This is a genomic window from Streptomyces sp. NPDC001880 (assembly GCF_053594575.1).
Genome location: NZ_JBSFET010000012.1, coordinates 1 through 114,166, shown reverse-complemented (window position 1 = coordinate 114,166; position 114,166 = coordinate 1). Strand labels below are relative to the sequence as shown.

General features: G+C 71.6%; 98 protein-coding genes, 4 pseudogenes and 1 riboswitch. Of the genes and pseudogenes, 36 read left to right on the top strand and 66 right to left on the bottom strand.

Annotation, left to right across the window (positions count from 1 at the left end):
• The first annotated feature begins 63 nt into the window (after positions 1-63).
• Together ACWCQ6_RS10530 and ACWCQ6_RS10525 are read left to right on the top strand one after the other, a co-directional pair.
• Positions 64-663, top strand: a complete 600-nt coding sequence (locus ACWCQ6_RS10530; protein ID WP_451087503.1) for a hypothetical protein — start codon at positions 64-66, stop codon at positions 661-663.
• A gap of 12 nt (positions 664-675) precedes the next feature.
• Positions 676-1,497, top strand: a complete 822-nt coding sequence (locus ACWCQ6_RS10525; protein WP_451087501.1) for a hypothetical protein — start codon at positions 676-678, stop codon at positions 1,495-1,497.
• A gap of 7 nt (positions 1,498-1,504) precedes the next feature.
• On the opposite strand, the gene ACWCQ6_RS10520 is transcribed toward ACWCQ6_RS10525, so the two are convergent.
• A complete protein-coding gene (locus ACWCQ6_RS10520; RefSeq protein WP_451087499.1) occupies positions 1,505-1,738 on the bottom strand; it encodes a hypothetical protein in 234 nt (77 codons plus the stop codon).
• A 120-nt stretch (positions 1,739-1,858) separates the two neighbouring features.
• On the opposite strand from ACWCQ6_RS10520, the gene ACWCQ6_RS10515 reads away from it, so the two are divergent.
• Complete coding sequence (locus ACWCQ6_RS10515) at positions 1,859-2,656, top strand: TetR family transcriptional regulator (protein ID WP_451087497.1); 798 nt, start codon at positions 1,859-1,861, stop codon at positions 2,654-2,656.
• A gap of 69 nt (positions 2,657-2,725) precedes the next feature.
• On the opposite strand, the gene ACWCQ6_RS10510 is transcribed toward ACWCQ6_RS10515, so the two are convergent.
• From ACWCQ6_RS10510 to ACWCQ6_RS10500, 3 genes are all read right to left on the bottom strand, one after another.
• On the bottom strand, positions 2,726-4,282 hold the full coding sequence (locus ACWCQ6_RS10510; RefSeq protein WP_451087566.1) for an ABC transporter substrate-binding protein: 1,557 nt from the start codon (positions 4,280-4,282) through the stop codon (positions 2,726-2,728).
• Between the two features lie 187 nt (positions 4,283-4,469).
• Positions 4,470-5,834: a metallophosphoesterase gene (locus ACWCQ6_RS10505; protein WP_451087495.1), complete on the bottom strand. Its 1,365-nt coding sequence runs from the start codon at positions 5,832-5,834 to the stop codon at positions 4,470-4,472.
• A 29-nt stretch (positions 5,835-5,863) separates the two neighbouring features.
• Positions 5,864-6,109: an SCO4848 family membrane protein gene (locus ACWCQ6_RS10500; RefSeq protein WP_093549020.1), complete on the bottom strand. Its 246-nt coding sequence runs from the start codon at positions 6,107-6,109 to the stop codon at positions 5,864-5,866.
• A gap of 121 nt (positions 6,110-6,230) precedes the next feature.
• Here ACWCQ6_RS10500 and ACWCQ6_RS10495 point away from each other — a divergent pair, with 121 nt between their 5' ends.
• A complete protein-coding gene (locus ACWCQ6_RS10495; protein ID WP_451087493.1) occupies positions 6,231-7,484 on the top strand; it encodes a D-alanyl-D-alanine carboxypeptidase family protein in 1,254 nt (417 codons plus the stop codon).
• Here the strand turns inward: ACWCQ6_RS10495 and ACWCQ6_RS10490 are convergent.
• Complete coding sequence (locus ACWCQ6_RS10490; protein ID WP_451087491.1) at positions 7,432-8,361, bottom strand: YihY/virulence factor BrkB family protein; 930 nt, start codon at positions 8,359-8,361, stop codon at positions 7,432-7,434. The genes ACWCQ6_RS10495 and ACWCQ6_RS10490 overlap by 53 nt on opposite strands.
• Before the next feature lie 143 nt (positions 8,362-8,504).
• On the opposite strand from ACWCQ6_RS10490, the gene ACWCQ6_RS10485 reads away from it, so the two are divergent.
• The 3 genes and pseudogenes from ACWCQ6_RS10485 to ACWCQ6_RS10475 all read left to right on the top strand — a co-directional run.
• Positions 8,505-9,854 carry an FAD-binding protein gene (locus ACWCQ6_RS10485; protein ID WP_451087489.1) on the top strand — a complete coding sequence of 450 codons (1,350 nt, stop codon included), beginning with the start codon at positions 8,505-8,507 and terminating at the stop codon, positions 9,852-9,854.
• Between the two features lie 48 nt (positions 9,855-9,902).
• Positions 9,903-10,481, top strand: a pseudogene (locus ACWCQ6_RS10480) (SDR family NAD(P)-dependent oxidoreductase); the annotation flags it as partial.
• 138 nt (positions 10,482-10,619) lie between these two features.
• A pseudogene (locus ACWCQ6_RS10475) lies at positions 10,620-10,784 on the top strand (decaprenylphospho-beta-D-erythro-pentofuranosid-2-ulose 2-reductase); the annotation flags it as partial.
• Positions 10,785-11,009: 225 nt separating this feature from the next.
• Here ACWCQ6_RS10475 and ACWCQ6_RS10470 read toward each other — a convergent pair.
• Complete coding sequence (locus tag ACWCQ6_RS10470) at positions 11,010-11,600, bottom strand: 2'-5' RNA ligase family protein (protein ID WP_451087487.1); 591 nt, start codon at positions 11,598-11,600, stop codon at positions 11,010-11,012.
• Positions 11,601-11,712: 112 nt separating this feature from the next.
• A complete protein-coding gene (trpS, locus tag ACWCQ6_RS10465) occupies positions 11,713-12,726 on the bottom strand; it encodes a tryptophan--tRNA ligase (RefSeq protein WP_451087485.1) in 1,014 nt (337 codons plus the stop codon).
• A 140-nt stretch (positions 12,727-12,866) separates the two neighbouring features.
• Between trpS and rocD the strand changes: the two genes are divergently transcribed.
• Entirely contained in the window at positions 12,867-14,072 is a 1,206-nt protein-coding gene (gene rocD, locus ACWCQ6_RS10460) for an ornithine--oxo-acid transaminase (protein ID WP_451087483.1), read from the top strand.
• A gap of 63 nt (positions 14,073-14,135) precedes the next feature.
• On the opposite strand, the gene ACWCQ6_RS10455 is transcribed toward rocD, so the two are convergent.
• Positions 14,136-15,317, bottom strand: coding sequence for a glutathionylspermidine synthase family protein (locus ACWCQ6_RS10455; RefSeq protein ID WP_451087481.1), 1,182 nt, complete (start codon positions 15,315-15,317; stop codon positions 14,136-14,138).
• A gap of 5 nt (positions 15,318-15,322) precedes the next feature.
• On the bottom strand, positions 15,323-15,598 hold the full coding sequence (locus ACWCQ6_RS10450) for a hypothetical protein (protein WP_451087479.1): 276 nt from the start codon (positions 15,596-15,598) through the stop codon (positions 15,323-15,325).
• 453 nt (positions 15,599-16,051) lie between these two features.
• On the opposite strand from ACWCQ6_RS10450, the gene ACWCQ6_RS10445 reads away from it, so the two are divergent.
• Entirely contained in the window at positions 16,052-16,786 is a 735-nt protein-coding gene (locus ACWCQ6_RS10445) for an isocitrate lyase/PEP mutase family protein (protein ID WP_451087477.1), read from the top strand.
• 48 nt (positions 16,787-16,834) lie between these two features.
• Here the strand turns inward: ACWCQ6_RS10445 and ACWCQ6_RS10440 are convergent, their stop codons facing one another.
• From ACWCQ6_RS10440 to ACWCQ6_RS10420, 5 genes are all read right to left on the bottom strand, one after another.
• Positions 16,835-17,236, bottom strand: a complete 402-nt coding sequence (locus tag ACWCQ6_RS10440; protein WP_451087475.1) for a hypothetical protein — start codon at positions 17,234-17,236, stop codon at positions 16,835-16,837.
• Entirely contained in the window at positions 17,191-17,466 is a 276-nt protein-coding gene (locus ACWCQ6_RS10435) for a hypothetical protein (RefSeq protein WP_451087473.1), read from the bottom strand. Before ACWCQ6_RS10435 ends, ACWCQ6_RS10440 begins: the two co-directional genes overlap by 46 nt.
• Positions 17,467-17,586: 120 nt before the next feature.
• On the bottom strand, positions 17,587-18,576 hold the full coding sequence (locus tag ACWCQ6_RS10430) for a malate dehydrogenase (protein WP_451087471.1): 990 nt from the start codon (positions 18,574-18,576) through the stop codon (positions 17,587-17,589).
• 602 nt (positions 18,577-19,178) lie between these two features.
• Positions 19,179-19,763, bottom strand: coding sequence for a DUF3017 domain-containing protein (locus ACWCQ6_RS10425; protein WP_451087469.1), 585 nt, complete (start codon positions 19,761-19,763; stop codon positions 19,179-19,181).
• Between the two features lie 29 nt (positions 19,764-19,792).
• Complete coding sequence (locus ACWCQ6_RS10420) at positions 19,793-20,656, bottom strand: bifunctional methylenetetrahydrofolate dehydrogenase/methenyltetrahydrofolate cyclohydrolase (protein WP_451087467.1); 864 nt, start codon at positions 20,654-20,656, stop codon at positions 19,793-19,795.
• 226 nt (positions 20,657-20,882) lie between these two features.
• On the opposite strand from ACWCQ6_RS10420, the gene ACWCQ6_RS10415 reads away from it, so the two are divergent.
• Complete coding sequence (locus ACWCQ6_RS10415) at positions 20,883-21,659, top strand: RDD family protein (protein WP_451087564.1); 777 nt, start codon at positions 20,883-20,885, stop codon at positions 21,657-21,659.
• A gap of 113 nt (positions 21,660-21,772) precedes the next feature.
• Here the strand turns inward: ACWCQ6_RS10415 and purH are convergent, their stop codons facing one another.
• Positions 21,773-23,326, bottom strand: a complete 1,554-nt coding sequence (gene purH / locus ACWCQ6_RS10410; RefSeq protein ID WP_451087465.1) for a bifunctional phosphoribosylaminoimidazolecarboxamide formyltransferase/IMP cyclohydrolase — start codon at positions 23,324-23,326, stop codon at positions 21,773-21,775.
• Positions 23,313-23,969 carry a phosphoribosylglycinamide formyltransferase gene (gene purN / locus ACWCQ6_RS10405; protein ID WP_451087463.1) on the bottom strand — a complete coding sequence of 219 codons (657 nt, stop codon included), beginning with the start codon at positions 23,967-23,969 and terminating at the stop codon, positions 23,313-23,315. The genes purH and purN overlap by 14 nt, the downstream gene beginning before the upstream one ends.
• A gap of 320 nt (positions 23,970-24,289) precedes the next feature.
• On the opposite strand from purN, the gene ACWCQ6_RS10400 reads away from it, so the two are divergent.
• Positions 24,290-25,198 (top strand): hypothetical protein, encoded by a 909-nt coding sequence (locus tag ACWCQ6_RS10400; protein WP_451087461.1) that lies wholly within the window; start codon positions 24,290-24,292, stop codon positions 25,196-25,198.
• Here the strand turns inward: ACWCQ6_RS10400 and ACWCQ6_RS10395 are convergent.
• On the bottom strand, positions 25,188-26,792 hold the full coding sequence (locus ACWCQ6_RS10395) for a cell division protein PerM (RefSeq protein WP_451087562.1): 1,605 nt from the start codon (positions 26,790-26,792) through the stop codon (positions 25,188-25,190). The two genes, ACWCQ6_RS10400 and ACWCQ6_RS10395, sit on opposite strands and share 11 nt — an antisense overlap.
• Positions 26,793-26,917: 125 nt before the next feature.
• Here ACWCQ6_RS10395 and ACWCQ6_RS10390 point away from each other — a divergent pair, with 125 nt between their 5' ends.
• Positions 26,918-28,270 (top strand): helix-turn-helix domain-containing protein, encoded by a 1,353-nt coding sequence (locus tag ACWCQ6_RS10390; RefSeq protein WP_451087459.1) that lies wholly within the window; start codon positions 26,918-26,920, stop codon positions 28,268-28,270.
• Between the two features lie 186 nt (positions 28,271-28,456).
• Here ACWCQ6_RS10390 and sucD read toward each other — a convergent pair whose 3' ends face one another.
• From sucD to ACWCQ6_RS10360, 6 genes are all read right to left on the bottom strand, one after another.
• Positions 28,457-29,341: a succinate--CoA ligase subunit alpha gene (sucD, locus tag ACWCQ6_RS10385; RefSeq protein WP_451087457.1), complete on the bottom strand. Its 885-nt coding sequence runs from the start codon at positions 29,339-29,341 to the stop codon at positions 28,457-28,459.
• A gap of 21 nt (positions 29,342-29,362) precedes the next feature.
• Positions 29,363-30,544 carry an ADP-forming succinate--CoA ligase subunit beta gene (gene sucC / locus ACWCQ6_RS10380; RefSeq protein ID WP_451087455.1) on the bottom strand — a complete coding sequence of 394 codons (1,182 nt, stop codon included), beginning with the start codon at positions 30,542-30,544 and terminating at the stop codon, positions 29,363-29,365.
• Positions 30,545-30,782: 238 nt separating this feature from the next.
• The gene (locus ACWCQ6_RS10375; RefSeq protein ID WP_451087453.1) at positions 30,783-32,021 is read right to left on the bottom strand and encodes a VWA domain-containing protein; all 1,239 of its coding nucleotides are present in this window, start codon (positions 32,019-32,021) and stop codon (positions 30,783-30,785) included.
• Complete coding sequence (locus ACWCQ6_RS10370; RefSeq protein WP_451087451.1) at positions 32,018-34,426, bottom strand: DUF5682 family protein; 2,409 nt, start codon at positions 34,424-34,426, stop codon at positions 32,018-32,020. The genes ACWCQ6_RS10375 and ACWCQ6_RS10370 overlap by 4 nt, the downstream gene beginning before the upstream one ends.
• On the bottom strand, positions 34,423-35,535 hold the full coding sequence (locus ACWCQ6_RS10365; protein WP_451087449.1) for an ATP-binding protein: 1,113 nt from the start codon (positions 35,533-35,535) through the stop codon (positions 34,423-34,425). Before ACWCQ6_RS10365 ends, ACWCQ6_RS10370 begins: the two co-directional genes overlap by 4 nt.
• A gap of 111 nt (positions 35,536-35,646) precedes the next feature.
• Complete coding sequence (locus tag ACWCQ6_RS10360; RefSeq protein WP_451087447.1) at positions 35,647-36,105, bottom strand: MmpS family transport accessory protein; 459 nt, start codon at positions 36,103-36,105, stop codon at positions 35,647-35,649.
• Positions 36,106-36,238: 133 nt separating this feature from the next.
• Between ACWCQ6_RS10360 and ACWCQ6_RS10355 the strand changes: the two genes are divergently transcribed.
• Both ACWCQ6_RS10355 and ACWCQ6_RS10350 read left to right on the top strand, forming a co-directional pair.
• Positions 36,239-37,648: an SWIM zinc finger family protein gene (locus tag ACWCQ6_RS10355; protein WP_451087445.1), complete on the top strand. Its 1,410-nt coding sequence runs from the start codon at positions 36,239-36,241 to the stop codon at positions 37,646-37,648.
• Positions 37,649-37,670: 22 nt separating this feature from the next.
• Positions 37,671-39,263 (top strand): DUF5691 domain-containing protein, encoded by a 1,593-nt coding sequence (locus ACWCQ6_RS10350; protein ID WP_451087443.1) that lies wholly within the window; start codon positions 37,671-37,673, stop codon positions 39,261-39,263.
• A 53-nt stretch (positions 39,264-39,316) separates the two neighbouring features.
• Here the strand turns inward: ACWCQ6_RS10350 and ACWCQ6_RS10345 are convergent, their stop codons facing one another.
• Positions 39,317-39,730 (bottom strand): cobalamin B12-binding domain-containing protein, encoded by a 414-nt coding sequence (locus ACWCQ6_RS10345; RefSeq protein WP_451087441.1) that lies wholly within the window; start codon positions 39,728-39,730, stop codon positions 39,317-39,319.
• A gap of 329 nt (positions 39,731-40,059) precedes the next feature.
• On the opposite strand from ACWCQ6_RS10345, the gene ACWCQ6_RS10340 reads away from it, so the two are divergent.
• Entirely contained in the window at positions 40,060-40,986 is a 927-nt protein-coding gene (locus ACWCQ6_RS10340; RefSeq protein ID WP_451087439.1) for an esterase/lipase family protein, read from the top strand.
• Between the two features lie 233 nt (positions 40,987-41,219).
• Positions 41,220-42,752, top strand: a complete 1,533-nt coding sequence (locus tag ACWCQ6_RS10335) for a M23 family metallopeptidase (RefSeq protein WP_451087437.1) — start codon at positions 41,220-41,222, stop codon at positions 42,750-42,752.
• Positions 42,753-42,798: 46 nt separating this feature from the next.
• On the opposite strand, the gene pcrA is transcribed toward ACWCQ6_RS10335, so the two are convergent.
• A complete protein-coding gene (pcrA, locus tag ACWCQ6_RS10330; RefSeq protein WP_451087435.1) occupies positions 42,799-45,255 on the bottom strand; it encodes a DNA helicase PcrA in 2,457 nt (818 codons plus the stop codon).
• A gap of 246 nt (positions 45,256-45,501) precedes the next feature.
• A riboswitch (cyclic di-AMP (ydaO/yuaA leader) is annotated at positions 45,502-45,667 on the top strand.
• Between pcrA and ACWCQ6_RS10325 the strand changes: the two genes are divergently transcribed.
• A complete protein-coding gene (locus ACWCQ6_RS10325; RefSeq protein ID WP_451087433.1) occupies positions 45,666-46,823 on the top strand; it encodes an NlpC/P60 family protein in 1,158 nt (385 codons plus the stop codon). Its footprint overlaps the riboswitch before it by 2 nt.
• A gap of 55 nt (positions 46,824-46,878) precedes the next feature.
• On the opposite strand, the gene ACWCQ6_RS10320 is transcribed toward ACWCQ6_RS10325, so the two are convergent.
• Positions 46,879-47,232 carry a hypothetical protein gene (locus ACWCQ6_RS10320; RefSeq protein ID WP_451087431.1) on the bottom strand — a complete coding sequence of 118 codons (354 nt, stop codon included), beginning with the start codon at positions 47,230-47,232 and terminating at the stop codon, positions 46,879-46,881.
• A gap of 315 nt (positions 47,233-47,547) precedes the next feature.
• On the opposite strand from ACWCQ6_RS10320, the gene ACWCQ6_RS10315 reads away from it, so the two are divergent.
• Both ACWCQ6_RS10315 and ACWCQ6_RS10310 read left to right on the top strand, forming a co-directional pair.
• Positions 47,548-48,609 carry an NlpC/P60 family protein gene (locus ACWCQ6_RS10315; RefSeq protein WP_451087429.1) on the top strand — a complete coding sequence of 354 codons (1,062 nt, stop codon included), beginning with the start codon at positions 47,548-47,550 and terminating at the stop codon, positions 48,607-48,609.
• 76 nt (positions 48,610-48,685) lie between these two features.
• Positions 48,686-49,447: a GNAT family N-acetyltransferase gene (locus ACWCQ6_RS10310; RefSeq protein ID WP_451087427.1), complete on the top strand. Its 762-nt coding sequence runs from the start codon at positions 48,686-48,688 to the stop codon at positions 49,445-49,447.
• Positions 49,448-49,505: 58 nt separating this feature from the next.
• On the opposite strand, the gene ACWCQ6_RS10305 is transcribed toward ACWCQ6_RS10310, so the two are convergent.
• Positions 49,506-50,201, bottom strand: coding sequence for a LuxR C-terminal-related transcriptional regulator (locus ACWCQ6_RS10305; protein WP_451087425.1), 696 nt, complete (start codon positions 50,199-50,201; stop codon positions 49,506-49,508).
• A complete protein-coding gene (locus ACWCQ6_RS10300) occupies positions 50,185-51,483 on the bottom strand; it encodes a PspC domain-containing protein (RefSeq protein WP_451087423.1) in 1,299 nt (432 codons plus the stop codon). The genes ACWCQ6_RS10305 and ACWCQ6_RS10300 overlap by 17 nt, the downstream gene beginning before the upstream one ends.
• Before the next feature lie 201 nt (positions 51,484-51,684).
• Between ACWCQ6_RS10300 and ACWCQ6_RS10295 the strand changes: the two genes are divergently transcribed.
• On the top strand, positions 51,685-53,046 hold the full coding sequence (locus ACWCQ6_RS10295) for a PspC domain-containing protein (RefSeq protein ID WP_451087421.1): 1,362 nt from the start codon (positions 51,685-51,687) through the stop codon (positions 53,044-53,046).
• Between the two features lie 156 nt (positions 53,047-53,202).
• On the opposite strand, the gene ACWCQ6_RS10290 is transcribed toward ACWCQ6_RS10295, so the two are convergent.
• The 5 genes from ACWCQ6_RS10290 to guaA all read right to left on the bottom strand — a co-directional run bounded on the left by ACWCQ6_RS10290 (position 53,203) and on the right by guaA (position 58,436).
• Positions 53,203-53,745 carry a DoxX family protein gene (locus tag ACWCQ6_RS10290; protein ID WP_451087419.1) on the bottom strand — a complete coding sequence of 181 codons (543 nt, stop codon included), beginning with the start codon at positions 53,743-53,745 and terminating at the stop codon, positions 53,203-53,205.
• A gap of 124 nt (positions 53,746-53,869) precedes the next feature.
• Positions 53,870-55,138 carry a hypothetical protein gene (locus ACWCQ6_RS10285; RefSeq protein WP_451087417.1) on the bottom strand — a complete coding sequence of 423 codons (1,269 nt, stop codon included), beginning with the start codon at positions 55,136-55,138 and terminating at the stop codon, positions 53,870-53,872.
• A gap of 112 nt (positions 55,139-55,250) precedes the next feature.
• Positions 55,251-56,021 carry a class II aldolase/adducin family protein gene (locus ACWCQ6_RS10280; protein WP_451087415.1) on the bottom strand — a complete coding sequence of 257 codons (771 nt, stop codon included), beginning with the start codon at positions 56,019-56,021 and terminating at the stop codon, positions 55,251-55,253.
• 101 nt (positions 56,022-56,122) lie between these two features.
• Positions 56,123-56,728, bottom strand: coding sequence for a Uma2 family endonuclease (locus ACWCQ6_RS10275; protein ID WP_451087560.1), 606 nt, complete (start codon positions 56,726-56,728; stop codon positions 56,123-56,125).
• 112 nt (positions 56,729-56,840) lie between these two features.
• Positions 56,841-58,436 (bottom strand): glutamine-hydrolyzing GMP synthase, encoded by a 1,596-nt coding sequence (gene guaA, locus ACWCQ6_RS10270; protein ID WP_451087413.1) that lies wholly within the window; start codon positions 58,434-58,436, stop codon positions 56,841-56,843.
• Between the two features lie 363 nt (positions 58,437-58,799).
• Here guaA and ACWCQ6_RS10265 point away from each other — a divergent pair, with 363 nt between their 5' ends.
• Positions 58,800-59,117, top strand: a complete 318-nt coding sequence (locus ACWCQ6_RS10265; RefSeq protein WP_451087411.1) for a chorismate mutase — start codon at positions 58,800-58,802, stop codon at positions 59,115-59,117.
• A gap of 795 nt (positions 59,118-59,912) precedes the next feature.
• On the opposite strand, the gene ACWCQ6_RS10260 is transcribed toward ACWCQ6_RS10265, so the two are convergent.
• From ACWCQ6_RS10260 to ACWCQ6_RS10240, 5 genes are all read right to left on the bottom strand, one after another.
• Positions 59,913-61,742: a GMC oxidoreductase gene (locus ACWCQ6_RS10260; RefSeq protein WP_451087409.1), complete on the bottom strand. Its 1,830-nt coding sequence runs from the start codon at positions 61,740-61,742 to the stop codon at positions 59,913-59,915.
• Between the two features lie 49 nt (positions 61,743-61,791).
• Positions 61,792-63,420, bottom strand: a complete 1,629-nt coding sequence (locus ACWCQ6_RS10255; RefSeq protein WP_451087407.1) for a succinic semialdehyde dehydrogenase — start codon at positions 63,418-63,420, stop codon at positions 61,792-61,794.
• Between the two features lie 140 nt (positions 63,421-63,560).
• The gene (locus ACWCQ6_RS10250; RefSeq protein WP_451087405.1) at positions 63,561-65,186 is read right to left on the bottom strand and encodes a serine/threonine-protein kinase; all 1,626 of its coding nucleotides are present in this window, start codon (positions 65,184-65,186) and stop codon (positions 63,561-63,563) included.
• A gap of 161 nt (positions 65,187-65,347) precedes the next feature.
• Positions 65,348-68,329, bottom strand: coding sequence for a protein kinase (locus tag ACWCQ6_RS10245; protein ID WP_451087558.1), 2,982 nt, complete (start codon positions 68,327-68,329; stop codon positions 65,348-65,350).
• A 180-nt stretch (positions 68,330-68,509) separates the two neighbouring features.
• Positions 68,510-70,510 (bottom strand): protein kinase domain-containing protein, encoded by a 2,001-nt coding sequence (locus tag ACWCQ6_RS10240; RefSeq protein ID WP_451087403.1) that lies wholly within the window; start codon positions 70,508-70,510, stop codon positions 68,510-68,512.
• A 120-nt stretch (positions 70,511-70,630) separates the two neighbouring features.
• On the opposite strand from ACWCQ6_RS10240, the gene ACWCQ6_RS10235 reads away from it, so the two are divergent.
• Entirely contained in the window at positions 70,631-71,719 is a 1,089-nt protein-coding gene (locus ACWCQ6_RS10235; RefSeq protein ID WP_451087401.1) for a serine hydrolase domain-containing protein, read from the top strand.
• 234 nt (positions 71,720-71,953) lie between these two features.
• Here ACWCQ6_RS10235 and ACWCQ6_RS10230 read toward each other — a convergent pair whose 3' ends face one another.
• Complete coding sequence (locus ACWCQ6_RS10230) at positions 71,954-73,660, bottom strand: glycerol-3-phosphate dehydrogenase/oxidase (protein ID WP_451087399.1); 1,707 nt, start codon at positions 73,658-73,660, stop codon at positions 71,954-71,956.
• Positions 73,661-73,921: 261 nt separating this feature from the next.
• Between ACWCQ6_RS10230 and ACWCQ6_RS10225 the strand changes: the two genes are divergently transcribed.
• Positions 73,922-75,184, top strand: a complete 1,263-nt coding sequence (locus ACWCQ6_RS10225; RefSeq protein ID WP_451087397.1) for a nucleotide sugar dehydrogenase — start codon at positions 73,922-73,924, stop codon at positions 75,182-75,184.
• Positions 75,185-75,291: 107 nt separating this feature from the next.
• A complete protein-coding gene (locus ACWCQ6_RS10220) occupies positions 75,292-75,864 on the top strand; it encodes a hypothetical protein (RefSeq protein ID WP_451087395.1) in 573 nt (190 codons plus the stop codon).
• A 273-nt stretch (positions 75,865-76,137) separates the two neighbouring features.
• Here the strand turns inward: ACWCQ6_RS10220 and ACWCQ6_RS10215 are convergent, their stop codons facing one another.
• From ACWCQ6_RS10215 to ACWCQ6_RS10200, 4 genes are all read right to left on the bottom strand, one after another.
• The gene (locus ACWCQ6_RS10215) at positions 76,138-77,262 is read right to left on the bottom strand and encodes a GuaB3 family IMP dehydrogenase-related protein (protein WP_451087393.1); all 1,125 of its coding nucleotides are present in this window, start codon (positions 77,260-77,262) and stop codon (positions 76,138-76,140) included.
• 106 nt (positions 77,263-77,368) lie between these two features.
• A complete protein-coding gene (gene guaB, locus ACWCQ6_RS10210) occupies positions 77,369-78,871 on the bottom strand; it encodes an IMP dehydrogenase (RefSeq protein WP_451087391.1) in 1,503 nt (500 codons plus the stop codon).
• A gap of 139 nt (positions 78,872-79,010) precedes the next feature.
• Positions 79,011-79,586 carry a sigma-70 family RNA polymerase sigma factor gene (locus ACWCQ6_RS10205; protein ID WP_451087389.1) on the bottom strand — a complete coding sequence of 192 codons (576 nt, stop codon included), beginning with the start codon at positions 79,584-79,586 and terminating at the stop codon, positions 79,011-79,013.
• A gap of 298 nt (positions 79,587-79,884) precedes the next feature.
• Positions 79,885-80,496, bottom strand: a complete 612-nt coding sequence (locus ACWCQ6_RS10200) for a response regulator transcription factor (RefSeq protein WP_003948568.1) — start codon at positions 80,494-80,496, stop codon at positions 79,885-79,887.
• A 412-nt stretch (positions 80,497-80,908) separates the two neighbouring features.
• On the opposite strand from ACWCQ6_RS10200, the gene ACWCQ6_RS10195 reads away from it, so the two are divergent.
• Complete coding sequence (locus ACWCQ6_RS10195) at positions 80,909-81,244, top strand: WhiB family transcriptional regulator (RefSeq protein ID WP_124716892.1); 336 nt, start codon at positions 80,909-80,911, stop codon at positions 81,242-81,244.
• Between the two features lie 296 nt (positions 81,245-81,540).
• Here ACWCQ6_RS10195 and ACWCQ6_RS10190 read toward each other — a convergent pair whose 3' ends face one another.
• Positions 81,541-82,431 (bottom strand): LysR family transcriptional regulator, encoded by an 891-nt coding sequence (locus ACWCQ6_RS10190; RefSeq protein ID WP_451087387.1) that lies wholly within the window; start codon positions 82,429-82,431, stop codon positions 81,541-81,543.
• 149 nt (positions 82,432-82,580) lie between these two features.
• Between ACWCQ6_RS10190 and ACWCQ6_RS10185 the strand changes: the two genes are divergently transcribed.
• From ACWCQ6_RS10185 to ACWCQ6_RS10170, 4 genes and pseudogenes are all read left to right on the top strand, one after another.
• Complete coding sequence (locus ACWCQ6_RS10185) at positions 82,581-83,255, top strand: MOSC domain-containing protein (protein WP_451087556.1); 675 nt, start codon at positions 82,581-82,583, stop codon at positions 83,253-83,255.
• A gap of 35 nt (positions 83,256-83,290) precedes the next feature.
• Complete coding sequence (locus tag ACWCQ6_RS10180) at positions 83,291-84,064, top strand: SDR family NAD(P)-dependent oxidoreductase (protein WP_451087385.1); 774 nt, start codon at positions 83,291-83,293, stop codon at positions 84,062-84,064.
• A 446-nt stretch (positions 84,065-84,510) separates the two neighbouring features.
• A pseudogene (locus tag ACWCQ6_RS10175) lies at positions 84,511-84,707 on the top strand (hydroxyacid dehydrogenase); the annotation flags it as partial.
• Positions 84,708-84,811: 104 nt separating this feature from the next.
• Positions 84,812-85,525 (top strand): ester cyclase, encoded by a 714-nt coding sequence (locus tag ACWCQ6_RS10170; RefSeq protein ID WP_451087383.1) that lies wholly within the window; start codon positions 84,812-84,814, stop codon positions 85,523-85,525.
• An 80-nt stretch (positions 85,526-85,605) separates the two neighbouring features.
• Here ACWCQ6_RS10170 and groL read toward each other — a convergent pair whose 3' ends face one another.
• Together groL and groES are read right to left on the bottom strand one after the other, a co-directional pair.
• A complete protein-coding gene (gene groL, locus ACWCQ6_RS10165; RefSeq protein WP_451087381.1) occupies positions 85,606-87,231 on the bottom strand; it encodes a chaperonin GroEL in 1,626 nt (541 codons plus the stop codon).
• A gap of 98 nt (positions 87,232-87,329) precedes the next feature.
• Entirely contained in the window at positions 87,330-87,638 is a 309-nt protein-coding gene (gene groES / locus ACWCQ6_RS10160; RefSeq protein WP_148838741.1) for a co-chaperone GroES, read from the bottom strand.
• 316 nt (positions 87,639-87,954) lie between these two features.
• Between groES and ACWCQ6_RS10155 the strand changes: the two genes are divergently transcribed.
• The gene (locus ACWCQ6_RS10155; protein ID WP_451087379.1) at positions 87,955-88,431 is read left to right on the top strand and encodes a DUF6234 family protein; all 477 of its coding nucleotides are present in this window, start codon (positions 87,955-87,957) and stop codon (positions 88,429-88,431) included.
• A 247-nt stretch (positions 88,432-88,678) separates the two neighbouring features.
• On the opposite strand, the gene ACWCQ6_RS10150 is transcribed toward ACWCQ6_RS10155, so the two are convergent.
• A complete protein-coding gene (locus tag ACWCQ6_RS10150) occupies positions 88,679-89,722 on the bottom strand; it encodes a polysaccharide deacetylase family protein (protein ID WP_451087377.1) in 1,044 nt (347 codons plus the stop codon).
• Positions 89,723-89,804: 82 nt separating this feature from the next.
• Here ACWCQ6_RS10150 and ACWCQ6_RS10145 point away from each other — a divergent pair, with 82 nt between their 5' ends.
• Positions 89,805-91,058, top strand: a complete 1,254-nt coding sequence (locus ACWCQ6_RS10145) for a class I SAM-dependent methyltransferase (RefSeq protein WP_451087375.1) — start codon at positions 89,805-89,807, stop codon at positions 91,056-91,058.
• Positions 91,059-91,074: 16 nt separating this feature from the next.
• Here the strand turns inward: ACWCQ6_RS10145 and ACWCQ6_RS10140 are convergent, their stop codons facing one another.
• The 7 genes from ACWCQ6_RS10140 to tsaB form a co-directional block, all read right to left on the bottom strand.
• On the bottom strand, positions 91,075-91,440 hold the full coding sequence (locus tag ACWCQ6_RS10140; RefSeq protein ID WP_451087373.1) for a hypothetical protein: 366 nt from the start codon (positions 91,438-91,440) through the stop codon (positions 91,075-91,077).
• A gap of 50 nt (positions 91,441-91,490) precedes the next feature.
• Complete coding sequence (locus ACWCQ6_RS10135; RefSeq protein WP_451087371.1) at positions 91,491-92,156, bottom strand: hypothetical protein; 666 nt, start codon at positions 92,154-92,156, stop codon at positions 91,491-91,493.
• Positions 92,157-92,237: 81 nt separating this feature from the next.
• Positions 92,238-93,722 (bottom strand): MFS transporter, encoded by a 1,485-nt coding sequence (locus ACWCQ6_RS10130; RefSeq protein WP_451087554.1) that lies wholly within the window; start codon positions 93,720-93,722, stop codon positions 92,238-92,240.
• Between the two features lie 230 nt (positions 93,723-93,952).
• A complete protein-coding gene (locus tag ACWCQ6_RS10125; protein ID WP_451087369.1) occupies positions 93,953-94,231 on the bottom strand; it encodes a hypothetical protein in 279 nt (92 codons plus the stop codon).
• Entirely contained in the window at positions 94,228-95,328 is a 1,101-nt protein-coding gene (gene tsaD, locus ACWCQ6_RS10120) for a tRNA (adenosine(37)-N6)-threonylcarbamoyltransferase complex transferase subunit TsaD (RefSeq protein ID WP_451087367.1), read from the bottom strand. The genes ACWCQ6_RS10125 and tsaD overlap by 4 nt, the downstream gene beginning before the upstream one ends.
• Positions 95,328-95,831, bottom strand: coding sequence for a ribosomal protein S18-alanine N-acetyltransferase (gene rimI, locus ACWCQ6_RS10115; RefSeq protein WP_451087365.1), 504 nt, complete (start codon positions 95,829-95,831; stop codon positions 95,328-95,330). The genes tsaD and rimI overlap by 1 nt, the downstream gene beginning before the upstream one ends.
• Complete coding sequence (gene tsaB, locus ACWCQ6_RS10110) at positions 95,828-96,490, bottom strand: tRNA (adenosine(37)-N6)-threonylcarbamoyltransferase complex dimerization subunit type 1 TsaB (protein ID WP_451087363.1); 663 nt, start codon at positions 96,488-96,490, stop codon at positions 95,828-95,830. Before tsaB ends, rimI begins: the two co-directional genes overlap by 4 nt.
• 152 nt (positions 96,491-96,642) lie before the next feature.
• Here tsaB and ACWCQ6_RS10105 point away from each other — a divergent pair, with 152 nt between their 5' ends.
• A complete protein-coding gene (locus tag ACWCQ6_RS10105) occupies positions 96,643-97,209 on the top strand; it encodes a hypothetical protein (protein WP_451087361.1) in 567 nt (188 codons plus the stop codon).
• A 56-nt stretch (positions 97,210-97,265) separates the two neighbouring features.
• On the opposite strand, the gene ACWCQ6_RS10100 is transcribed toward ACWCQ6_RS10105, so the two are convergent.
• The 8 genes from ACWCQ6_RS10100 to glmS all read right to left on the bottom strand — a co-directional run bounded on the left by ACWCQ6_RS10100 (position 97,266) and on the right by glmS (position 104,966).
• Positions 97,266-97,448 carry a hypothetical protein gene (locus ACWCQ6_RS10100; RefSeq protein WP_451087359.1) on the bottom strand — a complete coding sequence of 61 codons (183 nt, stop codon included), beginning with the start codon at positions 97,446-97,448 and terminating at the stop codon, positions 97,266-97,268.
• 255 nt (positions 97,449-97,703) lie between these two features.
• Positions 97,704-98,234 (bottom strand): tRNA (adenosine(37)-N6)-threonylcarbamoyltransferase complex ATPase subunit type 1 TsaE, encoded by a 531-nt coding sequence (gene tsaE / locus ACWCQ6_RS10095; protein ID WP_451087357.1) that lies wholly within the window; start codon positions 98,232-98,234, stop codon positions 97,704-97,706.
• Complete coding sequence (locus tag ACWCQ6_RS10090) at positions 98,203-99,456, bottom strand: alpha/beta fold hydrolase (protein ID WP_451087355.1); 1,254 nt, start codon at positions 99,454-99,456, stop codon at positions 98,203-98,205. The genes tsaE and ACWCQ6_RS10090 overlap by 32 nt, the downstream gene beginning before the upstream one ends.
• A gap of 93 nt (positions 99,457-99,549) precedes the next feature.
• Positions 99,550-100,704 (bottom strand): alanine racemase, encoded by a 1,155-nt coding sequence (gene alr, locus ACWCQ6_RS10085; protein ID WP_451087353.1) that lies wholly within the window; start codon positions 100,702-100,704, stop codon positions 99,550-99,552.
• Positions 100,705-100,838: 134 nt separating this feature from the next.
• A complete protein-coding gene (locus ACWCQ6_RS10080) occupies positions 100,839-101,222 on the bottom strand; it encodes a DUF488 domain-containing protein (protein WP_451087351.1) in 384 nt (127 codons plus the stop codon).
• A gap of 51 nt (positions 101,223-101,273) precedes the next feature.
• Positions 101,274-102,725 carry an NAD(P)H-hydrate dehydratase gene (locus ACWCQ6_RS10075; protein WP_451087349.1) on the bottom strand — a complete coding sequence of 484 codons (1,452 nt, stop codon included), beginning with the start codon at positions 102,723-102,725 and terminating at the stop codon, positions 101,274-101,276.
• A gap of 4 nt (positions 102,726-102,729) precedes the next feature.
• Complete coding sequence (locus ACWCQ6_RS10070; RefSeq protein WP_451087347.1) at positions 102,730-103,098, bottom strand: holo-ACP synthase; 369 nt, start codon at positions 103,096-103,098, stop codon at positions 102,730-102,732.
• Positions 103,099-103,118: 20 nt separating this feature from the next.
• Entirely contained in the window at positions 103,119-104,966 is a 1,848-nt protein-coding gene (gene glmS / locus ACWCQ6_RS10065) for a glutamine--fructose-6-phosphate transaminase (isomerizing) (protein WP_451087345.1), read from the bottom strand.
• 519 nt (positions 104,967-105,485) lie between these two features.
• Here glmS and coaA point away from each other — a divergent pair.
• Both coaA and ACWCQ6_RS10055 read left to right on the top strand, forming a co-directional pair.
• The gene (coaA, locus tag ACWCQ6_RS10060; RefSeq protein ID WP_451087552.1) at positions 105,486-106,481 is read left to right on the top strand and encodes a type I pantothenate kinase; all 996 of its coding nucleotides are present in this window, start codon (positions 105,486-105,488) and stop codon (positions 106,479-106,481) included.
• 27 nt (positions 106,482-106,508) lie between these two features.
• Positions 106,509-107,465 (top strand): DUF389 domain-containing protein, encoded by a 957-nt coding sequence (locus ACWCQ6_RS10055; protein WP_451087343.1) that lies wholly within the window; start codon positions 106,509-106,511, stop codon positions 107,463-107,465.
• A gap of 64 nt (positions 107,466-107,529) precedes the next feature.
• Here the strand turns inward: ACWCQ6_RS10055 and glmM are convergent, their stop codons facing one another.
• The 4 genes from glmM to ACWCQ6_RS10035 all read right to left on the bottom strand — a co-directional run bounded on the left by glmM (position 107,530) and on the right by ACWCQ6_RS10035 (position 112,146).
• Positions 107,530-108,888 (bottom strand): phosphoglucosamine mutase, encoded by a 1,359-nt coding sequence (gene glmM, locus ACWCQ6_RS10050; RefSeq protein WP_451087341.1) that lies wholly within the window; start codon positions 108,886-108,888, stop codon positions 107,530-107,532.
• A gap of 170 nt (positions 108,889-109,058) precedes the next feature.
• Positions 109,059-109,586, bottom strand: coding sequence for a 30S ribosomal protein S9 (gene rpsI, locus ACWCQ6_RS10045; RefSeq protein ID WP_072486701.1), 528 nt, complete (start codon positions 109,584-109,586; stop codon positions 109,059-109,061).
• Between the two features lie 44 nt (positions 109,587-109,630).
• On the bottom strand, positions 109,631-110,074 hold the full coding sequence (gene rplM / locus ACWCQ6_RS10040; protein WP_351078008.1) for a 50S ribosomal protein L13: 444 nt from the start codon (positions 110,072-110,074) through the stop codon (positions 109,631-109,633).
• Positions 110,075-110,517: 443 nt separating this feature from the next.
• The gene (locus ACWCQ6_RS10035; RefSeq protein WP_451087550.1) at positions 110,518-112,146 is read right to left on the bottom strand and encodes an ABC-F family ATP-binding cassette domain-containing protein; all 1,629 of its coding nucleotides are present in this window, start codon (positions 112,144-112,146) and stop codon (positions 110,518-110,520) included.
• Positions 112,147-112,344: 198 nt separating this feature from the next.
• On the opposite strand from ACWCQ6_RS10035, the gene ACWCQ6_RS10030 reads away from it, so the two are divergent.
• A complete protein-coding gene (locus ACWCQ6_RS10030) occupies positions 112,345-113,190 on the top strand; it encodes a hypothetical protein (protein ID WP_451087338.1) in 846 nt (281 codons plus the stop codon).
• Positions 113,191-113,206: 16 nt separating this feature from the next.
• A pseudogene (locus ACWCQ6_RS10025) lies at positions 113,207-114,166 on the top strand (hypothetical protein); the annotation flags it as partial.

Here is a 114,166-nt window from a genome sequence, read left to right as displayed (position 1 = left end):
CACCGGTTCGCCGCCGGCGCAGCAGGGCCCGTGGCGCACAGGCTTGATCGAGAGCGGGGAACGTTGAGCGATCCGAATCCGTACGCGGACGACTCATACAAGTGGGGACCGGCTCCCCAGCAGCCGGGCAATCCGCCCACCGTCCCGGACGGCCAGGGCCACCCCTCCCCGGGCGCCCCGGCGTACGGCTACCCGCAGCCGCTGCCCGAGTCCGCGGTCCAGCCCGGCCCCGGCTACGGCTGTCCCCAGGGCGTCGCGGCCCAGCCGGCCATGCCCGGTCACGGCTTCCCGCAGCAGCCGGGCGCCCCGACGGGCGCCGGGATGCCGGTCCTGACATTCGGTGACATCGCCGTGATGCAGGACCAGATCGTGACCCCATCCGGCCCGATGCCGCTCAAGGGCGCGGTGTGGACGGCCACGGACCTGACCCGCACCGAGGAGAAGATCCCGACGGTGGCGATCGTGCTCGCGGTCGTCTTCGCGCTGTTCTGCCTGGTCGGTCTGCTGTTCCTGCTGATGAAGGAGAAGCGGACGACCGGCTTCGTCCAGGTCTCGGTGACCAGCGGCGGGCGGCACCACTCGACGATGATCCCGGCGGTCGGCCCCGACACCTTCCCCCTGGTGATGGCCCAGCTCAACACGGCCCGCGCGATGAGCGTCTGAGGGCCGGCCCCGATGGCCCGCCTCAGCCACACCGTCACCGTGGTCGCAGCGGACCGCGAGCTGCTCCACACCTACGTCACGCTCCTCTGGGACCTCGCCGAGTCCACCCGGGTCCGGGGCCGGGAGATCGTGCTGCCGGACGGGCGGGCGGTCCCCGGCCTCGCCCTGGTCAAGGGGCGCCATCTGCGGCCGGGCGCCCGGTACGAGGCCAGCGGCCCCGGCACCGCGGAGCTGGAGGCGACGGTGATACGGGAGTGGCGGCGCGGCAGTGCGATCGCCGTCGAGCAGCTGATGGGGTCACCGGAACTGTCCGCGCGGATGGCCGTGCGGCTGCGCAGCCCCGACCGTCCGGCGACGCTGGAGATCGAGGGGCGGGTCCGGGGTCCCGAGGGCTCGGGTTCGCTGCACCGTGCGTCCGGCAGGGCGTCGCTCGATCTGACCGCCTGGTGGGCTGCGGCCGCCCTGGCGCCCGGGGCGCCCCCGGTGGCCCGCGCACCGGCCGAGGCGCGGCTGAAGCACCGGCTGGGGATCGCCCGGTTGTATCTGCGGCCGCGCCGGGCGGAGCAGGGCCTGTGGCACGTCGATGTCACGCTGAGCGTGCACGGGCGGCTGCTGCTGCGGCCGGTCGCCGCGTTCGCGCTGCTGCTCGCGCGCGTGCCGCTGCGCCGCGGCTTCCGTTCCTCGGTGGAGCAAGCGGCCCGGCAATGGAACGAGGCGCTCGGGCAGATCCTCGCGAAGGGCCCCGAGGAGCTGCGGGCGGAGCTGGCCGACCACTTCGTCGCCGGCCCCGACGGCTCCGACGCCACGACCGACGGGACCGAGCGGACCGGCTGAGCGCCCGTCAGTCCCAGGCGGCGTCGCCCCGGTCCTCCGCGACCGGCATGACGCGCCGCAGCATGTCGTTGAGCAGTGTGCGTTCGTCCTTGTCGAGGACGCCGAGAAGCCGGTACTCCGCGTGCCCGAGGACGTCCGTCGCGCCCAGCCAGGTCGCGTGGCCCATCCGGGCGCCGGCCGAGCACCGGCCCAGGGCGCACTGGCTGACCGCCCCGGCGGGCAGCCCGTTCGCCCGTGCCACCGTGCTCGCCGCCGCGAAGTACCGGCCCCTGACCGCTCCGCCGTGCGGCGAGGGGGACGGGGACGGTGCCTGTACGGTCCCCGGATCCGGCGGCTGACCGCGGCGGATAGCCTCGGGACCGTGGTGAAGGAAGCGAAGGACGTGAAGGAAGTCAAGGCCCCCAAGAGCGAGCAGACCCGCACGCTCATCCTCGAAACGGCGCTCCGGCTCTTCCAGGAACGCGGCTACGGCAAGACGACGATGCGGGCCATCGCCCAGGAGGCCGGCGTCTCCGTGGGAAACGCCTACTACTACTTCACGAACAAGGAACACCTCGTCCAGGGCTTCTACGACCGGCTCGCAGCCGAGCACGCGGCGGCCGTGCAGCCGGTCCTGGACGGCGACAAGGACCTCGCGGTGCGCATGTGCGGGGTCCTGCTCACCTGGCTGGACGTGGCGGAGCCGTACCACCGCTTCGCCGCCCAGTTCTTCAAGAACGCCGCCGACCCGGAGAGTCCGCTCAGCCCGTTCTCCACGGAGTCGGTCGCGGCCCGCGAGGCGGCAATCGACATCCACCGGCGGTGCCTGCTCGGATCCGACACCAAGACCGACCCCGAACTGGCCTTGCTGCTACCGCAGTTGATGTGGCTGATGCAGATGGGGCTGGTGCTGTACTGGGTGTACGACCGGACGGAGCACACCGAGCGCAGCCGCCGCCTGGTCGAGCGCTCCGCACCGATCGGCGCCCGCGCCATCGCGCTCTGCCGGTTCCGGGTGCTGCGGCCGCTGGTGCGGCAGATCCACGACGTACTGGAGGAGTTCCTGCCCGGCGCCGCGAAGTCCGGGGGCCGGGGGCGAAACAGGCCCACGGCCCGCCGGTCAGGCCCTGGGAATGCGGCGGGGCGGCCGTCCGGCAGTGCCGGTACGACCGCCCCGTGACCGATCCGGCGGACCGTCAGGACCGCAGGTCCGCCAGGTCCATCGGGTTCTTCCGATCCGCCGGGTCCGTCAGATCCGCTTCAGTTCCCAGAGCCGCCAGAGGCCGGTGCCGTCCGAGAGGTACTGCGAACCGGTGACGTCCGTCGTGCTGACGACGTAGTCCTTCTTCTGCCACAGCGGGACCAGCGGCACGTCCTCGCCGACCTGCGCCTGGAGTTCCTTGAAGTCGGCCGCGGTGCGCCCGCGGTCGCTGTACTGCAGTGTGGAGCTGATCAGGCTGTTCACCTTCTTGCTGGAGTAGCCGTTGTGGAGGCTGTTGTTGCGGCCGACCAGCGGCTGGCTGAAGGTGTCGGGGTCCGGGTAGTCGGGGAGCCAGCCGACCGCGTACGCGTCGTACTTGCCGGCCGCGTACTCCTTCTGGAACTTCTGCCAGTCGACGGCGTGGACCGTGACCTTGAACAGCCCGTCGGCCTCCAGCTGACGGCGGAGTTCCGCGGTCTCCTTCGCCTGGGTGTCGTTCCCACCGCCGTAGCCGAAGCTGATGTTCACCGGCGTCTGCACTCCGGCGTCCTTCAGCAGCTGCTCGGCTCGCTCCGGGTCGGGCGAGGGGTAGGCGTCGAAGAACGGTGTGCTGTGCCCGATGTAGCCCTGTGGGATCAGCGAGTAGAGCGGCTCGACGGTGCCCTTGTAGATGTCGGTCACCAACGGCCCGCGGTCGATGATCGAGGCGATGGCCTGCCGGACCTTCTTGTCGGCCAGCGAGGAGCCGGGCCGGACGTTGAAGACGAGGCTGCGGATCTCGGCGCTGTCCGCCTCGGTGACGCGCAGGTCGGGGTCACCGGGGTTCAGCTCGGCGAGCGCGGCCGGCGGCAGTTCGCGGTGCGTGACATCGAGCTGCTCGGCCTTCCAGGCGGCCTGCAGCTGTTCCGACTTGGCGTAGTAGTGCACGGTGACCGGGACACCGGTCTTGCTCAGCGCGCCCTTGTAGAGGGGATTGGGGACCAGTTCGGCGCTCTCGCCCGGCCGGTACGACTTCAGGAGGTACGGACCCGAGCCGTCGACGGTGTTGCCCTTGCGGAGCTTGTCCGCCGGGTACGTCTCGCGGTCGACGATCGAACCGGCTCCGGTGGCGAGCTTCTGCGGGAAGGTCGCGTCGCGCGAGGTGAGGTTGAAGGTGACGGTGCGGCCGTCGGCCACCACGTTCTTGAGGCTCGGGAAGAGCACCCAGGGACCGACGTCCGTCTTGATCCTGATCATGCGCTCGATGGAGTACTTGACGTCCTCGGCCGTGATCTTGCGGCCGTTGGAGAACGTCAGGTCGTCGCGGAGCCTGCACTGGTAGGTCTGGAGCTTCTGGCCGATGAACCCGCAGCTCTCGGCGGCGTCGGGCTCGGGCACGACCGCCCCGGACTTGAACGTCATCAACGACTGGTAGACGTTGCTGTACATCGCCCAGGAGCCGGCGTCGTACGCACCGGCCGGGTCGAGCGAGGTGACGTCGTCCGTCGTGCCGACCGCGATGGGATCCTTGTTCACCTCGTCCGAGGGAAGCAGCTGCCAGACGACAGCACCTGCGATGACCAAAACCGCGAGAATCGCGAGAATCCGTAGCCGGACCGACCGCATTGACGTGCTCTCCCTTACCAGCCCCACCTCGATGTTGTGCTCAGATACGCACATCACCGCATGCTCGCGGTCAGCCAATCACACGATTTTCACATCTGGAAGAGTAAAACTGTGACTCATAGCCTTTTGTTCGGCAGTTGAAACCTTGGGCGGATGTGTACATCTGGAACCTGCCGTCGACGGAGAGTCACACCCGCAGCGAGGCGAGCTCCACGACGGTGATGTCCGAGGGCGCGCCGACCCGTACGGGTGGGCCCCAGGCACCCGCACCGCGTGAAACGTACAGCTGGGTGTCGCCGTACCGGTCGAGCCCGGCGACCGTGGGATTGGCCAGATCCGCGATGTAGTTGCCGGGCCAGAGCTGGCCGCCGTGGGTGTGACCGGAGAGCTGGAGATCCACTCCGTGGGCGACCGCGTCATGGATGACGACGGGCTGGTGGGCCAGGAGGACGGCGGCGCGGGTACGGTCCCGGTCGCCGAGCGCGCGGGCGAAGTCGGGGCCCTGCCCTTCGCTCTCACCAGCCACGTCGTTGACGCCCGCAAGATCGAATCCATCGATCTCGACCCGGGAGTTCTCCAGCGGGTGAAGCCCCAATTCCCTTACCTGGTTGATCCATTGACCGGCGCCGGAGTAGTACTCGTGATTTCCGGTGACGAAGAAATTCCCCTGCCGCGAACTCAGCCGGGCGAGTGGCTCCGCGGCCGGCCCGAGATCGACGACGGTTCCGTCGACGAGGTCCCCGACGACGGCGACCAGATCCGGCTGGGTCCGGTTGATGGTGTCGACGATCCGCTGGGTGTGGGCGCGACCGAGGGTCGGGCCGAGGTGGATGTCGCTGACGACGGCGATCCGGTAGCCGTGCGCGGAGCGCGGCAGTTTGGCGAGCGGGACGGTGATCCGCTTGACCCGCGGCCCGCGCAGCACCCCGTAGGTGCCGTAGCCGACCGTGCCGAGCCCGGCGACGGCCGCGGCACCGCCGACGGCCCGTGCGACGAACAGCCGGCGGGTGGGAGCGGCGGGGTGCTGCGGGGCGGGGTGCTGCGGGGCGGGGGCGTCGGCGACGAGCGTGCCCGGGGCGGCTTTGCCGGAGGCCTCCACGGCCGAGGGGGCCGAGGGGTGATTTGTACCGTTCGGGCCACCCATGGGGGACGCGCTCGCCGCTGACTCCGCGCCGGGTGTGCCCGCCACTGACGCCGCGCCCGCACCCGCCCGGTTCACCCGGTCCGCCCGGTTCGCGAGCACCCGGCGCAGCACCGGCCGTACCGCCTCGCCCACCAGCAGAGCCAGCGTCAGGTACAGCACGGCGGCCAGCCACAGATAGCCCGGCCAGGCCAGCACCTGCTGGAGCCGGAAGGGCGCGCCCGCGCGGCCGGACACCAGCGCGCCGACGCTCAGCAGGGGAAGGACGTACGCGGCCACCGTGCCGGCTCTGCGCAGCGCGCTGCCCTCGGCCGTCGTGTCACCGACGAGGCGCCGCCAGAGATAGCGGTGCACACCGGCGAACAGTGCGAGCACCACGATCACCGTCACCACGAGACCGGCCACTGCCACCTGCCCTCCCCCATCCGCCGTACGGCCTGTTATGCGCGTTCGCGGCGCAGGGCCCTGACGCCACGGAACCCGATCACACCAACAGCCGTCCCCAGGAGAAAGGACGTGATGGCGAGCAGCAGATGCACCCAGAAGTACGCAGTCGGGTCACCCGCGTCGTCGAAGGCGAGTCCGCTGCCGTCCTTCCATAGGTTCTTGACGAAAGTGATCCAGATGAACCAGCTCCACACCCCGAAGGCGAGCAGGAACCAGGAGACGGGGCGGCTGAGCTTCATGGACTCAGTATCTCCGCAGCGCTCCGGCCGAGCCGCCCGGGGTGGGCTGTCCCAGCGGTACGCCCGGCGGGTCAAGCCATCCACGCCCATTTCCATATCTTCTCCCTGTACGTTTTCGACCGTGCCTGCTCTCAAAAAGATCGCGCTGACGGTCATCTCTGCCGCCTTGTTGTCCACCTTTGCCGTCAGCCCGGCGTCGGCGGCCGACGAGGACACCTCCGACGACCGGCCGAAACCGCCCTCGGACATGTCCAAGGTCGGTGGCGAACTGCTGGGCCGGCCCGGCACGCAGGTCAGACTGGGACCGGACGCCCCGGTGCTGCCGAAGGACCTCACGGGCAGGTCCTGGATCGTCGCGGACGCGGAGAGCGGCCAGGTCCTCGCCTCGCACAACCCGCACTGGCGGCTGCCCCCCGCCTCCACCCTGAAGATGCTCTTCGCGGACACCCTGATGCCCGCGCTCCAGCCGAAGACCCAGAAGTACACCGTCAAGAACGAGGATCTCGCCGACCTCGGCGAGGGCAGCAGCCTGGTCGGCGTCAAGGAGAAACTCACCTACACGGTCCACGACCTGTGGCTCGGGGTGTTCCTGCGGTCGGGCAACGACGCGGTGCACGTGCTGTCCTCGATGTACGGCGGCGTCCCCAAGACCGTCGACGCCATGCAGGCGCACGCCGAGGAGTTGCAGGCGCTCGACACCAAGGTGGTCTCGCCCGACGGGTACGACGCGCCCGACCAGGTCTCCAGCGCGTACGACCTGACGCTGTTCGCCCGCAGCGGGCTCCAGAAGGCGGACTTCCGGGAGTACTGCTCGACGGCCGAGGCTCAGTTCCCCGGCGAGGAGAAGAACGGGAAGCGCGAGAGCTTCGCCATCCAGAACACCAACAAGCTGCTCACCGGCGCGGGCGGCGTCGACCCGTACAAGGGCATCGCGGGCGTCAAGAACGGCTACACCACGCACGCCGGCAATACCTTCACCGGTGTCGCCGAACGCGACGGCAAGGTGCTCCTGGTCACCGTCATGAACCCCTCGTCCGACGAGGCCCACGCCGTCTACAAGGAGGCCGCCAGCCTCCTCGACTGGGGCTTCGACGCGAGCGGCAAGGTGACCCCGGTCGGCGAGCTGGTGCCCCCGAGGTCGGCCACCACCGGCACCGGGACCGGTAAGGGGCCCGCGGCCGAGCAGGGCAAGGACGAGGGCAGGAACGGCCCCACGCGGACCACGAAGGCAGCTGCGGCCGAGAGCGGCGGCGGAGGCGTCGGGATCGCACTGGGCATCGCCGCAGGCGCCCTGGTGCTGCTGGCCGGCGGGGTGTTCCTGGTCAACCGGCGCTGGCCGCTGCCGGACCTGGTGCGCCGCCTTCCTCGCCGCTGACCTCCCCGGACGCCGTCGCGGCGTCCGCGTTGTTCTGCGTCGCCGTCCAGGCGGCGCAGAACAACAGCAGCTTCGCCGAGAGGTTGATCCACAGCAGCAGCGCCACCGGCACGCCGAAGGCGCCGTACATGCTCTTCGACGCCACGCTGTTCATATAGCTGCCGAGCAGCAGCTTGAGCAGTTCGAAACAGACCGCGCCGATCGCCCCGGCGACCAGCAGACTGCGCCGCGGGGGCTCGACGCCGGGCAGCAGGGTCAGCATGTAGAGCAGCAGCAGGAAGCCGGCGAGCGCCGCCACGAACATGGCGGCCACCCGCAGCACCACACCGCCCGCGCCCCGGTCCGAGATGTTCAGCAGGCCGGCGGTCCAGCCGACGGCGACGGAGCCGATCGACGACACGGCGAAGGTGGCGAGCGCCGCCCCGCCGAGGCCGAACAGCACCCCCACGTCCTTGAGTTTGCGCAGGACCGGATTGCCCAGGTCCATGTCGTCCATGCCCCAGACGGCGCGCAGACAGTCCCGCATCGATCCGATCCAGCCGACGCCGGTCAGGAGCAGCAGCGCACCGGCCACCAGCCCGACCGTGCCCGCGTGGGTCACCAGGTTCTCGATGCCGAGCTGGTCGGAGATGCCGGGCACCTGCTCGGCGAGCTTTTCCTCGATCTTGTGGAGCTGCTCGGGGGAGAGCAGCGCGGCACCGATCGCCGCACCCACCGCGATCAGCGGGAAGAGCGCCAGGAAGCTGATGAAGGTGATCGCGGCGGCGAGCCTGGCCCAGTGGACCCGCTCCAGCGTCTCGTACGAGCGCCAGGCGTGCGTCGCCATCAGCCGGGAGACGATCGGCCCGATGACGGGGAGTTTCTTCAGCCAGTCCATGACGTACGGCTTACCCTCCCGGGCACGGAAAACCGGCACCGGGCCTCGTTGCCGTACGGGCTGACACTTCCTCAATCACCCATACCGGTGAGTGTTGTAACAAATACCTCGAAAGGGTTTTACCGGGCGATACGGTCACCGTCATGTCTGTCGACACCGTGTCCCTGACCGGCTGGGGCCGCACCGCCCCGACGACCGCCCTGCGTTTCCGCCCCCGCTCGTACGAGGAGGCGGCGGCGACGGTACGCGGCTGCGGGCCGCGCGGCTCCATCGCCCGGGGCCTCGGCCGGGCCCACGGCGACGCGGCCCAGAACGCGGGCGGCTCCGTCCTCGACATGACCGCGCTGAACCGGATCCGCACCATCGACGCCGCGACCGGAACCGTGGTCTGCGACGCCGGGGTCAGCCTGCACCGGCTGATGGAGGTCCTGCTGCCGCTCGGCTGGTTCGTCCCCGTCACGCCCGCCACCCGCTACGTCACGGTGGGCGGTGCGCTCGGCGCCGACATCCACGGCCACAACCAGCACGTCTCCGGCTCCTTCTCCCGGCACGTCCAGGAGCTGGACCTGCTGACCGCCGGGGGCGAGATCCGTACGGTCCGGCCCGGCACCTCCCTCTTCGACGCGACCGCGGGCGGCCTGGGCCTGACGGGCGTGATCCTCTCGGCCACGCTCCGGTGCCACCGCGTCACCAGTTCATGGATGTCGGTCGACACCGAACGCGCCGTCGATCTGGACGACCTGCTGGAAAGGCTCTGTGCCGGGGACCACCGCTACCGCTACTCGTCCGCCTGGATCGATCTGCGCGCCCGCGGCCGGGCGACGGGGCGTTCCGTACTCACCCGAGGGGAGCACGTGCCCCGGTACGCGCTCCCGGCGCGCTCCCGGCGCACACCGCTCGCGTTCCGCGCGGGGCCGCTGCCGGCCTCGCCCGCCCTCGTGCCGGAGGCGCTGCTCGGCGGCGCCCCGGCCGCCCTGTTCAACGAGGTCCGGTACCGCGGCGCGCCCAGGTACCGGATCGGCGAACTCCAGAGGCTGGCCGCGTTCTTCCACCCGCTGGACGGGCTGCCGCAGTGGAGCCGGGCCCACGGGCGGGCCGGGTCCGTGCGGTACCAGTTCGTCGTCGGACATGGCCGGGAGGAGGTGCTGCGCCGGATCGTGCGCCGGATCTCCCAGCGGCGCTGCCCGTCGTCGAACGCGGTGCTCAAGCGGTTCGGCACCGGCGACCCGGGCTGGCTGTCGTTCCCCGTGCCCGGCTGGACGCTCGCCCTCGACCTGCCCGCCGCCCTGCCCGGCCTGGCCCGGTTCCTGGACTCGCTGGACGAGGAGGTGGCGGCGGCGGGCGGCCGGGTCTGCCTGGCGAAGGACTCCCGGCTCCGGCCGGAGCTGCTGGCCGCGATGTATCCGAGGCTGGCCGACTTCCGGTCGCTGCGCGCCGAGCTGGACCCGGACGGGGCCTTCCGCTCGGACCTGTCGCGCCGCCTGTCGCTCTGACCACCGCCGCCCGCCCCTCCCCCTCCCCACCTCGTAAGGAGTGTTCCCGTGAAGGACGCCTTCGGAGCTCCGCAGTCCCTGCTCGTCCTCGGCGGCACGTCGGAGATCGCCCTGGCCACCGCACGGCGGCTGATCGCCCTGCGGACCCGTACGGTCCGGCTGGCCGGGCGCCCCTCCCCCGCGCTCGACGCAGCCGCCGCCGAACTGCGCGCACGCGGCGCCGATGTCCGCACGGTCGACTTCGACGCCCTGGACTCCGCGTCGCACGAGACCACGCTCGGCAAGGTCTTCGCCGAGGGCGACATCGACCTGGTGCTGCTCGCCTTCGGCATCGCGGGCGACCAGGGGCGCGACGAGGAGGAGCCGCTGGCCGCGGTCCGGGTCGCCCAGACCAACTACACGGGAGCCGTCTCCGCCGGGCTGGTGTGCGCCGCCGCGCTCCAGGCGCAGGGACACGGCTCGCTGGTGGTGCTGTCCTCGGTGGCGGGCGAACGCGTGCGCCGCGCCGACTTCATCTACGGGTCCAGCAAGGCGGGGCTGGACGCGTTCACGCACGGGCTGGGGGACGCGCTGCACGGGACGGGGGTACATGTGATGGTCGTGCGCCCCGGCGTCGTACATCCGGAGCCGGCGGCGGAAGCGGAAACCGTGCGAGAGGCGGGAGCGGTGCGGGTGGCGGGAACGGTACAGAGAGCGGTGCGGGTGGCGGGAGCAGTGCAGGAAGCGGGAGCGGTGCGGGCCGCGGCCCGGTTCGCCTCGGCGCCGCTGGAGGCATCGCCGCTCACCACCACCCCGGACGCGGTCGCGGAGGCCATCGTGACGGGGCTGCGGCGGCGTTCGGAGACGGTGTGGGTGCCCGGGTCGCTGCGTGCGGTGATGTCGGCGCTGCGGCATGTGCCGCGCCCGCTTTTCCGGCGCCTGCCGATCTGATCCGGAGCCGCCGGGCAGGCGCCGGGGCTGCCGGGGCCGCCGGGGCCGCCGGGGCCGCCGGGGCCGCCGGGGCCGCCGGGGCCGCCGGGGCTGCCGGGGCTGCCGGGGAGACGGTGCCGGAACCGCCCGGGGAGGGGTCAGGGCTGCAGGGAAGGTGGTGCCGGAGCCGCCGGGCGGACGGTCAGGGCCGCCGGGGAGACGGTGCCGGAGCCGCCCGGGAGGCGGTCAGGGCTGCAAGGAGGGCTCGTCCACGGAGGAGCCGCCCTGCGCGGGCACGGCCGGTGTGCCCCCACCGGCGCCGAACGGGAATTCGTTGATCTTGCGCCAGACGCTGTCCGAGCCCTGCTCGTACAGCGCGAAGGAACCGCAGGTCCAGGCGGCCTCGTAATCGGCGAGCTCCGCATACGCCCGGTCCATCGCCTCCTCGGCGATGTCGTGCGCCACGGTCACATGCGGGTGGTACGGGAACTGGAGCTCGCGCACCAGCGGCCCGGAGGCGTCCCGGACCCGCTTCTGCAGCCAGGCGCAGGCCGAGGCGCCCTCGACGACCTGGACGAAGACGACCGGCGAGAGGGGGCGGAAGGTCCCCGTGCCGGACAGCCGCATCGGGAAGGGACGGCCGCCCGTCGCGATCTGGGCGAGGTGCGCCTCGATCGCGGGCAGGTCGGCCGCCTCGGCCTCGGTCGGCGGAAGAAGGGTGACGTGGGTGGGAATGCCGTATGCGGCAGGATCCCCGAAGCTCGCGCGCCGCTCCTGGAGCAGGCTGCCGTAGGGCTCCGGGACCGCGATCGAAACGCCGAGCGTTACGGTCCCCACGTCGTCCTCCTCAATCCTCGATGGCCGGTGGCCTGTTTTCGGCCACCGACCGGTTCAGTTTCCCGTCGCCAGTGTGACGCCTGCGGCCGCGAAACCGCCAGAGTCCTTGGACTCAGTGCTTCGCGGGCAGGAAGCCCATCCGGTCGTACGTCAGGGCCAGGGTCTCGGCCGCGACGGCACGGGCCTTCTCCGCGCCCTTGGCCAGGATCGAGTCCAGCGTCTCCGGGTCGTCCAGGTATTCCTGGGTGCGGGTACGGAACGGTGTGACGAACTCGACCATGACCTCGGCGAGGTCGGTCTTGAGCGCACCGTAGCCCTTGCCCTCGTACTTCTGCTCCAGATCCGCGATACCGGTCCCGGTGAGTGTCGAGCAGATACTCAGCAGATTGCTGATGCCAGGCTTCTCCGCGCGGTCGAAACGGATCACCGTGTCGGTGTCGGTGACCGCGCTCTTCACCTTCTTGGCGGTGGCCTTCGGCTCGTCCAGGAGGTTGATCAGACCCTTCGGGGTCGGCGCCGACTTGCTCATCTTCGCCGACGGGTCCTGGAGGTCGTAGATCTTCGCCGTCTCCTTGAGGATGTACGGGTCCGGCACGGTGAACGTTTCTCCGTAGCTGCCGTTGAACCGCTCGGCGAGATTACGGGTCAGCTCCAGGTGCTGGCGCTGGTCCTCACCGACCGGGACCTGATCGGCCTGGTACAGCAGGATGTCGGCCACCATCAGCATCGGGTACGTGAAGAGACCGACCGTGGTGCGGTCGGCGCCCTGCTTGGCGGACTTGTCCTTGAACTGCGTCATGCGCGAGGCCTCGCCGAAGCCGGTGAGGCAGTTCATGATCCAGCCGAGCTGGGCGTGCTCGGGGACGTGGCTCTGGACGAAGAGCGTGCAGCGCTCCGGGTCGAGACCGGCGGCGAGGAGCTGGGCGACGGCGAGCCTGGTGTTCGCGCGCAGCTCCGCGGGGTCCTGCGGGATGGTGATCGCATGCAGGTCCACGACCATGTAGAAGGCGTCGTGGGATTCCTGCAGCGCCACCCACTGGCGGACCGCGCCGAGGTAGTTGCCGAGGTGGAAAGAGCCTGCGGTGGGCTGGATTCCGGAGAGCACACGGGGGCGTTCAGAGGCCATGGAACTCATTGTCTCAGGTGCGGGCACCGTCCCCCGACCGGCCTGGCGCGCCGGGAAATACAGGTTTCCTCACCACGGATCCGACCGACGATACAAAGTGGGCACCACCCCGCCCACGCCGCACGACGAACGGAGATCCCGTGTCGACCACGGACACCGCCATCGCCTCCGCCGAGGCGCACAGCGCGCACAACTACCATCCGCTGCCCGTCGTCGTCGCCACGGCGGACGGAGCCTGGATGACCGATGTCGAGGGCAACCGCTACCTCGACATGCTGGCCGGCTACTCGGCGCTCAACTTCGGTCACTGCAACCGGCGCCTGATCGACGCGGCCAAGGCGCAGCTGGAGCGGGTGACCCTCACCTCGCGCGCCTTCTACCACGACCGGTTCGCCGACTTCTGTACGCAGCTCGCCGATTTGTGCGGCATGGAGTCGGTGCTGCCGATGAACACGGGCGCGGAGGCCGTGGAGACCGCGGTGAAGACGGCCCGCAAGTGGGGCTACCAGGTGAAGGGCGTCCCGGACGGCATGGCGAAGATCATCGTCGCCGCGAACAACTTCCACGGCCGGACGACGACGATCATCAGCTTCTCCACGGACCCGGAGGCCCGGGAGAACTTCGGCCCGTACACGCCGGGGTTCGAGATCGTGCCGTACGGGGATCTCACGGCGCTCCGGGAGGCGATGACCGAGAACACCGTGGCGGTGCTCATGGAGCCGATCCAGGGCGAGGCCGGGGTACTGGTGCCGCCACCGGGCTATCTCCCCGGGGTACGCGCGCTCACGCGCGAGCGGAACGTGCTCTTCGTCGCGGACGAGGTCCAGTCGGGCCTGGGCCGGACCGGCCGGACCTTCGCCTGCGAGCACGAGGGGGTCGTGCCGGACATGTACGTGCTCGGCAAGGCGCTGGGCGGTGGTGTGGTGCCGGTGTCGGCGGTGGTCTCGTCGCAGGAGGTGCTGGGGGTCTACCGGCCCGGTGAGCACGGTTCGACGTTCGGCGGCAACCCTCTGGCCTGCGCGGTCGCACTGGAGGTCATCGCGATGCTCCGCACCGGCGAGTTCCAGCAGCGGGCGGCCGAGCTGGGCGAGCACCTGCACCAGGAGCTGGGGCTGCTGGTGGGGGGCCGCGCGGTGGAGGAGGTGCGCGGCCGCGGGCTGTGGGCGGGCGTCGACATCGCCCCGGCGCTCGGCACCGGCCGGGAGATCTCCAGGAAGCTGATGGACCGCGGGGTGCTGGTCAAGGACACCCATGGCTCGACGATCCGGATCGCCCCGCCGCTGGTGATCAGCAAGGAGGACCTGGACTGGGGCCTCGAACAGATCCGCGCCGTGCTGCGCGGCTGACCTCCGCGCCCGCTCGCCGGGCGGGCCCGGGCCTGTCCTCCGGGCCCGCCCCGGCAGAATCCCTCAGAGGATGACGTGTGGCAGGAAGCGGGCGTACTCGTCCGTGACCAGGCCCTCCGACTCGCGGATACCGAGGCCGGCCGCCTCGTCCTCGACGACCCACGCGCCCAGCACCACACGGTTGCCGTCGAAGTCCGGCAGCGGTGCCAGCTCCTGGTAACAGCACGGCTCGTCCCGCACCACCGCCGGGCTTCCCGGCTCATGGATCGTGACCCCGGCCCCCTCGCGGCCGAGCAGCGGCTTGGCGGCCCAGCCGCCCGACGCCGCGAGTCCGCGAGGGCCGTCCAGGTAGGAGGCGAGCAGGTTGGGGTGGCCGGGGTAGAGCTCCCAGAGGATCGCCAGCAGCGCCTTGTTGGACAGCAGCATCTTCCAGGCGGGCTCGATCCAGCAGGTCGTCCCCGTACCGCCGCCGTTGTCGAGGGTGTCGAGCACCTGCGGGCCGAACCGGTCGGTCGCCAGCCACTCCCACGGATACAGCTTGAAGCAGCTCCGGATGAAACGGAGCCGCTCGTCGACGAACCGCCCGCTCAGCCGGTCCCAGCCGATCCGTTCGACGGAGAGCGCCTCCGTCTCGATGCCGGCCTGTGCGGCGGTCTCCCGCAGATAGGCGACCGTCATCAGGTCCTCGCCCAGTTCGTCCCCGTCGGAGTGGGCGAAGTGCAGCGGTCCCGGCGGCAGCAGGGCGGCCTGCCGCTTCCACGCCGCGACGAGGCGTTCGTGCAGTGAGTTCCACTGGTCGGCGCCCGGGAAGCGGTCCTCCATCCAGAACCACTGGGCGCTCGCGGCCTCCACCAGGGAGGTGGGGGTGTCCGCGTTGTACTCCAGCATCTTCGCCGGACCGGTGCCGTCGTAGCGCAGGTCGAACCTGCCGTAGAGCGAGGGCAGTTCGTCACGGCGCTGCCAGGACTGGGCGATCAGCGCGGCCAGCCGCCGGTCGGTGATGCCGAGTTCGGCGAAGCGGTCCTGCTCCACGATGTGCGCGGCCGCGGCCAGGCACATCGTGTGCAGTTCCTCGACGACGTCCTCCAGCGCCTCGACCTCGGGCAGCGAGAAGACGTAGTAGGCGCTCTCGTCCCAGTACGGGCGGAGCGATCCGTCCGGGTAGCGGGTGAGCGGGAAGACGATCCCCTGCTCCTCCACCGTCTGCTGCCAGCCGTCGCGCGGCCGTGTGGTGCGGCGTTCCATGCCGGTCAGCCGCCGCCGGTGCCCGAGCAGCCGAAGCCGCCGCGCTCGACGGCCGACTTGTCGAAACTGCCGCCCTGCACCTTGCCGTTCTTGCTGCTGCCGCCGTAGTAGTACGACCCCTTGCCGTCGCTCCGCTTGCACTCGTAGCTCGGCAGTTTGTCGTGGGTCACCGGGTCGACGCATCGCTTGTCCGGCTCCGAACCGCAGGAGGTGATCATCGCCGCGAGCACCCCCATGCCGCCGAGCACCACGGTGCTCGACCTCAGCCTGCGTGTAGCCATGTTTTCCGTCTCCCCCGCCATACGAATCAGGCCAGTGTGGCCATTCGTCAGATTAGAGGGCCGCCGGGTGCGGCAGGAAGCGGGGTCACCGAACCTCCGCGAAGCAGAGCCCATGTGCTCCTGGGTTGATCCGCGCCCCGGCGCCGCCGTCTGCTTCGGTACGGCCTCGGTCATCCAGGCCGTCAGGGCGCGCCGGGAGGCCCTGAGCCAGTCGGAAGATGCAGGTCGGCACCGAAAGCGGCCCATGAATCCGTCACGGAAATGGACCATACCCATGCGCCATCCGCCTCGTAACGTCGTAGCCATGACGACGAACGAACACAGCCACCCGACCACCGCCCTCAACCCAAGCACTGACCCGACGGACCGGCCCGAAAAGGCCGGCCTCACGGGCCTGCCGGGCAGGCCCGTACCCGCGCCCCACCATCACCCGACACTTCACAGGAGCTCCGCGTGACCGCTTCCGTCCTCCGCGCCCTGCACCACGACCGAGCCCCCGGGGACCCGCTGGTCGTCCCCGGCCCGTGGGACGCGGCGAGTGCGCGCGTCTTCGTCGACGCGGGCTTCCCGGCTCTCGCCACGCCCAGCGCCGGGGTCGCGGCCTCGCTCGGTCACGAGGACGGGGCGACGCCCGCCGCCGAGATGTTCGCGGCCGTGGCCAGGATCGTGCGCGCCGTCCCGGCCGCCGTGCCCGTCTCGGCGGACGTCGAGGCGGGTTACGGACTGGCAGCGAAGGAGCTCGTCGAGCGCCTCCTCGATGCCGGAGCCGTCGGCTGCAATCTGGAGGACTCCGTCGACGGTACCCTCGTCGACGCCCAGCGGCAGGCGGACCGGCTCGCGGAGGTGCGGGCGGTCGCGGGCGAGGCGCTCTTCGTCAACGCCCGCGTCGACACCTACGTCCACGGCGTCCCCGAGGGCACGGCCCCGGAAACGGAGACGGTCCGCCGCGCGCTGCTGTACGTGGCGGCGGGCGCGGACTGCGTCTACCCGATCCTGGCCCCGCCCGAGGCACTGCCCGCCCTGGCCGCCGCCGTCCCGGCCCCGCTGAACGCCTTCGCCCGGCCGGACGGCCCGCCCCCGCGCCGGCTGGGCGAGCTGGGCGCCACCCGGATCACCTTCGGCCCCGGGCTGCAGCGCCGGGCCATGGCGGCGCTGCGCGAGATCGCGGACGAGCTGCTGAAGAGGTAGGAGCCCCGGCCGGCAGGCGGTGGGCGGTACGCGGTGGGCGGTACGCGGTCAGGCCCGTCTGCCGCCGAAGGCCGCCAGGGTCCGCTCCAGCATCGGCATGGCCCGCACCACGTTGCGGGAGCGGATCAGGGCGTCCCAGGCGGGCTCGAACTTCTTCCAGCCGCCCGAGTACGCCAGATGTCTGAGCCGTTCGTGCGTGCCGGGCTGGGCGGCCGCACCGCGCCATATGTTGGACCACCGGTAGAAGTCGCGGTACGCACGCCAGTACCCGTCCTCCAACTGGCGTGGGGTCATGCCCTTCGGGCGGTACACGACATGGCGGGTGTCGTAGAGGTCCCAGTCCCGGTGGACGATCCGGTCCTCCGCCTCCAGCTGTTTCCACAGTCCGGTGGACGGATACGGCGTCATGATGTGGAAGGTGGCCGTCTCGATGCCCTGCTCGACGGCCACTCCACCGTGCGGTCGAAGACGTCCGGGCCGTCGTGGTCGAGCCCGAAGACGAAGCCGGCCTCGATGTCGACCCGTTCCACGTGTTCGTCCAGGAGCGTCACCTCGTCGTCCGGGTCGAGGTATCCGGCAAGGGTCGCCAGGCCCAGCGGCGGGAAGAGCGAGTACTTGATGGGCCTGAACAACGGGCTGGTCGCCTCGGTCAGGGCCGGAAGGATCATCGTCACACGCATGACAGCCCAGACTCGGGAAGGGGCGCGGTCAGTTCCCGGCCGCTGCCGCCCGTACACGCCACCGCCCCCGGCAGCGGGTGCTGCCGGGGGCGGCGGGGTACGCGTGGAGAGGCGTACGGATCAGATCAGGCCGAGCTCGCGGACCGCGTCGCGCTCGTCGGTGAGCTCCTTCACCGAGGCGTCGATGCGCGCACGGGAGAAGTCGTTGATGTCCAGACCCTGGACGATCTCGTACTTGCCGTCCTTCGTGGTGACCGGGAAGGACGAGATGATGCCCTCGGGCACGCCGTAGGAGCCGTCCGAGGGGATACCCATGGAGGTCCAGTCGCCGGGGGCGGTGCCGTTGACCCAGGTGTGCACGTGGTCGATGGCGGCGTTGGCGGCGGAGGCGGCCGAGGACGCGCCACGGGCCTCGATGATCGCGGCGCCGCGCTTGGCGACGGTCGGGATGAAGGTGTCGGCCAGCCACGTCTCGTCGTTGACGACCTCGGCGGCGTTCTTGCCCGCGATCTCCGCGTGGAAGATGTCCGGGTACTGGGTCGCCGAGTGGTTGCCCCAGATGGTCAGGCGCTTGATGTCGGAGACCGTGGTGCCGGTCTTCTTCGCCAGCTGCGTCAGCGCCCGGTTGTGGTCCAGACGGGTCATCGCGGTGAAGCGCTCGGCCGGTACGTCCGGGGCCGAGGCCTGCGCGATGAGCGCGTTGGTGTTGGCCGGGTTGCCGACGACGAGGACCTTGATGTCGTCCGCGGCGTTGTCGTTGATGGCCTTGCCCTGGGGCTTGAAGATGCCGCCGTTGGCGGAGAGCAGGTCGCCGCGCTCCATGCCCTTGGTGCGCGGGCGGGCGCCGACCAGCAGGGCGACGTTGGCACCGTCGAACGCCTTGTCGGCGTCGTCGGTGATCTCGATGCCACGCAGCAGCGGGAAGGCGCAGTCGTCGAGCTCCATGGCGGTGCCCTCGGCGGCCTTCAGGGCCGGGGTGATCTCCAGGAGGCGCAGGTTGACCGGCACGTCCGGGCCGAGCAGGTGGCCGGAGGCGATGCGGAAGAGCAGCGCGTAGCCGATCTGGCCGGCTGCGCCGGTCACGGTGACATTCACGGGAGTGCGGGTCATGGCGATCTCCGTTAGACAGCTGGCGGTGGGGGTTCCTGGCCCCTGGTGCTGGACATCCCCTGAATCTTGATGTGAAGAGATATCCACCGGTCAGGCTATCCGACTCGGAACATCTCGGCCGCTCTGCCCCCTGTGGCACCGCACACAACCCGTCACACAGCGCTCACCCGGCCGAATCGCGCTCACCCGGGAGGGCGGCAGCCCGGCGACGGCGCCCTCACGGCCCGCCGCCAGCGCCCCGGGCCGGTCAGGAGCACCGTCGCGGCGAGCACGAGCAGCGGGTCGGCCGCGGCCACGAGGAGCGTATTCGGAACCTCGCACGCGGCTGTCGCGCGCCCCCTGCTCCGCCCTCGGGCCGGATCTCCGTTGCCTGACGATCACACGATGGCGGAATGGTCACTTCCGTGCCACAGGCCACAGGCATCCCTTGAACCGGACTCGCCCCGTCGACCAGGCTGAAGTCCGGACGGGGCAAGGCCGCTCAAGTCACCGCATTCCGGGGCGTTTACGTTCCAGCGGGCCCCGATACCGGTGTCCGTCCCCCCTCGGGGGAGGGGACGGGCACCGCTTCCGAGCGGTACGGCCGGCCGTACCGGCGGGGCTCAGCGGATGGTGAAGTGGACCAGGTGCTCCAGGAACGGAAGGTCCAGCCACGGTTCGGGCTGCGCCACCAGCGCGAGCATCACGATGAGAAAGCCGAGCACCCCGTACGTCACCAGGTCGGTGAAGCGGGAACGAACCGCCAGCATGCCCACCGACGGCACCACGAGCCGCAGCACGGCGCCGCCGATGAGGGCGACGCCGATCAGCATCGTGCCGATCCGGAAGGCTTCGGCGAACGGGTCGACCGCCACGATCAGCAGCCCGATCCCGGCCGTGCAGAGCACGGCGAGCAGCGGCCACTGACGGGCCGGGGCGGGTGCGTCCCCGGGCGCGGCCCTGCCCCCGCCCTCGGGGCGCGCGGTGTCCCGGGTGAACGACGGAAACCGCCGCGACGGCCGCTTGCCGCCGGCCGTCGGCCCGTCCGCGGCACCGTCACCGGACGCGGCCGCGTCCGCCGCCACCCGGCCGGCCGTGGTCTCCTCCGTCGCTCCCTCGTCCGATGTCCCCTCGTCCGCGCGTGACGGCACCGCGGACGGGCCGTCCGCCTCGGCGGACGGGTCGGCCGGACTCGTACCAGCACCCATGGGGTTCCCTCCGGATCGGGTCGGCCGGCTCAGGCGGCGGCGGCCGCGATGCGCTCGGCCGCCTCGACCACGTTGACGAGCAGCTGGGCACGGGTCATCGGGCCGACACCGCCCGGGTTCGGGGAGATCCAGGCGGCGACCTCGGCCACGCCCGGGTGGACGTCCCCGACGATCTTGCCGTGCTCGTCCCGGCTGACGCCGACATCGAGCACGGCGGCGCCCGGCTTCACGTCCTCGGGCTTGATGATGTGCGGCACCCCGGCAGCGGCGACGATGATGTCGGCCTGCTTGAGGTGGGCGGAGAGGTCACGCGTACCGGTGTGGCACTGGGTGACCGTGGCGTTCTCTGACTTGCGGGTCAGCAGCAGCGGGATGGAGCGGCCGATGGTGACACCGCGGCCGACGACCACGACATGCGCCCCGTTGATCTCCACGTCGTGGTGGCGGAGCAGCTGGACGACACCCTGCGGGGTGCAGGGCAGCGGGCCCGTCTCGTTCAGCACGAGCCGGCCGAGGTTCATCGGGTGCAGGCCGTCGGCGTCCTTGGCCGGGTCCATCAGCTCCAGGACACGGTTGGTGTCGATCCCCCTGGGGAGCGGAAGCTGCACGATGTACCCCGTGCAGTCGGGGTTGGCGTTGAGCTCCCGTACGACGTCCTCGATCTCCTCCTGGGTGGCGGTGTCGGGGAGTTCGCGCTGGATGGAGCCGATGCCGACCTGCGCGCAGTCACGGTGCTTGCCGTTCACGTACCACCGGCTGCCCGGGTCGTCCCCGACGAGCAGGGTTCCCAGGCCAGGGGTGATGCCCTGCGCCTTGAGGGCCGCCACGCGGACGGTGAGATCGGACTTGATCGCGGCTGCGGTGGCCTTGCCATCGAGAATCTGGGCAGTCATGTACCCATACTCGCGGATGACCCCGCCTGCACACCAAATCCGGCCGCAGGGGGTGGCGCGATGTTGCGCTTGCGCAACAAGCAAGGGCCACGACTGGACAAACTTACATTTTATTTATGACGATTATCGCCGCAGTGCCGCAGTAGTACCGGGGGGCGGACCACTGACTTTTCTTTCCTCCGTGCGGCCGCATCGTCCCCGCATGCACGTTGGAGGAAACGCCCAGATGAGTTTCGGCGACCCGAACCCGAATCCGAACAACCCGTACGGCCAGCAGCCGGGCCAGCCGCCGCAGGGCCAGCCCGGTTACGGCTACCCGCAGCAGGCCCCGCAGGGCGTACCGCCGCAGGGCCAGCCGGGCTACGGCTACCCGCAGCAGCCGGGCCAGCCGCCGCAGGGCCAGCCTGGTTACGGCTACCCGCAGCAGGCGCCGGGCGGCACCCTCCAGGCCAACAACGGCTACATCAACGTCGCGGGCCTCGGCACCGTCGAACTCGCCACGATGGGGCGCCGCCTGGGCGCGCGTGCGCTCGACGGTGTCGCGTACGGCATCCTCTACCTGATCTTCTCGGCGATCGGCATCGCGGGCCTCGTGGGCGCCTCGGAGTCCATCGACGACTGCAGCAGCACCGCGTACGGCACCGATGCCTACAACCAGTGCATGAACGACGCGGCCAGCGCCAGCGTCGGCATGGTCGCGGGCTTCTTCGGCTTCATAGCCGTGTTCGCGCTGATCGCGCTGCTCTACGAATGGCTGATGGTCTCCATCTGGGGCGCCACGCTCGGCAAGATGGTCCTCAACGTCAAGGTCGTCAAGGAGAGCACCGGCCAGGCCCCCGGCCTGGGTGCGGGCTTCATCCGCTGGATCATCCCGATGGTCGGCTCGCTCTTCTGCGGTCTCGGCACGCTGCTGGTCTACCTCTCCCCCTTCTTCGACAACTCGGGCAAGCTCCAGGGCTGGCACGACCGCGCGGGCAGCACGATCGTCATCAAGACGAAGTGAGCATGCTGAAGGTGTAACCACCCTCACCGCCATGCGAAGGCCGCCAACTCCCCACTCATTCCGGGGAGTTGGCGGCCTTTCGCCTTACCCGGGCTGCCCGGGTGCAACTCGTGTCAGTGGAAGAAGTGCCGCGTACCCGTGAAGTACATCGTCACGCCCGCCTTCTTCGCGGCCTCGACGACCAGCTCGTCACGGACCGAACCGCCCGGCTGGGCCACGGCCTTGACGCCTGCGGCGGTCAGGATCTCCAGCCCGTCCGGGAACGGGAAGAACGCGTCGGAGGCGGCGTACGAACCGCGGGCGCGCTCCTCGCCCGCCCGCTCGACGGCCAGCTTCGCGGAGTCGACGCGGTTGACCTGGCCCATGCCGACGCCGACCGAGGCGCCGTCCTTGGCGAGCAGGATCGCGTTGGACTTGACCGCGCGGCAGGCCTTCCACGCGAAGGCGAGCTCCTTCAGCTCGTCCGCGCTCAGGGCCTCGCCGGTGGCGAGGGTCCAGTTGGCCGGGTCGTCGCCCTCTGCCTGGAGGCGGTCGGTGACCTGGAGCAGCGCACCGCCGTCGATCGGCTTGACCTCGACCGGGGCGGCCGGGGCGTCGGGGCAGCGCAGCACGCGGATGTTCTTCTTGCGGGCCAGGATCTCGACCGCGCCGTCCTCGTACGCCGGGGCGACGATGACCTCGGTGAAGATCTCCGCGACCTGCTCGGCCATGGCGACCGTCACCGGACGGTTGACGGCGATGACACCGCCGAAGGCCGACAGCGGGTCGCAGGCGTGCGCGTTGCGGTGCGCCTCGGCGACGTCGTCGGCGATCGCGATGCCGCACGGGTTGGCGTGCTTGATGATCGCGACGCACGGCTCGGCGTGGTCGTACGCGGCCCGGCGCGCGGCGTCGGTGTCCGTGTAGTTGTTGTACGACATCTCCTTGCCGTGCAGCTGCTCCGCCTCGGCCAGGCCGCCGGCGCCGGAGGTGTAGAGCGCGGCAGGCTGGTGCGGGTTCTCGCCGTAGCGCAGGACGTTCTTGCGCTCGTACGTCGTACCGAAGAAGTCGGGGAAGCCCGAGTCGTCGGCGGCGGCGTAGTCGTCGGCGAACCAGGAGGCCACGGCCACGTCGTACGCGGCGGTGTGCTGGAACGCCTCGGCGGCCAGGCGCTTGCGGGCGGTCAGGTCGAAGCCGCCCGCCTTGACCGCTGCGAGGACATCGGCGTACCGCTCGGGGCTGGTGACGACCGCCACCGACGGGTGGTTCTTGGCGGCGGCGCGGACCATGGACGGGCCGCCGATGTCGATCTGCTCCACGCACTCGTCGGCGGAGGCGCCGGAGGCGACGGTCTCCTTGAACGGGTAGAGGTTGACGACCACCAGATCGAACGGCTCCACGCCCAGCTCGGCGAGCTGCTCACGGTGGGCGTCCAGGCGGAGGTCGGCGAGGATGCCGGCGTGGACGCGCGGGTGCAGCGTCTTGACGCGGCCGTCGAGGCACTCGGGGAAGCCGGTGAGCTCCTCGACCTTGGTGACCGGGACTCCGGCGGCGGCGATCTTCCCGGCGGTGGAGCCGGTGGAGACGAGCTCGACACCCGCCTCGTGCAGACCGCGGGCGAGGTCCTCCAGCCCCGTCTTGTCGTAGACACTGACCAGGGCGCGACGGATGGGCTTATTCACCGACATGACCGAGATGAACCTTTCGTCCCTCAATGCGATAGCCGTCGCGGGCGAGCCGCCCCACGGCCTCGACGAGCAGCTTGCGCTCGATTTCCTTGATGCGTTCGTGGAGAGCGGCTTCGCCCTCCGCCGTGTCCTCCTCGGTCACCTCGACCACGCCCTGCGCGATGATCGGACCGGTGTCGACGCCGTCGTCGACGAAGTGGACGGTGCACCCGGTGACCTTCACGCCGTACGCGAGTGCGTCACGCACGCCGTGGGCACCGGGAAAGCTGGGGAGCAGGGCGGGGTGGGTGTTGATGAACCGGCCGCCGAACCGGGCGAGGAACTCCTTGCCCACGATCTTCATGAACCCCGCGGACACCACGAGGTCCGGGCGGTACCCGGCCGTCTCGGCCGCGAGCGCCGCGTCCCACTCCTCGCGGGTGGCGTGGTCCTTGACCCTGCACACGAAGGTCGGCAGTCCGGCGCGCTCCGCCCGCTCCAGGCCGGCGATGCCCGAGCGATCGGCGCCGACCGCGACGATCCGCGCGCCGAAGCCCTCGGGGTCGTCACCGATGGCGTCGAGCAGGGCTTGAAGGTTCGTACCCGAACCGGAGACCAGCACGACCAGGCGTGCCGGGGCGGTGGAGGGGGGCGGGGAGGCCACGGCTGGGCCCTTTCTCGCGTGGTGAAGCAGAGCGACGCTGATTTGTACGGTCGTACGAAAGAACCGAGCCCCTCGATACGGGGAACTCTACGAACAAGTCGACCGTCAGCAACGATACCGGCACCCTGGAGGACTCCCACGGGACGGGGGTGGGCGGCCGGTGGCCGGGCTCCGGGGAGAGGGAGCGGGCCCGGGGTGACGGGTCTCGGCCGTTCGAGCCCCGCTCCCAGCTTTCGGCCCCTCCTGACCGGGAGGTAGCGTCAGGGGACAGCGAACCGTCCGCAGGGCGGAAATGACGAGATGGGGAAGACGTTCACCACATGCCGGACCGACGCCACCGCACCGCCTTCCGCCAGCCGGTGCCCGAGCGGATTTCACTGCTGATGCGGGAACGCCAGTCCCCCACGGGCCCCTCCTCTTCTTCCACTGCCGGCTCGTCCGGTACGCCAGGGTCCTCCGGCCAGGCTGACGAGAACCCGTTCGCCGCGCCGCCCGAGAACCGGCCCGACCAGCCCTGGCAGCCCCGCCGCCCCGCGAACACCGGGAACGGCGACGGCCAGGGCAGCGGGAACGGCCGGGGGAATGACGCCGGATCCCCCGAGGGCGGCTCCTCCGACGACCGGCCGGTCTGGGGCGGCCAGTGGAGCAGCCGGCAGCCCGGCCGCCAGAGCGGCGGCTTCGGCGGCCGGCCCGGGGGCCAGGGCGGGACGAACGGCCAGGGCGGACCCGAGGGCAGCCCCGGCGGGCTGCGCTGGGACCCCACCGACCCCGCCCAGCGCCGCGCGCGCTACGCGCTGCTCTCCGGCATGTGGGCCTTCTTCTTCGCGCTCTTCGACTTCCCGGAGATCGCCCTGCTGCTCGGCGCACTCGCCGTCTACTGGGCGATCAGCTCGCTCCGGGCGAAGCCGAAGAGCGGGTCCGAGGCGGCGGCCGAAGGAGCCGGCCGGGCGACGGGCCCGGGCCGGACCTCCGGGGCCGCTCCGGCGCCCGGAACCGCGCCCGGCGCCCCCGCGGCCCCGGGCGGCGGCAGGCAGCAGACCACGGCCGCCATCAGCGGTCTGGTGACGGCGCTGCTGGCGCTCTCGATCGTCGCGACGACGTTCACGGTGCAGCTGGTCTACCGCGATTACTACACCTGTGTGAACGACGCCCTGACCAAGGCCGGCCAGGTGGCCTGCAACGACCAGCTGCCGAAGCCGCTGGAGCCGTTCTTCGGCGTCAAGAACTAGGTCCTCCCTTCGCCCCGGACGGCCCGGCCTCCTCCGGCCGGGCCGTCCACTCGTGCCAGGGGTCGGTGGGCAGGAAGTCGTACGGTGCGAAGTCCTCGTCCTCGTACGGGGCGGAGACGCGGACGGCGGGCGGCGCGGGCGCCGAGGCCGGTGCCGACGCCGCGCCGGTCGCCGGGGAAGCCACGGGCTGGGACGCGGGCCCGCCTCCCGGCTCCCGCTCCGGCTTCGCGCCCCTCCCCGACCCCACGGCGCCCGGGGCCCCGGCGACGCATGCCGCTTCCGCCCCCTGCGCCTGCGCCGGCACCGCGTCCGCGCGCCGCCACCACGCTCCCCCGCCGGGCTCCCGCAGTCGCCAGGCCCGGAGCAGCAGCGCCCCGGGGACGCCGACCAGCGCCGTCCACACCAGCGCCGCCGCGCCCGTGAGCCACCACACCGGCCCGAACTCCGCCAGCGCCCGGGTGCCGAGCGGCCCCCCGGCCGCCGCCGCCAGCACCGCCGTACCGGCCCCGCACCCCACCGCACCGAGGGCGGCCGCCGACGCGGTCTCCCGCAGGCTCCACGCCTCCTCGTGTGCGGCGTGCGGGGGCGCGGCCCGCCGTACCGTGAACCAGGCGACCGTCGCCCCGGCCGCGATCGGCACCGCGACGGCCGACCAGTTCGGGACCGTTCCCGGGCCCTCGGCGGGCACCGCGGCCAGCAACGGGAAGGGGGGCAGCGCCGGACGGCCCGCGAAGGCGATCGGGGTGACCGTGGCTGCCGTACCGAGGGCGAAACCCGGCCCGAGCCCGTACGCAGCGCCCCATACCGCCGCGTTCGGCACCAGCACCAGCGCGAGCAGAAGCACCGCGACCCGGCCCGCCCAGTCGCCCGAGAGCTGCACGAACGCCTGCTGGGCGGAGTGCGCATGCCACACCAGCGCCACCGCGACGAGCAGCGCCCCGCCGCCGAGCAGCACCGCCACCCCGGCGGCCGCCGACCGCCACACCGTCCCCGCACGCTCTCTGAACCGGCCGTGCGCCAGCGCCTCGTGCAGACTCACCGGCGCCCAGGACGGCGGCGGGCCGACGGGCCGACCGGTCGCCGTCCAGACTCCTGCCGCCGCCCCCGTCACCACAACGGCCGACGGGAAGAGCAGCGACAGCGGGTCCACGGCCGGCGAGCCGTCCCGCCCGTAGTACGCGACAGCCGCCCCGACCAGCAGATATCCGCTGACGACCATGACGAACGCGCCCACCGCGGAGGGCACCGGGCGCACCTCGTCCGGCACCAGGGCGCCCCGCGCCGCCCGGTACACCAGCCACACCGGGACCACGGCGAGCAGCAGCGGAACGACGCCCACCGGGGCGGGAACCCCGCTGAGCGTGTCGGCCCTGATCAGCTCGGCACCGTGGGCGAGCAGCCAGAGCCCGGCCGCCGCGTGGAGCGCGCCGCCGAGGTCGCTGTCGGACGCCGGGGAGCTGATCCACAACGCCAGGACGAGGACGGCGATGGAGCCCACTCCGAGCCCGGCCGCAAGCGCTCCACGAAGAAGGGCGAGGGCCGGCACGGCGGACCTGTCCTGCTCTGCCGGCAACGACGGGCTGTCTTCGGTCACTTGGGTCACCGGGCCATGTTCCCAACGACACGCACTTATTTCCCGTAACAGGCGAATGGCCGCTGTGTCGCTCAATATACGTTTATGTACTTTTCTACCCGGTGCAGCCCTACGGAGGACCCTTCATGACGCAGGGACCGTCCGACATGGCCGCTGCCCACCCGCTCCCCTCTCCCAAGGAGCGACGCAGACTGCGTGAGGCGAAGTCACTGAGTGAAGAGCAGGTCGCGACGGTGATGGGCGTCACCCGCGCCACGGTCCGGTCCTGGGAGACCGGCCGCGCCACGCCCCGGGGGCGGAAACGTGAGGCATACGCCAGGCTGATCAACGGCGACCGGCCGAGCCCGCAGGCCACACCGCCGAGCGCCCGGACCGAACCGGCAGCTCCGAACACCCGTCACAAGGCCGCCGCCGGACGTGCGGCCCGGCCGACGGCGCCGACAACGGTCGCCGGGCCGACCAGGCCGATGACCTCCACGAAACCGCCGTCGCGTCCGCCGACCCCCGTCGAAGCCACCGGGAGCACCGTCATGGCACCGACCGAGCCCGGCACCACCCCCGATCCGCCCGGCGCGTCCGCGACGCCCGGACCGGCCCCCACCTCCAATGGCGTATCCGCGACGCCCGGATCGGCCCCGGGGGCCGAAGCCGGGCTCTCCCCCGCCGAGACGTTCGACGCCCTGTACAAGCACTCCGCCGCAGCCCTTTTCCGGCAGACCTTCCTGCTGACCGGGCGCCGGAACCTCTCCCGGGAGTCCGTCGCACGGGCCTTCGCGCTGGCCTGGGAGCGCTGGCCCGAGGTCGCGGTGGACCGGGACCCGGTGGGCTGGGTACGGGCCGCCGCGTACGAGTACGCCCTGTCGCCGTGGCACCGCCTGCGCCGCACCCACCGCCGGCCGGACCCGCCACCGGCCGAGGCGGGTACGCGCGCCCTGCTCGACGCGCTGCTCGCACTGCCTCCCTCGTACCGCCGCACCCTGCTGCTCTACGACGGTGTCGGCCTGGATCTGCCGGAGACCGCGGCGGAGACGGAGGCGAGCACCCCGGCGGCGGCGGGCCGGCTGATGAACGCCCGCGCCGCGGTCGCCGAGCGGCTGCCCGAGCTGGCGGAGCCGTCGTCACCCGCCGAGCAGTCGGCACTGCTGAACGAGCGGCTGGGCGCGCTCGCCCAGGCCCAGCCCTCCGACTCGCTCCCCCCGCCCGTCGTGGTCCGCACGGACAGCGAGCGCAAGGCCCAGCTGTGGACCCGGGCGGCCGTCTCCTTCACGGTGCTGATCATCGGCCTGACGCTGTTCACGCTGGTGACGGCTCCGGCGCGGCACGAGACCCCGGAGTCACCCGCCCGGCAGGTCGGCGGCGAGCCTCCGCGAGGCGGTCCGCAGAATCAGAAGCCGACGCCGCAGGACCTGAAGCTGCAGAAGAAGCTCCGCGGCGAGCTCGTACCGGGGCCGGCCCGGCTGGTCCCCGAGGCCGGCTGAACGGAGAAACCCGCCGTTGCGCGCGGAGGCGACGGCGGACGCGGAAACGGCGCGGGGCCGTACCCCTTGACCGGGTACGGACCGGACGCGGAAACGGCGCGGGCCCGTACCCCTTGACCGGGTACGGACCCGCGCCGTCTGTGCGGTGACGCGATACTGCGGCGCTGCTCCGGCGTGGTGGAGCGATCAGGCGCCGAGGATCTCGCGGGCCAGCTTGGCGGTCTCGGTCGGCGTCTTGCCGACCTTGACGCCGGCGGCCTCAAGGGCCACCTTCTTCGCCTCGGCGGTGCCGGAGGAGCCGGAGACGATGGCGCCGGCGTGGCCCATGGTCTTGCCCTCGGGGGCGGTGAAGCCCGCGACGTAGCCGACGACCGGCTTGGTGACGTTGGCCTTGATGAAGTCGGCCGCACGCTCCTCGGCGTCGCCGCCGATCTCGCCGATCATCACGATCAGGTCGGTCTCGGGGTCGGCCTCGAACGCCGCGAGGGCGTCGATGTGCGTCGTACCGATGACCGGGTCGCCACCGATGCCGACGGCGGACGAGAAGCCGATGTCACGGAGCTCGTACATCATCTGGTAGGTCAGCGTGCCGGACTTGGACACGAGACCGATGCGGCCGGGCTTGGTGATGTCGCCCGGGATGATGCCGGCGTTGGACTGGCCGGGGGTGATCAGGCCGGGGCAGTTCGGGCCGATGATCCGGGTCTTGTTGCCCTTCGAGCTCGCGTACGCCCAGAAGGCGGCGGAGTCGTGGACGGCGATGCCCTCGGTGATGACGACCGCGAGCGGGATCTCGGCGTCGATCGCCTCGACGACGGCGGCCTTCGCGAAGGCCGGCGGCACGAAGAGGACGGACACGTTCGCGCCGGTCTTCTCCATCGCCTCGGCGACGGAACCGAAGACGGGTACCTCGGTGCCGTCGAAGTCGACGGACGTGCCGGCCTTGCGCGGGTTCACGCCGCCGACGATGTTGGTGCCGTCACCGAGCATGAGCTTGGTGTGCTTCATGCCGGTGGCGCCGGTCATCCCCTGGACGATGACCTTGCTGTCCTTGGTGAGGAAGATTGCCATGGTGTTGGAGTCCCTCGTCCTTTACTTCGCAGCCGCGGCGAGCTCGGCGGCCTTGTCGGCCGCGCCGTCCATGGTGTCCACACGCTGAACCAGCGGGTGGTTGGCGTCGGAGAGGATCTTGCGACCCAGCTCCGCGTTGTTGCCGTCGAGGCGCACGACCAGCGGCTTGGTGACTTCCTCGCCCTTGGACTTGAGCAGCGCGAGCGCCTGGACGATGCCGTTGGCGACCTCGTCGCAGGCGGTGATGCCACCGAAGACGTTGACGAAGACGGACTTGACGTCCGGGTCGCCGAGGATGATCTCCAGGCCGTTCGCCATGACCTCGGCGGAGGCGCCGCCACCGATGTCGAGGAAGTTGGCGGGCTTCACGTTGCCGTGGTTCTCACCGGCGTACGCGACGACGTCCAGGGTCGACATGACCAGACCGGCACCGTTGCCGATGATGCCGACCTCGCCGTCGAGCTTGACGTAGTTGAGGTTCTTGGCCTTGGCGGCGGCCTCAAGGGGGTTGGCCGCGGCCTTGTCCTCAAGAGCCTCGTGCTCGGGCTGACGGAAATCGGCGTTCTCGTCGAGAGACACCTTGCCGTCCAGCGCGAGGATGTCGCCGGAGGCGACCTTGGCGAGCGGGTTCACCTCGACGAGGAGCGCGTCCTCGGCGACAAAGGTGTCCCACAGCGTCACCAGGACCTCGGCGACCTTCTCGGCGACCTCGGCCGGGAACTTCGCCTGGGCGACGATCTCGCGGGCCTTCTCGATGTCGACGCCCTCCACGGCGTTGACCGGGACCTTCGCGAGGGCCTCGGGGGTCTTCTCCGCGACCTCCTCGATGTCCATGCCGCCCTGCACCGAGGCCATGGCCAGGAAGGTGCGGTTGGTGCGGTCGAGGAGGTACGAGACGTAGTACTCCTCAAGAATCTCCGGCGCGGTCTCGGCGATCATCACCTTGTGGACCGTGTGGCCCTTGATGTCCATGCCGAGGATGTCGGTCGCGCGGGCAACCGCCTCGTCGGGGGTGGCGGCCAGCTTGACGCCGCCGGCCTTGCCGCGGCCGCCGACCTTCACCTGAGCCTTGACGACCGACTTGCCGCCCAGCCGCTCGGTCGCCTCGCGGGCTGCCTCAGGCGTGTCGATGACTTCACCGGCCAGCACCGGTACACCGTGCTTGGCGAAGAGGTCCCTCGCCTGGTACTCGAACAGGTCCACGCGCGTCCGTCCCTTAATCAATGGTCTCGCGGTTGGTTTTCTGCGTGGGCGTGCCGCGAGGGGCAATGTGACTGCTCTGTCACCAGGAATGCGCACACGGTGACCCGGATACGCGGCATGTCCATCTCGCAGGTTATCCCCGTGGTCCGCAGGACCCTAAATCAGAGATCACACCTGAGCGGTGATTACGGTCACAGATCACGCCGGTGGACGTGCCGGTGGACAGTACGGCGCCGTGTCAACGGTGGGTCTCCTTGTCCGGCACGGGAAGCGGCCGCTTCTCGATGGCCGCCGCCATCACCTCCGGGAAGAGGTCCGGGGTGCATGCGAAGGCCGGTGCGCCCAGGGCCCCGAGCGCGGCGGCGTGCTCGTGGTCGTAGGCGGGCGCGCCCTCGTCGGACAGGGCGAGCAGCGTCACGAACTGCACGCCGGAGGCCTTCATCGCGGCGACCCGCTTCAGCATCTCGTTGCGTATCCCGCCCTCGTAGAGGTCGCTGATGAGAACGACCACCGTGTCGGCGGGGCGGGTGATCCTCGACTGGCAGTGGGCGAGCGCGCGGTTGATGTCGGTGCCGCCGCCGAGCTGGGTGCCGAAGAGCACGTCCACCGGGTCGTCGAGCTGGTCGGTGAGGTCGACCACCGCCGTGTCGAAGACGACGAGCCTGGTCCGCAGGGTGCGCATGGACGCGAGCACCGCGCCGAAGACGGAGGCGTAGACGACGGAGGCGGCCATCGACCCCGACTGGTCGATGCAGAGGATCACGTCCTTCTTCACGGACCGGGCGGCCCGTCCGTAGCCGATGAGCCGTTCGGGGACGACGGTGCCGTGCTCGGGGAGGTAGTTCTTGAGGTTGGCGCGGATGGTGCGGTCCCAGTCGATGTCGTGGTGCCGGGGGCGGCTGACCTTCGCCGAGCGGTCCAGGGCACCGGTGAGCGTGGCCCGGGTGCGGGAGGCGAGCCGCTTCTCCAGATCCTCGACGACCTTGCGCACGACCGCTCTCGCGGTCTCCTTCGTCGTCTCGGGCATGGCCTTGTTGAGCGAGAGGAGCGTGCCCACGAGGTGGACGTCGGCCTCGACCGCCTCCAGCATCTCCGGTTCGAGGAGCAGCCCGGCGAGGCCCAGCCGGTCGATCGCGTCACGCTGCATGACCTGGACGACGGAACTGGGGAAGTACGTGCGGATGTCGCCGAGCCAGCGGGCCACGGAGGGGGCGGAGGCCCCGAGTCCGGCCGAGCGGCTGTTTCTGCCCCGGCCGCCGGGCCTGTTTCCGTCGCCGTACAGCGCGGTCAGTGCGGCGTCCATCGCGGCGTCGCGCCCGGTGAGGGTGCGGCCGGTGCTCTCGGCGCTGTCCGCGCCCAGGACCAGCCGCCACCGCCGCAGCCGCCCGTCGTTCGCCGGACCGGGCCACGGGCCGGTGTGCGCCGGGGGCGGTGTCGTGCCGGCCGTGTCCGCCCCCGTGGTCGCGGTCGTGGTCATCGCGTTGCCCCCAGCGGTTCCTCGATGTTCGTGGCTCTCCCGGACGGGGCGTCGCCGTCCGGGCCGGGATCGTGGTGCAGTCCGAGCAGAAGGCGCAGCACCGGCTCGACCGCGTCGGCCCGCGCCTCGTCCAGTCCCGGGGCGTATCCGGATGCCGTCGTCCCGGGCACGATGCCGGTGGCTTCCGGTCCCCCGGCGGCCGGGCCCCGTCTCACGAGCTCGCCCAGGGTGCGCCGCACACCCGCTTCGTACGCCGAGAACGTGCGGCGCAGCAGGGGCAGTACGTCGGCGAAGAGGTCGGCGGGCACTCCGGTGAGCCAGGCGTCGACCAGGCCGAGCAGCCGCTCGTCGTGGACGAGCAGCATGCCTCCGCCGGCGGCTGGGCCGACGAACCCCTCGATCCACGCCGCGGCGTCGGCCGGGGGTGCGCCGGGCGAGAGGGCCAGGCCCATCAGCCGTGCCGCGTCGTCCTGCGCGAGCCGCCCGTCGTCGAGCAGCAGGCGGGTCGCGCGCCCCCGGACGACCCCCGCGACCGTGTCCCGGGCGGCGAGCCTGTGCAGTACGGCTGTCCAGCGCTCGCGCAGTCCGTCCGCGTCCGGGCCGGCGCCGGTCCGGACGGCCCCGGTGAGCAGGCCGATCGCGGTGTGGACCCCGTCCACCCGGCCGCGCATTTCCTCGGCGCCGTCGGCGTCGAGCCCGGTGCAGGCGGGCGGCAGCGCGACGCAGACCCGGTCGGCGAGCCCGACCGCGACCTCGCCGAGTGCCGCGGTGTCCGTGGAGCGCACGTCGCCGTAGCGCAGGGTGCGGGCGAGCGCGGGCAGGGCGTCGGCGAGATGGCCCACATCGGCGTCGAGCGCGGCGCGGTCGGCGAGGGCCCGCATCACCACGGGGAGCGCGTCGGGCAGTTCCGCGAGGAGGCACTGTTCGGCGAGGGCGGTGACCTCGGCGAGCGTGGTCGCCGAGGCGGCCCGGGAGCCGGCCTTGGCGGTCGCCGCGAAGAGCACGGTGGTGCCCCAGGTCCCGGCCTCCGCGACCTGTACGTACAGCTCGGGCTCCCAGCGCAGCCGCCAGCTCTCCCGGAAGGTGCCGGTGCTCGCCCGGCCTTCGGCGGGCTCGCCCCAGCCGATGGCGAGGACGCGCAGCCGGTGGAGCAGCCGGCTGCGGGCCGCGTCGTTGTCCTTGCGCAGGTCGAGCTCCAGCTCGCGCTCCTGCGCCTCGGGTTTGAGCCGGAGCGTGCGTTGTTGGCGGGTGAGGTCGCGCTGGAGGGGGACGGCGGGGGCGGTGTCCGGCACCTGGCCGAGGGTCTCGCCGACGATCAGCCGGTCCTGGACGAGCGCGAGCGGCACGTCGGAGCCCTCGCACATCACGGCCCGGATCGCGTCGGTCGTCTCGCCCAGTCCGGCGAGCGGGCGGCCGCGCATGGCGGCGAGGGTCCCGGCGAGCCGGACGGCCTCGATGACATGGGCGGACGACACGAACCGGTCCTCGTCACGCAGAAGCCCGGCGACCTTCGTCATCCACCGCTCGACCGGGCGGTCCGCGGCGTCGAAGAGGTGGCCGTACCAGCCGGGCGAGTCGATCCCCGCCCCGTATCCGCTGTGACGGGCGAGCCGCCGGTGCGACCAGGGCACCCAGGTCAGCTCGGCCTTGGTCTTGGGCAGTCCCTTGAGCAGGGCGCGGTCGGCGGCGAGTGTGGTCCCGGTGGCGAGCGCGGGTACGTGCCAGGCACCGCAGACGACCGCGACCTCGTCACCGAACTCCTTGCCGGCCTTGCGCAGTTGGATGCGCATATGCGCCTCGCGGACGGCGTCGCGGGGGTGGCCGCCGTCGCCGTACACCTCGCGCAGGGCGGTCATCGCCTCGGCGAGCGCGGCGAACGGCGCCCGCGGGTCCACGACCTCGCCGTCCTCGCCGTCCGGGGTGCGGTGTTCGACGACGTCCTCCCACCAGCGCTCCGGGTCGTCGTAGCCCGCCGCCTCGGCGAGCACGGCGACGGGATCGATCGGGGCCGACGCGGCGGCCGGGGCCTGTCCGCCCTCGTCCGCTTCGCTTTCCTCGGCCCGCGTCATGGCCAGGGAGTTCGCCGCGGGCAGGTCGATGAACCGGACCGGGGCGCCGTGCTCGAGGGCCCAGCGGATCGCGACCCATTCGGGCGAGAACGCGGCCAGCGGCCAGAACGCCGCCTGTCCCGGGTCGTCGACGGCATGGGCGAGCAGGGCGACCGGTGGGCGCATCCGCTCGTCGGCGGCCAGCGGCAGCAGCGCGTCGGCCTCGGGGGGCCCTTCGACGAGCACCGCCCGCGGGCGGGCGGCATCCAGCGCCGCGCGGACGGCGCGGGCCGAGCCCGGTCCGTGGTGCCGCACCCCCAGCAGCAGCGGACCCGCAGGACGCCCGGCCCGGGTCATGCGGATACCTCGCGGCAGGCGCGGTAGAAGTCCTTCCAGCCGTCCCGCTCCCGGACCACTGTCTCCAGGTACTCCTGCCAGACCACGCGGTCGGCCGCAGGGTCGCGGACGACTGCGCCGAGGATGCCCGCCGCCACGTCGCCGGGGCGCAGCATCCCGTCGCCGAAGTGGGTGGCGAGGGCCAGGCCGTTGGTGACGACGGAGATCGCCTCGGCCGTCGACAGCGTTCCCGAGGGGGACTTGAGCTTGGTGCGGCCGTCGGCGGTGACTCCGTCGCGCAGTTCGCGGAAGACCGTGACGACGCGACGGATCTCGGCCATGCCGTCCGGTGCGGCGGGGAGGTCGAGCGAGCGCCCGATCTGCTCGACGCGCCGGGACACGATGTCGACCTCGGCGTCGGGGGTGGCGGGCAGCGGGAGCACGACGGTGTTGAACCGGCGGCGCAGCGCGCTGGAGAGTTCGTTGACCCCGCGGTCGCGGTCGTTGGCGGTGGCGATGACGTTGAATCCGCGGACCGCCTGGACCTCCTGCCCCAGTTCGGGGACGGGGAGTGTCTTCTCCGACAGGATCGTGATGAGCGAGTCCTGCACATCGGCGGGGATGCGGGTGAGCTCCTCGATCCGCGCGGTCATGCCGTCGGACATGGCGCGCATGAGCGGGCTGGGCACCAGGGCCTCGCGGCTGGGCCCGTGCGCGAGCAGCCGTGCATAGTTCCAGCCGTAGCGGACGGCCTCTTCGGGAGTGCCCGCGGTGCCCTGGACGAGCAGGGTCGAGTCACCGCTGACGGCGGCCGCGAGGTGCTCCGAGACCCAGGTCTTGGCGGTGCCCGGGACGCCGAGGAGCAGCAGGGCCCGGTCGGTGGCGAGGGTGGTCACGGCGACTTCGACGAGGCGGCGCGGGCCCACGTACTTCGGCGTGATCACGGTGCCGTCCGGCAGGGTGTCACCGAGCAGGTAGGTGGCGACGGCCCACGGGGACAGCTTCCAACGGGCGGGCCGCGGGCGGTCGTCGGCCGCGGCGAGGGCCTTCAGCTCATGGGCGAAGGCGTCCTCGGCATGCGGCCGCAGCGCCTGTACGCCGACGGTGGCGGTGGTTTCGGACACGGTCATGGATCCCCCTCCGGATCGGTCGACCCGATGTGGTTCCCACCGTGCACCATGGCACTGACAATCGGCCCCGGCCGCAGGTCGGGGCCGGTCCACCGGCTGCGGAAGGGGAGTTCAGCCACCCACCGGCGAGACGGCCACGCAGCCGCCCGCGGCGAGCATGCCCTCGCCCTTCGCCTCCTTGATGACCCTGCCCTTGTGCGTGATCGAGCAGGAGACGTCGGCCCCGTTCCCGTCGACGGCGATCGGCACGACCGCGGGCGGCATGATCCCGCGCAGCGTGACGGTCTTCCGCCAGGGCAGGGTGGGCGACTCGACCGTCTCGGTCTCCGGTTCCATGGCCTTGCCCCCGCCGTTGTGGAACTGGATCTCGTCGACGCCCGAGCCGGTGACCTCGTAGGTGACCTCGTACGTCTCGTCGACGGCCTTGTCTACCTGGTCGGCGGCCTCCGAGCAGGCGACGAGGCCCATGCCCAGACCGAGGACGACGGCCGCACGGACGGTGGTCCGGGCGGTGCGGACGCCGGTGCGGAGGTTACGGATGCTACGGGCGGTGCGAACGGTGTGGCTCATCGGCTGATCCCCCCGGATCGATGGGTCTGCTGCTCGCAGCGAATCGCAAAGGCGAAGTAAAGTCAAGATGCGTGCACGATGGCGAAACAGCAGGTCAGGGCGATTGTCAGTGGTTCGCTCTACCGTCGTTGCCATGCTGCGATCTCACGGGGGAGAACCCTTGCGCACCGCCGGGCCGGTGGCGCGCTGGACGGTGGAGCAGGTGCTGGCCCTCGCTCCTGACGACGCGTCGCGCAAGGCGGGGAGCAAGCTCGGTTCGGCCGGTCCCTGGTCGGGCGGCGGGTGCGACGGGTCGGGTGCGGTGTGGGGGCTGTGCAAGGGCAGCGGGAGCAATCCGTACCGGACGGTGGTCGACGTCACCGGCCCCGCGTACAAGTGCAGTTGCCCCAGCCGGAAGTTCCCGTGCAAGCACGCGCTGGGCCTGCTGCTGGTCTGGGCGTCGGACGGATCGGCCCTGCCGCCGGGCGAGGCGCCGGACTGGGCCGGTGAGTGGCTGACGGGCCGCCGCGAGCGGTCGGCCGGGAAGACGGAGAGGGCGGAGAAGCAAGCGGCGGACGGCACTTCGGCCGCGGGCCCGGCCGATCCGGAGGCCGCCCGGCGCCGGGCCGAGCGCCGCGCCGAGCGGATCACCGGCGGTGCGCAGGAGCTGGAGGAGCGGCTGGCCGATCTGCTGCGCGGGGGGCTGGCGGCGGCCGACCAGCCGGGGTACGGGCTCTGGGAGGAGACGGCGGCCCGCATGGTCGACGCCCAGGCGCCCGGACTGGCCGCCCGTGTGCGGGAGTTGGGCACGATCGCGGCATCCGGTCCGGGCTGGCCGGTGCGGCTGCTGGAGGAGTGCGCGCTGCTGCATCTGCTGGACAGCGCCTGGCTGGGGATCGACCGGCTGCCCAAGCCGCTGGCCGCCACGGTCCGCACCCGGGTGGGGCTGACGGCCCCCGCCGAGGGCCCGCCGGTCCGCGACCACTGGCTGGTCCTCGCCCAGTACGACACCCCGGACGGCAAGATCGTCGCGCGCCGCACCTGGCTGCACGGCAGGGAGACCGGCCGCACGGCACTGCTGCTCTCCTTCGGGGCGGCCGGGCGCTCCCCCGGGCCGGCGCTGCCGGTGGGCGGCACGATCGACGCCGAGATCACTCCGTATCCGGGCGCCGGGCAGCTACGGGCGGAGCTGGGGCGGCAGTTCGGTGTGCCGTCACCGGCCGGCACACCACCGCCGGGGGACACGGCAGCGGCCGCGATCGAGGCGTACGGCCACGCCCTGCGGGAGGACCCCTGGCTGGACGCCTGGCCGGTGGCGCTGCGCGATGTCATACCCGTGCCGTCCGGGGACGGCTGGCAACTGGCGGACGCGGCGGGCGGGGCGGCCCTGCCCGTCGCCCCGGCGGCGCTGTCCCGGCCCGGCCTGTGGAGACTCGTCGCGCTCTCCGGCGGCGCACCGGTCACGGTCTTCGGCGAATGCGGCCACCGCGGCTTCGACCCGTTCGCGGCCTGGTCCGCCGGGGCCGGTGACGACGCGGCGTGCGGGACCGTGCCGCTCATCTGACGTTGGATTCGAAGGGGGACCCATGTCCGGCACCATCACATCCGCCCCGTGGGAAGAGCTCGTCACCACGGCGCTTCTCGGCACCGACCGCCGCCCCGCCGGGGCGGCGGTCGGTGCCGCCGGACTGCTGGACGCGGCGGCGCTCCACACCGTGCGGCGCAGGGCGGGTCTCCTGCCCGCCGCCCCGGCCGCCCGGCCCGAGCCGGCGCCCGTCGACCCGCGGCCGGCGCTGCCCCCGGCCGCGCGGCGCAGGCTCGCCCAGTTGCTGGCGGACCGGTCGGCGGCGGGCGGCGCGGCAGGCCGGCGCGGTACGGCTCCCGATCTCACGGAGCTGATCCCGCAGTGGCTGGCCACCGCCAATCGGCAGGGCTTCCGGGCCCCGGCCGCACTGCTCCCGGCCCTGCTCGACGCGGCCAGGGCCCGTACGGACCTGCGGCCGCAGGCCCTGGCTTTCGCCGGACCGCGCGGGCTGTGGCTGGCCGGGCTGAACCCCGAGTGGAAGTTCGCGTTGCGCGGCTCCTCGGGCGGCTCGTCGCTGCCCGGCCCGACGGAGCCGGAAGCGGTCGCCCGGCTGTGGGAGGAGGGCCTGTTCGCCGAGCGGGTCGCGCTGCTCGCGGCGGTCCGGGCGCACGATCCCGCCGAGGCGATCGCGCTGCTCGCGACCACATGGAGCACCGAGCGGGCCGAGGACCGGCTGATGTTCCTCGACTCGCTGCGCACCGGGCTGTCCCCGCTGGACGAGCCCTTCCTGGAGCAGGCCCTCTCCGACCGCAGCCGCAATGTCCGCTCGACCGCCGCCGAGCTGCTGTCCGCGCTGCCGGAGTCGGCGCTGGCCGGCCGGATGGCGTCCCGCGCGCTGTCCTGCGTGAGCCCGGACCTCACCGGCGACGAGGTCTCGGTCACCGTGGAGGCTCCGCACGAATGCGACGCCTCGATGGAGCGTGACGGGGTGGTGGCGGTGCCCCCGTCCGGGCGGGGGGAACGGTCGTGGTGGCTGGGCCAGTTGGTGGAGGCGACGCCGCTCGTCACCTGGCCGGCGCGGTTCGCCGGCCGCACCGCGCGGGAGATCGTCGGCCTCCCGGTCGCGGACGGCTGGGCCGAGGAACTGCACGCCGCATGGTGCCGGGCCACGGTGCGGCAGCGTGACCCAGAGTGGGCCCGCGCGCTGCTCGGCACCCCCTCCGTCCCGCCGTCGAACGGCCCCGGCACGGCGTCGCTCGCCGAAAGGTCGAAGCTCCTCGGCATACTCCCCGCGGCCGAACGGGCCGGCTGGGTGGCCGACTTCATCGCCGCGCACGGCTTGTCGGAGGCGTTCCAGATCCTGGGGGTCTGCCCGACGCCCTGGGCCGAACCGCTGGGCCGCGCGGTCGTCGACGCCCTGGACATCGCCCGGGACGCGGGCAGCTATCCCTGGAGCTTCAGCGGCGTGATGGGCCTCGCCGAACGCTGCCTGAACCCGGCCGAGGCGGACCGCCTGGAGGTCCTCACCACCACCCCGGACGAACCGGAGGACGCCTCACCGGGCGCGAACGGCTACTGGTCCGAGGCCTTCCAACGGCTGGTCTCCACCTTGCGGCTGCGTGCGGCGATGGACTCGGAGCTGATCCCGGACTGACGGAACCGGCCCCGAGCCCGGAGCCCGAGGCCCGGAGCCCCGAGCCCGGCAGGTCAGGCTTCCGCGGGGTGGCGGACGTTCGCGTTGACCCATTCGACGATCGACGCCGTGGTGGCGCCCGGGGTGAAGATCTCCGCGACGCCCCGGTCCTTCAGCGGTGCGATGTCCGCCTCCGGGATGATGCCGCCGCCGAAGACCTTGATGTCCTCCGCCTCGCGCTCCTTCAGCAGCTCGATCACCTTGGCGAAGAGTGTGTTGTGCGCGCCGGACAGGATCGAGAGGCCGATCGCGTCGGCGTCCTCCTGGATCGCGGTGTCCACGATCTGCTCGGGCGTCTGGTGGAGCCCGGTGTAGATGACCTCCATACCCGCATCGCGCAGCGCCCTCGCGATCACCTTGGCCCCGCGGTCATGGCCGTCCAGGCCCGGCTTCGCCACCACCACACGGATCGGACCGGTCACACCCATCACTGCCTCCACATGCGTCTCCCGTGCCTGAAGGGCCGGGGATGTGAACGAACGTTATCTACAGCATCTCGCAAGCCGTCGTTTCGCGGTGGACGGGGAGGGGGAAATCACACGTGGGACATGTTCACCGGGCGCCGTCCCCGTGCCATGCGGCAGCCCTGCCGTGCGGGAGCGGCCGCCAGGGGAGCCGCGACGAGGTCGCCGTACCACCGCGCCGTCAGCCGCACGGCACGGTGGTACGGCCTGCCCGGTCCATCCGGTCCGTCGGCCGACTGCGCGCCGGTCACCGCCCAGCCGCCTCCCCCGCCCGTCGAAGCAGGAGGTCGGCCATGAAGGACCTGCCTTTTCTTCCGCCACCACTGCGCCGGGCGTGTCCGGGCGCCCCTCCGCTGCCGACCGCGCTGCTGAAGGCCACCGCACTGGAGCTGGTGGTTCTCGCCGGCCATGCGCTCCTCTACCCCACCGGCATCACCGGGGAACGACGGTCCGCGCCATTCCCGGCCGGACCGCACACCACACCTCCCGACGCCGCTCCCGGTGCCACCGCCCCGGCTGCGGACTCCGCACCGCCCGCCGAGGGCGACGAGCGGCCCCCCGTCATCCTGCTGCACGGCTTCATCGACAACCGTTCGGTCTTCGTCCTGCTGCGCCGCTCCCTGGCCCGGCACGGCTGGCGCCACCTGGAATCGCTCAACTACTCACCGCTGACCTGCGACATCCGAACCGCGGCCGAGCTGCTCGGGCGCCATGTCGAGGAGATCTGCGCGCGTACCGGACACCACCGGGTCGACATCGTCGGGCACAGCCTCGGCGGCCTGATCGCCCGCTACTACGTACAGCGACTCGGTGGCGACCAGCGCGTCCGCACCCTGGTCACCCTGGGCACGCCGCACGCGGGCACGGCGGTCGCCCTGCTGGCGAGCGCCCACCCCATCGTGCGGCAGATGCGTACGGGGTCCGCTCCGATCGAGGAGCTGCGCAGACCCGCGCCCGGCTGCCGCACCCGTTTCGTCAGTTTCTGGAGCGAGCTCGACCGGGTGATCGTGCCGGCCGAGGCGGCCCGCATCGACCATCCGGATCTCGACGCGCAGAACGTATGCGTCACCGGAATCGGCCATCTCGCCCTGCCGGTGCATCCGGCGGTCGCCGCCGAGGTCCGGCAGGCGCTGGAGTCCCGCGAACCGAGGGCCGAAACCACCGAGGCCACGGAAAGCGGAGAAATCGGAGGAATGGGAGGAACCGCGGGAGTCGCCTGAGCTTCACGGCCCGACGGAGACCCCATAAATAGAACGCATTTCGAACATAGAGCCAAGGCTGTGTGCCCAGTCCGTCGAAAGACGGCCGATTGCCCGTTTCCTGAGTCGCCCATGCCCGCCGAAGATTGTCGGCGTCACGTACCGCCGGGTACAGTCGCGGCGACTGCTCCCCCTGGGATTCCCCCGCCGGATCCCAGAGCACAGGTACTGCTGCCGAGGCGAGAGAGAAGTTGGTGAACGACCAGCACCCCCACGCCGGGTACGCCGGATACGACAGCGAGGCGACCGGCAGCTTCGACAGCGACCCGCTCTTCGGCTCGCTCCCCGGCGGTCACGACGGCGCGTACGGCAGCGGCTACGGCGCCGGGCAGTCCGGCCACAGCGGCCAGTACGACTCCACGCAGTGGGACACCGGCGCGCACCCGGCCACCTCGTACGGCACCTACGCCCCGTACGCCACACAGCCCCAGCAGCAGTACGAGGCGGGGCCGACGTACGAGACGACGGCCATCTGGACGCCCGTGGCCGACTACGGCGCGGAAGCGACCACGGCCACTGCGACCGCCACGTTCGCCGCCGTCCCGGCGCAGGGCGGCGCCCCGGACGCCACGGGTCAGTGGGACTCCGGCGGCTGGCACGCGAACGACCCGTGGGCCACGGGCGAAACCACCGCGTACGACACCGGCGCATACGACGCCACCGCATGGAACACCGGCGCCACGCCCGAGCACGAGCTGCAAATCACGCAAACCACGGAAACCGCACAGGTGTCCTACGAAGCGCTGTCGGCACAGGAGGCGCCCGCAGCCCAGGAGACCTACACCGACCTGAGCTCCTACGACCCCTACGCGCCCTACGCCACCGATGCCGCGGACAGCGCCGACGCCCCGGCCGGCACGGCCCGCACGGCCGGCGCAGCAGGCGATGTGGATGTACATGACGCGGCCACCATCAGCGTCGCAGTCATCGCAGACGTCGCAGAGGCCGCGCCCGGCCGGCGCCACCCCCTCGGCGGCGGCGCCGGCCGCAGCCGTCGGCGTTCCCCCGCGAAGCGGTCCGCGCTCCTCACCGTCGCCATCCCCTCCGCCTGCGTGATGAGCGTGGCCGGAATCGCCGCGGCCTCGGTCGGCGGGCTGGGCGGCGAGGACAAGAAGGACGACAACACCACGATGGCGGCGGCCGATCCCGGCTCCGTCAAGGCGGGTGCGGCCAACAACAAGCTGGATACCCAGCTCGCCAACCTCAGCGCCGACGCGGAGAACTTCGCCGACCGCGCCAGCCGCACCCAGGAGCGCCTCGACCTGCGGGAGCGGCAGGCCGCCGAGAAGAAGAAGCGCGAGGAAGAGGCCGCCCGCAAGGAGGCCCTGCGCCCCAAGTTCGTCATGCCGGTCAAGCAGCACGGCCTCAGCGCGTACTTCGGCCAGGCGGGCGTCAACTGGATGTCCGTGCACACCGGCATCGACTTCCCCGTCATGGGGGGCACGCCCGTGATGGCCGCGACGGACGGCACCGTGCGCACCCAGCTGAACAGCGCCTACGGGAACATGGCCATCGTCACCATGGCCGACGGGACCGAGACCTGGTACTGCCACCTCAGCGGCACCAAGATCCGCTCGGGCCCGGTCAAGGCCGGTGACGTCATCGCGTACTCGGGCGACACCGGAAACTCGACCGGCCCGCACCTGCACTTCGAAGTGCGGCCCGGTGGCGGAGCAGCGGTGGACCCGCTGCCCTGGTTCCGCAGTCACGGCGTCAACCTGACCTGAGCCCAGCGGGGCGGGGGGCCGCGGCCCCCCGCCCCGCTCGCTCCGGCTACAGCTTTTCGACCGGCGCGTACCGCAGCAGCAGCTTCTTCGGGCGCTCGTCGCCGAAGTCGACCGTGGCCTTCGCCTGGTCGCCGACGCCCTCGACCGCCGTGACCGTGCCGAGCCCGAACTGGTCGTGCGTGACCCGGTCCCCGACGGCCAGCGTGATCGTCGGCCTGTCCGAGGTCCGCCGGGTCGCGAAGCCCGAGGGGCCGGAGCGCGAACGCGACGAGGAAAGCGAGGACGTGATCCCCGAGGTCGGTCCGGCCGGAGCCGCCATCGGTCCGGTCCGCTTCCACTCCAGGTGCTGGTCCGGGATCTCCTCCAGGAACCGCGACGGCGGGTTGTACGAGGGCTGGCCCCACGCACTGCGCATCGCGGCCCGGGTCAGATAGAGCCGCTCCCGGGCCCGGGTGATGCCGACGTAGGCGAGCCGCCGCTCCTCCTCCAGCTCCTTCACCTGTCCCAGCGCCCGCATGTGCGGGAAGACGCCGTCCTCCATGCCGGTCAGGAAGACGACCGGGAATTCGAGGCCCTTCGCGGTGTGCAGCGTCATCAGCGTGATGACGCCGGAGCCGTCCTCGTCCTCGTCGGGAATCTGGTCGGAGTCGGCGACGAGCGCGACCTTCTCCAGGAACTCGGCGAGTGTGCCCGTGCCCGCGGCCGTGCCCGTCTCGTCGGCCGCTCCGCGCTCCTGCTCGAATTCGAGGGCCACGGCTGCCAGTTCCTGGAGGTTCTCGATCCGGGTCTCGTCCTGCGGGTCGGTGGAGGCCTGCAGTTCGGCGAGGTAGCCGGTGCGCTCCAGGACGGCCTCCAGGACCACCGCCGGGCCCGCGCCCGACTCGACGATCGTGCGCAGCTCCTCCATCAGCGTGTTGAACCGCTTGACGGCGTTGGCCGACCGGGCCGCCATGCCGTACGCCTCGTCGACCCGGCGCAGCGCCTGCGGAAAGGTGATCTTCTCGCGCAGGGACAGCGCGTCGATCATCGCCTCGGCGCGCTCGCCGATGCCGCGCTTGGGCACGTTGAGGATGCGGCGCAGCGGGACGGTGTCCTCCGGATTGGCGAGGACGCGCAGGTAGGCCAGGATGTCCCGGACCTCCTTGCGCTCGTAGAAACGCACGCCGCCGACGACCTTGTAGGGCAGGCCGACGCGGATGAAGATCTCTTCGAAGACACGGGACTGCGCGTTCGTGCGGTAGAAGATCGCGACGTCGCCGGCCCTGGCGTCGCCCGCGTCGGTCAGCCGGTCGATCTCGTCGGCGACGAACTGCGCCTCGTCGTGCTCGGTGTCGGCGACGTAGCCGGTGATCCGGGCGCCCGTGCCGGCGTTCGTCCAGAGGTTCTTGGGACGGCGGCTCTCGTTGCGCTCGATGACCGCGTTGGCGGCGGACAGGATCGTCTGCGTGGAGCGGTAGTTCTGCTCCAGGAGGATCGTCGTCGCGTTCGGGTAGTCCTCCTCGAACTGGAGGATGTTGCGGATGGTCGCGCCGCGGAAGGCGTAGATCGACTGGTCCGCGTCACCCACGACGCACAGCTCGGCCGGGGCGTCGCCCTCGCCCGCCGGGCCGACCAGCTCGCGTACGAGGGTGTACTGGGCGTGGTTGGTGTCCTGGTACTCGTCAACCAGGACGTGGCGGAAGCGGCGGCGGTAGTGCTCGGCGACGTCCGGGAACGCCTGGAGCAGGTGGACCGTCGTCATGATGATGTCGTCGAAGTCCAGCGCGTTGGCCTCGCGCAGCCGGGACTGGTACATCGCGTAGGCCTGGGCGAGGGTCTTCTCGAAGCCGTCCGCCGCCTGGCCGGCGAAGGTCTCCTCGTCGATCAGTTCGTTCTTGAGGTTGGAGACCTTGGCCGTGAACGACTTCGGCGGGAAGCGCTTCGGGTCGAGGTCGAGATCGCGGCAGACCAGGGCCATCAGCCGCTTGGAGTCGGCGGCGTCGTAGATGGAGAACGACGAGGTGAAGCCGAGCTTCTTCGACTCGCGGCGCAGGATGCGTACGCACGCGCTGTGGAAGGTCATGACCCACATGGCGTTGGCGCGCGGTCCGACGAGCTGCTCGACGCGCTCCTTCATCTCGCCCGCGGCCTTGTTGGTGAAGGTGATCGCCAGGATCTGGCCGGGGTGCACCCCGCGCTCCGCGAGGAGGTGGGCGATCCGGTGGGTCAGCACCCGGGTCTTGCCCGAGCCGGCTCCGGCGACGATGAGCAGCGGGGAGCCCGCGTGGACCACGGCGGCGCGCTGCTCGGTGTTCAGCCCGTCGAGGAGCGCCGCGGAGTCGATGACGGGGCGGTGCGCGCCGTCGCGGTAGTAGGCGTCCCGGGGCGGCGGGGGCCCGTCGAACACGCCCGCGAAAAGGTCCTCCGGCACCTCTTCGGGCGCGGAGTCCTCGGGGGGCGGCGGGGGCTCTTCCTCCGATTGCTGGAGGCCGGCCAGGAAGCTGTCGTCAAAGAGGCTGCTCATCGCTTGTCGAGTCTAGGCCGCCCCGGCGACACCCGGAGGCCGCACGGCGAACCGCGCACCGCGACGGACACGCGACGGAGGGGCGCCACTACGATCCGTAAGGGATTCCGGGCCCTCACCACCCACCCCGACAAGGTCACGAAAACGTATCGGGCATATCGAACATCAACCTTCACAGCAGCACCGCGGGTTGGCTAGCGTGCTCGACCGGGCGGCCCGTACCCCCTTGAGGCGAACCACGCCGAGCGGGCGCCCCCGCCGAATCCGGGCTGCCCCCACGGGAGTTCGGAACCGGGGACCCACACGCAGCACCGGGGTGAATCGGTCCTTATCCCCCACTCGGACCGTAGGGCAGCCTTCCGTTCCGCCCGAGCCCGACAGCTAACCCGGTAGGCGGTCCACGGAAGGAGATGCCGGTCTTGGCATCGCATCGCAAGCCGCGCACCCGGGTGCGCACCACCGCGCCGGCCGTCGGGCTCACCACCGCGGCACTGGCGTCCGTGACCCTGCTCTCCACGCAGAGCGCCATGGCCGCCCCCGACCCGAAGCCCGGCGTCGAGGACGTACAGAAGCAGGTCGACGAGCTCTACCGGCAGGCGGGCACCGCGACCCAGCAGTACAACCAGGCGAAGGAGGCCTCCGCCGCCCAGCGCGCCAAGGTCGACGCCCTGCTGGACGATGTCGCCGAACGCGCCGACAAGCTCAACGAGGCGCGCAGGACGCTCGGCGCCTACGCGGCCGCGCAGTACCGCAGCGGCTCCATCACGCCGAGCGCCACGTTCTTCCTGGCCGACGACCCGCAGTCGTACTTCGACCAGAGCCAGTTGATGGACCGGATGACCAGCCGGCAGCAGCAGGCGATCACGGACTTCCGTACGGAGCAGGCCAAGGCGTCGAAGAAGCGCGCCGAAGCGGTGCGGAGCCTGGAGACGCTGACGACGACGCAGAACACGCTGCGCACCAGCAAGCAGAACGTCCAGAAGAAGCTGGGCGAGGCGCGCACGCTGCTGTCGAAGCTGACCGCCGAGGAGAAGGCGCGGCTCGCGGCGATCGAGCGGGAGAAGGAGGCCGAGGCCAGGCGCAAGGCCGAGGAGCTGGCGAAGCAGCAGGCCGCCGCCAAGGCCGAGGCGGACCGCAAGGCCGAGGAGGCCGCGAAGGAGTCGGGAGGCGGCAGCGGTACGGGGACGGGCACCGGGTCCGGCTCGGACAGCAGTGCCACCACCAAGGCGGAGAAGGTCCTCGCCTTCGCCAGGGCCCAGATCGGCAAGCCGTACGTCTGGGGCGCGACGGGCCCCGCTTCGTACGACTGCTCCGGGCTCACCCAGGCCGCGTGGAAGGCGGCGGGCGTGGACATACCGCGGACCACATGGGACCAGGTCGAGATCGGCACCCGGGTCGCCACGGCGGACCTGCGGCCGGGGGACCTGGTCTTCTTCTACGACGACATCAGCCACGTCGGCATCTACAAGGGTGACGGGATGATGATCCACGCCCCGAAGCCCGGGGCGAACGTGCGCGAGGAGTCGATCTACTACATGCCGATCTACGGCAGCGTGCGGCCGGCGTAGCGGGCCTCCACGCGCAGCGCTGCCCCGGTGCCGGGGCAGCGCTGCGCGGGCGGGATCAGGTCCAGAGCGTGGCGATGAAGATGTTGAGCATCGTCAGTCCGCCCACCGCCGCGAAGGCGCCCTTGTCGACCTTCTCCTCGTCCCGCTTGATGTAGACGAGGGCGAGGATGACGACCAGGATCAGCAGCTTGACGCCGATCTTGATGTTGTTCACGTGGTTGCCGTCGGCCTCGTTCAGCCCGACCAGTGCGACACCGGTGACCAGCATGGTCAGCGCGCCGTGCAGCATCGCCGGGACGAACCGGGCCGTGCCCGCGCCCATCGCCTTCATCTGGGTCAGGAATCCGCCCAGCAGGGCGGCGATGCCGATGATGTGCAGGGCGACGAAGACATGAATGAGTACGTCCATGAGGCCGCAGCCTAGCCCCGGCCATATCACCACTCGGCAGGCAGGTACACCTTACTGTTCACTTCACTCACACCTGTACCAATTGCCTGACTCTGGCGCAATTTTTCCGATCACTCGACGGCAATGCCACGCCAAATTCAGACAATAAGCGTCATTACGACTCCTGCCCGTGCCCCGGGTTTAGCGTCCCTGACCAGGGTGACCGGCTTCACCGCTGCTCCGTACGCGGGCGGCGCACCGGTCGCCCCGCCGAGAGTTTCGGCGGGCCCGTCGGTAGCCCCCGACGGGCAGTCGTCAGGAAGGACGCACGCCCTCGTGGCAGCGCATCGAAAACCCAAGCAGCGCCCGTACACCGGCCCTGCTGCCCGCACCGCGGCGACCCTCGCCTTCGCCGGGGCCGCCACCGCCGCCGCACTGCCCGGCGCGGCGCACGCCGACCCGCAGCGCACCCCCGCCCAGGTCAAGGCCGAGGTGGACCGGCTGTACCACGAGGCGGAGGTCGCCACCGAGCAGTACAACGGCGCGAAGGAGAAGGCGTCCGCCGCGGAGGACTCCCTCGACTCCCTGCGCGACGAGGCCGCCCGCAGGACCGCGCGCCTCAACGCCTCGCGCGACACACTGGGTTCGTTCGCCGCCGCGCAGTACCGCACCGGCGGCCTCGGCACGTCCGTGCAGCTGGCCCTCTCCTCCGACCCGGACCAGTACCTGGAGCGGGCGTCGTACGTGGACCGCATCGGCGACCGCCAGGCCGCCGCGCTCGCCAAGGTCCGACGGCAGGTCGCCCAGATCGCCACGCTGCGCGCGCAGGCCAAGGGCGAGCTGGCCGCACTGGCCGCCCGCCGGGCCGAGCTGAAGAAGCACAAGGCGACGATCACGACCAAGCTCGCCGACGCGCGGCGGCTCCTCGACCGGCTGAGCCCGCCCGAGCGCACCGCCTACGAGAACCCCGACCACGGATCGGCCGACGGCGCGCGTTCCGCCGACCGCGCCGACCGCTTCACCGCGCGCGGCCCCGTCGGGGCACCGAACGCCCGCGCCGCCGAGGCCGTCGCATTCGCGTACGGAGCCCTCGGCAAGCCGTACGTCTGGGGCGCCACCGGCCCCTCCTCGTTCGACTGCTCCGGGCTCACCCAGGCCGCCTGGCGCTCCGCCGGCGTCTCGCTCCCCCGGACCACGTACACCCAGATCAATGCCGGCCGGCGCGTCTCGCGTTCCGAACTCGCCCCGGGCGACCTGGTGTTCTTCTACTCCGGCATCAGCCACGTCGGGCTCTACATCGGCAACGGGCAGATGATCCACGCCCCGCGCCCCGGGGCGCCGGTCCGGGTCGCGCCGATCGACCAGATGCCCTTCGCCGGGGCCACGCGGGTGGCATAGGCTCCCGACTCCGATCCGGGTCGACCCGCCATCGGGTCGGCCCGCCGTCGACCAACCGGCCGGAGGACGACCCCACATGCCCATGGACGCCGATGTCCAGACCCATGCCCGTACGCTCGCCCAGCGTTCCCCGGACCACCTCCGGGTCGGACCCTTCACGGTGCGGTACAACCCCAACTGGTCGCTCAAGTACGCCAATTACGCCATACCCGACCAGGGCGCCGAGCCGACCGCCGACGATCTCGACGCGCTGATCGCGGCGTTCCGCGAGCACGACCGGCTGCCCCGGCTGGAGTTCCTGCCCGGGTCGGCGCCCGCGGTCGAACCCGCGCTGCTCGCCGCCGGGTTCACCGTCGAGAACCGGGCCCCGATCATGGCCTGCGCCCCGGGCGAGCTGCTGACGCCGAAACGGGTGGACGCGCTCACGATCACCGAACCGGCCACCGACGCCGAGCTGGCCGCCGCCGCGCTCGTCCAGCACCACGGATACGGCGGGACCGGCGAGCCCGAGGACGGCGTGGCGCAGTGGCTGCGCACCGCGGCCCGGGACGGCGGGGTCGTGGCCCTGGCCACACTCGACGGCGTACCGGTGGGCGCGGGCGGCTGCTCCGTCCCGGTCGACGGCCTCACCGAACTGGCCGGTCTCGCCGTCGCCGACGCCTACCGCCGCCGCGGCATCGGCGCCGCGCTCTCCGCCCATCTGACGGCGACCGCCTTCGAGCGCGACTGCCGGGTGGTGTGGCTGGAGCCGGGCGACGCCGATGTGGAGCGGATCTACGCGGGCATCGGCTTCCGCAGGATCGGCGAGAAGCTGAACATCTCGCTCGACCCGGCCTGACGGGAGCGTCGCCCGCCGACGGAGGCGGCCCGTCGGCGGGCTCGGGCCGGCATCCGGCTCAGACCAGCCGCCGGGCCGTCGCCCACCGGGTCAGCTCGTGGCGGTTGGAGAGCTGGAGCTTGCGCAGCACCGCCGAGACATGGGACTCGACGGTCTTCACCGAGATGAACAGCTGCTTGGCGATCTCCTTGTACGCGTAGCCGCGGGCGATCAGCCGCAGCACCTCGCGCTCGCGCTGGGTCAGCCGGTCCAGGTCCTCGTCGACCGGCGGCGCATCCGTGGAGGCGAAGGCATCGAGGACGAAGCCGGCCAGCCGGGGCGAGAACACCGCGTCGCCGTCCTGGACCCGGAAGACCGAGTCGACCAGGTCGGTGCCGGTGATGGTCTTGGTGACATAGCCGCGGGCACCGCCTCGGATGACGCCGATGACGTCCTCGGCGGCGTCCGACACGGACAGCGCCAGGAACCGCACCGGGTTCTCCACGGCCCCCATCAGCGGGGCGCAGCGGCGCAGCACCTCGACGCCGCCACCGCCGGGCAGATGGACGTCGAGAAGGACGACCTCGGGGCGGGTCGCCGTGATGACGTCGACGGCCTGGTCGACATCGGCGGCCTCGCCGACCACCTCGACGCCGGTCTCCTCGGTGCGGCCGATCTCGGCCCGGACGCCGGTGCGGAACATCCGGTGGTCGTCGACGAGCACGACCCGTACCCGGCGCTCCGGGCCCCCGGCCGCCTCAGTGGTCTCCGTCATCGCTCGCCCTCTCCATCTCCAGCTCGACTTCCGTGCCCCCGCCGGGCACCGAACGCAGTCGCGCCGTACCGCCGTTGCGCTGCATCCGGCCGATGATTGATTCTCGTACGCCCATTCTGTCCCCCGGTACGGAGTCCAGATCGAATCCCGGGCCCCGGTCGCGCACCGAGACGAAGACCGTGCGGCCCTCGACCTCCGCGTAGACCTGCACGGCGCCGCCCTCGCCACCGTACTTGGCGGCGTTGACCATGGCTTCGCGCGCGGCCTGCAGCTGGGCGGCCAGCTTCTCGTCCAGCGGGCAGTCGCCGACCACGACGACCTCCAGCGGGACACCGTGCTTGTCCTCGACCTCGGCGGCGGCACGCTTGACCGCCTCGGCGAGGGTCTCGGGCTCGTCGTCCTCGTCCTTGCCGGTGCCCTCGGGGTTGTACAGCCAGTTGCGCAGTTCCCGTTCCTGGGCGCGGGCGAGCCTGCGCACCTCGCCCGCGTCGTCCGCGTTGCGCTGGATCAGGGTGAGGGTGTGCAGCACCGAGTCGTGGACGTGGGCGGCCACCTCGGCGCGTTCCTGGGCCCTGATGCGCATGGTGCGCTCCTCGGAGAGGTCCTGGGTCATGCGTACGAGGTAGGGGCCGGCCAGCAGCGCGATACCGGTGAGGACGGCGATGGCCGCGGTCATGACGTTGCCGAGCTGGGCCGCGGAGCCGCGTACCACCATGAAGACGGCGAGGCCCAGGCCGACCAGGGCGACCCCGGCGAGCCCCCGGGCCAGATGCAGGACCCGGCGGCGGCTGCCGACCTCCATCCAGCGGGCGCGCCGGGCGTTGTCGGCCTGCCGCCACACCAGTACGGAACCGGCGCCGATCAGCAGCGTGGGCCAGATGTAGCGGTTGGCCCCGCTGCCCATGTCGACGTTGCCGACGAAGATCATGGCACCGAAGAGCAGCGCGATCAGGGCGAATACCTGGCCCTTGTCGGGCTTGCGGAGCCGGCGGCTGCCGTCCGGGGCGGTCACGAAGACCGAGCTCGCTGTCTCGACGCCTCCGACGCCGAGCGGGACGACGATCCAGAACACGGCGTAGAGCAGCGCGCCGAGACCGTCCGCGAAGAACAGGCCGAGGAAGACGAACCGCACCCAGACGACGGGCAGCCCGAGGTGCCCGGCGAGTCCGCGCGCGACGCCGCCCAGCAGCCGTCCGTCGGCGCTGCGGTACAGCTTGCGCAGCGGTGGCTCCTCCGGGTCCGTGGTGCGGGAGCTGGCGGCTCGGGTCGTGGCGGCTGGCATGACCCGATCGTCACATGTCCGTGCGGGCGGCGGTATCAGGGACGGCCCCCAATAGACCCTGAGTGCCCGGCACGCCCCGGCCCCAGGGGCGCGGTGAGCGCCGGCAGGCCCCGGCCCCCAGGGGTCCGGCCGGCCAATATCAGGGATCGGCCAGGGTCGGCGCGGGTCCCGGACGGGCTCCGGGCCCGTCACCATGGAGCCATGACCGTTCCCCAGGGCGCCTCCCCCGGTGTCGCTCCGCCCCCCGATCCGGCACCTCTGCTGCGGCGCAGTCCGCGGCACAAGGTGGTGGCCGGGGTGTGCGGCGGGCTCGGACGGTACTGCGACGTCGACCCGGTGATCTTCCGGATCGTGCTCGGTGTGCTGTCCGTGACCGGCGGCATCGGGCTGATCTTCTACGGCTTCGCCTGGCTGCTGGTTCCCGTGGACGGCGAGGAGGAGAACGAGGCACGCAGGCTGCTGTCCGGCCGGGTGGAGGGGGCCTCGCTGATCGCGGTACTGCTCGCGCTGATCGGCTGCGGCCTCTTCCTCTCCATGCTGGGCAACGGCGGCACGCTGGCGTTCTCCGCGATGCTGTCGCTCGCGGTCGTCGGCTTCGCCGTATGGACGCAGCACCGCAGGACCGCGGCGCCGGAGGACCCACTGCATCCGGCGACCGCGCAGGCCGTGGCGGACGCGCCCCCCGAGGTGAAGGCGCCGCCGTCGCCGGGCAGCCCGTCGTGGTGGCGGGACCCGATCGTCAAGGACGGTACGTCGGGGCCGGTGGGCGCGGGCTATCTGTGGGGTCCGGCCGACGCGGTGCTCCCGCCCCGTGCGGCACACCCCGCGGGTGCCGCGCCGAAGGATCCGTTCCGCGCACCCCGGCAGGGGGCCGGCACCAGGGGCCCGACCTCGATCGGCGGTGTGGTGTTCCTGTTCGCGCTGATCGCGGGCGGTCTGGGCACGGGGCTGAGCTGGGAGTCCCAGCCGCTCGGTACGAGCCTCCAGTTCGGCCTGGCCGCCGCGCTCGCGGTGTTCGGGCTCGGGATGCTGGTCAGCGCGTTCCTGGGCCGGACGGGGTTCGGCACGGTCATGCTGGCGATGACCACGGCGGCCCTGCTGGCGGGCGCGTCCGCGCTGCCCAAGGACATCAGCACCCAGTGGGTGCACGAGGGGTGGCGGCCGGCCTCGGTGTCGGCGGTCCAACCGCACTACCGGCTGGACACGGGGGTGGCCGAGCTGGACCTCACCGGGATCACGATTCCCCGGGGCGGCACCGTCACGACGGGGGTGAAGGTCGGGGCCGGCCGCGCGGTCGTCGTCGTACCGAAGGAAGTGACGGTGAAGGTGGACGCGCGGGCGGGCCTCGGCGACATCACGCTGCCCGTCAGCAGCCCGGGCGACGCCTCGACCGGGCAGCTGGGCGACGCCTCGGCCGGGCAGCCGCTCGACGTGAGCATCGAACCGTCGCTGAACGAACACCGGACGCTTCCCCCGCCCCCGGGCAGCAAACCGGCGGGCACCGTGCAGCTCACTCTCGAAGTCGGCATCGGACAGGTGGAGGTCACCCGTGCTGCGTCATGAGATCCGTCCCGGCCGGGCGGTGGCGGGCGTGGTCATGCTCGCACTGGCGGCGGGATACGCGGCGGACGCCGCAGGGGCCTGGGACGCCCCGTGGATCTTCTTCTTCCCGCTGTTCTTCGGCGGCCTCTGGCTGGCCGCCACCGCGACCTGGGTGAACTACCTGATGCGTCGCCGCCGCGTCGCGAGAAGGGCGTCCGCGGAGAACGCCGCGGCCCCGCCGAGCACCAGCGGCAGCCAGGCCATGAGATAGATCAGGTCATTGCCGAGGTAGTACGGCGTGACCTGCCAACTCACGGTCAGCCACAGGCTCAGCGAGATCAGCGCCCCGCCGAGCGCGGCAAGCCGTGCCCAGAGCCCGAAGAGGGTGCCGAGGCCGACGGCGAGTTCACCGATGGCGATGGCGTACCCGAAGGCTTCCGGGCTCTTCAGCGCGAGGTCGACGAGGGCCGGGATCGCGGACGAGTCGCGTACCGCGTGCAGGGTCTCGCCGATGGAGCCGGGGCCGCTCGCCCGGAAGAAGGCGCTGTCCGTGAGCTTGTCGAGCCCGGCGTAGACGAACGTCAGGCCGAGGAAGATCCGCAGCGGCAGCAGGGCGTGCTCCCGCGCCAAGTCCTTGAGTCCTCTCGGCTCGCCCAGACCCCGTACGTCGAGGCCTGTCGGCTCGCTCAGACCCCGTACGCTCGTATCGCATTCCTGCATGTGACTGCACCGCCTTCCGTAGACCCGTCACCAGACCTTACGTACGCGGCGGTCGTGCTGCTCATCCGGCGGCCCATCCGGTCGGTGCCCATCCCTCCCCTGGGCGTAGCACGGGCCCCGGCGGTCAGTCCGTCACATCGATCTCGACCCGGTTCGTCTCCACTCCGGCGGCGGTGACGACCTGCACCTCCACCACTCCCGGCTCGACCTCCACCGGGACCGGCACGGTCAGGACGCCGTCCGTCGGGTTGGCGAAGCCGCCGTTGACCGGGATCAGCGGCACATGCACATGGACCCGGCCGATCCGGACGACCATGCGGGCCAGCCGGTCCGGTGTCCCTGCGCCGGGCGGTACGAAGCCCGCACCCCGGATCTCGATGTCGTCGCCGGTGCGGACCGGCGCGTCCAGGTCCCCGGCCTCGCGGGCCCGGACCACCGAGAGGATCACCGGGCGCCCGCCCTCCGCGTACTTCCCGGCGAAGTAGGCGAGCGCCGAGACGGTGACCAGCAGCGCCAGCCCCCAGGGCAGGTCCGGCAGCTGCTCGGGGCGGCGGGCGAGGCGGACCGCGGCGAACAGCACGGCGACGGTGCTCACCAGCACGTACTGCACATCGGTGAAGCTGCCCCGCCCGGAGTCGTCGGTGAGCAGATCGGCGGCGCGCGGCCGGTCGGCCCGCAGCTTCTGCAGACGTCCGGACAGGGCTCGTACGGTCACCACCCGGCGTACGACGACGGCGACGGCGCACACCAGCGCGAGCACGGTCACCACGCCGGCACCCCGGGCCAGGTCCAGCCCCTCGATGAGCGCGTCGCGCTCGGCGTGGCCGGAGGCGCCCGCCAGCTGGAGCGCCAGCACGAGTACGGAGAAGACCGCGAGCAGCACCCAGGAGACGGCGACCGCCCGGGAGGTGGAGAGCCGGTTGTCCTCGCCGATCAGCGGGGCGAGGAGGCCGCCGCGGGCGCGGTGGACATGGGCGGCGCCGCTCAGCAGGCCCGCGGTGACGAGTCCGGCGACCAGCCCCGCCGTACGGGCGTTGGTCCAGCCCGCGCCGATGGCGGTGGCGGCCTCGCCGATGATCAGCAGGGCGACGCCGCCCCACACCACGGTCAGGGTGCGCCGCCACACCCGGTACAGCCAGACGTCGCCCGCCTCGCGGCCCCGTTCGGCGACGGTCCTGGCGGACTGGGTCAGCTCGTCCGAGACCCACTGGCGGGTCGCCGTGGCAGACTGCGCGACCCCGGGCGGCAGCCCCTGGCCGGCGGCGAGTTCGTCCCGCTTGGCCAGGAACGCGGCCACCGCGCGCCGGTGGCCCTCGCGCGCCCCGTGCGGGCAGCCGCCGCACGTGCAGCCGCCCCCGTGCGCGCTGCCCGCCCTCGCCTCGTCCAACGCCACTGAGAACGCCGCCCCTTCAAGCCCCGGTGCAGCCAACTCTGCTGCTATTGATGCGAATTGTGCCGCACGAGGGGGCTGTGGACCGCATCGGGGCGGCCCTCGACGCGTATCGTCAGAATGTGCGACTGATCCGGCGCCACAGGGGCTGGTAGTTGATCCACGCCACCAGGTCGCTGCCCAGCTGGTCGCGGGTGGCGACTGCGTCGCGGTGCTCGATCAGCACCGGCTTCCCGGCCGCCCGCGCGGCCAGCTGCACCTGGCAGGAGCGCTCCAGCGCGATGAACCACCAGGCGGCCGCGTCCACCGAGTCGCCGACGGTCAGCAGCCCGTGGTTGCGCAGCACGATCGCCTTGCGCCCGTCGAGCGCGGCGGCGATCCGGCGCCCCTCGTCCTCGTCCACGACGACCCCGGTGTACGCGTCGTAGAGGACATGGTCCTCGTAGAAGGCGCAGGAGTCCTGGGTGATCGGCTCGATGAGCTCGCCCAGCGCGGACAGGGCCCGCCCGTGCACGGAGTGGGTGTGCGCGACGGCGACGACGTCCGGGCGGGCCCGGTGCACCTGCGCGTGGACGGCGAACGCCGCCTGATTGACGTGGTGGTGCCCCTCGACGACCTGCCCCTCGCCGTTGACCAGGATCAGCTCGTCCGGCGTGAGCCCGTCGAACGGGGCCCCGAAGGGGTTGACCCAGAAGCAGTCGGTGAACTCCGGGTCCCGTGCGGTGATGTGCCCGGAGACGCCGTCCTCGTACCCGTACTCCCCGAACAGCCGGAGCGCCCCGGCCAGCCGTTCCTTCCGGTACGCGCGCTCGTCGGCCACGGATTCGTGGACGGGCGGCATCGCGAAGTGGAGCTGGTCCACGGGCACGGGTATGGGCTCGGACATGGCGGCTCCTCGGGGCTCCCAGGACGTACGGAACCGGAAGTTACCGCCGGTTGCCACAAGTGGCCAGGGGTGCCACGGGGAAGACCGCCCGTTCGCTTCGTCTATCGCCGCCGCTGGTTGATCGCGGAGAGGTCGATTTCAAGAGGAAAAGGAACGTCCAGCTTCAGCTTGTTGTGGTGGATGCCCGTCGGCGTGTAGGCCTTCAGTGCCGGATCGAGCTCGTAGACGTACACGATGGGCAGACCGTCCCTGCCCGCCTCAACCCTCCAGAAGTGCACGACCCCGGCAGCTGCGTATTTCCGGGGTTTGACCTCCCGGTCCCTGTCCGCAGACTCTTCCGAGACGACCTCCACCGCCAGGATGACGTCCTCCGGCCTGAGCAAGGTCTGCTTCGGGCCTGTATCCGCCCCCAGCGGAACCACCAGCACGTCCGGCTCCGGCCTGTTCCGGCTGTCCAGCCTGACGCTGAATTCACGAAAGACATCGAGATCGTCCGGCGCCTGTTCAAGGAGAGACGTCTCCAGCAGACGCATGGTCCGCATGTGAAACCTGGTCTGCGGACTCATGAAGACGAGACTCCCATCGATCAGCTCAGTGCGCCGCGGCAGATTCGGAAGCCGGTCGAGATCATCCGCGGTCCAGCCCTGGGGAGGAGGGACCGGGTAGTTGTACTTCTCGTCCAGCTCGTACTCGGGTGCGGCGCTCATGATTGCTCCCATGGGGCAGAGTCTCGTCTCCTCAGCCAGCGTACCCAGCTCATACGACGATGCCGCCGCCCAAACGAATGAGCGACGGCATCGGCATTGACCTTGTGGGAGGTCACTCCCACTCGATGGTGCCCGGCGGCTTGCTCGTCACATCGAGCACGACGCGGTTGACGTCGGCGACCTCGTTGGTGATGCGGGTCGAGATCCGGGCGAGCGTCTCGTAGGGCAGGCGCGACCAGTCGGCCGTCATGGCGTCCTCGGAGGAGACCGGGCGCAGGACGATCGGGTGGCCGTAGGTACGGCCGTCGCCCTGGACGCCGACCGAGCGGACATCGGCGAGCAGGACCACCGGGCACTGCCAGATGTCGCGGTCCAGGCCGGCCGCGGTCAGCTCCTCACGGGCGATGGCGTCGGCCTCGCGGAGCAGGTCGAGCCGGTCCTTGGTGACCTCGCCGACGATACGGATGCCGAGGCCGGGGCCGGGGAACGGCTGGCGCTGGACGATCTCGTCGGGCAGGCCGAGCTCCTGCCCGACCATCCGGACCTCGTCCTTGAACAGCTGGCGCAGCGGCTCGACGAGCTGGAACTCGATGTCCTCGGGGAGGCCGCCCACGTTGTGGTGCGACTTGATGTTGGCGGTGCCGGTGCCGCCGCCGGACTCGACGACGTCCGGGTAGAGGGTGCCCTGGACGAGGAAGGCGACCTCCTCGCCGTCGGCGGCGCCCTCGGCGACGATCTCGGCCTGGGCCTGCTCGAAGACGCGGATGAACTCGCGGCCGATGATCTTCCGCTTCTGCTCGGGGTCGGAGACCCCGGCCAGCGCCTTCAGGAAGCGCTCCTCGGCGTCGACGACCTTCAGCTGGACTCCGGTGGAGGCCACGAAGTCCTTCTCGACCTGCTCGCTCTCGCCCTTGCGCATCAGACCGTGGTCCACGTACACGCAGGTCAGCTGGGAGCCGATGGCCTTCTGCACGAGGGCCGCGGCGACCGCGGAGTCCACCCCGCCGGACAGGCCGCAGATGGCGCGCTTGGTGCCGACCTGCTCGCGGATCAGCGCGATCTGCTCCTCGACCACATTGGTCGTGGTCCAGGTCGGCTCGATGCCGGCACCGCGGTAGAGGAAGTGCTCCAGGACCTGCTGGCCGTGGGTGGAGTGCAGCACCTCGGGGTGGTACTGGACGCCGTAGAGCTTCTTCTCGTCGTTCTCGAAGGCGGCGACCGGCACGACATCGGTGGACGCGGTGACGGTGAAGCCCTCGGGGGCGGCGGAGCAGGCGTCGCCGTGCGACATCCAGACCGACTGCTCGGCGGGCGTGCCCTCGAAAAGCGTGGAGCCGGTCTTGGAGACGGTGAGCGGGGTGCGGCCGTACTCACGGGCACCGTTGTCGTCGACGGTGCCGCCGAGCGTGGTGGCCATCAGCTGGAAGCCGTAGCACATGCCGAAGACCGGGACCCCGGCCTCGAAGAGCGCACGGTCGAGGGAGGGCGCGCCCTCCGCGTACACCGAGGAGGGGCCGCCGGACAGGATGATCGCCCGGGGGTTCCTGGCCAGCATCTCGGCCACCGGCATGGTGGACGGGACGATCTCGCTGTAGACCCGGGCCTCACGGACGCGTCGGGCGATGAGCTGGGCGTACTGCGCGCCGAAGTCGACGACGAGAACCACGTCTGTGGTGGCGTCGGGGGCGGCGGGGGGTGCTGCTGGCACGGGCGGCCTTCCGGCGGTTGAGGGGGGTCTGTTTTGTCGATTCTACCGGGGTTGCGGAGTCGGCCGTCGTCCCGCCCGTACGGGGCGGGAGGCGGACGCCACGGGGGTGCCGGACCGGACTCGGCGTCTCAGTATCCGGGCGCCGTGTTGGTCCGCCTCCGGCGACGGGGCCATACTGAATCCATGCGTCAGCACACGACCTTCGTCTTTACCTATGGCATCCGGCCCGCCGGCTGCCATGGTCGTGCTGCTTGATCCACCGACAAGCAACGTTCCAGGCGCCCCGGGCCGAAAGGCCCGGGGCGCCTTGGCGTTCACGGACCGTCCGGCCTCGGGGACCGCACCCCACGAGGAGTCACCATCATGACCAGCACCGCCCCTGCCAAGAGCGCCCCGGCGAAGACCACCGCCGAGAAGACCGGTGCGCACACCGAGGAGGCCGCCGCGCTCATCGACGACGCGCGGACCCGCATCGACACCCTCGACGACCGGATCATCGGGCTCGTCCAGGAACGGATGGCCGTCTCGGCGGTCATCCAGGAGGCCCGGATCACCTCCGGCGGCCGCCGGATCAACCTCTCGCGCGAGATGGAGATCCTCGCCTCGTACCGGGACGCGCTCGGCAGGCCCGGCACCTCGCTCGCCATGACGCTGCTGGAGCTGTGCCGCGGCCGGGCCTGACACCCGGCGGGCCCCGGGTACCCCGGCGTATCCCAGTTCGGGCCCACTCTCACCCGTACGGCGCGTGACCGGGTCCGGCGCGGCTTCGTTGGTCCCGGTGTCCGTGCCAGCCAGGGGCGGCTCTGGAAAGAAACCACGCGTGGCTCCGCTGGAGCGTGTGGCGTACTGCAGGTACGCCGTGGGACCGCGCCCCAGCGTGCGTGACCGGTCGGCAGGGGACAGCAGCCCGGTCACCCCAGGAAACGGCCGGCTCCGGGGACGCCCGGAGCCGGCCGCGTCCGAGGCCCCACAGGGCCCCACCGGCCGCCTCCCGGCCCGAGGGGCCCTTTCTCATGGCGCGGACGTGAGCGGCGTCACGTAAAGGTTCTCCGGGTATCCGGACAACCATTGCGGCGGACCACGGGTCAACCATGCGGAACCACCGGCCCCGCTCGTGCCTCCTCACGGCGGGCCCGTCCCGACCCCGTATCGCCCCTCGCGATACGCCGGACTCCTGAGGTCGCCATGAAGCTTCGCCGCGCCCTGGCGCCGCAGACCGGTGGCAGTGCCCCGATCCCGTCCACGAAGCCGGCCGACAACCCGACGGGCAAGGGCTCCGTCAGCCTCGCGGAGACGGTTCGTCCTCCGCGCTGCCGGTGTTCGCCACCGCGGGGGGTGCGGCCGTAGTGCTCGGCGCGGGCGCGATGTTCATCGTGCGGCGCCGCAGGAACGGTGACGCCGGCGTGTGACGCGCCGTTTCACCGTGCGCATGGAGGGGCTGCACTCGGAGGGGGGTGCAGCCCCTTTCTGCTGCCCTTACGGTTTCTTCTTCCTCGGCGGGACGGCCGGCAGCCCGAGGAACGGCAGCTTCAGCGCGCCGAAGGCGTCCTTCGGCACGGCCGGTGACCGCGGCTCGACCGCGGACAGCCGCTCGTACACCCCGCCCTGCGCCGGACGCGGGTCCGTCTCGCCCTTGTTGGGCCAGAAGGACATGGCGCGCTCGGCCTGTGCGGTGATGGTGAGCGAGGGGTTGACGCCGAGGTTCGCGGAGACCGCCGAGCCGTCGACCACCGAGATGCCGGGGTGTCCGTGGAGCCGGTGGTAGGGGTCGATCACCCCGTCGTCGGCGGTGGCGCCGATGGGGCAGCCTCCGAGGAAGTGCGCGGTGAGCGGGGTGCCCATCAGTTCGCCCACGTTCGAACCCGCGAAGCCGTTGATCTCCTCGGCGAGCAGCCTGGCGCTGCGCGTCGCCGCCTCGATCTGGGTCGGGTTGGGCGCTCCGTGCCCCTGCCGGGCGGTGAGCAGGCCCTTTCCCACGCCGCCCGGCTTGCGGTACGTCGTCAGGGAGTTGTCGAGCGACTGCATGACGAGCCCGATGATGGTCCGTTCCGACCAGCGGCGGTTGGAGAGCGACCGGGCCGCGAGCGCGGGGTGCTTGACCAGTTCGAGCAGCCATCTGCGCACCCGGTGCGCGCCGTACGGCACCTGGAGGATGGTCAGCGCGCCCATGGAGTTGGAGCCCTTGCCGTAGCGGACCGGCTCGATGTGTGTGTTCTCGTCCGGGTGGATCGAGGAGGTGATGGCGACGCCGCGGGTGAAGTCGGCGCGCGCGGCCCCGTGCTTCCTCCGGTAGCGCCGGTCGCTGGTCTGCGAGCCCACCAGGGCCTCGGAGTTGGTGCGGGTCAGCTCACCGAGCCGGGAGGAGATCCGGGGCAGCAGACCGGTGTCCTTCATCCGGTGCAGCAGTGTCTGGGTGCCGTACGTGCCCGCGGCGACGACGACCTCGCGGGCGGTGAACCTACGTCCCTTCCCCTTCTTCCGGTTGTCGGTGGGGAGGGTCTTGACCGCGTAGCCGCCCTTGGAGTTCTCGGTGACCGCGACGACCGAGGTCATCGGGTGGATGACCGCGCCCGCCCTCTGAGCGAGGTGGAGGTAGTTCTCGTTGAGGGTGTTCTTCGCGCCGTGCCGGCAGCCGGTCATGCATTCACCGCACTCGGTGCAGGCCTTGCGGGCGGGCCCCGCCCCGCCGAAGAACGGGTCGGCGACCTCGCCGCCCGGCCGGGCCCTCGCCGTACCGTCGCCATCCTTCCCGTCCCCGAAGAAGACGCCCACCGGCGCCATGTGGAACGTGTCGCCGATGCCCATGGCCTGCGCGGTCGCCTTCAGGTGGACGTCCGACGGGGTCATGGTCGGGTTGAGCCGGACCCCCAGCATCCGCTTGGCCTGGTCGTAGTACGGGCCCAGCTCCTCGCGCCAGTCGGTGATGTCCTTCCACTGCGGATCGTCGAAGAACGGCGCGAGCGGCTCGTACAGGGTGTTGGCGTAGTTCAGCGAACCGCCGCCGACGCCCGCGCCGGCCAGCACCATGACGTTGCCCAGCAGGTGGATGCGCTGGATGCCGTACAGACCGAGCCTTGGGGCCCACAGGAAGTTCTTCAGGTCCCAGGAGTTCTTGGGCAGTTCGGACCGGGTGAAGCGGCGACCCGCCTCCAGCACCCCGACGCGGTACCCCTTCTCGGTCAGCCGCAGGGCCGAGACCGCACCGCCGAAGCCCGAGCCGACCACGAGCACGTCGTAGTCGTAGGCGTCGTCGTCGGTCTTCTCCGGGGCGACGGACCGATTCTGGGCAGGGCTGTCCTGGGACACGGCTCTCCTCGGTGCGAAACGGGCGGAAGGTGCTGCGGCGCCACCGGTGTCAGCGCAGGCGGAGCGCCTTCATCGCCTTGAGGCTGACGCTCATGAACGCCGCGTACTTCTCGTCGTCCATACCGAAGGACGGGGCGAGCGGGATCAGCCGCTGCTGGGCGACGGTCTGCGCCTCGGTGTACTTGAGGATTCCCTCGGAGCCGTGCCTGCGGCCGAGGCCGGAGTCCTTCATGCCGCCCATCGGGGACTGCACGCTGCCGTACGCGGGGGCGTACCCCTCGTTGATGTTGACGGTGCCGGTCCGCAGCCGGGCGGCGACCCGGTGGCCGCGCCTGGAGTCCTTGGTCCAGACGCTGGAGTTCAGGCCGTACGGGGTGGCGTTGGCGAGGGCGACGACCTCGTCCTCGTCGGTGAAGCGGTAGACGGAGACGACCGGGCCGAAGGTCTCCTCGCTGCAGACGGCCATCGGGGCCTCGACGCCGTCGAGGATGGTCGGCTCGTAGAACAGCGGGCCGATGTCGGGCCGGGCGACCCCGCCCGCGACCAGCCTGGCGCCCTTCTCGACGGCCTCGGCGACATGCCGGGTGACGGTCTCCAGCTGGCGCTCGCCGACCAGGGAGCCCATGTCGGCGCCGTAGGCGAGGGCGTTGCCGAGCCGCATGGCCTTCGTACGGGCGGCGAAGCGGGCCACGAAGTCGTCGGCGATCGACTCGTGGACGTACAGCCGCTCGATGGAGATGCAGAGCTGCCCCGCGGAGGAGAAGCAGGCGCGGACGGCGCCCGCGGCAGCCTTCTCCACATCGGCGTCCTCCAGGACCAGCATGGCGTTCTTGCCGCCGAGCTCCAGCGAGACACCGACGAGCCGGGCCGCCGCGCCCTGCGCGACCTCGCGGCCGGTGCGGGTGGAGCCGGTGAACGAGACATAGTCGGCGTGCTTGACGACCTCGGGGCCGACGACGGGCCCCTCGCCGAGCACGACCTGGAACACCTCGGCGGGCAGCCCGGCCTCGATCAGCAGGTCACGGGCCCACAGCGCGGTCAGCGCGGTCTCCGTGTCGGGCTTCATCACGACGGCGTTGCCGGAGACGAACGCGGGCAGCGCGTCGCCGACGGACAGCTCGAACGGGTAGTTCCACGGGGCGATCTGCCCGATGACGCCGCGCGGCTGGCGCAGCTCGGTGACCTTGGTCAGGGTCGGCACGACCCCGGTGTGCCGCTTCGGCTTCAGGTACGCGCCGGCCCTGCGCCCGTAGTGGCGGGCCGAGACGGCAACGGCCTGCACCTCCTCGTGGGCGTGCAGCCGGGCCTTGCCGGTCTCCAGCTGGATGAGGTCGAGCACCTCGGCCTGACGGCTGAGGACGAGGTCGTGGAAGCGGAGGAGTACGGCGGCCCTGGCGCGGACGGACGTCGCGGCCCAGGCGGGCTGGGCGGCACGGGCCCGCTCGAAGGCTCTCGCCACGTCCTCGGGGGTGGACTCCGGCAGGTCGGCCAGCTTCTCCCCGGTGAAGGGGGTGTGGTTGGCCGTGCGGCCCGATCCGGCCACACCCCGGGTCAGCTGGGCGACCACCTCAGGGGTCACCACATCGGCAGCGGTGCGCACCCCTGCGGGGGCGGTGGCCACCGGATTGGTGCCGAGCGGGGCTGCGGAGGTGGACATGGAGGCCTGCGAGTCCGTCATGAGGCCGAGAGTACGTCCAGCCGCACACTTTGGGTACCCGTGAGTAACAGGTTTTCACACTCCCCACAAACGAGCCAGCGATCACTGGCAACAAAGCCCCTGATCAGGAACCCTGCGGTCGCCGAACGGTTGGGCGGACCTCAGCCGGGGCTGCCGGGCGCACGCCATCCGCGCAGCATCGTGTCGAACTGCGCCCGGGTCGTGTCCCAGTCCTCCGCCGGGCCGGTCATGTACAGCGCGTACTCCGGACCGCCCTGCTCCCCGAAGTACATCTGGTCGATCGCGTGACGCGGCCCCGGGTGGTCCTTGGTCTCGGTCCAGGTGAACTCCCAGAGCGAGCCCGGCCGGTCCCGGTACGTGTTCGAGTGCAGGGTCTTGCGCTGGTAACCGGGAAGCCGTTCGGAGAGCTGCGTCTCCAGGCTCAGCATGTGCATGTACGGGTTCTCGAAGTCGGGCGACGGATCGATGCTGATCCGGATGTAGTGCACGCCGTTGTCCGGGGTGTAGTCGACCTGGTTGCCGTCCGCCCGGCGCACCCAGCCCTCGGGCACCATCAGGCTGAAGCCCTCGGGGTCGTTCACCCGCTTCCAGCCGTTGGGCACGTCCTGCACCCGCACGTCGGGCTTGGCCGAAGACGGGGCCTCGGCGTCGGGCTTTCCGGCGTCGGGCTTTCCGGCGTCGACGGGCGCGTGCGTGCCCGTGCCGTCGCGTCCGGTGGCGTTCTCCGTCCGGTCGCCGTACTTCATCGCGGCGAGTCCCGCGCCGCCGCCGACCAGCGCCGCGGCCGCGATGACCAGGACCACGGTGCGCCAGCGGCCGCGGCTGCGCCGGACCGGCGGGGCCGGGGCCGGTGGGTGGGGCAGCTGAGTGGTTCCGGGGCCGGAGGGACTGTCCGGGCCCAGCGAGCGCAGGACCTCGTCGGGGACGCTCTGCGTCGGCACGAACGCCTGGGCGGCCACGGGCGCGCGGCCCTCCATGGCCTCCAGCAGCATCCGTTCCGTCTCCGCGGCCGACGGACGCTCGTCCGGCTCCTTGCGCAGCAGCGCGGTGATCACGGGGGCCAGCGGGCCGGCCCGGCCGGGCGGCGGGGGTTCCTCCGCGACGACGGCCTGCATCGTGGAGATCGGGGACGTACGGCGGAACGGCGAGCGCCCCTCGACCGCGGTGTAGAGCGTGGCGCCGAGCGACCACAGGTCGGACGCCGGGCCCGGGTCGCCGCCGCGTACCCGCTCGGGTGCCAGGTAGTCGATGGAGCCGACCAGTTCACCGGTCCTGGTGATGGTCGAGTCGCCCTCGATGGCGGCGATCCCGAAGTCGGTCAGCAGCACCTGCCCGTCCTTGGCGAGAAGCACGTTGCCGGGCTTCACGTCACGGTGCAGGACACCCGCCCCGTGCGCGGCGCGCAGGGCACTCAGCACATGGAGGCCGATCCTGGCGGCCTCGCGCGGCTCGATCTCGCCGGACTCCTTGGCGGCGTCGGCGAGGGACGGGCCGTCGACGTACTGCATGACGATCCACGGCCGGTTGTCGTACTCGATCACGTCGTGCACGGTGACCACGCCCGGGTGCGTGATCCGGGCGGCCGCGCGGGCCTCCTTCTGTGTGCGGGCGTGCAGCACGATCCGGTCCGCCTCCGCGACGTACATACCGGCGGTCAACTCCTTGACCGCGACCGTGCGGTGCAGCACCTCGTCGTGGGCGCGCCACACCTTGCCCATGCCGCCGCGCCCGAGGACTTCGCCCAGCCGGTACCTTCCGGCCAACAACAGTCCCGTGTCCGTGCTCTGTGATCGATCCACGTGTCCCCGCCCCGTTCCTCGGGTGCCAGATTACGGAGCGGACGCACGGCCACGGAACCTCGCACCGCCCACAAAACCGCACTGTGATGCTTGTCGCTCCCCACCGGCCGGGTGTTGTACGGAGAGTTTCAGTGCGTCACTCGGTAGGAGGAGATGGCTTGTTCGTAGATGTCCGAAACCTTGTCGCGCCGGTGCTCCGGGCCGATGACCTGGATGATGTGGTACCGGCCGCCCACGGCCATCACGAGGTTGCGGGCGTACACCTCGCGCCCGGACGCGTCCTGCCAGGTGAACTGGCCCTCCGCCATGGCCTGTCGCCCGACGTCGATCCGGCGCAGCCCGCTCGACCCCGACCAGGTGGAGTCGCGGAATTGCTGCAACTCCAGCTCCTTGTCGGCCTGGTACGCCAGTGGGTCGTCGCCGCCGGCCTTGACGGTGTCCCGGCCCGGGACGATCAACAGGCTGAAGCCGTCGCTGCCGTAGCGGATCTGACGGTCCGCGTTGGCGGGGGTGCGCTGCCAGCCCTTCGGCACGCCGACCTCGAAGCCCTCCGGGTCCTTGCGCAGGGTGTAGCCGGGGGCGAGCGCGACGGCGGAGCGGCTGGTCTGCGGCTGCTGCGCACCGGGTGACCGCGAGGACCCCGAGTCGCCGGACCCGCCGGTGCCGGGCTCCGGCGAACCGGACGTCGACGAAGCCGGGTCCGTGGTGCCCTTGCCCGATTCGGTGTCCGCCTTGGGCATGAACATCACGGCGTACGCGATGGCCGCGACGAGGGCCAGCAGGATCAGCGCCAGGAGCAGCCGCCCGAGCCGCCGTGGTGCCCGCCGCTCGCCGTCCCGGGGGCGGGGCGGGGTGCGCAGCGCCTTGGGGCCCTTGGGCTCGCGCGGCGGCCGGGGAGGGTGGGGGGCCTGGGCGACCCGGGGGGCCTCCTCCGGCCCGGGGCTGTCCAGCCGGTCGGCTCTGTCCTTGGTGTGGCGGTGGCGGCCGTGGGCCGCGTTCCTGCCGCGCCGCCTGCGGACCAGCTCGCCCCTGCGGCGTACGACGGGAAGCCGGGCGCTGTCGGCGGACGGCAGGGTCACGACGTCCAGACCGGCCTCGGGCTCGGGCGCCGAGCGCACCAGGGAGCGCAGCCAGCCGCTCAGCTCCTCGAAGTCCGGCCGCTCGGTGGGGTCCTGACGCAGCAGGGACTCGACGACGGGGCGCAGCGGGCCGCACTCCTCGGCGAAGGCGGGCGGTTCCCCGCACACCATCTGGACGAGCTCGGCCGCGTTCTCCTCGGGGTAGGGAGCGTGGCCCTGGACGGCGCGGTAGAGCAGCGCGCCCAGTGCCCAGAGGTCGGTGGCGGGTCCGATCGGCGGGGCCAGCCGCCAGTTCTCGTGGACGGGGCCGGCCTGCTCGGGCGCCCAGCGCTCGGTGACCGCGCCGACCACGGCGATCCGGGCCTGCCGGGCGCGCTCGGCGGCGAGGGGCGTGGCGGGGCCCCGGTAGACGGAGTCGGTACGGCCCCTCTCGGGGTCCTCGCCCCAGCGGTCCGGCTGCCGCTGACCGCCGGGGCGTTGGGCGGGCAGTGCCGGGGAGTCGTCGCGGCGCCGGACGTCCGAGCCTCCGGCGGGGACGGGGCGCCCGGACGTGGGGCCGTCGCTCCAGGAGCCGGTGAGATGCAGCCGCCGCGCGGGCGGGCGACCGTCCTCGTCGTCGTCCCAGTCGTCGTGGGAGACCTCGGCGTACGGGTCCTGGGCGTACAGGTCCTTGGTGTACCGGTCGTCGGTGTACCGGTCGCTGGTGTACGGGTCGTCGGTGTACCGGTCGTCGGTGTACCGGTCGTCGGTGTACCGGTCGTCGGTGTACGGGTCGTCGGTGGCGTGGCTCCGGGGGCCGACCGGTCCGGTGTCCTCCGGCCGTGCAGAGCGCTGGGCCGGCAGGCTACCGGTGTCCTCCGGCCGTGCGGAACGCTGGGCCGGCAGGCTACCGGTGTCCTCCGGCCGTGCGGAACGCTGGACCGGCAGGCTACCGGTGTCCTCCGGCCCGGCCGCCCCGGGGCGGTGCCGGTCATCGGTGACGCGTGCGGCGGCGCGGGCGCCCTCGCGGTAGGCGGCGATGGCCCCGGCGCGCGCGGCCCGCAGGTGTGCGGCGTCCGCCGTCCCGCCGCGGCGGTCGTCGGGGTGGTCGCCGTCGGTGTACGGGTCCTCGCCGTGCGGGTCCTCGCCCTGCCGGTCTTCGCCGTGCGGGTCCCCGCCGTGCGGGTCCTCGCCGTGCGGGTCCTCGCCGTGCAGATCGGCAACGTCATCGTCGTGGGGGTCGGTGGTCACGCGGCCCGCCTCTATCGCCGCCGGGCCGCGTGAGGCAGGTACCCCGGCCGCGGGGGCGGGCACGGACGGCATGGGCGGTACGGCGGGCGGGGGCGGTGCGTACGTCCCGGCCGGGCCCGTGCCGATCGCCGGGCGGCGGAAGCCGTCCTCGCCGCCGTATCCGGCCTCGTGCCCGTATCCGTCCTCGTGCCCGTCCTCGTCCTCGTCGGGCTGCGGTGTCGGCACGTAGCCGCAGAGCGCCTCCTGTGCCGCCCCGGCCGCCAGGCCGGTCAACACGACCCGGCCGTCGTCACAGATCAGCACCGTGCGGACGGTGATGTTCCGGTGGGTCCAGCCGTGTGCGTGCAGCACCCGCAGCGCGGTCAGCACGTCGGAACCGATCTCGGCGGCCCGGAAGGGGTTGAGCGGCCGCTCCGTGAGCAGGGCGGCGAGCGAGCGGGCCGCGACGAGTTCGCTCACGATCCAGAGCGAACCCTCCTCGGCGAACACGTCGAAGACCTGGGCGAGCCTGGGGTGATCGGGGACCTGGGCCGCCGCCTGCGCGGCTTCCACGGCGCGCTGGACCGCCGGGTCCGCGGGGGCGCGCCCGACCTGGCCGGTGACGCGACGGACCACAGGGGCCGGACCGTCGGCGTCGAGCACCTCGGCGTCCACCACCTCGGGCAACGGCACCTGCCGGACCAGGACTTCCTGCCCGCTGTAGGTGTCGAACGCCCGGGTCTCGACCGTTTCGTACTCATCGTTCGAAGACAGCGGAAGGCGGTAGCGGTCGGCAAGCACCCGACCCGCGTAGTCGTCCACGACGCCTCCCCAGAGCGCGCTGTCCCCGGTCACGAAGACCGCGTCGATCCGTCAATTGCGGTCACTTACCGTGTAATTGCCCCACCGTTCCCGCTGCGTACGGTCTTCAGGCTCTCACGATACGGGGCAAGTGACGGCCACGCGGCCGGGTCTTCGCATCCCGGCCCTTTCCCCCACGGGTCAGTCGGTGGGCTTGAAGGTGTCGAACGCGGTCTTGCGCAGCGTCCGGCACTCCGTGCTGTCCCACTCGTCCGCCTTGCAGCTGATCATGATCGCGTAGCCGTGGTCGGCGTCGACCTTGAAGCCACGGTTGATCACATGGACCCGCTGGCCGTGCTGGGTGCGCTCGAACTCCCAGTCGGCGACGGTCGGGTAACCGTTGTACTGGACCTTGTTGATGCCGAGTTGATGGAAGTCGTTGCTGCTGGCGGCGACGGCGCCCTTCGCGGCGTTCCAGGCCGCGGCCGCGTCGCCACCGGGCGAATCGGTGTAGTCGACCTGGACACGGGGGAAGCCGCCGTTGACGTTGTAGATGGCACCGGAGTTGTTGCCCGCCACCTTGTTGAAGCGGAAGTCCTCGGGCATGGCCATCGTGAAGTGGAACTTCTTGTTCGTGACCGTCTTGAATCCGGCGGGCAGCGCGTCACCCGGCTTGTCGCCCTTGCCGCTGCCCTTTCCGTTGTCCTTGCCGTCACCCTTGTCCTCGCCCTGCCCCTGGCTCTGACTGCCGCTCTGGTCCTGGTCCTTGCCCTGGTCCTTGCCGCTGCCGCTGCCGCTGCCGCTGTCAGTCTCCGTGGAGTTGCCGGTCGGCGCCGAGGGCCCGGCCGATGTGGACTTGTCGCCCTTGCCGCCGTGGTTGCCCGCGTTGTTCTTGTCGTCCCCGCCGACCGAGAGCGCAAAGATCGTGCCGATCACGGCGAGCACTATCACGGCCGCGATGATCGCCAGGGTGCGGCGCGGGACCACGTCCGTGATGGACGCCCGGGGCGGAGTGGCCGGTGACGTCGCCGGGCGCGGCGGCGGTACGGCGGCGGAGGCCGTGGCGGCCGTGGGCCGGGCGGGCTTCGCGGAGGTGCCCGCGCCACCGGCCGAGGGGGGGTCCGAGGGCTTGGGCGGCACGGTGGCCGAGGCCGCGGCGGCGCCCGTCGCTGCGGCCGGTGCCTTCGCGTTCCGTACCGAGCGCAGTGCGCCCCGCAGCCGGTCCCGCGTGCCCTCGCCCTGCTCCGCGGGCTTGGGCGTCGCCTTGGCACGGGGTTCGGCCGGCGACTTGGGCAGCGCCATGACCTGGGTGGCTTCGGCGGGCGCGGGCACCACCGGGTCCGGCTCCTCGGGGGCGTGGATCACGTCGTTGAGAAGAGCGCGGGCGCCCGCGTCGTCGAGCCGCTGCTCGGGGTCCTTGGCGAGCAGGCCGTAGATGACCTCCTCCAGCGGACCGGCGTTCTTCGGCGGGTCGAGCGGCTCGGTCATCACCGCGGTCAGGGTGGCGATGGCCGACCCCTTGTCGTACGGCGGGGAGCCCTCGACGCTGGCGTACAGCAGTCCGCCGAGCGACCAGAGGTCGGCGGGCGGTCCCGGCTTGTGGCCGCGGGCGCGCTCGGGAGAGATGTACGAGGGGGCGCCGACGAGCATGCCCGTGGAGGTGACCGACGGGTCGCCCTCGACCTGGGCGATGCCGAAGTCGGTCAGCACGACCCGGCCGTCCTCGGCGATCAGCACGTTGGACGGCTTCACATCGCGGTGCAGGATGCCCTCGCGGTGTGCCGAGCGCAGCACGTCGAGGATGGCGAGGCCGACCTCGGCGGCGCGCTTCGGCGTCAGCACGCCGTCCTCGCGCACGGCTTCGGCGAGGGACTTGCCCTCGATCAGCTCCATCACGATCCACGGCCGGTCGTCCTCGTCGACCACGTCGTAGACCGTCACCGCGCCGTTGTTGCGGATCCTGGCGATCGCCTTCGCCTCACGCAGCGTGCGTGTGATGAGGCGTCGCTTCTCGTCGTCGTCGATGGCCGAGGGGAACCGCAGTTCCTTGACCGCGACCGTGCGGCCCAGCGTCTCGTCGACGGCACGCCAGACCGTGCCCATACCGCCCCGGCCGAGCACCTCCCCGAGCCGGTATCGCCCCGCAAGGAGACGTCCGTCCTTGTCCCGTTGGGGCTCCCGTGCCTGCTCCGCCTCCGACATGCGTCCCCTCTGCGATCAACCCGCCCTGGCAGAGCGTTCATTGTCCCTCACCCCGGCACCGGTCATGGTGCCGGGTCCACCGGGCCGTCAAGATGTGCCCGGAGGAAAGGAATACCTGCCATGCCGATACTCAGGGCGCTGCTCACCGCCCCGTTGGTGCTGGCGCTGCTCGGGCTGGGAACAGTGCCTCTGCCCAGCGAACCACATCTCACCCCCGCAGCCGCCTACCTCCCCCGGCTCGTCGCCGACGGCGATGCCCCCACGGCGGCGCTGCTGGCCCGCAGCACCACCTCCGCACCGTACGACACCTACCGCTCGACGGGGCCCGGCATCCGACGGGCGGACCACTTCCGGGCGGGCAGCATCACCAAGACCTTCGTCGCCGCGGTCGTCCTCCAGCTCGTCCAGGAAGGGAAGCTGCGCCTGTCGGACACGGTCGAACAGCTGCTGCCCGGGCTGGTGCACGGCAACGGCAACGACGGCCGCCGCATCACCCTGGGCGCCCTGCTCAGCCACACCAGTGGTCTCTACGACTACACCGCGGACCCGTCGGTCCACCCCCTCTCCGCCACCGCGGCGGTTCGCGTCGCCCTGGCCCACCGTCCGACGGACGCCCCCGGCCACTACGCCTACTCCAACACCAATTACGCCGTACTCGGACTCGTCGTTCAACGGGTCACCGGACACCGCTACGCCACCGAGATCCGCGACCGCATCATCATCCCCCTCCGTCTCACGGGCACTTCCCTCCCGGGTGCCCGAACCGATCTGCCCTCCCCGCACGGCCGCGGCTACACCCGCGATCCGGCCGACGGCCGCCTGCACGACGTCACCACGCTCGACCCGCGCACGGCGGGCGCGGCCGGCGAGCTGATCTCCACGCTCGACGATCTGAGCCGCTTCTACGCGGCCCTGCTGGGCGGCCGCCTCCTCGCGCCCGCCCAGCTGAAGGCCCTGCTGAACACCCGGGCCACGCACGGCGTCTACGGCCTGGGCATCTATCCGCAGAGGCTCTCCTGCGGCATCACCGTCTGGGGTCACAACGGGCATATCGCGGGCAGTTACGTCCGCACCGCCGCCACGCGCGACGGCGGGCACACCCTGACCTACCGCGTCGACACGGACACCCTGAACGACGCGGAGACCCTCGAAGCGGCGCTGCTGGACGCGGAGTTCTGCGACCGCCCGCAGAAACCCGGGAGTTCCTGAGGCCTGTCCCGCAATCCCCGGTGGACATGACCCAGGGCCTCTCGTCTGGATCATGCCGGGCTCGCGGGGTCCGGCACGCACGCCCGCCGCGTTTGTCGTCGGTCGCCAGGGCCTCTTGCCCGAACTCTCGGCTCCGCTCGACCAGGGGAGCCGCCCATCCGGCTCCCTCCTCCGCCTCGCGATCGCACGCACCGGACCCCGCTCCCCGATCCGGCCCGATCCAAACGAAAGACGCTAGATCGGCACGATGTCCGGAGCCCCGAGCCGCGCCGCGTCGGCCGTGAGGTCGTCCGGCTGCCGCTGCGACTCCCGCTCCGCCTGCACCCGCTTCTCGTAGTGCTCGACCTCCCGGTCGATCTGCCCCTCGTCCCAGCCCAGCACCGGCGCCATCAGCTCCGCGCAGAGCCGGGCGCTGTTCGTGCCCCGGTCGAAGGTCTCGATGGAGATCCGGGTCCGGCGGGTCAGTACGTCGTCGAGATGGCGGGCCCCCTCGTGCGAGGCCGCGTAGACGACCTCGGCCTTCAGATAGTCGTCCGCCGAGGGCAGCGGCTCCCCCAGCGTCGGGTCGCCGAGGATCAGTTCGAGGATCTGCTCGGTCATCGAGCCGTAGCGGTTGAGCAGGTGCTCCACCCGGGCGACATGGAGGCCGGTGCGGGCCGCGATCCTCGCGCGGGCGTTCCACAGGGCCGGGTACCCCTCCGCCCCCAGCAGCGGGATCTCCTCGGTGACACAGGCCGCCACCCGCTGGTCCAGGCCGTGCACCGCCTCGTCCACGGCGTCCTTCGCCATCACCCGGTACGTCGTGTACTTGCCGCCCGCCACGACCACGAGGCCCGGCAGCGGATGCGCCACCGTGTGTTCACGCGAGAGCTTGCTGGTGGCGTCGGACTCGCCGGCCAGCAGCGGCCTCAGCCCGGCGTAGACACCCTGGACATCGTCCCGGCTCAAGGGTGTGGCCAGGACCGAGTTGACGTGTTCGAGCAGGTAGTCGATGTCGGCGCTGGACGCCGCCGGGTGCGCCTTGTCCAGGTCCCAGTCGGTGTCGGTCGTCCCGATGATCCAGTGCCGCCCCCACGGGATGACGAAGAGGACGGACTTCTCGGTCCGCAGGATCAGGCCGGTCGAGGAGTGGATGCGGTCCTTGGGGACCACCAGGTGGATGCCCTTGGACGCCCGGACGTGGAACTGTCCGCGTTCTCCGATCAACGCCTGGGTGTCGTCCGTCCAGACCCCGGTCGCGTTGACCACCTGCTTGGCCCTGACCTCGTACTCACCGCCCGCCTCGACATCCTCCACCCGGGCGCCGACGACCCGCTCGCCCTCCCGGAGGAATCCGGTCACCCGCGCACGGTTGGCCACATGTGCGCCGTAACCGGCAGCGGTGCGCACCAGGGTCGCGACGTAGCGGGCGTCATCCATCTGTGCGTCGTAGTACTGCAACGCCCCGACCAGGGCTTCCTTCCTCAGTGCCGGGGCGACCCGCAGGGCGTGGCGGCGGGAGAGATGCCGGTGCACGGGCAGGCCTCGGCCGTGGCCCGACGACACCGACATCGCGTCGTAGAGCGCCACTCCGGAACCGGCGTAGAGCCGCTCCCAGCCCTTGTGCTGCAACGGATAGAGGAACGGCACCGGCTTCACCAGATGCGGGGCGAGCCGCTCCAGGAGCAGCCCGCGCTCCTTCAGCGCCTCCCGGACGAGCGCGAAGTCGAGCATCTCCAGATAGCGCAGCCCGCCGTGGATCAGCTTGCTCGACCTGCTCGATGTGCCCGACGCCCAGTCGCGGGCCTCGACCAGGCCGGTGGAGAGTCCTCTCGTCGCCGCGTCCAGCGCCGTACCGGCGCCGACCACGCCCGCTCCCACGACCAGCACGTCCAGTTCGCGCTCGGCCATCGCGGCCAGCGCCTCGGCGCGTTCCGCAGGTCCCAGTGTCGCTGTCCTCACTGCTGCCTCCCGGGTAAATCGGGGTGGTCCGGCACGGGAACCGGCCCTGGCCCTGCGGTCGGGGCGGCCCGTACCCACCTCTCGATTCTGTCCGCCGTCCCCGACTTCGGCCACCGCCTGTGGACAACACAAGGACGACAGGAGGCTCACAATGCGACATATAGGTCATATTTACGCCTAGTGTGACATTGCGCTGTCCATAGCGGTTGCGCTTTCTGCCCTCATGGTCCATAGACCGACCGGGAAGGACGGCCCATCCACATGCCCGCAGACCTTGCAGTCATCGGACTCGGCCACCTCGGCCTGCCCCTCGCTCAGGCCGCCGTGGCCGCAGGCGTGCAGACCGTCGGCTACGACACCGACCCACGCACCTACCCGGAACTCTCCGCCGGCCGCACCCCCGTCGAGGGATCGCTCACCGCCTCGGACATCCGCCGGATGCTCTCGGGCGGCTTCCGGCCCACCACCAACCCGGCCGAGCTGGGCCGGGTCCGTACCGCGGTGATCTGCGCGCCCACCCCGCTCGGCGCCGACCGCACCCTCGACCTGACCGCCGTCGGCGACGCGGCCCGCGCGCTCGCCGCCCGGCTGCGCCCGCACACCACCGTCCTGCTGGAATCGGCCGTACCGCCCGGCACCACCGAGAACTACCTGCTGCCGCTGCTCGAAGAGGGCTCGGGGCTGCGCGCCGGCCGCGACTTCCACCTCGCCTGCTCCCCCGGCCGCCTCGACCCCGGCAACCGCAGCCACGTCTACGCCAACACCCCCAAGGTCATCGGCGGCCTCACCCCCGCCTGCACCGAGTCCGCCGCCGCCTTCTACGGCCGGCTCACCGACAAGGTCGTCCGGGCCCGCGGGCCGCGCGAGGCCGAGATGACGAAGGTCCTGGAGACCAACTTCCGGCACGTCAACATCGCCCTGGTCAACGAGATGGCGGTGCTCTGCCACGACCTCGGCGTCGACCTGTGGGACGTCATCCGGTGCGCCGAGACCAAGCCCTTCGGCTTCCAGCCGTTCCGTCCGGGCCCCGGCGTCGGCGGCCACGGCGCACCCGTCGACCCCGGCTGTCTCCCGTACAACAGCCGCACCCCCGGGCACCCCCTCCGGATGGTCTCGCTCGCCCAGGAGATCAACGACCGGATGCCGCAGTACGTGATCCAGCGCTGCGCCACCCTGCTGAACGAACACGGCAAGTCCGTCCGCGGCGCCCGGGTGCTGCTGCTCGGGGTCACCTACAAGCCCGACCTCGCCGACCAGGAGCGATCTCCCGCCCGGGAGATCGCGAGCCGGCTGATGGACATGGGTGCCCAGATCGGCTACCACGACCCGCACGTCCTGGACTGGCGGGTGCGCGAACTCCCGGTGCCGCGCGCCGACTCCCTGTACGAGGCGGCGGCCGGCGCCGACCTCACGGTGCTGCTCCAGCACCATCGCACGTACGACCTCCAGGGCCTCGCGGTGAAGGCCCAGCTCCTCCTGGACACCCGGGGCGCGACTCCGGCGGGGGCCGCACACCGGCTGTGAGAGCGGTCCTCCCCGGGATTTGGGTGGGGAGATGTCACAGGCTGCTGCTAGCCTGCGGCGTCACTTCTCGCACAATCGTGCGCTTCCGTCCCAGGGGGGATACCACCATGAGCCAGCCCGTGCCGCCGTCGGACCAGCCGCAGCAGCCGTACGACGCCCAGCCCGGCGGCAACCCGTTCGCGGGCCAGCAGCCCGGCGCCCCGACCGGCAACCCCTTCGCGGGCCAGCAGCCCGGCGCCCCGTTCGGCGGCGCGCCCGTCGCCCCGCCGGCCCCCGCACGCAACAACATCGGCCTCGGCCTGGTCGCCGCCGTCGTCGCGGCCGTCGTCGCCGCGGGCATCTACGGGGCCATCATCGGCGCCACCAAGCACGAGATCGGCTACGCGGCCGTGGGTGTCGGCTTCGTCGTCGGCTTCGCGGCGGGCAAGCTCGGCGGCCGCAACCCCGTGCTGCCGGTCGTCAGCGCCGTGCTCTCGCTGGTCGCGGTCTACTTCGGCCAGCTGCTCGGCGAGGCGATGATCGCGGCCAAGGAGCTCCCGGTCACCGTCTCCGAGCTCTTCTTCGACCACTTCGGCCTGCTGAACGAGGCGTGGAAGGCCGACTCGGACTTCATCTCGTACCTCTTCTTCGCCATCGCGGCCGTCGCCGCTTTCTCCGGCGCCAAGAAGGCCGCCGACTAGGTGGCGTCGTCCGCCCGGGGGGCGGGGCCGGGGCGTCCGGTGCGTGCGATCGCAAGGCGGAGGAAGAAGAGCGCAGCGGGCTGCGCCGACGACCCCCGACGCGGCGAAAACAATGGGGTCTCCCCTGCTCGAGCGAAGCCAAGAACCTGGGGAAGTGCCGGACGCCCGACCAGGCGGGACTTTCGAAACACGCCCTGGTCGCCGACCGCACACGCGGGAGGACCCGGACCGTGACGGTGTGCGGTCCGGGTCCTCCCGTCGTGCTCGGGGGACTCAGCGGCGGTGCTGCGAGTCCGCCACCGTGACCTCGACGCGCTGGAACTCCTTGAGGTCGCTGTACCCCGTCGTCGCCATCGCCCGGCGCAGCGCGCCGAAGATGTTCATCGAGCCGTCGGGGGTGTGCGAGGGACCGGTCAGGACCTCCTCGGTGGTGCCGACCGAGCCCAGGTCCACCAGCTTGCCGCGCGGCACGTCCTCGTGGACGGCCTCCATGCCCCAGTGCCGGCCGCGGCCGGGCGCGTCCGTCGCACGGGCCAGCGGGGAGCCCATCATCACGGCGTCCGCGCCGCAGGCGATGGCCTTGGGCAGGTCGCCGGACCAGCCGACGCCGCCGTCCGCGATCACGTGCACGTACCGGCCGCCGGACTCGTCCATGTAGTCGCGGCGGGCGCCGGCCACATCGGCGACCGCGGTCGCCATCGGGACCTGGATGCCGAAGACGTTGCGCGTGGTGTGCGCGGCGCCGCCGCCGAAGCCGACGAGGACACCGGCCGCACCGGTACGCATCAGGTGCAGGGCGGCGGTGTACGTGGCGCAGCCGCCGACGATCACCGGGACGTCCAGCTCGTAGATGAACTGCTTGAGGTTGAGCGGCTCGGCGGCACCCGAGACGTGCTCGGCGGAGACCGTCGTACCGCGGATGACGAAGATGTCCACGCCCGCGTCGACGACGGCCTTGGAGAACTGCGCCGTGCGCTGCGGGGAGAGCGCGGCGGCGGTGACGACACCGGAGTCGCGCACTTCCTTGATGCGCTGCCCGATCAGCTCCTCCTGGATCGGGGCGGAGTAGATCTCCTGGAGGCGACGGGTCGCCGACTCGGAGGGCATCTCGGCGATCTCGTCGAGCAGCGGCTGCGGGTCGGCGTGCCGGGTCCACAGGCCCTCGAGGTTGAGGACGCCGAGGCCGCCGAGCTCACCGATGCGGATCGCGGTCTGCGGGGAGACCACGGAGTCCATGGGAGCGGCCAGGAACGGCAGCTCGAAACGGTAGGCGTCGATCTGCCAGGCGATCGAGACCTCCTTCGGGTCGCGGGTGCGACGGCTCGGAACGACGGCGATGTCGTCGAATGCGTACGCCCGGCGGCCGCGCTTGCCGCGCCCGATCTCGATCTCAGTCACGATGGTGTGGCCTTTCCCTCTATGTCTGCGCTGTCCAGTATCCCCGACACACGACTGAGGGGCGGTCCCGGGAACCCCCGGACCGCCCCTCGGCTGCGCTGTCGCGCTACTTCCTGCTGTAGTTCGGCGCCTCGACCGTCATCTGGATGTCGTGCGGGTGGCTCTCCTTGAGGCCCGCGGACGTGATGCGGACGAAGCGGCCCTTGGTCTCCATCTCGTCGATGGAGGCGGCGCCCACATAGCCCATGGTCTGGCGGAGGCCGCCGACGAGTTGGTGCAGCACGTTGGCCAGCGGGCCGCGGTAGGGCACCTGGCCCTCGATGCCCTCGGGCACCAGCTTGTCGTCCGAGGCCACGTCGGCCTGGAAGTAGCGGTCCTTGGAGTACGAGCGGCCCTGCCCGCGGGACTGCATCGCCCCGAGGGAACCCATGCCGCGGTACGACTTGAACTGCTTGCCGTTGATGAAGAGGAGCTCACCGGGAGACTCCTCGCAGCCCGCGAGGAGACTGCCCAGCATGACCGTGTCGGCACCGGCGGCGAGTGCCTTGCCGATGTCGCCGGAGTACTGCAGGCCGCCGTCGCCGATGACCGGGACGCCGGCCGCGCGGGCGGCGAGTGCGGCCTCGTAGATCGCGGTGACCTGCGGGACGCCGATGCCGGCAACCACGCGGGTGGTGCAGATGGAGCCGGGGCCCACGCCGACCTTGACGCCGTCGACACCGGCGTCGATCAGGGCCTGCGCGCCGTCACGCGTCGCGACGTTGCCGCCGATGACGTCGATGCCGACGCTGGACTTGATCTTCGACATCCAGTTCAGCGCATTGCTGTTGTGTCCGTGCGAGGTGTCGACGATGAGGAAGTCCACGCCCGCCCCGGCCAGGGCCTGCGCGCGCTCCAGGGCCTCGGGGCTGGCGCCGACCGCCGCACCGACGAGCAGGCGGCCCTCGGCGTCCTTGGCCGCGTTCGGGTACTGCTCGGCCTTCACGAAGTCCTTGACCGTGATGAGGCCCTTGAGCACGCCCGCGTCGTCGACCAGCGGAAGCTTCTCGATCTTGTGGCGGCGCAGCAGCTCCATGGCGTCGACGCCGGAGATGCCGACCTTGCCGGTCACGAGCGGCATCGGCGTCATGACCTCGCGCACCTGGCGGCTGCGGTCGGACTCGAACGCCATGTCGCGGTTGGTGACGATGCCGAGCAGCTTGCCCGCCGGGTCGGTCACCGGGACGCCGCTGATGCGGAACTTGGCGCACAGCGCGTCGGCCTCGGCCAGCGTCGCGTCCGGGTGCACGGTGATCGGGTCGGTCACCATGCCGGACTCGGAGCGCTTCACGAGGTCGACCTGGTTGACCTGGTCCTCGATGGACAGGTTGCGGTGCAGCACACCGACGCCGCCCTGCCGCGCCATGGCAATGGCCATGCGCGACTCGGTGACCTTGTCCATCGCTGCGGAGAGCAGCGGAATGTTCACGCGTACGTTGCGGGAGATGCGCGACGAGATGTCGACTGCGTTGGGCAGCACTTCGGATGCGCCGGGCAGCAGCAGCACGTCGTCGTATGTCAGCCCGAGCGTCGCGAATTTCTCGGGCACTCCGTCGACGTTTGCAGTCATGACACCTTCCCCAAATGGCCTTGATCGGTGCGGATGTCCATGCTAACGGCCTTCGGGAGTGTCTCATTCCACGAGCAAGATCACCTAGAGGTTCTGTAGCTTCGTACGGGACCCTCCGTACGGGTCCGGCCTGATCCGCTCATTGTTCCGCGAGGGCCCGCAGCCTGCTCAGGGCGCGGTGCTGGGCGACCCGGACCGCGCCCGGCGACATGCCCAGCATCTGTCCGGTCTCCTCCGCGGTCAGGCCGACGGCGACCCGCAGGACGAGCAGCTCGCGCTGGTTGTCCGGGAGGTTGGCGAGGAGCTTCTTCGCCCAGGCGGCATCGCTGCTGAGCAGGGCGCGCTCCTCGGGCCCGAGCGAATCGTCCGGCCGCTCGGGCATCTCGTCGGACGGCACGGCCGTCGATCCCGGGTGCCGCATGGCGGCCCGCTGGAGATCGGCGACCTTGTGGCCCGCGATGGCGAACACGAAGGCTTCGAAGGGCCTGCCGGTGTCCTTGTAACGCGGCAGCGCCATCAGCACCGCGACACAGACCTCCTGCGCCAGGTCCTCCACGAAGTGGCGGGCGTCACCAGGCAGTCGGTTCAGCCGTGACCTGCAGTAGCGCAGCGCGAGGGGGTGGACATGGGCCAGCAGATCGTGGGTGGCCTGCGCGTCGCCCTCGACGGCGCGGTGCACCAGGGCACCGATTTCCGTCGTCTCGTCGTCGCGCATCGGACCATGGTGCCCCGGAGCCGCGCCGTCCGTGCCGCCGCGCCCGGAGTTGTGCACCGAAGCGTTATGAGCGGGTGCGCCGGAAGTCATGCCCTGCGCCCTCCCCTTCCGCTCGACCGAATCGTTCCCGAGGAACTCCACGCCCTCAAGGATGCGGCATCGGCCAGGAAGCTTCACATACCGTCGGCGCGACGGGCTCCACCGGTGGAGCGGAGCCCGTCCCGCGCACGTCGGTCACGTCACCCCGTCCGTCAGAGCGCGGACGGGGAATCGATCGACTGCCGGCCATGGCCGAACCTCAGCGGACCAGGCCCCAGCGGAAGCCGAGCGCCACGGCGTGTGCCCGGTCAGAGGCGCCGAGCTTCTTGAACAGACGCCTGGCGTGCGTCTTGACGGTGTCCTCCGAGAGGAACAGCTCACGGCCGATCTCCGCGTTCGAACGGCCGTGGCTCATTCCTTCGAGCACCTGGATCTCACGCGCGGTGAGCGTCGGTGCCGCACCCATCTCGGCCGACCGCAGCCGGCGCGGGGCGAGCCGCCACGTCGGATCGGCCAGCGCCTGGGTGACGGTGGCGCGCAGCTCCGCACGGGAGGCGTCCTTGTGCAGATAGCCGCGGGCACCGGCGGCGACCGCGAGCGCGACCCCGTCCAGGTCCTCGGCGACGGTCAGCATGATGATCCTGGCGCCGGGGTCGGCGGAGAGCAGCCGCCGTACCGTCTCCACACCTCCCAGACCGGGCATGCGTACGTCCATCAGAATCAGATCCGAACGGTCGGCGCCCCAGCGGCGGAGGACTTCCTCGCCGTTGGCCGCCGTCGTCACGCGCTCGACGCCGGGCACGGTCGCGACCGCACGACGGAGCGCCTCTCGGGCAAGCGGGGAGTCGTCGCAGACGAGGACGGATGTCATGACCGTCCTCCGCAGCTGATGCGCGTCACCTTGAGCCTCCAGGCTGTTACAAGTCGTCACCTGTGCGGTTGACACTCTCGGACACCTGCCCGATCGCTTTTTTCGTCAACCGCTTCCGCCCTCTCAACGACGGTCACTCGAAAGAGTTACGGGTCGGACAAGCGGGTTCGGCACTCTACGTGAGGGGGCGCACACGGAAGAGAACGGCGCGGATCGTTCAACGGTCAACCGAAATTTCACAGGAAGGCATGCCCCATTTAGCGGGTTTTCTTCCCTTTTGCTGGTGTCTGTGGATAGATTCGCAATCAGTCATATTTACATCTACTTACTCCGTAGATGTACGGTCGTGGGCACGGTCGATGACGGACGACAACGACGTTTCCGACTCAGCATGGTTTCGAGGGGATAAGCAATGGCAGATTTCTCCCGCCTTCCCGGACCCAACGCCGATCTCTGGGACTGGCAGTTGCTGGCGGCCTGCCGTGGGGTCGACAGCTCGCTGTTCTTCCACCCGGAGGGTGAGCGCGGGGCGGCACGGAGCGCCCGCGAGAACTCGGCGAAAGAGGTCTGCATGCGATGCCCGGTACGCGCCGAGTGCGCGGCACACGCCCTTGCGGTGCGTGAGCCCTACGGGGTGTGGGGCGGACTGACCGAGGACGAACGCGAGGAGCTCATGGGACGGGCCCGCAGCCGGCTGATCGCGGCAGCGGCACCCTCGGGCGTCCCGTCCCCGTCCGGGCACGGCTGATCCCGCCGCACCCGCACAACAACAGAAACCTTTCGGCAATTCACCCGGCCACGGGGAGGGAATGACCTCGGGACCGGGCCACAGGCAGGCCCCTCAGAGGCTGTCGAGTGGCCTCGGACCGGAAAGCGGGCGCGGTCCGGTGCGTGCGATCCCAAGGCGGAGGAGGGAGTCGGATGGGGCCTCCCCCGCTCGAGCGGAGCCGAGAGCTCGGGGAAGGAGCCTTGGCGACCGACGACAACGCGGGAAGCGTGCGTACCGGACCGCGCCCGCCCGGTCGGAGGTCACCCGACAGCCTCTCAGCGGGCGGCCGCCAGGGACAGACGGTCCAGGGTGGCCGCCACCGCCGGGACCTGCGCCAGGTCGGGCAGGGTCAGCGCGACGATCTCGCGCTCGATGGCCGGCTCCACCATCACGGTGCGCGCCCCCTTGGGACGTACCGACTCGATCGCCAGCTCGGGCAGCACGGCCACCCCGAGCCCGGCGCCGACCAGGCCGACCACCGCCGGGTAGTCGTCGGTGGCGAAGTCGATCCGGGGGGTGAAGCCCGACTCCTCGCAGACCTCCACCAGTTGACGGCGGCAGCGCGGGCAGCCCGCGATCCAGGACTCCCCGGCCAGGTCGGCAATGCCCACCACGGCCGAGTGCGAGAGCCGGTGCCCCTCGGGGACCAGGCCGATCAGCCGGTCGGTGAGCAGCGGACGGACGACCAGGTCGTCCCACTCGGTACCGGAGGCGCCGTAGCGGAAGGCCAGCGCGATGTCGCAGTCGCCCTCGCGCAGCATCTCGACCGAGCGCGGCGGCTCGGCCTCCACCAGTGAGACCCGTGTGCCGGGGTGGGCCTCGCGCAGTGCGGCGAGGGCGCCGGGGACCAGGGTGGAGCTGCCGCTGGGGAACGAGACGAGCCGGACCCGGCCGGCCCGCAGCCCGGCGATGGCGGCGACCTCCTCCTCGGCGGCGGTGAGCCCGGCGAGGATGCCGGAGGCATGCCGGACGAGGGCCTCGCCCGCCTGCGTGAGCCGCATCTCGCGCCCCGTACGGATCAGCAGCGTGGTGCCCGCGGAAGCCTCCAGGGCCTTCATCTGCTGGCTGACCGCCGGCTGGGTACAGCCCAGTTCGCGGGCGGCGGCGGAGAACGAGCCGGTGGCGGCCACGGCGCGCAGAACACGGAGATGACGGGCTTCGATCACCCCTCAACCATAAGCGAATCTTGGGTTCAATTTGAATTATTGACACGCTTCTTTGAGATTGGCTGGTGAGCGTTCTCCCTGTGACGTCCATGGAACCGGATGGCGTCCACGGAACCGACAGAATGACGTCCATGGAACCGACAGAGCCGATCCGGCTGCTGAGCGTGAACACGGGACGGCCGAAGGCCGTCGACCACACCGATGCCCCCTCGGGCCTGACCGGCATCGACAAGCGGCCCGCCGAAGGCCCCGTACGCGTCAGCGACCCCGGGCCCAAGGGCACCGGCGGCAGCGGTCTGTCCGGGGACGCAGTGTGCGACCTGCGCCATCACGGCGGCTCGGACCAGGCCGTGTACGCCTTCGCCCGCGAGGATCTCGACGGCTGGGAGCGGGAGCTCGGCCGCCCGCTGGCCAATGGTGCGTTCGGCGAGAATCTGACCACCGCCGGGCTCGATGTGAGCGGCGCGAAGATCGGCGAACGCTGGCGGATCGGCCCCGACCTGGTGCTGGAGGTGACCTCGGGCCGGATTCCGTGCCGTACGTTCGCCGGTCATCTCGACGAGCCGCGCTGGGTCAGGCGGTTCACGCAGGCGGCCGCGCCCGGCGCCTATCTGCGGGTGATCGAGCCGGGTGAGATCCGGGCCGGGGACCCGGTCGAGATCGTGCACCGCCCGGACCACGGCGTCACCGTGGAGATGGAGTTCCTGGCCTCCACGACGCGGCGGGAGCTGCTGCCCGAACTGCTCGCGGCCCAGGACGCGCTGCACCCCGAGACCTTGCGTGCCGCTCTGAAGTACACCGGGAACCCGGCGGCGGACAGCTGATCACGGCGTACCGGACAGGCACTAACGTGCCGCGTATGACGACTGCACTGATTACGGGCGCGACCGCGGGGATCGGTGCCGCCTTCGCGCGGCGGCTCGCGGCCGACGGGCACAACCTGGTGCTGGTGGCGCGGGACGCCGAGCGGCTGCGCGAGCAGGCGACCGAGCTGCACGACCGGCACGGCATCGAGGCCGAGGTCCTGAGGGCCGATCTGTCCGAGGACGAGGGGATCGGCGCGGTCGAGAACCGGTTGGCCGACCGTCGGCACCCGGTCGACCTGCTGGTCAACAACGCCGGGTTCGGCAACAAGGGCCACTATCTGGAAGTGCCCATGGCCGATGAGCTGAAGATGCTGAAGGTGCACTGCGAGGCGGTGCTGCGGCTGACCTCGGCGGCCGCGGCCGGGATGCGGGAGCGCGGCCGGGGCGGGGTGGTCAACGTGGCCTCGGTGGCCGCGTTCGTGCCGCGTGGGACGTACGGCGCGTCCAAGGCGTGGGTCGTGCAGTTCACCCAGGGCGCGGCGAAGGACATGGCCGGTTCGGGGGTACGGCTGATGGCGCTGTGCCCGGGGTTCGTACGGACGGAGTTCCACCAGCGGGCCGGGATGGGGACCGGCAACATCCCGGGCTGGATGTGGCTCGACGCCGACAAGCTGGTGGAGACGGCCCTGGCGGATCTCGCCCGCGGCAAGTCGGTCTCGGTCCCCGACCCCCGGTACAAGGCGCTGATGGGGCTCGTGAAGGTGACGCCGCGCGGCCTGCTCGGAGGGGTCACCTCCAGGACGGGCCGCAAGTACGGTCCTCAGTGAGCGGTCGGTTACCTCACCCCGCGGCCCGCGCAGGCGCCGATGTCGGGGGCGCCGGGCTTCAGCACGTTGCCGAAGCAGTCCTTGCCGCCGTTGTTCTCGATGACGGCTCCGGCGGCGAGGGCGGGCGAGCCGGCCGCCGAGCCGGAGGTCGGCCCGGAGCTTCTGGTCGGCCGTGGTGCCGCCGGGGTCGGGGCGGGCCATGTCGATGCCGTAGAAGGCGTTGGGGTCCAGATGCCCCCGCATTGGCGTAGGGCGAGCGGAGCCGGAAGCCGTCGACCCGGTTGCGGTCGACGCGGGTGCCGCTGGTGGTGTCGGGCTTCATGCCGTCGCCGGCCAGGGACTTCAGCGTGTTGTGGTGGATGCGGACCCCGGTGCTGGGCGTCCACTCCCCCGGGTACACGTTCGGGTCCTGCTGCCGGCCGACCGGATCGCGCTTGGAGAAAGTCGTGACGGAGCCCGAACTCCCGCCCGCGCACTCGCCGTTGTACACCCTGCCCGATGCGCTGCTCACTGTGCATGTCGCAGGTCACTGGGCGACGAGCTGCACCGGATGGCCGACCAGGCGCTGGACGAGCTGGAGCGCTTCGCGGCCGGTCCGCCCTTCGCGGACCGCGTGCACTCCGGAAGCCTGGGCCACTCCGCCCGAGTGTCCGAACCACTTCGGACCCGCTCGTCCCGAGCCGTCGAGAAGCCCGTGCCTCACTAAACTGGAAGCATCCCATCCGGAACATGAGACCGGGAGATGCCATGCGATTCGTACAAGTTATCGACTGCAAGACGGAGCGGTTCGAGGACATGGACCGTCTCATGGACCGCTGGGTCGAGCAGACCCGGGGCACCCGGACCGCCACGCACAGCCTCGTCGGCAAGGACCGTTCCGACGGGTCCCACTATGTCGAGATCGTCGAATTCCCGTCGTACGAGGACGCGATGGCCAATTCCGGGCTGCCCGAGACCGAGCGGATCTTCCAGGAGATGGTGGCGCTCTGCGACGGGATGCCCACCTTCACCGACCTCGACGTGGTCCGCGACGAGCAGCTGAACCGGGCGCAGGCCCGCCGCTTCTTCCACGAGATCGCCGTCGGCGGCCATCTCGACGCCATCGACGAGGTGTTCGCGGCCGACTACACCGACCACGACATCGCGAGGACGGAACGGGCAGTGGTCGGTGCCGACCGGTTGCGCGCCGATGTCGCCCGCTGGCGTGCCGCCTTCGACTTCACCTTCGAACTGGACCGGCAGATCTGCGAGGGTGACGACGTCGTGACGCTGTGGACCTGGACCGGAACCCACAAGGGCGAGTTCATGGGCATCGCCCCCACGGGCAGGCAGTGCGTCATGACCGGCACCACGATCTTCCGTTTCGAGGACGGAAGGATCAAGGAAGGCTGGTGGCACGAGGACCTCATGTGCCTGATGCGCGAGATCGGCGCCCACGGAGGGATTGCGGCACCCGCCTGAACGCCCGAAGGCCCCCTGTCCCTCCACCGAGCGGTGGGACAGGGGGCCTTCTGCGGCTGTGCGCCCTGAGCGGCTGTGCGTCAGTGCGAGTGGCCGTGACCGCCGTGGGCGGCCTCGGCCTCCTCCTCGGCCGGCTTCTCGACGACCAGGGTCTCGGTCGTGAGCAGCAGCGACGCGATGGACGCGGCGTTCTCCAGCGCGGAGCGGGTGACCTTGACCGGGTCGATGACGCCGGCCTTCACCAGGTCGCCGTACTCGCCGGTCGCGGCGTTGAAGCCCTGGCCCTTGTCGAGCTCGGAGACCTTCGAGGTGATGACGTAGCCCTCGAGGCCGGCGTTCTCGGCGATCCAGCGCAGCGGCTCGACTGCGGCGCGGCGCACGACCGCGACACCGGTGGCCTCGTCGCCGGTCTTGCCGAGGTTGCCCTCCAGGACCTTGACGGCGTGGACGATGGCGGAGCCACCACCGGAGACGATGCCCTCCTCGACCGCGGCGCGGGTCGCGGAGATCGCGTCCTCCAGACGGTGCTTCTTCTCCTTGAGCTCCACCTCGGTGGCGGCACCGACACGGATCACGCACACACCGCCGGCCAGCTTCGCGAGGCGCTCCTGGAGCTTCTCGCGGTCCCAGTCGGAGTCGGTGGCGTCGATCTCGGCCTTGATCTGGTTGACCCGGCCCTTGACGTCGCCGGGCTCGCCGCCGCCGTCCACGATCGTCGTGTCGTCCTTGGAGACGGTGACGCGGCGGGCGGTGCCCAGCACGTCCAGACCGGCCTGGTCGAGCTTGAGGCCGACCTCCTCGGCGATGACGGTCGCACCGGTGAGGGTGGCGATGTCGCCGAGCATGGCCTTGCGGCGGTCACCGAAGCCCGGGGCCTTCACCGCGACGGCGTTGAAGGTGCCACGGATCTTGTTGACGACGAGAGTCGACAGCGCCTCGCCCTCGACGTCCTCGGCGATGATCAGCAGCGGCTTGGAGCCACCGGCCTGGATGACCTTCTCCAGCAGCGGGAGGAGCTCCTGGATCGAGCCGATCTTGCCCTGGTGGATCAGGATGTACGGGTCGTCGAGGACGGCCTCCATACGCTCCTGGTCGGTCACCATGTACGGGGACAGGTAGCCCTTGTCGAAGGCCATGCCCTCGGTGAAGTCGAGGTCCAGACCGAAGGTGTTGGACTCCTCGACGGTGATGACACCGTCCTTGCCGACCTTGTCCATCGCGTCCGCGATGAGCTCGCCGACCTGCGGGTCCTGCGCGGAGAGCGCGGCCACGGCGGCGATGTCGGTCTTGTCGTCGATCGGCCGGGCGGTCGCGAGGAGCTCCTCGGACACGGCCTTGACCGCGGCGTCGATGCCCTTCTTCAGGGCGGCCGGGGAGGCACCGGCGGCGACGTTGCGCAGACCCTCGCGGACGAGCGCCTGGGCGAGCACGGTGGCGGTGGTCGTACCGTCACCCGCGACGTCGTTGGTCTTGGTCGCCACCTCCTTCACCAGCTGGGCACCGAGGTTCTCGTACGGGTCGTCGAGCTCGACCTCGCGCGCGATGGTGACACCGTCGTTGGTGATGGTGGGAGCGCCGAACTTCTTGTCGATGACGACGTTGCGGCCCTTGGGGCCGATCGTCACCTTGACCGTGTCGGCAAGCTTGTTGACGCCGCGCTCAAGGGCGCGACGGGCGTCCTCGTCGAACTTCAGGATCTTCGCCATGGGAGCTGAGCTTTCCTCTCGAACGAACTGCGCCCCTGACCACCCGGCTGGTTATTCGCGGGGGCCAGGGGCGCAGAACAGAAGCAAACGTGGGTGAATTACTTCTCGACGATCGCGAGCACGTCGCGAGCCGAGAGGACGAGGTACTCCTCGCCGCTGTACTTCACCTCGGTGCCGCCGTACTTGCTGTACAGCACGACGTCGCCGGTCTTGACGTCGAGCGGAAGGCGCTCGCCGTTCTCGAAGCGGCCCGGGCCCACGGCCAGGACGACGCCCTCCTGGGGCTTCTCCTTGGCGGTGTCCGGAATGACCAGGCCGGAGGCCGTGGTCTGCTCGGCGTCGAGCGGCTGGACCACAATGCGGTCCTCGAGCGGCTTGATCGCAACCTTGGAGCTGGCGGTCGACACGATCCGGTCTCCCCCTTCGGAGATCTCACGGGGTAACAGTCTTGGGGTGGCGACCAGGTCGATCCGTCGTCGCGGGTGCCGGACCTGCCAGTCGCGCAGTACTGCTGGCACTCTCCAGTGGCGAGTGCCAGCACCGAGACTATGACCGCGATTAGCACTCGGTCAAGCGGAGTGCCAATTCAGGCGATCGTGGCGCCGCAGGTGCCCGGTTCCGGCGGCCGGAAAGGCAACGACCGGGGCACGGTCCGGACAACAGTCCGGACAACAAGGGGACAACGTACGGACGGACCGGACCGTTCCGTACGACCGTGTGGACATGACCCGTCCCTCCCCCGGCCCGCGGCCGGACCAGCGGTCCGGACGGCAGCCGTATGCGTCGCGTGCCGTGAACGGCTGCCTCGATGTGGTGCTCGGACTGCTGCTGGCCCTCCTGGAGGGGCTGATCTGCGGGGTCGCCACCGTCCAACTGGCCTTTTCCCGCACGGACCTCGGCGGCACTCGGACAGCGGGCCCGCCGCCGATGGACTGGACGCCCGTCCTCGTCCTCGGCGGGATCGCCGCGGTGATCTGCCTGATCGGCGTCGTGCTGATCCGCGGCAACTGGCCCCGGGCGGGCGTGATCCAGCTGCTGGCGGCGCTGGTGCTGTGCGTGGTGACGGTGCGGGTCGGCCACGAGGACTACCGCCGCTCGCACCCTGCGCCCGCGTCCACCCCCTCGTACGATCCCGGCCGGGCCGGCCACCAGTGCCTCAGCGGCGGCAACGACCGCGAGTGCCGGGACTCCGGCAGCTGACGGCAGGAGATCACGACGATCGACCCCAGCTCGCCGTGATCACCTCGGGCCGGCGGGCCCGTCGCGGGGGTGCGCGACGGATGGTGCACCCGCTGCGGGCCCGCCGCAGGTGTGCGCGACGAGTGGTGCACCCGCTGCGCCGCCTTGCGGCCCAGCCGTTCGATCGGGTCCACCGACGGTGCGCAGCCGTTGGCGGCCAGCAGCGCACCGGCCGCCAGCAGTCCGGCCAGGAGCCGGTGCGCGCCTCTCATACGTAGTCCTCCAGGCGGGCCACGGCGTATCCCCTGTCCGTGACGGTCTTCATGACCGCCCGGACCAGATCGGCCATGCTGCCGCCCCATTCCGCGCGGCCCCGGAAGTGCGTGAGGACGATGTCGCCGGGGTGCAGGTCCTCGTCCTCCTCGCGCCACTCCATGTGGTCCGGGAACGCCTCGGCGTTCCAGAGCGGCACGGCCTTGATGCCGCAGGACTTGGCGATGCGGAGCGTGTCCACGTTGTAGTTGCCGTACGGCGGACGGAAGAGCCTTGGCCGCTGCCCGAACTGCTTCTCGATGATCTCCTGCTCGTCGCAGATCTCGCGCCTCTGCTCGGCGTACGAGAGGTCGGGCAGATGAGGGTGGTTGAGCGTGTGGTTGTTGAGGGTGACGCCCAGCCGCTGCGCCTCGCCGAAGTACCCGTAGTTGTCGTTCACCTCGTAGTCGCTGAGGAACGCGCTGTACGGGATGTCCAGCTCGTCCATCATCTGCAACAGCTCGGGGTCCTTCTCGGAACCGTCGTCCATCGTCAGGAAGACGACGCGGTCCTTGGTCGGAACGGTAGTGAAGACCGGCGGCAGCGAGTCGTCGCCGCCCTCCACCTCGAAGCCCTCGCGGGTGGTGATGCGCGGCTTCACGGCGGGCGGCCGCGGTGCGATCAGCGGCGCCTTCTCCAGCCCCCATTTCTTGGCGAGCGCCGCCCGCACGGCCGGGCCGAACCTCGCGTTCTCGTGAGCGCCGCCGGATGCGCGGTCCTGGCCGGCGCGCTGTCCGGGACCGCCCGGGTGCCCGGCGGCGGGGTTCGCGGCGGGTTCTCCGCCCGGGTTCCCGGCGGCGAGCCGGTCCGGGTGCTCGATGTCGCCCGGCTGCCCGCCGGACCCGGAGGCGCAGCCGGAGCCGACCGCGGCGACCAGGAGCGCGGCCAGGACGACGCAGGCGGGCCGGTGCCCGCCGGGGCCCCGTCCCTGTCCGGAATCGGGTACGGACGATTTGCACCGCTTTGCAGTCATATTTTCCGTTTGTCGTACAAGTTGCATGGCGTCGCATCCTGCCAGCACGTGATCGGCCTCCCGGCTCGACACCGCCGCCGGGCCCGCCGCTCTACCCGGCTGGCTCACAATGGGGCGGGTGAACGCTCTCCCCCCGAACGCCCCGTCCGCCGGCGACCGGTCCGACGCCCCCGACCCGCTCGCCGCCTTCCTGGCCCTGCGCACCCCCGAGGGCGCCGAGCTCCTGGACGAGCTGCGGTCGTACGACCCCGCCCAGGAACTCGCCACCGCCACCCGGCTGCGCCGCACCCACCCGGCCGCCCTGGTGTCGGCGGCGCTGGGACAGGCGCGGCTGCGGCAGCGGGCGGTGGCGAAGTTCGGCGCCGAGGACGCGTACCGGATGTTCTTCACGCCCAACGGCGTCGAGCAGGCGACCCGTACGACGGTGGCCGCCCATCGCGCGCGGCGGTTCGCGAGGACGGGCGCGGTGCGCACGGTCGCCGACCTCTGCTGCGGGATCGGCGGCGACGCGATCGCGCTCGCGCGGGCGGGCATCTCGGTGCTCGCCGTGGACCGCGACCCGCTGACCGCCGAGGTGGCCCGCGCCAATGCCGCCGTGCTCGGGCTGGACGAGCTGATCGAGGTGCGGTGCGCCGATGTCGCCGAGATCGACACCACGCCGTACGACGCGGTCTTCGTCGACCCGGCGCGGCGCGGCGGCAGGGGCAGGATCTTCGACCCCGAGGCGTACTCGCCGCCGCTCTCCTGGGCGACCGGCGCCGCGCTCGCGGCCCCCCGCGCCGCGCTGAAGATCGCTCCGGGCATCCCGCACGAGGCGATCCCTGCGCAGGCGGAGGCCGAGTGGATCTCGGACGGCGGGGACGTGAAGGAGGCGGTGCTCTGGTTCGGCGAGGGCTTCGCGGCCGGTTCGTACCGTGCCACCGTGCTCCCGGCCGGGGCCACCCTGTGGTCCGGGGCCCCACTGCCCGCCCCGCCCGTCGGCCCGGTCGGCCGCTATCTGTACGAGCCGGACGGCGCCGTCATCCGCGCCCATCTGGTCGCCGACGTCGTCGAGCGGTGCGAGGGCCGGCTGATCGACGAGACCATCGCGTACATCACGAGCGACCGGCCGTACGAGTCCCCGTACACCTCCGGGTACGAGATCACCGACCGGTTGCCGTTCAACACGAAGAAGCTGAAGGCGCTGCTGCGGGAGCGGAAGGTGGGCGTCCTGACCGTCAAGAAGCGCGGCTCCGCGGTCGAACCGGAGGAGCTGCGGCGCCGGATGAAGCTCCAGGGGCCGAACTCCGCAACGGTCTTCCTGACCCGGGTGGCCGGAGCGCCGACGATGCTGATCGGCCACCCGCTGACCGGCCCGGCCTGAGAGGCCGGACGCCCGGTCAGGCGAGGTCGGTCAGATCCTCCGCGTACACCTGCGAGAGCGGCTGGGGGCCCACGTACTGCTGGCAGTTGCACTGCCCGGCCTCGAAGCGGACCGGCTTCTTGGACTCGTCCCAGGCCGTCGGCACCTCGACCCGCTCATGGCACTTGCCCTGCTTGTCGTGCTTGGCGAGATGGTGTGTGCAGCCGCAGACCGGCTCCGGCGGCCTGTTCGCCGCTTCGAGGGCCAGCCGCTCCTGCTTGGACGCCTCCAGCAGTTCCAGCTTGCGGTCGTGCCGATTGCGCAGTGCCGTACGGACGTTGTCGACGGCCCATCCGAAGCCGCCCGTCCAGAAGATGATGAGCACCCACCAGTACCACTCCATGTCGGCCTCCCCCGGCGTGACCCATGTGTCCCGTCAGCATAGGACCGCGGTCAGTGGTGGGCACCGCCCCCTACGGAGAACAGCGGCTCCGGAGCGGGCGCCCCGGCCAGTACCCGCAGCACCCAGCGCCGGTGGGTGAACGCCTTGACGAGGCCGATGAGTCCGACGTTCCAGCCGGTCAGCCCGAGCCCCATGACCAGGACGGCCAGGCCGTACGCGTTCCCTTCCAGTACGCCACTGGCCGGGACGGCGATGCAGGCGTACAGACCGGCCGCGCAGAGCACGAAGGACATCAGCAGCCAGGCGAGCGAGACGCCCGGCATCCGCAGGGCCGCGTCACGTGCCGGATCACGGTCCAAGCCACCCCAGGCGTCGAGCAGTCGGCGGATCCTGCGGTCGCGGCGCAGGCCGATGGCGACGAGGACGACCGCGGGCACCATGCAGCCGACGCCCATGGCGGCAAGGACCGCACCGATCGCGGCGCTGATGACGTCGTAGGACTCCTCGAAGGTGATCAGCGCCGTGCCCACCAGCAGCCAGCCGAGCGCGCCGAGCGCTCCCCACAGCCACAGCGTCGCCAGCCGGCCCGGTGAGACATGCGCCTTCACCAACTCGCCGAGCACCGCGGCCCGGTCGGTCAGCAGAGTCTCCCGGTCGGGCCAGGCACGTATCTCCACGGGCGGTGGCGGTGGCGGGAGTTGTGCGCGGCGGGACATGGGGCAGACCCTACCGACCGCGCGGCCCGGCTCGGGCGCCGCGCACCGTCGGGTCGGACGGGCGGGAGCCTTCCCCGCCTCTCACCCTTGCGTCGAATCACCCTTGCGTCGAACGGGACCCGGCCGGATCGACAGCCCCTGGAAATTCTTCTGAGAAACTTCCGTCCCGGTCTCCGGAGCGGTCCCCCGGCCGGTCGCTGCCGCCTCCGGGCCGGTCTCCGGAGCCCCCGCCGCAGCCGCCCGCCCCCGTGCCGGGAGCAGCACCAGGGCCACCAGCGCCGCGACGGTGAGCAGCCCGGCGCAGACCCAGAACGCCGCGGAGTACCCGGCCGCCAGGTCGGCCGGACGGTTCCCGTCGCCGGTGACCCGGGCGGCGACGGTGACCAGGACCGCGAGGCCCAGCGAGCCGCCCACCTGGCGGGAGCTGTTCAGCAGCCCGGAGGCCATGCCCGTCTCGTCGGGCGCCACATCGGTCGTGGCCGCCGTGCCGAGCGGTACGAAGCACATCCCGATGCCGATGCTGCAGACCAGCGACGGGCCGAGGATCGCGTACAGGAAGCCGCCGTCCGCCCGCGCCGTCGCCGCGAATCCGGCGAGGCCGAGCGCGGCCAGGAAGCCGCCGAGCGCCAGCAGCCGTCCGATGCCGAGCGCCGCGACCGTACGGGTGGCGACGACCGAGCCGACGACGACGCCCGCCGAGAACGGCAGGAAGGCGATTCCGGCGGCGGTCGGCCCGTAGCCGAGCACCTGCTGCATGTAGAGCGAGACGAAGTAGAACGCGGCGAACTGCCCGGAGCTCAGCAGCAGGCAGACGACGTTGGCGGCCAGCACCGGCCGCCCCCTCAGCAGCCCGGGACGGAGCAGCGGAGTGGGGGCCCGCAGCTCGACGACGACGAAGACGGTCAGCAGCAGCACGGCGGCGCCGAGCGTGCCCAGCGTCCGGGCCGACCCCCATGCGTCGGTCGATGTCCGTACGAGTCCGAGGACCAGCAGCGTCGTGCCCGTGGCGGCCAGCAGCGCTCCCGCCACATCGAGCCGGCCACGGGTGCGGGCCGGCTCGCCCCGCAATCCGCTGCGCACGGCCCCCACCAGCGCGAGCCCCACGATCGGCACATTCACCAGCATCACCGCGCGCCAGCCCGCCACATCGGTGAGCACCCCGCCCGCGAGCACGCCGACCGCGCCGCCCGCCGTGCCCGCCATGCCCCACAGCCCCAGGGCGCGGGAACGGGCGGGCCCGACGGGGAACGCCAGGGCGATCAGGGCGAAGGCGACCGGGGCGAGCGCGGCGGCGCCGATCCCCTGCACCGCCCGAGCGGCGATCAGCCCGCCCGGCGACCGGGCGAGCCCGCCCGCCAGACTCGCCGCGCCGAACAGCACCAGGCCCGCCGTCAGGATCCGGCGGCTGCCGAACAGGTCGGCGAGCCGCCCGCCGAGCATCAGCAGCCCGCCGAAGGCCAGCGCGTAGGCGTTCACCACCCACAGCAGCCCCTGGGGCGTGAAGCCGAGATCGCCGCGCATGTCCGGCAGCGCGACGTTCACCACGGACACGTCCAATGCCACCATGAACTGCACGGTGAGAGCCACCGCCAGCAGCCGACGCGCATGTCGTAACTGATCGTTCACGACGTTCCCTTCGAGATGGTGGCCGAGGAGGATGCGGCGGCGCTGCCCCGGCTCGCCGCGATCAAGGACGAGTGGCGGGCGTTCGCCGCCGACTACGAGGTGGCGGACGAACTGGACGCGATCGTCCGGGGGCTGATCGAGCGGGGAACCGCCGCCGGCCGAGGGGCCGGTCAGCCGGTGACGGGTCCGTCGTCCCCCAGCGACTCGAAGCGCCAGCGGTGCACCGGGCGAGTGATCAACTCGGCGTCCGGCTCGGGGAGTTCGGGAATTTCGTCGCCGTACTCACCCGCCCACCAGGTGATGACCAGGACCCGGTCCTGCGGGGCGCGCAGCAGCTCGCGGCGGAGCGGCTCGCGGGCCAGCTCGGCCGAACGGGCCCGCGCCCACTCCAGGAGTTCGGCGCCCCGGCCGGCCACGGCACGGGCCTCCCACATGAGTGCGACGGTCATGAGTAGAGGTTGTCCTTGCTGATCTCGTGGACGTGGTCGTGGTCGTGCGCCAAGGCGCCCGGCACGTGGGTGTCGGTCACCGGCAGCGAGGAGTCCGAGGACAGATCCAGGTCCGAGGCCGGCCGGTTGCGGGCGACCATCTCCGCGCCCAGCGCCGCGACCATCGCACCGTTGTCCGTGCACAGCCCGGGGCGCGGCACCCGCAGCCGGATACCCGCCCGCTCGCACCGCTCCTCGGCCAGCGCCCGCAGCCGCGAGTTGGCAGCGACACCGCCGCCGATCATCAGGTGGTCGACGCCCTCGTCCTTGCAGGCCCGGACGGCCTTGCGGGTGAGCACGTCCACCACGGCCTCCTGGAAGGACGCCGCCACGTCCCGTACCGGCACCTCCTCGCCCGCCGCCCGCTTGGCCTCGATCCAGCGGGCCACCGAGGTCTTCAGGCCGGAGAAGGAGAAGTCGTAGGCGGGATCGCGCGAGCCGGTAAGACCGCGCGGGAACGCGATCGCCGCCGGGTCGCCCTCCTTCGCCAGCCGGTCGATGACCGGGCCACCGGGGAAGCCGAGATCCAGCACCCGGGCGATCTTGTCGAAGGCCTCGCCCGCCGCGTCGTCGATGGTCGCGCCCAGCGGCCGTACGTCATTGGTGATGTCCGGCGCGAGCAGCAGCGAGGAGTGGCCGCCGCTGACCAGCAGCGCCATCGTCGGCTCGGGCAGCGGGCCGTGCTCCAGCTGGTCCACACAGATGTGCGAGGCGAGGTGGTTCACCCCGTAGAGCGGCTTGTTCAGCGCGTACGCGTACGCCTTCGCCGCCGACACGCCGACCAGCAGCGCGCCCGCGAGCCCGGGGCCCGCGGTGACGGAGATGCCGTCGAGGTCGCGGGCGCTGATCCCGGCCTCCTTCAGGGCGCGCTCGATGGTGGGGACCATCGCCTCCAGATGGGCGCGGGAGGCGATCTCCGGGACGACGCCGCCGAAGCGGGCGTGCGTGTCGACGCTGGACGCGACGGCGTCGGCGAGCAGCGTCGTGCCCCGGACGATGCCGACGCCGGTCTCGTCGCAGGAGGTCTCGATGCCGAGTACGAGCGGTTCGTCAGCCATCAGTCAGTCTCTGTTTCTTGTACGTGTTCTTGTACGTGGAGGCGCATGACGAGTGCGTCGACGTTGCCCGGCTGGTAGTAGCCGCGGCGGAAGCCGATCGGCTCGAAGCCGAAGCGTTCGTACAGCTTCTGGGCCCGGGTGTTGTCGACGCGGACTTCGAGCAGCACCTCGGCGCACTCGAAGGCCGTGGCGTGTTTCAGCAGGTCGGTGAGGAGCACGGAGCCGAGGCCGCCGCCCCAGTGGTCGCGGGTGACCCCGATCGTCTGTACGTCGGCGAGGTCGCCGGGCGCGGCGAGGCCCGCGTAGCCGACGATCCGGCCGGTGACGGGGTCCTCGGCGACGACATAGCGGCGGGTGGCCCGGGGGCCTCGGGAGTGCGCCAGCTCGGACCAGAACATGCCGGCCGACCAGGCGTCGTCCGGGAACAGCTCGTGTTCGAGCTCCAGCACCGGATCGATGTCCCACCAGCGCATCTCGCGCAGAACGGCAGTCGTGCTCGTCACTGCGGCGTGACCACCTTGTAGTTCTTCGGCACCTGGGCATCGGGCCTGCGGAGGTAGAGCGGCTGCGGCGGCAGCAGCTCCGCGCCCGTGGCGAGCCGCTCGGCGGCGAGGGCGGCCAGCGCGCCGGCGCTGACGTGCTCGGGCTCCCGGGCGTCCGGGAACGCCTCGGGGTAGAGCACCGCGCCCGCGCCGACGACGGGAAGTCCGGCGAGCTGTCCGGCGATGTCGGCGGGCCGGTCGACGGCGGGCCCCGTGACGCGGGTGCGCGAGTCGTCGTACCTCGCCCAGTAGACCTCCTTGCGGCGGGCGTCCGTCGCGACGGCGAACGGGCCCTCCAGCCCGGCCCGGCCGGCGGCGTACGCGAGACCGTCCAGGGTGCACAGGCCGTGCACGGGCACGGAGAGGGCGGAGCCGAAGGTCGCGGCGGTGACCAGACCGACCCGGAGCCCGGTGTACGGCCCGGGGCCGACGCCGACGACCACGTCCGTCACGGCGTCGAGTTTCACACCGGCCTCGGCGAGCACCCGGTCGACGGCGGGCAGCAGCAGCTCCCCGTGCCTTCGGGCGTCGACCTGTCCGGACTCGGCGACGACGGAGGTCCCGTCGTGAAGGGCGACGGTGACGGCGGGGGTGGCGGTATCCACGGCGAGCAAGAGCACGCAAACAGCCTACGGCTCCGCCGACGGAGGCACGGCGCCCGTACGGCGTCCCGGCACCACCGGCCCCGGCTGCTACCGTCACCGTGCACACACGGGTACGACGTAAACGCTAAACGCTTGTACGACATACGGAAGCGAAAGGGGCGCGCACGGTGTCTAGGGGCAGCTCGGGAATCGTGGCCGGGCTCACTGTGGCGGCGCTCGCCGTCGTCGGCGTCCTGGCCTTCCAGGCATCGGCGAACGTCCCCGACAACCTCGCGGCCACCGAACCGAAGGCTTCCGCCACCGCCGCGGCCACCGAGCACGCGAAGCCGAAGGAGAAGTCGCGCCCGGTCGCGCTCCCCGCGGACTCCGGCACCGGGAAGCGGGTCGTGTACGCCCTGGAGGACCGCCGTGTGTGGCTCGTCGACGCGGACGGGAAGGCGACCCGGACGTTCGAGGTCATGCCGAGCCCACTGAATCCGCTCCCCGGCACCTATCGGGTGAACACCCCGCGCTCGGGAGCCGCCACCAAGGGCTCGGACGGCGTGATGATCGAGCATGTGGTGCGGTTCGCGGTGGTGGACGACGTGGCCGTGGGCTTCAGCGCGGCGGTGGACGGCTCGATGGAGAGCCCGGACCCGACGCTGAAGACGGGTGGCGTGCGGATGTCCCGGGCCGACGGGGACGCGATGTGGGACTTCGCGCTGGTGGGCACGAAGGTGGTCGTCCTCCCCTAGACCGACCGGCGGGAGACCGACCGGCGGATCGGGGCCGGACAGGCCCTGATGCCTCCCTACGCCTCCCTGGGCTCAGGGAGGCCGGATCCGGAACGGGGCTCGGAGGCGGCCGGAGCTGCGTCGCCGTCACCCTCGTCCGCGGACTGCGGCGGTGTGGAGACCGCCGTGGCCGCGGCACAGGCCGCCAGCAGTTCCTTCATCGATGGCGGCGGCACTTCGTGTTCGGCGGACGTCGGCATGGATGCCTCCTGAGGCTCCGGCGTAAGGCGTGGTTAGGCAGGCCTCACCAGCTCTCGTCATCCATGTGACCACGCCCGCACCGCCCGGCGCAACAATTTGCCGACAGCCTGTCGGAATCCGGCCCGCGCTCGGAGCCTGTCGGGCGGCCTCCGACCGGGCGGCCACGGCCTGGCACGCACGCTTCCCGCGTTGTGGTCGCAATCGCACGCACCGGCCCGCGTCCGCCATCCGACCGGGCGCCGGCCGACAGGTTCTCAGACCTCGCGCAGTCCCGCCCAGCGCGCGCCGATCCCCACCAGCGTCACCTCGCGCCGCTCGTCGTCCGTGTCGCCGACCGCGCGGTCGATCACCACCTGCAGCCGGTCCTCCGAGAGCTCCTCGACCTTGCCGTCGCCCCACTCCACGACCACCACCGACTCCGGCAGCGACACGTCGAGGTCCAGGTCCTCCATCTCGTCGAGCCCGCCGCCCAGGCGGTACGCGTCGACGTGGACCAGTGCCGGACCACCGGTCAGCGACGGGTGGACGCGGGCCATCACGAAGGTGGGGGACGTGACCGCGCCGCGCACTCCGAGGCCCTCGCCGAGGCCCCGGGTCAGCGTCGTCTTCCCGGCGCCGAGCTCGCCGGTGAGCATCACGAGGTCGCCGGGCCGCAGGATCGCGGCGATCCGGCGTCCGAGCGCCTGCATCTGTTCGGGGGACTCGACAGCCAGGCCCACGGTGACGGTGCTCGGCGCGGCGCCCTCGGTGGCCTCAGCCGCCAGACTGTTGTGCGGTGCTTCCATGTCCGCCAACGTTAGCCGTTTCCGGCACGGCTCCGACGCGTACCAGCAGGTCCGCCATCCGGTCCGTGACCGTCTCGGGGTGCTCCAGCATCACCAGATGGCCCCCGTCCGGGACGATGACCAGCTCCGCGTCCGGGAGCTGGTCCGCGATGGTCTCGCTGTGCGAGCTGGGCGTCACCAGGTCCTTGTCGCCCGCCAGGATCAGCACCGGGACGTCACGGAAGGCGGGCAGGACGTGGCTCTTGTCGTGTTCGGTGAAGGCCGGGTAGAACTCGGCGACCACGTCGATCGGGGTGGACTCGATGAGCCGCTCGGCGAACCTCTCGACCGCCGGGTCGACATCCCGCGAGCCGAAGGAGTACCGCTTGATCAGCCCGGCGAAGAGGTCGGCGGTCGCGCGGCGGCCCCGCTCCACCAGCTCGGCCTGGGAGCCGAGCGCCCGGAGCACCCCGGGCAGCACCCGGCGCACCGCGTTCACGCCCGCGACCGGCAGCCCGAAACTGACCTCGCCGAGCTTCCCGCTCGACGTGCCGACGAAGGCGACGGCGGCGACCCGGTCCCGGACAAGCCCGGGGAACTGCTCGGCGAGCGCCATCATCGTCATACCGCCCATCGAGTGCCCGACCAGCACCAGCCTGCCCTCGGGGGCCGCTGCGTCGATCACCGCCTTCAGGTCGCGGCCGAGCTGGTCGATGCCGACCGTCGCCCCGTCCGCCTGGGCCCGGCCCCGCTCTGAGCGGCCGTGGCTGCGCTGGTCCCAGTGGACGGTGCGCACCAGACCGCGCAGCGCCGCCCGCTGGAAGTGCCAGGAGTCCTGGCTGAGGCAGTAGCCGTGGCTGAAGACCACGGTGACCGGCGCGGGATCCTTGCGGCCGAAGAGCCTGCGGCGGCGCGTGCCGGAGCCTGCGGCCTCGCCACCGCCCGCGGCGGTCCCCGCGGCGCCGTCCGGTTCGACCTCGTCGACCTCGTAGTACAGCTCGGTGCCGTCGTCGGCGGTGGCCCGGCCCGGCAGTCCGCGCAGCGAGCCGTACGGCCCGGTGGCGTCCAGCGCCAGCCTGGCCCTTCTGCGCATGCCCCGGCCGACGGTGAGCCGCTCGACCGCGACACCGGCCGCCGCGCCCGCCGCGATCACGCCTATGGCGGCTCCGGCGATACCGGCCCGGCGCCAGCCGACCGCCGTAGCAGCCGTCGTCACCGCGTCCCCCGCGCTGATCTCGCTCACCCTGCCGCGCTCCTCGTCGGTCGTATCCGTCAGGTCAGGGCCGGTCTGTTCCGGTCGTGATCAGATCGTGCCCGGTCAGCGGTGGACGATCGGTCAGGACTCGGCCGGGGTCGCGTGCAGATGCACACGCGGTACGCGGGTGCCGATCCGGGTGACGATCTCGTAGGCGATCGTGTCGGCGGCCTGCGCCCAGTCCTCGGCGCTCGGCTCGCCCCGGTCCCCCGGGCCGAAGAGCACCGCCTCGCTGCCGACCTCGACCTCGTCCCCGCCGAGGTCGACGACGAACTGGTCCATGGCCACCCGGCCGGCGATCCGCCGGGTGACGCCGCCGACCAGGACCGGGGCGCGGCCGGAGGCGTGGCGCGGGATGCCGTCCGCGTAGCCGACCGGCACCAGGCCCAGGGTGGTCTCGGCGGAGGTCGTGTAGTGGTGGCCGTAGCTGACCCCGTGACCGACCGGCACCTGCTTGACCAGGGCGACCGACGCGACGAGCGTCATGACGGGGCGCAGCCCGAAGTCGGCCGGGGTGCCCAGCTCGGGGCTGGGCGAGATGCCGTACATCGCGATCCCGGTCCGTACGAGGTCGAAGTGCGCCTCGGGGATCGTCAGCGTCGCCGGCGAGTTCGCCATGTGGCGCACCTCGGGGTCGACGCCCTCCTTCTCCGCGTACGCGACCATGTCCCGGAACGCGGTGAGCTGGGCGGCGATGGAGGGGTGGCCGGGCTCGTCGGCGCAGGCGAAGTGGGACCACAGGCCGGTGATCCGGACGGTGCCCGCGTCCTCGGCACCGCGGGCGGCGGCGACCAGCTCCGGCCAGTCGGCGGGCTGGCAGCCGTTGCGCCCGAGGCCGGTGTCGGCCTTGAGCTGGATCCGGGCCGGAACACCCGCTTCCGTGGCGGCGGTGACGACCTCGCGCAGGGCCCACATCCCGCTCACCGACACATCGATGCCGGCCTCGATCGCCTCGCGCCAGGGGCCGCCCGGGGTCCACAGCCAGCACAGCACCCGGCCGCCGAGTCCGGCCTCCCGCAGGGCGAGCGCCTCCTGCGGCGTGGCGGTGCCCAGCCAGGTCGCCCCGGCCTCCAGCGCGGCGCGGGCGCAGGGCACCGCGCCGTGCCCGTACGCGTCGGACTTGACGACGGCCATGAGTTGCGCGCCGCCCGCTCGCGCGCGCAGCACACGCACGTTGGCGCGCAGTGCGTCGAGGTCGATCTCGGCACGGGCTCTCAAGGACGCTGTCTCGTTCATCGCGCCCAGTCTCTCAGAGGCGCACGGCAGGCCCCTCGGGCGGCAGGTCACCCCGGAGGCTGTCGGGTGTCCTCCGATCGGGCGGCCACGCCCCGGCGCGCAGGCTGTGCGGCCGGAGGTCGCCCGACGGCCCCTCAGCGATGGCGCAGCTCGTGTTCCACCTGGTCGACGATGACCGGGACATGGCTGTGCGGTACGTCCTTGACGGCGGTGACCAGGGTCACCGGGCCGCCCGCCCGGACCAGTTCGACCAGTTCACGGACGGCCGCCGTGTGGACGGGGTCGGCCAGTTCGGTGCGGTAGCGCTCGACGAACTGGTCGTAGCGGGTCTCGGTGCGGTCCTCGTGGTACCAGTCACGGAGTTCGTTCGACGGGGTGATGTCCTTGAGCCACTTGTCGATCGCGGCCTTCTCCTTGGACTTGCCGCGCGGCCAGAGCCGGTCGACGAGGACGCGGGTGCCGTCGCCGTCCTCCTTCGGCTCGTACACCCGGCGTACGCGTACCTCGCTGCTGCCCACGGTCGGCCCTCCTGTCGGCTGCGGTCGGTCCCCGCTGGGGCCCAGGATCACTCAGCCCCGTACGTCCCGCCACGCCACCGGGATCGCCTCCGCGACGTCCTGCGCGGCGACGGGCGAGCCGTCGGAGGCGTGGCGGGCGGCGAGTCCGTGCAGATGGGCGCCGGCCGACGCGGCGTCGCGCGGGGCGAGGCCCGCCGCGAGCAGGGAGCCGGTCAGTCCGGAGAGGACGTCGCCGCTGCCGGCTGTGGCCAGCCAGGAGGTGCCGGTCGGATTGACCCGTACGGGAGTGTCCGGGTCGTCGGTGGCGACCAGGGTCGTCGAGCCCTTGAGCAGGACCGTGGCGCGGTAGCGGGCGGCCAGTTCCCGTACGGCGGCGAGCCGCCCCGCCTCGACCTCCTCGCGCGGGACGCCGAGCAGCGCGGCGGCCTCGCCGGCGTGCGGGGTGAGGACGGTGGGCGCGGTGCGCGCGCGCAGGGCACCGGCGTCCAGCAGCCGCAGCCCGTCCGCGTCCACCAGCACCGCGACGTCCGCCGCCAGCACGTCCCGGACCGCCTCGGCGGCCTTGGCTCCGTCACCGAGTCCGGGCCCGACGACCCAGGCCTGCACCCGCCCCGCCTTCGACGGCGGCCCCGTGTGGACCAGCGTCTCCGGGTGACGGGCGATCACCGCGTCCGCGCCCGGACCGACGTACCGCACGGCCCCCGCGCCGCCCCGCAACGCCCCGGAGACGGCCAGCACCGCCGCGCCCGGGTAGCGCGCGGAACCGGCGACGACGCCGACGACCCCGCGCCGGTACTTGTCGCTCGCGGCACCGGGAGCGGGCAGCAGTGCGGCGACGTCCGCGTACTGGAGCGCCTCCAGCTCGGGTACCTCCGGCAGTTCGGGCCCGAGCCCGATGTCGACGAGGTGGAGCGCGCCGGCCCGTTCGGCGGCCGGGTCGACGAGCAGGCCCGGCTTGTAGGTGCCGAAGGTGACGGTCACATCGGCGCGCACCGCCTCGCCGAGCACCTCGCCGGTGCCGGCCTCGACCCCGCTGGGCAGGTCGACGGCGACGAGCGGCGCGCCGGTCGCCGCGAGGGCCCGCACCAGCTCGGCGGCGCCCGGACGCAGCCCGCCCCGCCCGCCGATGCCGGTGATTCCGTCCACCACGAGATCGATGTGGCCGCCCCAGGCGTCCGCGCCTTCCGCGATCCGCCCGCCGGCCGCGAGCAGGGCCGCGAGGCCCCCCTCGTGGACGCGGTCCGGCGCGGTGAGCACGGCACGCACCCCGGCGCCCCGGCGGACGAGCCGGGCGCCCGCGTACAGCGCGTCGCCCCCGTTGTCGCCGCTGCCGACGAGGAGGACGACCCGGGAGCCGTACACCCGGCCGCGCCGGCGCAGCACATCGATGCAGGCCGCGGCGAGTCCGGCGGCGGCGCGCTGCATCAGCGCGCCCTCGGGCAGCCGGGACATCAGGGCCCGCTCGGCGGCCCGTACGGTATCGACGCTGTAGGCGGTACGCATGTGCTCAACCCTCCGCGATCACCACGGCCGACGCCACCCCCGCGTCGTGGCTGAGCGATACGTGCCAGTGCCGTACGCCCAGCTCGGCGGCGCGGGCGGCGACGGTGCCGCGGACCCGCAGCCGGGGCCGGCCGCTGTCCTCGACGTACACCTCGGCGTCCGTCCAGAGCAGTCCGGCGGGCGCGCCGAGCGCCTTCGCGAGGGCCTCCTTCGCGGCGAACCGGGCGGCGAGCGAGGCGATGCCGCGCCGATCGCCGCTGGGCAGCAGCAATTCCCGCTCCACGAAGAGCCGTTCGGCCATCTGCGGCGTACGTACCAGCGCCGCGTCGAACCGTTCGATCTCGGCCACGTCGATCCCGACCCCGATGATCACGCGTGTTCCCTCATCCCTCGCTACTCCACGGTCACGGACTTCGCCAGATTGCGCGGCTGGTCCACGTCGTTGCCGCGGGCCGTCGCCAGTTCGCAGGCGAAGACCTGCAGCGGCACGGTCGACACCAGCGGCTGAAGCAGCGTAGGCGTAATGGGAATCCGGATCAGGTGGTCGGCGTACGGGACGACCGCCTCGTCGCCCTCCTCGGCGATGACGACGGTGCGGGCGCCGCGGGCCCTGATCTCCTGGATGTTCGACACGACCTTGTCGTGCAGCAGCGACCGGCCGCGCGGCGACGGCACCACCACGACGACCGGGAGGCCGTCCTCGATGAGCGCGATCGGGCCGTGCTTGAGCTCACCGGCGGCGAAGCCCTCGGCGTGCATGTAGGCGAGCTCCTTGAGCTTCAACGCGCCTTCCAGGGCCACCGGATAGCCGACATGGCGACCCAGGAAGAGCACGGTGTCGTGACCGGCGAGGGAGCGGGCGAGTTCGCGCACCGGCTGCATGGTCCCCAGGACCTGTTCGACGGCGCCGGAGATCGCGGAGAGCTGTCGGATGACGATGCGGATCTCGTCGCCCCACTTCGTCCCCCGGACCTGTCCGAGATACAGGGCGACGAGGTAGCAGGCGACCAGCTGGGTGAGGAATGCCTTGGTGGAGGCGACGGCGACCTCGGGTCCGGCGTGCGTGTAGAGCACGGCGTCGGACTCCCGGGGGATGGTGGAGCCGTTCGTGTTGCAGATGGCGAGGACCTTGGCGCCCTGTTCGCGGGCGTGCCGCAGGGCCATCAGGGTGTCCATCGTCTCGCCGGACTGCGAGATCGCGACGACCAGGGTGCGGTGGTCGAGGATCGGGTCGCGGTAGCGGAACTCGCTGGCCAGCTCGGTCTCGCAGGGGATGCGGGTCCAGTGCTCGATGGCGTACTTGGCGATCATCCCGGAGTGGAAGGCGGTGCCGCAGGCCACGATGACGACCTTGTCGACCTCGCGCAGTTCGTGCGGCGGGATGCGCACCTCGTCGAGGCGGAGCGAGCCCGAGCCGTCGATCCGGCCGAGGAGCGTGTCGGCGACGGCCCTGGGCTGCTCGGCGATCTCCTTGAGCATGAAGTAGTCGTGGCCGCCCTTCTCGGCGGCGGAGACGTCCCAGTCCACGTGGTACCTGCGGACCTCGGCGGGCCGCCCGTCGAAGCCGGTGACGGTGACCCCCTCGCGGCTCAGCTCGACCACCTGGTCCTGGCCCAGCTCGATCGCGGAGCGGGTGTGCGCGATGAACGCGGCGACGTCGGAGGCCAGGAACGACTCGCCCTCCCCCACCCCCACCACGAGCGGCGAGTTGCGCCGGGCCCCGACCACGGTGCCGGGTACGTCCGCGTACACGGCGACAAGGGTGAACGCCCCCTCCAGGCGGCGGCAGACCTGCCGCATCGCCTCGGCCGGGTCGGCGCAGGAGGAGAACGCCTCGGCCAGCAGATGGGCGACGACCTCGGTGTCGGTCTCGGAGGCCAGTTCGTGGCCGCGCTCGGCAAGTTCGGCGCGCAGGGCGGCGAAGTTCTCGATGATCCCGTTGTGCACGACGGCGACGCGGCCCGCGTTGTCGAGGTGCGGGTGGGCGTTGGTATCGGTGGGGGCGCCGTGGGTGGCCCAGCGGGTGTGTCCGATCCCGGTGGTACCGGCCGGGAGCGGCGTCTCGGCCAGCGCCTTCTCCAGATTGACGAGCTTGCCGGCCCGCTTGGCGGCGGCCAGGCCGCCGTCCGCGAGCACGGCGAGGCCCGCCGAGTCGTAGCCCCGGTACTCAAGGCGCTTGAGACCCGCGACGACGACGTCCTGCGCCGACTGCCCACCGACGTAACCGACGATTCCGCACATACCGTTCCCTTCCTGGTCATCCACCCCTCTTCTTCGCATCGTCGCAGAAGGTGAACGGGGCGGCAGGGAGGACGGCGTGGCGTGCGGCGGGACGGCGGGGCCTGCGGACCCGGCCGGGGCGGCCGGCTCGTCCTCGCCGAGGACGGCTCCTTCCGCGCCACGCACGTCTGCGGCGACTACACGGACTCCCGCACCGGCGACAGCTCCGGATTCGGCTTCCCCCACACCATGACCGGCACCGGCACCCGGGAGTCCGGGGTGTACACGACCTGGGACCGTGCGACGGAGGTGTCCACCGAATTCGCCCCCGGCAACGTCAGCGGCCAGCTCGTGGCCAGCGGAAAGGCCGATTCCGCCGTCCTGTGGACCTTCGTCGGCGACCCCGACCGCGGAGAGCTCTGCGTGCTGAAGGAAGGTGGGCACACAGCCGTGAACGGGCGCCTGCGGCGCCGCTCCCGCCCTCCCCCACGTGACCGAGCCCACCCTCCACTCCGTTGGAACTCCCGCAACAATGAACCCGTGATCAGTTCGCCGCCACGGAACACCCACCGACGCGCCGAGCACGCGGCGACGCCGTACGTCGACCTGTCCCGCGCCGAGTGGAGCGCCCTGCGCGACAAGACTCCGCTCCCGCTGACCGCCGACGAGGTGGAGCAGCTGCGCGGGCTCGGCGACGTCATCGACCTCGACGAGGTACGGGACGTCTACCTGCCGCTCTCCCGGCTCCTCAACCTCTACGTCCAGGCCACCTCGGGTCTGCGCGGCGCCCTGAACACCTTCCTCGGGGACGCGGGCGGCGGCCACGGCGCGCAGCGCGGCACCCCGTTCGTCATAGGCGTCGCGGGCAGTGTCGCGGTCGGCAAGTCCACCACCGCGCGCATCCTCCAGGCGCTGCTGGCCCGCTGGCCCGAGCATCCGCGGGTGGAGCTGGTGACCACGGACGGGTTCCTGCTGCCGATGGAGGAACTCCGGGCCCGCGGACTGACGTCGCGCAAGGGTTTCCCCGAGTCGTACGACCGGCGCGCCCTGACCCGGTTCGTCGCCGACATCAAGGCCGGCAAGGACGAGGTGACGGCGCCCGTCTACTCGCATCTGATCTACGACATCGTGCCGGACGAGCGGCTCACCGTACGCCGTCCGGACATCCTGATCGTCGAGGGGCTGAACGTGCTCCAGCCCGCACTGCCCGGCAAGGACGGCCGGACCAGAGTCGGTCTCGCCGACTACTTCGACTTCAGCGTGTACGTGGACGCGCGCACCGAGGACATCGAGAGCTGGTATCTCGACCGGTTCCGGAAGCTGCGCGCGACCGCGTTCCAGAACCCCTTCTCGTACTTCCGCAAGTACACCCAGGTCCCCGAGGAGGAGGCCATGGAGTACGCGGCGACGATGTGGCGGACCATCAACAAGCCGAATCTGGTGGAGAATGTGGCGCCCACCCGGGGTCGTGCCACCCTGGTGCTGCGCAAGGGCCCGGACCACAAGGTCCAGCGGCTGTCGCTGCGCAAACTCTGAGTCCGCGAGCCTTCCGGGAGTGGCCACGTGCTGCATCTACGCCTGATCGTCCCCACCGGCCTCACGGACGAGGTGGTGCACCTGGTGGAGACCACCGTCGGTACGACGCATCTCGTGGTGATGCCCGGGGTCGCCCGTTACCCGGCGGGTGACGTGGTGCTGTGCGACGTGGCCCGCGAGGCGGGCAACGAACTGATCTCCGCACTGCGCAGGATCGGTATCGACAAGTCCGGTTCGATCACGGTCGAGAACATGGACCTGACGCTCTCCGCGCACGCGGACAGGGCCGAGGAGGCGGCGCCGGGCGAGGGCGTGGACGCGGTGCTGTGGGAGGAGTTGACGGATGCGACCCACGAGGAGTCGACGTTCAGCGTCACCTATGTGGCGTTCCTCGCGGTCGCGACGATGCTCGCCGCCTGCGGTGTGATGCTCGACAACGCGATCCTGATCGTGGGCGCGATGGCGGTCGGTCCGGAGTTCGGGCCGCTGGCCGGGATCTGCACGGCCCTGGTGCAGCGCGCTCCGCGTCTGGTGTGGCGGTCGCTGGTGGCGCTGATCGGCGGCTTCGCCCTCGCGATGCTCCTGACGGCCGGGTTCGCCTGGCTGATGGACGTCTTCGGGCTGTTCAACCGCTCGATGATCGAGGCCCCCCGGCCCAGCACGGCCTTCATCTGGAAACCGGACGCGATGTCGTTCGTGGTGGCGTTCCTGGCCGGCGTCGCCGGGACGCTCTCGCTCACCTCGGCGAAATCCGGGGCGCTGATCGGGGTCGCCATCTCGGTGACGACCGTACCGGCTGCGGCCAATGCCGCGGTGGCGTTCAGTTACCGCGACTACGGCCAGATGTCGGGCTCCGCGGCGCAACTGCTGGCGAACCTCGGCGGGATCGTGCTCGCGGGGACGCTGACCCTGCTGGTCCAGAAGGTGCTGTGGACGGCACACCGCCGCCGGACGGGCCTCGTCGCGAACCCGTCCGGCGATTAGCTACGTCCGTCTCCCGGGGCAGAACAACCTAGGGCGTGTCCGGCGGATCAGGGTCGGACAGGCCCTAGCCCAGCGCGGACTTCACCACGTCGGCCAGCCGCCCGGCGATTGCCCGCGCCTGCTCGATGTCGGCCGCCTCGACCATGACCCGCACCAGCGGCTCCGTGCCCGACTGGCGCAGCAGCACGCGCCCGGTGGAGCCCAGCTCGCGCTCGGCCTCGGCCACGGCCTCGGCGATCTCGGGCGAGGTCCCGACCCGGGACTTGTCGACGTCGCGGACATTGATCAGCAGCTGCGGCAGCCGCTGCATGACCCCGGCCAGGTCGGCGAGGCTACGGCCGGTGGCGGCGACCCGGGCCGCCAGCAGCAGGCCGGTCAGGGTGCCGTCGCCGGTCGTGGCGTGGTCCAGGACGATGACATGGCCGGACTGCTCGCCGCCCAGCGCGTAGCCCTCGGCCTTCATCGACTCCAGTACGTAGCGGTCGCCGACGGCGGTCTGGACGAGCTGGATGCCCTCCCGCTCCATCGCGATCTTGAAGCCGAGGTTGGACATGACGGTGCCGACCACGGTGTCCTTGCGCAGCTGTCCGGCCTCGCGCATGGCGAGGGCGAGGACGGCCAGGATCTGGTCGCCGTCGACCTCCTCGCCCGAGGCGTCCACGGCCAGGCAGCGGTCGGCGTCGCCGTCGTGCGCGATACCGAAGTCGGCGCCGTGCTCGACGACGGCGGCCTTCAGCGGCTCCAGGTGGGTGGATCCGCAGCCGTCGTTGATGTTCAGGCCGTTCGGGTCGGCACCGATCGTGATCACCTCGGCGCCCGCCCGCGCGAAGGCCTCGGGAGAGACCCGGGCGGCCGCGCCGTGCGCCTCGTCGAGCACGACCTTCAGCCCGTCGAGCCGGTTCGGCAGGACCGCGACGAGGTGGGCCACGTAACGGTCGAAGCCCTCCGCGTACTCGGTGACGCGTCCCACACCGGCACCGGTCGGGCGCTCCCACGGCTCACCGGTGCGGTGCTGCCGGTAGACCGTCTCGATCCGGTCCTCCAGCTCGTCGGAGAGCTTGTGACCGCCGCGGGCGATGAACTTGACACCGTTGTCCGGCATGGAGTTGTGGCTCGCGGAGAGCATCACGCCGAGGTCGGCACCGAGCGCGCCGGTGAGGTACGCCACCGCCGGGGTGGGCAGCACACCGACGCGCAGGACGTCCACGCCGGCGCTGGCGAGGCCGGCCACCACGGCGGCCTCCAGGAACTCTCCGGACGCGCGTGGGTCACGGCCCACCACGGCTGTCGGCCTGGTTCCGTCGGTGGTGCTCCCCTCGGCGAGAACATGCGCCGCAGCGACCGAGAGACCGAGCGCCAGCTCAGCCGTCAGATCCGCATTGGCGACACCGCGCACACCGTCCGTGCCGAAGAGTCGTCCCACTGGTGTCCTCCGAGAATGCTCCGAAACCGCACAACCAAATCAACCAAAGCAACGCAACAAGCCTATGAACGTCTTATGTCGTTATACGCCCGAGGGTGCCGATAAACGAACGCCCCGGCAGCACGAGGTGTGCCGCCGGGGCGAACGTGTGAAGCAGATGAGCAGGCGGATTAGCGCTTGCTGTACTGCGGGGCCTTGCGGGCCTTCTTGAGACCGGCCTTCTTGCGCTCGACCGCACGGTCGTCGCGGGAGAGGAAGCCGGCCTTCTTCAGCGTGGGACGGTTGTTGTCCACGTCGGCCTCGTTCAGCGCACGGGCCACGCCGAGACGCAGGGCGCCCGCCTGACCCGAGACGCCGCCACCCGAGATGCGGGCGATGACGTCGTAGCGGTTGTCGAGCTCAAGCACCTTGAAGGGCTCGTTGACTTCCTGCTGGTGCACCTTGTTGGGGAAGTAGTCCTCAAGGGTGCGACCGTTGATCTTCCACTTGCCGGTGCCCGGAACGATCCGGACGCGGGCGATGGCGTTCTTCCGACGGCCCAGGCCGGCGGCAGGCTGCGGGTCGCCGAAGCGGGAGGCCAGCGACTCGCTGGTGTACTCGCCCTCGACAGGAACCTCGGACTCGAAGGTGGTCACCTCGGCGAAGACCTCTTCGCCCTCGGTGCCCTCGACGGGGTTCTCAACAGTGGTCTCGGCCACGATTCTCCTCAGATCTTTCTTTTGGTCTTAGGGGGAGGCCGGAACTACTGCGCGACCTGGGTGATCTCGAACGGGACCGGCTGCTGAGCAGCGTGCGGGTGCTGGTCGCCCGCGTAGACCTTGAGCTTCGAGAGCATCTGACGGCCCAGGCTGTTCTTGGGGATCATGCCCTTGATGGCCTTCTCGACAGCCTTCTCGGGGTTCTTGTCGAGCAGCTCGTCGTAACGGACGGAGCGCAGACCACCCGGGAACCCGGAGTGGCGGTACGCCATCTTCTGGGTCTTCTTGTTGCCGGAGAGGTGAACCTTCTCGGCGTTGATGATGATGACGAAGTCGCCCATGTCCATGTGGGGGGCGTAGATCGCCTTGTGCTTGCCGCGGAGGAGGTTCGCAGCCGTGGTGGCCAGACGGCCCAGGACGATGTCCTGCGCGTCAATGATGTGCCACTGGCGCGTCACATCGCCGGGCTTGGGGCTGTACGTACGCACTTCGTAGCCTTCGCTTCTTCAGTGGATGGGGTCCAGGCACATGGCACCTCTGAAGCGATCATGCAGCTGGGGCTCACAATGCCGGGGACGCTGCCCGTATGCGAGCCACTGGTAACTGCTCCAGAGAACCTACGTAAGGGCCCTACGCGTGAGAACGACGAAGCCAATACGCATAACAACCAACGAGACTACCCGCCCCGCCCTGGACGGGTCAAAACGCGTGGCCCTCGGGCGGGCAGCAGCGGGGTTCCCCGGCCTGGCCGGCCCCGCTGCCGGGGGTTGTGTCCTCAATCGTCGGACGGGCTGGTTGGTGCGGGTTCCCCCGCGGGGGTGCGCCTTGGGCCGTCGTGTGGGGGTCCGGAGTCCCTCCGGGAAGACTCCCCGGAGGGGCACCACCCCCACCCACCCGGACAAGGCGGACCCCGGACCGTGGAGCAACCGCGTCACCGGGCCCGCTCCACCCTCCGCTCGTCCCACACCGGCTCCGCCGTCTCGCGTACGACACCGTCCGAGCCGAACACCAGATAGCGGTCGAAGGACTTCGCGAACCACCGGTCGTGCGTGACGGCCATCACCGTTCCCTCGTACGCCTCAAGGCCGTCCTGCAGCGCCTCCGCCGACTCCAGGTCCAGGTTGTCCGTCGGCTCGTCCAGCAGCAGCGCGGTCGTTCCGGCCAGCTCCAGGAGCAGGATCTGGAACCGCGCCTGCTGCCCGCCGGACAGCTTCTCGAAGGGCTGGTCGCCCTGGCGCTCCAGCTCGTAGCGGCGCAGCACGGACATCGCCCCGCCCCGGTCCTTGGCATGCTCCGTCCACAGGATCTCGACGAGCGTCTTGCCCAGCAGCTCCGGGTGGGCGTGGGTCTGCGCGAAGTGCCCCGGCACGACCCGGGCCCCGAGCTTCCACTCCCCCGTGTGCGCGACCTGCTCGCCCGCGAGGAGCCGCAGGAAGTGCGACTTCCCCGATCCGTTCGAGCCGAGCACGGCGACCCGCTCCCCGTAGAAGATCTCCAGGTCGAACGGCTTCATCAGCCCGGTCAGCTCAAGGTTCTTGCAGGTCACCGCCCGTACCCCGGTCCGGCCGCCGCGCAGCCGCATCTTGATGTCCTGCTCGCGCGGCGGCTCCGGCGGCGGGCCCGCGTCCTCGAACTTCTTGAAGCGGGTCTGCATCGCCCGGTAGCGGGACGCCATGTCGGGGCTGATCGCCGCCTGCTGCCGCAGCCGGTGGACCAGCGCCTTCAGCCGGGCGTGCTCCTCCTCCCACCGCCGCAGCAGCTCCTCGAACCGGGCGAACCGGTCCTTGCGGGCCTGGTGGTACGTGTCGAAGCCGGCGCCGTGCACCCACACGTCGCTGCCCGCCGGGCTCGGCTCCACGCTGACGATCTTCTCGGCGGCCCTGGAGAGCAGCTCACGGTCGTGGGAGACGAACAGGACCGTCTTACGGGTCTCCTTGAGCCTCTCCTCCAGCCACCGCTTGCCCGGCACGTCGAGATAGTTGTCCGGCTCGTCGAGCAGCAGCACCTCGTCGGGACCGCGCAGCAACGCCTCCAGCACCAGACGCTTCTGCTCACCGCCGGACAGCGTGCGCACCTCGCGCCACTGCGCCTTCTCGTACGGGACGCCGAGCGCGGCCGTGGTGCACATGTCCCAGACGGTCTCGGCCTCGTAGCCCCGGGCCTCCGCCCAGTCGCTCAGGGCCTGCGCGTACTTCATCTGCGCGGCCTCGTCGTCGACGGTGAGGATCAGCTCCTCCGCCTTGTCGACCGCCAGGGCCGCCTCCCGGATACGCGGCTGGGACACCGAGACGAGCAGGTCCCGGACCGTGCGTTCGTCCCGCACGGAGCCCACGAACTGCTGCATCACCCCGAGCCCGCCGCTCACCGAGACGGAACCGCCGTGCGGCTGGAGCTCCCCGGCGAGCAGCCTGAGCAGCGTCGTCTTGCCGGCCCCGTTGGCTCCCACGAGAGCGACCACGGCCCCGTCCGCCACCCGGAAGGAAGCGTCGCCGAGCAGCACCCGCCCGTCCGGTAGGTAGTACTCCAGATGGCCCGCTTCAAGATGTCCCATGCACAGCATTGTCACGGCCCGCGAAGCCCGGCCCAACCGGTTTACCTCTCCAGGGCCTGTCGTCACACCGGCTTCGTCGCCCGTAGGGCGGCCGGGCGGGGACCGGTGCGTGCGATCGCAAGGTGCCGGAATGGTTTCGTAGCGGAGCCACTAGTTGTTCTGCCCCGACAGGCAGCGTTCGCCCCGTCAGGCCCTAGGATTCGCCGCATGAGCTTTGGGCAAGGGGGGCCCTCCTGGGGGCCCGGGGGCACACAGACTCCGGACTGGGCAGCGCTGGCCGACGAGTCCGCCGCGCGCAACCGGCGCAAGAAGTGGCTGCTGATCGGCGGCGGCGTGCTCGCCACCGCGGCGATCGGCGCGATCGTGGCCACGGCGGTCATCTCGACCAACAAGAACAACACCTCCGGCAAGCACGCGAGCGAACTGCCCGCGCCGAGCGACCTGCCGACCGAGACCGCGGAACCCGAACCGTCCTTCTCCTCGGTGGCGCCACCGCCCCCACCGAACCCGAAGGACTACATCTCCGATGCCAAGAAGGACCGGGCGCCGATCACCGTCGACGCGTTCTTCCCCGGCAGGAAGCTGACGATGGGCGACCGGGTCTACGTCAAGGGCGCGACGCAGCAGACGAAGAACTGCGCCGCGACCACGAAGGGCGCACTCGGCTCGATCCTGGTGAACAACGGCTGCGACCAGGTCCTCCGGGCCACGTACAGCAAGGACGGCGTCGCCGTCACCGTCGGCCTCGCGGTCTTCCCCACGGAGGCACAGGCCAAGAAGGCGGCCCAGCAGGCCACCGGCAGCATCGCCACACTGAGCGGCGCGGGCGTGCCGGCCTTCTGCCCGCCGGGATCGGTCTGCCGCCGAACCGCCAACTCCTACGGCCGGTACGCCTACTTCGCGATCAGCGGGTTCACCAGCGGCAAGAGCGTCACCACGGCCGACAAGAACGTCTACGCCGCCGGTGACGACCTGACGAACTTCACGTTCCGTCAGATCCACCGCCGCGGCGAGCTCCAGGCCTCGGCCGCGGCCACCGCGCAGACCGGCTGACGGGCACCGGGGTCACGTGCGCCTTCCGTTCCTGCTCGCCCTTCCTCGCGTACTGCGCCACAGCGCGTCCGTCGGCGCCGACCTGCCGCCCGACGAGGCGGTGTCCGTCGACGCCCCGGACCCCGCCCTCCGGGCGGCCCTGGCCTCGGCCGCCGACGGCGACCACGGCCCCGCCCGGGAGCTGCTCGCCCAGACCCGCGAGCACAGGCAGTGGGAGCTGAGGGACGGTTACGTGTCACGGCTCGCCGAGGCCGCCCTGCACAACCCCGGCTGGCTGGACGCCTGGCGGACCGAACACCCCGAGGACCCGGATGCGGCCCTGGTCGGGGCGGACCTCTGCATCCACCGCGCGTGGGAGATACGCACCGGGGAGAGCTCCGGGCAGGTCACGCCCGACCAGTTCCGGGCCTTCTTCGCGCTGCTGGAGGACGCCGCACCGGTGATCGGCAGGGCGGCCGAACTCAACCCCGCCGACCCGGTGCCCTGGCGCATCGCCCTGACCCACGCGCTGGGCAGCCAGGCCCCCCGCGAGGTCTTCGACGACTACTGGGCGCAGGCCGTGGCCCTCGACCCGCACCACTACGGATGCCACAGCGCCGCCCTCACCTACCTCTGCGCGAAGTGGCACGGCTCGCACACAGAGATGTTCGACTTCGCCGAGCGCGCGGCCGACACGGCCCCGCCCGGTTCGAAGCTGCACGCGCTGCCCCTGTTCGCGGCGCTGGAGTACACGGTGCTCTCCCCCGACGCACCGCCCGGCCCCGACCCGTACGCGCCCCGGGTGGCGGCCGCGGTCACCCGAGCCCTGGACCTTTCCGCGGCGTACGCACCGGACAGCCGGGAGGCGGCCGGCTTCCGCAACTGCCTGGCCCTGATGCTGCTGCGCACGGAGCGCTGGGACGAGGCGCTCGACGCCTTCCGCAGCATCGGCACCCGCGCCACCAGGTATCCCTGGGCGTACTTCGGCGACGATCCG

Bases quoted from the DNA above. Each gene is read 5' to 3' on its own strand.
- ACWCQ6_RS10420 (WP_451087467.1), bottom strand. From the start codon at position 20,656: ATGACTGCCCAGATTCTCGATGGCAAGGCCACCGCAGCCGCGATCAAG.
- ACWCQ6_RS10400 (WP_451087461.1), top strand. From the start codon at position 24,290: ATGCCGGACCGACGCCACCGCACCGCCTTCCGCCAGCCGGTGCCCGAG.
- ACWCQ6_RS10030 (WP_451087338.1), top strand. From the start codon at position 112,345: ATGAGCTTTGGGCAAGGGGGGCCCTCCTGGGGGCCCGGGGGCACACAG.
- ACWCQ6_RS10340 (WP_451087439.1), top strand. From the start codon at position 40,060: ATGAAGGACCTGCCTTTTCTTCCGCCACCACTGCGCCGGGCGTGTCCG.
- ACWCQ6_RS10525 (WP_451087501.1), top strand. From the start codon at position 676: ATGGCCCGCCTCAGCCACACCGTCACCGTGGTCGCAGCGGACCGCGAG.
- ACWCQ6_RS10275 (WP_451087560.1), bottom strand. From the start codon at position 56,728: ATGAGCGCCGCACCCGAGTACGAGCTGGACGAGAAGTACAACTACCCG.
- ACWCQ6_RS10360 (WP_451087447.1), bottom strand. From the start codon at position 36,105: ATGAGCCACACCGTTCGCACCGCCCGTAGCATCCGTAACCTCCGCACC.
- glmS (WP_451087345.1), bottom strand. From the start codon at position 104,966: ATGTGCGGAATCGTCGGTTACGTCGGTGGGCAGTCGGCGCAGGACGTC.
- ACWCQ6_RS10135 (WP_451087371.1), bottom strand. From the start codon at position 92,156: ATGTCCCGCCGCGCACAACTCCCGCCACCGCCACCGCCCGTGGAGATA.
- ACWCQ6_RS10145 (WP_451087375.1), top strand. From the start codon at position 89,805: ATGGGGCGGGTGAACGCTCTCCCCCCGAACGCCCCGTCCGCCGGCGAC.
- ACWCQ6_RS10500 (WP_093549020.1), bottom strand. From the start codon at position 6,109: ATGAAGCTCAGCCGCCCCGTCTCCTGGTTCCTGCTCGCCTTCGGGGTG.
- ACWCQ6_RS10415 (WP_451087564.1), top strand. From the start codon at position 20,883: ATGAGTTTCGGCGACCCGAACCCGAATCCGAACAACCCGTACGGCCAG.
- ACWCQ6_RS10035 (WP_451087550.1), bottom strand. From the start codon at position 112,146: ATGCTGTGCATGGGACATCTTGAAGCGGGCCATCTGGAGTACTACCTA.
- ACWCQ6_RS10350 (WP_451087443.1), top strand. From the start codon at position 37,671: ATGTCCGGCACCATCACATCCGCCCCGTGGGAAGAGCTCGTCACCACG.
- groL (WP_451087381.1), bottom strand. From the start codon at position 87,231: ATGGCGAAGATCCTGAAGTTCGACGAGGACGCCCGTCGCGCCCTTGAG.
- ACWCQ6_RS10370 (WP_451087451.1), bottom strand. From the start codon at position 34,426: ATGACCCGGGCCGGGCGTCCTGCGGGTCCGCTGCTGCTGGGGGTGCGG.
- ACWCQ6_RS10510 (WP_451087566.1), bottom strand. From the start codon at position 4,282: ATGCGGTCGGTCCGGCTACGGATTCTCGCGATTCTCGCGGTTTTGGTC.
- ACWCQ6_RS10100 (WP_451087359.1), bottom strand. From the start codon at position 97,448: ATGCCGACGTCCGCCGAACACGAAGTGCCGCCGCCATCGATGAAGGAA.
- ACWCQ6_RS10390 (WP_451087459.1), top strand. From the start codon at position 26,918: ATGACGCAGGGACCGTCCGACATGGCCGCTGCCCACCCGCTCCCCTCT.
- ACWCQ6_RS10225 (WP_451087397.1), top strand. From the start codon at position 73,922: ATGCCCGCAGACCTTGCAGTCATCGGACTCGGCCACCTCGGCCTGCCC.
- ACWCQ6_RS10195 (WP_124716892.1), top strand. From the start codon at position 80,909: ATGGCAGATTTCTCCCGCCTTCCCGGACCCAACGCCGATCTCTGGGAC.
- ACWCQ6_RS10320 (WP_451087431.1), bottom strand. From the start codon at position 47,232: ATGGACGTACTCATTCATGTCTTCGTCGCCCTGCACATCATCGGCATC.
- ACWCQ6_RS10200 (WP_003948568.1), bottom strand. From the start codon at position 80,496: ATGACATCCGTCCTCGTCTGCGACGACTCCCCGCTTGCCCGAGAGGCG.
- ACWCQ6_RS10130 (WP_451087554.1), bottom strand. From the start codon at position 93,722: ATGGTGGCATTGGACGTGTCCGTGGTGAACGTCGCGCTGCCGGACATG.
- ACWCQ6_RS10455 (WP_451087481.1), bottom strand. From the start codon at position 15,317: ATGGAACGCCGCACCACACGGCCGCGCGACGGCTGGCAGCAGACGGTG.
- ACWCQ6_RS10435 (WP_451087473.1), bottom strand. From the start codon at position 17,466: ATGCGTGTGACGATGATCCTTCCGGCCCTGACCGAGGCGACCAGCCCG.
- ACWCQ6_RS10205 (WP_451087389.1), bottom strand. From the start codon at position 79,586: ATGCGCGACGACGAGACGACGGAAATCGGTGCCCTGGTGCACCGCGCC.
- ACWCQ6_RS10290 (WP_451087419.1), bottom strand. From the start codon at position 53,745: ATGCAGGAATGCGATACGAGCGTACGGGGTCTGAGCGAGCCGACAGGC.
- ACWCQ6_RS10430 (WP_451087471.1), bottom strand. From the start codon at position 18,576: ATGACCCGCACTCCCGTGAATGTCACCGTGACCGGCGCAGCCGGCCAG.
- alr (WP_451087353.1), bottom strand. From the start codon at position 100,704: ATGAACGAGACAGCGTCCTTGAGAGCCCGTGCCGAGATCGACCTCGAC.
- guaB (WP_451087391.1), bottom strand. From the start codon at position 78,871: ATGACTGCAAACGTCGACGGAGTGCCCGAGAAATTCGCGACGCTCGGG.
- tsaD (WP_451087367.1), bottom strand. From the start codon at position 95,328: ATGGCTGACGAACCGCTCGTACTCGGCATCGAGACCTCCTGCGACGAG.
- ACWCQ6_RS10295 (WP_451087421.1), top strand. From the start codon at position 51,685: ATGACCGTTCCCCAGGGCGCCTCCCCCGGTGTCGCTCCGCCCCCCGAT.
- ACWCQ6_RS10235 (WP_451087401.1), top strand. From the start codon at position 70,631: ATGCCGATACTCAGGGCGCTGCTCACCGCCCCGTTGGTGCTGGCGCTG.
- ACWCQ6_RS10425 (WP_451087469.1), bottom strand. From the start codon at position 19,763: ATGGGTGCTGGTACGAGTCCGGCCGACCCGTCCGCCGAGGCGGACGGC.
- ACWCQ6_RS10155 (WP_451087379.1), top strand. From the start codon at position 87,955: ATGACCCGTCCCTCCCCCGGCCCGCGGCCGGACCAGCGGTCCGGACGG.
- ACWCQ6_RS10150 (WP_451087377.1), bottom strand. From the start codon at position 89,722: ATGCAACTTGTACGACAAACGGAAAATATGACTGCAAAGCGGTGCAAA.
- ACWCQ6_RS10180 (WP_451087385.1), top strand. From the start codon at position 83,291: ATGACGACTGCACTGATTACGGGCGCGACCGCGGGGATCGGTGCCGCC.
- ACWCQ6_RS10450 (WP_451087479.1), bottom strand. From the start codon at position 15,598: ATGGCTACACGCAGGCTGAGGTCGAGCACCGTGGTGCTCGGCGGCATG.
- ACWCQ6_RS10140 (WP_451087373.1), bottom strand. From the start codon at position 91,440: ATGGAGTGGTACTGGTGGGTGCTCATCATCTTCTGGACGGGCGGCTTC.
- ACWCQ6_RS10345 (WP_451087441.1), bottom strand. From the start codon at position 39,730: ATGGGTGTGACCGGTCCGATCCGTGTGGTGGTGGCGAAGCCGGGCCTG.
- ACWCQ6_RS10170 (WP_451087383.1), top strand. From the start codon at position 84,812: ATGCGATTCGTACAAGTTATCGACTGCAAGACGGAGCGGTTCGAGGAC.
- ACWCQ6_RS10310 (WP_451087427.1), top strand. From the start codon at position 48,686: ATGCCCATGGACGCCGATGTCCAGACCCATGCCCGTACGCTCGCCCAG.
- sucD (WP_451087457.1), bottom strand. From the start codon at position 29,341: ATGGCAATCTTCCTCACCAAGGACAGCAAGGTCATCGTCCAGGGGATG.
- pcrA (WP_451087435.1), bottom strand. From the start codon at position 45,255: ATGAGCAGCCTCTTTGACGACAGCTTCCTGGCCGGCCTCCAGCAATCG.
- ACWCQ6_RS10325 (WP_451087433.1), top strand. From the start codon at position 45,666: ATGCCGGTCTTGGCATCGCATCGCAAGCCGCGCACCCGGGTGCGCACC.
- ACWCQ6_RS10220 (WP_451087395.1), top strand. From the start codon at position 75,292: ATGAGCCAGCCCGTGCCGCCGTCGGACCAGCCGCAGCAGCCGTACGAC.
- ACWCQ6_RS10355 (WP_451087445.1), top strand. From the start codon at position 36,239: ATGCTGCGATCTCACGGGGGAGAACCCTTGCGCACCGCCGGGCCGGTG.
- ACWCQ6_RS10300 (WP_451087423.1), bottom strand. From the start codon at position 51,483: ATGCCAGCCGCCACGACCCGAGCCGCCAGCTCCCGCACCACGGACCCG.
- ACWCQ6_RS10255 (WP_451087407.1), bottom strand. From the start codon at position 63,420: ATGACGGACTCGCAGGCCTCCATGTCCACCTCCGCAGCCCCGCTCGGC.
- ACWCQ6_RS10490 (WP_451087491.1), bottom strand. From the start codon at position 8,361: ATGGACTGGCTGAAGAAACTCCCCGTCATCGGGCCGATCGTCTCCCGG.
- ACWCQ6_RS10305 (WP_451087425.1), bottom strand. From the start codon at position 50,201: ATGACGGAGACCACTGAGGCGGCCGGGGGCCCGGAGCGCCGGGTACGG.
- purH (WP_451087465.1), bottom strand. From the start codon at position 23,326: ATGTCGGTGAATAAGCCCATCCGTCGCGCCCTGGTCAGTGTCTACGAC.
- tsaE (WP_451087357.1), bottom strand. From the start codon at position 98,234: ATGGAAGCACCGCACAACAGTCTGGCGGCTGAGGCCACCGAGGGCGCC.
- ACWCQ6_RS10075 (WP_451087349.1), bottom strand. From the start codon at position 102,725: ATGCGTACCGCCTACAGCGTCGATACCGTACGGGCCGCCGAGCGGGCC.
- ACWCQ6_RS10240 (WP_451087403.1), bottom strand. From the start codon at position 70,510: ATGTCGGAGGCGGAGCAGGCACGGGAGCCCCAACGGGACAAGGACGGA.
- ACWCQ6_RS10375 (WP_451087453.1), bottom strand. From the start codon at position 32,021: ATGACCACGACCGCGACCACGGGGGCGGACACGGCCGGCACGACACCG.
- ACWCQ6_RS10280 (WP_451087415.1), bottom strand. From the start codon at position 56,021: ATGTCCGAGCCCATACCCGTGCCCGTGGACCAGCTCCACTTCGCGATG.
- ACWCQ6_RS10125 (WP_451087369.1), bottom strand. From the start codon at position 94,231: ATGACCGTCGCACTCATGTGGGAGGCCCGTGCCGTGGCCGGCCGGGGC.
- ACWCQ6_RS10365 (WP_451087449.1), bottom strand. From the start codon at position 35,535: ATGACCGTGTCCGAAACCACCGCCACCGTCGGCGTACAGGCGCTGCGG.
- ACWCQ6_RS10485 (WP_451087489.1), top strand. From the start codon at position 8,505: ATGTCTGTCGACACCGTGTCCCTGACCGGCTGGGGCCGCACCGCCCCG.
- ACWCQ6_RS10265 (WP_451087411.1), top strand. From the start codon at position 58,800: ATGACCAGCACCGCCCCTGCCAAGAGCGCCCCGGCGAAGACCACCGCC.
- trpS (WP_451087485.1), bottom strand. From the start codon at position 12,726: ATGGCCTCTGAACGCCCCCGTGTGCTCTCCGGAATCCAGCCCACCGCA.